The organism is Aeromonas sp. (genome assembly GCF_050252055.1).
GTDB classification, from domain to species: Bacteria; Pseudomonadota; Gammaproteobacteria; order Enterobacterales; family Aeromonadaceae; genus Aeromonas; species Aeromonas caviae.
In genome coordinates this window covers 55946-164318 of record NZ_JBFWLQ010000008.1, presented here as the reverse complement: position 1 = coordinate 164318, position 108373 = coordinate 55946, and the positions used below count along the sequence as shown (strand labels likewise).

General features: G+C 61.3%; 126 protein-coding genes and 1 tRNA gene (2 of these 127 cut by a window edge). 63 read left to right on the top strand and 64 right to left on the bottom strand.

The window, feature by feature from the left end; all coding sequences use genetic code 11:
- Together lptF and lptG are read left to right on the top strand one after the other, a co-directional pair.
- On the top strand, positions 1-192 hold the 3' portion of the coding sequence (gene lptF, locus AB7E19_RS15540; RefSeq protein WP_324037394.1) for an LPS export ABC transporter permease LptF. It extends 921 nt beyond the left edge of the window; the window shows 192 of its 1113 coding nt (coding positions 922-1113); its start codon lies beyond the left edge, outside the window; it ends in the stop codon at positions 190-192.
- A gap of 25 nt (positions 193-217) precedes the next feature.
- Entirely contained in the window at positions 218-1288 is a 1071-nt protein-coding gene (gene lptG, locus AB7E19_RS15535) for an LPS export ABC transporter permease LptG (protein ID WP_041210919.1), read from the top strand.
- 143 nt (positions 1289-1431) lie between these two features.
- Here the strand turns inward: lptG and AB7E19_RS15530 are convergent, their stop codons facing one another.
- The gene (locus AB7E19_RS15530) at positions 1432-1944 is read right to left on the bottom strand and encodes an RDD family protein (protein ID WP_427935854.1); all 513 of its coding nucleotides are present in this window, start codon (positions 1942-1944) and stop codon (positions 1432-1434) included.
- Between the two features lie 143 nt (positions 1945-2087).
- Here AB7E19_RS15530 and AB7E19_RS15525 point away from each other — a divergent pair.
- Positions 2088-2172, top strand: a tRNA-Leu gene (locus AB7E19_RS15525).
- A gap of 261 nt (positions 2173-2433) precedes the next feature.
- Here AB7E19_RS15525 and AB7E19_RS15520 read toward each other — a convergent pair.
- The gene (locus AB7E19_RS15520; protein WP_427935852.1) at positions 2434-3897 is read right to left on the bottom strand and encodes a Shedu immune nuclease family protein; all 1464 of its coding nucleotides are present in this window, start codon (positions 3895-3897) and stop codon (positions 2434-2436) included.
- A gap of 119 nt (positions 3898-4016) precedes the next feature.
- On the opposite strand from AB7E19_RS15520, the gene AB7E19_RS15515 reads away from it, so the two are divergent.
- The gene (locus AB7E19_RS15515) at positions 4017-4376 is read left to right on the top strand and encodes a hypothetical protein (protein WP_427935850.1); all 360 of its coding nucleotides are present in this window, start codon (positions 4017-4019) and stop codon (positions 4374-4376) included.
- A 115-nt stretch (positions 4377-4491) separates the two neighbouring features.
- On the opposite strand, the gene AB7E19_RS15510 is transcribed toward AB7E19_RS15515, so the two are convergent.
- The 24 genes from AB7E19_RS15510 to AB7E19_RS15395 all read right to left on the bottom strand — a co-directional run bounded on the left by AB7E19_RS15510 (position 4492) and on the right by AB7E19_RS15395 (position 22061).
- On the bottom strand, positions 4492-6105 hold the full coding sequence (locus AB7E19_RS15510; protein ID WP_427935848.1) for a hypothetical protein: 1614 nt from the start codon (positions 6103-6105) through the stop codon (positions 4492-4494).
- Positions 6102-6650: a hypothetical protein gene (locus tag AB7E19_RS15505; protein WP_427935846.1), complete on the bottom strand. Its 549-nt coding sequence runs from the start codon at positions 6648-6650 to the stop codon at positions 6102-6104. The genes AB7E19_RS15510 and AB7E19_RS15505 overlap by 4 nt, the downstream gene beginning before the upstream one ends.
- Positions 6647-7528 (bottom strand): hypothetical protein, encoded by an 882-nt coding sequence (locus AB7E19_RS15500; RefSeq protein ID WP_427935844.1) that lies wholly within the window; start codon positions 7526-7528, stop codon positions 6647-6649. The genes AB7E19_RS15505 and AB7E19_RS15500 overlap by 4 nt, the downstream gene beginning before the upstream one ends.
- Positions 7525-7950, bottom strand: a complete 426-nt coding sequence (locus tag AB7E19_RS15495) for a tail fiber assembly protein (RefSeq protein WP_427935842.1) — start codon at positions 7948-7950, stop codon at positions 7525-7527. Before AB7E19_RS15495 ends, AB7E19_RS15500 begins: the two co-directional genes overlap by 4 nt.
- On the bottom strand, positions 7950-9992 hold the full coding sequence (locus AB7E19_RS15490; protein WP_427935840.1) for a phage tail protein: 2043 nt from the start codon (positions 9990-9992) through the stop codon (positions 7950-7952). The genes AB7E19_RS15495 and AB7E19_RS15490 overlap by 1 nt, the downstream gene beginning before the upstream one ends.
- Positions 9989-10591 (bottom strand): phage tail protein, encoded by a 603-nt coding sequence (locus tag AB7E19_RS15485; protein ID WP_427935838.1) that lies wholly within the window; start codon positions 10589-10591, stop codon positions 9989-9991. The genes AB7E19_RS15490 and AB7E19_RS15485 overlap by 4 nt, the downstream gene beginning before the upstream one ends.
- Complete coding sequence (locus AB7E19_RS15480) at positions 10584-11771, bottom strand: baseplate J/gp47 family protein (protein WP_427935836.1); 1188 nt, start codon at positions 11769-11771, stop codon at positions 10584-10586. Before AB7E19_RS15480 ends, AB7E19_RS15485 begins: the two co-directional genes overlap by 8 nt.
- The gene (locus AB7E19_RS15475; RefSeq protein ID WP_041214416.1) at positions 11768-12091 is read right to left on the bottom strand and encodes a DUF2590 family protein; all 324 of its coding nucleotides are present in this window, start codon (positions 12089-12091) and stop codon (positions 11768-11770) included. The genes AB7E19_RS15480 and AB7E19_RS15475 overlap by 4 nt, the downstream gene beginning before the upstream one ends.
- On the bottom strand, positions 12091-14013 hold the full coding sequence (locus tag AB7E19_RS15470; protein ID WP_427935834.1) for a phage tail tape measure protein: 1923 nt from the start codon (positions 14011-14013) through the stop codon (positions 12091-12093). The genes AB7E19_RS15475 and AB7E19_RS15470 overlap by 1 nt, the downstream gene beginning before the upstream one ends.
- A 6-nt stretch (positions 14014-14019) precedes the next feature.
- Complete coding sequence (locus tag AB7E19_RS15465; RefSeq protein WP_218291355.1) at positions 14020-14163, bottom strand: DUF6890 family protein; 144 nt, start codon at positions 14161-14163, stop codon at positions 14020-14022.
- A 41-nt stretch (positions 14164-14204) separates the two neighbouring features.
- Complete coding sequence (locus AB7E19_RS15460; RefSeq protein WP_041214418.1) at positions 14205-14465, bottom strand: putative phage tail assembly chaperone; 261 nt, start codon at positions 14463-14465, stop codon at positions 14205-14207.
- Positions 14462-14662: an Rz1-like lysis system protein LysC gene (lysC, locus tag AB7E19_RS15455; protein WP_235671700.1), complete on the bottom strand. Its 201-nt coding sequence runs from the start codon at positions 14660-14662 to the stop codon at positions 14462-14464. Before lysC ends, AB7E19_RS15460 begins: the two co-directional genes overlap by 4 nt.
- Complete coding sequence (locus AB7E19_RS15450) at positions 14589-15023, bottom strand: hypothetical protein (protein ID WP_427935830.1); 435 nt, start codon at positions 15021-15023, stop codon at positions 14589-14591. Before AB7E19_RS15450 ends, lysC begins: the two co-directional genes overlap by 74 nt.
- Entirely contained in the window at positions 15020-15481 is a 462-nt protein-coding gene (locus AB7E19_RS15445) for a glycoside hydrolase family 24 protein (RefSeq protein WP_427935828.1), read from the bottom strand. The genes AB7E19_RS15450 and AB7E19_RS15445 overlap by 4 nt, the downstream gene beginning before the upstream one ends.
- Positions 15468-15794, bottom strand: coding sequence for a phage holin, lambda family (locus AB7E19_RS15440; protein WP_167825649.1), 327 nt, complete (start codon positions 15792-15794; stop codon positions 15468-15470). The genes AB7E19_RS15445 and AB7E19_RS15440 overlap by 14 nt, the downstream gene beginning before the upstream one ends.
- A 23-nt stretch (positions 15795-15817) precedes the next feature.
- Positions 15818-16027: a TraR/DksA family transcriptional regulator gene (locus AB7E19_RS15435; protein WP_048207751.1), complete on the bottom strand. Its 210-nt coding sequence runs from the start codon at positions 16025-16027 to the stop codon at positions 15818-15820.
- A gap of 9 nt (positions 16028-16036) precedes the next feature.
- Positions 16037-16492 (bottom strand): phage protein, encoded by a 456-nt coding sequence (locus tag AB7E19_RS15430; RefSeq protein ID WP_041214425.1) that lies wholly within the window; start codon positions 16490-16492, stop codon positions 16037-16039.
- 3 nt (positions 16493-16495) lie between these two features.
- Positions 16496-17608, bottom strand: a complete 1113-nt coding sequence (locus tag AB7E19_RS15425; RefSeq protein ID WP_427935825.1) for a DUF2586 domain-containing protein — start codon at positions 17606-17608, stop codon at positions 16496-16498.
- A 4-nt stretch (positions 17609-17612) separates the two neighbouring features.
- Positions 17613-18299, bottom strand: a complete 687-nt coding sequence (locus AB7E19_RS15420; RefSeq protein WP_427935823.1) for a phage virion morphogenesis protein — start codon at positions 18297-18299, stop codon at positions 17613-17615.
- Entirely contained in the window at positions 18299-18820 is a 522-nt protein-coding gene (locus tag AB7E19_RS15415; protein ID WP_427935821.1) for a phage tail protein, read from the bottom strand. The genes AB7E19_RS15420 and AB7E19_RS15415 overlap by 1 nt, the downstream gene beginning before the upstream one ends.
- Positions 18817-19290, bottom strand: coding sequence for a head completion/stabilization protein (locus AB7E19_RS15410; RefSeq protein ID WP_139737781.1), 474 nt, complete (start codon positions 19288-19290; stop codon positions 18817-18819). The genes AB7E19_RS15415 and AB7E19_RS15410 overlap by 4 nt, the downstream gene beginning before the upstream one ends.
- 116 nt (positions 19291-19406) lie before the next feature.
- On the bottom strand, positions 19407-20132 hold the full coding sequence (locus AB7E19_RS15405; RefSeq protein ID WP_427935819.1) for a terminase endonuclease subunit: 726 nt from the start codon (positions 20130-20132) through the stop codon (positions 19407-19409).
- Between the two features lie 3 nt (positions 20133-20135).
- Positions 20136-21185, bottom strand: a complete 1050-nt coding sequence (locus AB7E19_RS15400; RefSeq protein ID WP_427935817.1) for a phage major capsid protein, P2 family — start codon at positions 21183-21185, stop codon at positions 20136-20138.
- Positions 21186-21194: 9 nt separating this feature from the next.
- Positions 21195-22061, bottom strand: a complete 867-nt coding sequence (locus AB7E19_RS15395; RefSeq protein WP_427935815.1) for a GPO family capsid scaffolding protein — start codon at positions 22059-22061, stop codon at positions 21195-21197.
- Positions 22062-22236: 175 nt separating this feature from the next.
- Here AB7E19_RS15395 and AB7E19_RS15390 point away from each other — a divergent pair, with 175 nt between their 5' ends.
- From AB7E19_RS15390 to AB7E19_RS15370, 5 genes are all read left to right on the top strand, one after another.
- Entirely contained in the window at positions 22237-24051 is a 1815-nt protein-coding gene (locus tag AB7E19_RS15390; RefSeq protein WP_427935813.1) for a terminase ATPase subunit family protein, read from the top strand.
- Positions 24048-25061, top strand: a complete 1014-nt coding sequence (locus AB7E19_RS15385; protein ID WP_427935811.1) for a phage portal protein — start codon at positions 24048-24050, stop codon at positions 25059-25061. The genes AB7E19_RS15390 and AB7E19_RS15385 overlap by 4 nt, the downstream gene beginning before the upstream one ends.
- Before the next feature lie 65 nt (positions 25062-25126).
- On the top strand, positions 25127-25378 hold the full coding sequence (locus AB7E19_RS15380) for an ogr/Delta-like zinc finger family protein (RefSeq protein WP_139737128.1): 252 nt from the start codon (positions 25127-25129) through the stop codon (positions 25376-25378).
- A 391-nt stretch (positions 25379-25769) separates the two neighbouring features.
- Positions 25770-27260, top strand: a complete 1491-nt coding sequence (locus tag AB7E19_RS15375) for a SulP family inorganic anion transporter (protein ID WP_427935809.1) — start codon at positions 25770-25772, stop codon at positions 27258-27260.
- Between the two features lie 19 nt (positions 27261-27279).
- The gene (locus AB7E19_RS15370) at positions 27280-28125 is read left to right on the top strand and encodes a universal stress protein (protein WP_427935807.1); all 846 of its coding nucleotides are present in this window, start codon (positions 27280-27282) and stop codon (positions 28123-28125) included.
- Positions 28126-28249: 124 nt separating this feature from the next.
- Here AB7E19_RS15370 and AB7E19_RS15365 read toward each other — a convergent pair whose 3' ends face one another.
- The 11 genes from AB7E19_RS15365 to AB7E19_RS15315 form a co-directional block, all read right to left on the bottom strand.
- Positions 28250-28723: a hypothetical protein gene (locus tag AB7E19_RS15365; protein WP_427935805.1), complete on the bottom strand. Its 474-nt coding sequence runs from the start codon at positions 28721-28723 to the stop codon at positions 28250-28252.
- Between the two features lie 2 nt (positions 28724-28725).
- On the bottom strand, positions 28726-31059 hold the full coding sequence (locus AB7E19_RS15360; protein ID WP_427935803.1) for a replication endonuclease: 2334 nt from the start codon (positions 31057-31059) through the stop codon (positions 28726-28728).
- Positions 31056-31313 carry a hypothetical protein gene (locus AB7E19_RS15355; protein ID WP_427935801.1) on the bottom strand — a complete coding sequence of 86 codons (258 nt, stop codon included), beginning with the start codon at positions 31311-31313 and terminating at the stop codon, positions 31056-31058. The genes AB7E19_RS15360 and AB7E19_RS15355 overlap by 4 nt, the downstream gene beginning before the upstream one ends.
- The gene (locus AB7E19_RS15350) at positions 31310-31624 is read right to left on the bottom strand and encodes a hypothetical protein (protein WP_427935799.1); all 315 of its coding nucleotides are present in this window, start codon (positions 31622-31624) and stop codon (positions 31310-31312) included. The genes AB7E19_RS15355 and AB7E19_RS15350 overlap by 4 nt, the downstream gene beginning before the upstream one ends.
- Positions 31621-31830: a hypothetical protein gene (locus AB7E19_RS15345; RefSeq protein ID WP_427935797.1), complete on the bottom strand. Its 210-nt coding sequence runs from the start codon at positions 31828-31830 to the stop codon at positions 31621-31623. The genes AB7E19_RS15350 and AB7E19_RS15345 overlap by 4 nt, the downstream gene beginning before the upstream one ends.
- Entirely contained in the window at positions 31827-32018 is a 192-nt protein-coding gene (locus AB7E19_RS15340) for a hypothetical protein (protein WP_427935795.1), read from the bottom strand. Before AB7E19_RS15340 ends, AB7E19_RS15345 begins: the two co-directional genes overlap by 4 nt.
- Complete coding sequence (locus tag AB7E19_RS15335) at positions 32015-32188, bottom strand: hypothetical protein (RefSeq protein ID WP_427935793.1); 174 nt, start codon at positions 32186-32188, stop codon at positions 32015-32017. The genes AB7E19_RS15340 and AB7E19_RS15335 overlap by 4 nt, the downstream gene beginning before the upstream one ends.
- Before the next feature lie 2 nt (positions 32189-32190).
- Positions 32191-32367: a hypothetical protein gene (locus AB7E19_RS15330; RefSeq protein ID WP_157737146.1), complete on the bottom strand. Its 177-nt coding sequence runs from the start codon at positions 32365-32367 to the stop codon at positions 32191-32193.
- Between the two features lie 68 nt (positions 32368-32435).
- Positions 32436-32894 carry a hypothetical protein gene (locus AB7E19_RS15325; protein ID WP_427935791.1) on the bottom strand — a complete coding sequence of 153 codons (459 nt, stop codon included), beginning with the start codon at positions 32892-32894 and terminating at the stop codon, positions 32436-32438.
- Between the two features lie 10 nt (positions 32895-32904).
- Positions 32905-33414, bottom strand: a complete 510-nt coding sequence (locus tag AB7E19_RS15320; protein WP_427935789.1) for a phage regulatory CII family protein — start codon at positions 33412-33414, stop codon at positions 32905-32907.
- A gap of 29 nt (positions 33415-33443) precedes the next feature.
- Positions 33444-33659 carry a bacteriophage protein gene (locus tag AB7E19_RS15315; RefSeq protein WP_041214446.1) on the bottom strand — a complete coding sequence of 72 codons (216 nt, stop codon included), beginning with the start codon at positions 33657-33659 and terminating at the stop codon, positions 33444-33446.
- Positions 33660-33797: 138 nt separating this feature from the next.
- Here AB7E19_RS15315 and AB7E19_RS15310 point away from each other — a divergent pair, with 138 nt between their 5' ends.
- Both AB7E19_RS15310 and AB7E19_RS15305 read left to right on the top strand, forming a co-directional pair.
- Positions 33798-34514, top strand: coding sequence for a LexA family transcriptional regulator (locus tag AB7E19_RS15310; RefSeq protein WP_427935787.1), 717 nt, complete (start codon positions 33798-33800; stop codon positions 34512-34514).
- A gap of 14 nt (positions 34515-34528) precedes the next feature.
- Positions 34529-35581 (top strand): site-specific integrase, encoded by a 1053-nt coding sequence (locus tag AB7E19_RS15305; protein WP_427935785.1) that lies wholly within the window; start codon positions 34529-34531, stop codon positions 35579-35581.
- Between the two features lie 97 nt (positions 35582-35678).
- Here AB7E19_RS15305 and AB7E19_RS15300 read toward each other — a convergent pair whose 3' ends face one another.
- The 3 genes from AB7E19_RS15300 to AB7E19_RS15290 all read right to left on the bottom strand — a co-directional run bounded on the left by AB7E19_RS15300 (position 35679) and on the right by AB7E19_RS15290 (position 37526).
- On the bottom strand, positions 35679-35858 hold the full coding sequence (locus tag AB7E19_RS15300) for a hypothetical protein (RefSeq protein WP_427935783.1): 180 nt from the start codon (positions 35856-35858) through the stop codon (positions 35679-35681).
- A gap of 272 nt (positions 35859-36130) precedes the next feature.
- Complete coding sequence (locus AB7E19_RS15295; RefSeq protein ID WP_427935781.1) at positions 36131-36652, bottom strand: hypothetical protein; 522 nt, start codon at positions 36650-36652, stop codon at positions 36131-36133.
- 505 nt (positions 36653-37157) lie between these two features.
- Positions 37158-37526 (bottom strand): VOC family protein, encoded by a 369-nt coding sequence (locus AB7E19_RS15290; RefSeq protein ID WP_042864472.1) that lies wholly within the window; start codon positions 37524-37526, stop codon positions 37158-37160.
- A 533-nt stretch (positions 37527-38059) separates the two neighbouring features.
- On the opposite strand from AB7E19_RS15290, the gene amt reads away from it, so the two are divergent.
- The 4 genes from amt (at position 38060) to AB7E19_RS15270 (ending at position 42023) form a co-directional block, all read left to right on the top strand.
- Entirely contained in the window at positions 38060-39487 is a 1428-nt protein-coding gene (gene amt, locus AB7E19_RS15285) for an ammonium transporter (protein ID WP_257709928.1), read from the top strand.
- A 231-nt stretch (positions 39488-39718) separates the two neighbouring features.
- A complete protein-coding gene (rlmD, locus tag AB7E19_RS15280; protein ID WP_214003114.1) occupies positions 39719-41071 on the top strand; it encodes a 23S rRNA (uracil(1939)-C(5))-methyltransferase RlmD in 1353 nt (450 codons plus the stop codon).
- Positions 41072-41259: 188 nt separating this feature from the next.
- Positions 41260-41769, top strand: coding sequence for a GNAT family N-acetyltransferase (locus AB7E19_RS15275; RefSeq protein ID WP_174722089.1), 510 nt, complete (start codon positions 41260-41262; stop codon positions 41767-41769).
- Positions 41770-41852: 83 nt separating this feature from the next.
- Positions 41853-42023, top strand: a complete 171-nt coding sequence (locus AB7E19_RS15270; RefSeq protein WP_223933189.1) for a DUF5363 domain-containing protein — start codon at positions 41853-41855, stop codon at positions 42021-42023.
- On the opposite strand, the gene tppF is transcribed toward AB7E19_RS15270, so the two are convergent.
- Entirely contained in the window at positions 41992-42606 is a 615-nt protein-coding gene (gene tppF, locus AB7E19_RS15265) for a type IVa pilus pseudopilin TppF (protein WP_029313748.1), read from the bottom strand. The two genes, AB7E19_RS15270 and tppF, sit on opposite strands and share 32 nt — an antisense overlap.
- A 40-nt stretch (positions 42607-42646) precedes the next feature.
- Between tppF and AB7E19_RS15260 the strand changes: the two genes are divergently transcribed.
- From AB7E19_RS15260 to deoD, 7 genes are all read left to right on the top strand, one after another.
- Positions 42647-43435, top strand: a complete 789-nt coding sequence (locus AB7E19_RS15260; protein WP_323891693.1) for a TatD family hydrolase — start codon at positions 42647-42649, stop codon at positions 43433-43435.
- A 213-nt stretch (positions 43436-43648) separates the two neighbouring features.
- Complete coding sequence (locus AB7E19_RS15255; protein ID WP_010673026.1) at positions 43649-44923, top strand: NupC/NupG family nucleoside CNT transporter; 1275 nt, start codon at positions 43649-43651, stop codon at positions 44921-44923.
- A gap of 123 nt (positions 44924-45046) precedes the next feature.
- Entirely contained in the window at positions 45047-45217 is a 171-nt protein-coding gene (locus AB7E19_RS15250; RefSeq protein ID WP_010673027.1) for a XapX domain-containing protein, read from the top strand.
- A 387-nt stretch (positions 45218-45604) separates the two neighbouring features.
- The gene (gene deoC, locus AB7E19_RS15245) at positions 45605-46378 is read left to right on the top strand and encodes a deoxyribose-phosphate aldolase (protein ID WP_039039946.1); all 774 of its coding nucleotides are present in this window, start codon (positions 45605-45607) and stop codon (positions 46376-46378) included.
- An 82-nt stretch (positions 46379-46460) separates the two neighbouring features.
- Positions 46461-47792, top strand: coding sequence for a thymidine phosphorylase (deoA, locus tag AB7E19_RS15240; protein WP_069652232.1), 1332 nt, complete (start codon positions 46461-46463; stop codon positions 47790-47792).
- 14 nt (positions 47793-47806) lie between these two features.
- Positions 47807-49015, top strand: coding sequence for a phosphopentomutase (locus tag AB7E19_RS15235; protein WP_039039948.1), 1209 nt, complete (start codon positions 47807-47809; stop codon positions 49013-49015).
- A gap of 133 nt (positions 49016-49148) precedes the next feature.
- Positions 49149-49865, top strand: coding sequence for a purine-nucleoside phosphorylase (gene deoD, locus AB7E19_RS15230; protein ID WP_005341325.1), 717 nt, complete (start codon positions 49149-49151; stop codon positions 49863-49865).
- Between the two features lie 64 nt (positions 49866-49929).
- Here the strand turns inward: deoD and AB7E19_RS15225 are convergent, their stop codons facing one another.
- Together AB7E19_RS15225 and AB7E19_RS15220 are read right to left on the bottom strand one after the other, a co-directional pair.
- Entirely contained in the window at positions 49930-52176 is a 2247-nt protein-coding gene (locus AB7E19_RS15225; RefSeq protein WP_322130916.1) for a PAS domain S-box protein, read from the bottom strand.
- A gap of 65 nt (positions 52177-52241) precedes the next feature.
- Positions 52242-52850, bottom strand: coding sequence for an AhpA/YtjB family protein (locus AB7E19_RS15220; protein WP_010673032.1), 609 nt, complete (start codon positions 52848-52850; stop codon positions 52242-52244).
- Positions 52851-53043: 193 nt separating this feature from the next.
- Here AB7E19_RS15220 and serB point away from each other — a divergent pair, with 193 nt between their 5' ends.
- Positions 53044-54048 carry a phosphoserine phosphatase SerB gene (gene serB, locus AB7E19_RS15215; RefSeq protein ID WP_182976093.1) on the top strand — a complete coding sequence of 335 codons (1005 nt, stop codon included), beginning with the start codon at positions 53044-53046 and terminating at the stop codon, positions 54046-54048.
- Between the two features lie 28 nt (positions 54049-54076).
- Positions 54077-54982: an alpha/beta hydrolase family protein gene (locus AB7E19_RS15210; protein WP_069652230.1), complete on the top strand. Its 906-nt coding sequence runs from the start codon at positions 54077-54079 to the stop codon at positions 54980-54982.
- A gap of 56 nt (positions 54983-55038) precedes the next feature.
- Here the strand turns inward: AB7E19_RS15210 and AB7E19_RS15205 are convergent, their stop codons facing one another.
- Positions 55039-57414 carry a PilZ domain-containing protein gene (locus tag AB7E19_RS15205; protein WP_227263072.1) on the bottom strand — a complete coding sequence of 792 codons (2376 nt, stop codon included), beginning with the start codon at positions 57412-57414 and terminating at the stop codon, positions 55039-55041.
- Positions 57415-57514: 100 nt separating this feature from the next.
- Here AB7E19_RS15205 and radA point away from each other — a divergent pair, with 100 nt between their 5' ends.
- Positions 57515-58879, top strand: coding sequence for a DNA repair protein RadA (gene radA / locus AB7E19_RS15200; RefSeq protein ID WP_010673036.1), 1365 nt, complete (start codon positions 57515-57517; stop codon positions 58877-58879).
- A gap of 53 nt (positions 58880-58932) precedes the next feature.
- Here radA and AB7E19_RS15195 read toward each other — a convergent pair whose 3' ends face one another.
- Together AB7E19_RS15195 and rsd are read right to left on the bottom strand one after the other, a co-directional pair.
- Entirely contained in the window at positions 58933-59319 is a 387-nt protein-coding gene (locus tag AB7E19_RS15195; protein WP_029313755.1) for a PilZ domain-containing protein, read from the bottom strand.
- Between the two features lie 102 nt (positions 59320-59421).
- Entirely contained in the window at positions 59422-59904 is a 483-nt protein-coding gene (rsd, locus tag AB7E19_RS15190; RefSeq protein WP_427935773.1) for a sigma D regulator, read from the bottom strand.
- A 338-nt stretch (positions 59905-60242) separates the two neighbouring features.
- On the opposite strand from rsd, the gene hupA reads away from it, so the two are divergent.
- A complete protein-coding gene (gene hupA / locus AB7E19_RS15185; RefSeq protein ID WP_005305063.1) occupies positions 60243-60515 on the top strand; it encodes a nucleoid-associated protein HU-alpha in 273 nt (90 codons plus the stop codon).
- Positions 60516-60628: 113 nt separating this feature from the next.
- Complete coding sequence (locus AB7E19_RS15180; RefSeq protein WP_029313758.1) at positions 60629-61054, top strand: hypothetical protein; 426 nt, start codon at positions 60629-60631, stop codon at positions 61052-61054.
- An 83-nt stretch (positions 61055-61137) separates the two neighbouring features.
- Here AB7E19_RS15180 and AB7E19_RS15175 read toward each other — a convergent pair whose 3' ends face one another.
- Together AB7E19_RS15175 and dusA are read right to left on the bottom strand one after the other, a co-directional pair.
- A complete protein-coding gene (locus AB7E19_RS15175) occupies positions 61138-61287 on the bottom strand; it encodes a hypothetical protein (RefSeq protein WP_080944170.1) in 150 nt (49 codons plus the stop codon).
- A gap of 2 nt (positions 61288-61289) precedes the next feature.
- A complete protein-coding gene (dusA, locus tag AB7E19_RS15170) occupies positions 61290-62276 on the bottom strand; it encodes a tRNA dihydrouridine(20/20a) synthase DusA (RefSeq protein ID WP_221436116.1) in 987 nt (328 codons plus the stop codon).
- 136 nt (positions 62277-62412) lie between these two features.
- Between dusA and zur the strand changes: the two genes are divergently transcribed.
- From zur to AB7E19_RS15155, 3 genes are read left to right on the top strand one after another with little or no spacing between them, the layout of a single operon-like run.
- On the top strand, positions 62413-62871 hold the full coding sequence (gene zur, locus AB7E19_RS15165; protein WP_042882157.1) for a zinc uptake transcriptional repressor Zur: 459 nt from the start codon (positions 62413-62415) through the stop codon (positions 62869-62871).
- Positions 62861-63322, top strand: a complete 462-nt coding sequence (locus AB7E19_RS15160; RefSeq protein ID WP_010673043.1) for a chemotaxis protein CheX — start codon at positions 62861-62863, stop codon at positions 63320-63322. The genes zur and AB7E19_RS15160 overlap by 11 nt, the downstream gene beginning before the upstream one ends.
- Positions 63323-63327: 5 nt before the next feature.
- Entirely contained in the window at positions 63328-63555 is a 228-nt protein-coding gene (locus AB7E19_RS15155; RefSeq protein ID WP_322130919.1) for a hypothetical protein, read from the top strand.
- A gap of 90 nt (positions 63556-63645) precedes the next feature.
- Here AB7E19_RS15155 and brnQ read toward each other — a convergent pair whose 3' ends face one another.
- Both brnQ and AB7E19_RS15145 read right to left on the bottom strand, forming a co-directional pair.
- On the bottom strand, positions 63646-64908 hold the full coding sequence (gene brnQ, locus AB7E19_RS15150) for a branched-chain amino acid transport system II carrier protein (protein ID WP_045523295.1): 1263 nt from the start codon (positions 64906-64908) through the stop codon (positions 63646-63648).
- Between the two features lie 235 nt (positions 64909-65143).
- A complete protein-coding gene (locus AB7E19_RS15145; protein ID WP_322130920.1) occupies positions 65144-65854 on the bottom strand; it encodes a tRNA1(Val) (adenine(37)-N6)-methyltransferase in 711 nt (236 codons plus the stop codon).
- 127 nt (positions 65855-65981) lie between these two features.
- Between AB7E19_RS15145 and srmB the strand changes: the two genes are divergently transcribed.
- Positions 65982-67202, top strand: coding sequence for an ATP-dependent RNA helicase SrmB (srmB, locus tag AB7E19_RS15140; RefSeq protein WP_041210934.1), 1221 nt, complete (start codon positions 65982-65984; stop codon positions 67200-67202).
- Between the two features lie 187 nt (positions 67203-67389).
- Here srmB and yaaA read toward each other — a convergent pair whose 3' ends face one another.
- Genes yaaA through tapT form a run of 3 tightly spaced genes read right to left on the bottom strand, consistent with a single transcriptional unit; the run spans position 67390 to position 70363 of the window.
- Complete coding sequence (yaaA, locus tag AB7E19_RS15135) at positions 67390-68163, bottom strand: peroxide stress protein YaaA (protein WP_322130921.1); 774 nt, start codon at positions 68161-68163, stop codon at positions 67390-67392.
- 32 nt (positions 68164-68195) lie between these two features.
- Positions 68196-69305 carry a PilT/PilU family type 4a pilus ATPase gene (locus AB7E19_RS15130; protein WP_041214461.1) on the bottom strand — a complete coding sequence of 370 codons (1110 nt, stop codon included), beginning with the start codon at positions 69303-69305 and terminating at the stop codon, positions 68196-68198.
- 23 nt (positions 69306-69328) lie between these two features.
- Positions 69329-70363, bottom strand: a complete 1035-nt coding sequence (gene tapT, locus AB7E19_RS15125; RefSeq protein ID WP_010673050.1) for a type IVa pilus ATPase TapT — start codon at positions 70361-70363, stop codon at positions 69329-69331.
- Positions 70364-70402: 39 nt separating this feature from the next.
- Here tapT and AB7E19_RS15120 point away from each other — a divergent pair, with 39 nt between their 5' ends.
- The 5 genes from AB7E19_RS15120 (at position 70403) to AB7E19_RS15100 (ending at position 73364) form a co-directional block, all read left to right on the top strand.
- A complete protein-coding gene (locus AB7E19_RS15120) occupies positions 70403-71104 on the top strand; it encodes a YggS family pyridoxal phosphate-dependent enzyme (protein WP_322130923.1) in 702 nt (233 codons plus the stop codon).
- Positions 71105-71227: 123 nt separating this feature from the next.
- Positions 71228-72052: a pyrroline-5-carboxylate reductase gene (gene proC / locus AB7E19_RS15115; protein WP_109112045.1), complete on the top strand. Its 825-nt coding sequence runs from the start codon at positions 71228-71230 to the stop codon at positions 72050-72052.
- 23 nt (positions 72053-72075) lie between these two features.
- Complete coding sequence (locus AB7E19_RS15110; RefSeq protein ID WP_010673053.1) at positions 72076-72627, top strand: YggT family protein; 552 nt, start codon at positions 72076-72078, stop codon at positions 72625-72627.
- Entirely contained in the window at positions 72627-72926 is a 300-nt protein-coding gene (yggU, locus tag AB7E19_RS15105; RefSeq protein WP_010673054.1) for a DUF167 family protein YggU, read from the top strand. Before AB7E19_RS15110 ends, yggU begins: the two co-directional genes overlap by 1 nt.
- An 18-nt stretch (positions 72927-72944) precedes the next feature.
- Complete coding sequence (locus AB7E19_RS15100) at positions 72945-73364, top strand: DUF4426 domain-containing protein (protein ID WP_049636470.1); 420 nt, start codon at positions 72945-72947, stop codon at positions 73362-73364.
- A gap of 75 nt (positions 73365-73439) precedes the next feature.
- On the opposite strand, the gene AB7E19_RS15095 is transcribed toward AB7E19_RS15100, so the two are convergent.
- The 3 genes from AB7E19_RS15095 to AB7E19_RS15085 form a co-directional block, all read right to left on the bottom strand.
- Positions 73440-74270, bottom strand: a complete 831-nt coding sequence (locus tag AB7E19_RS15095) for a CPBP family intramembrane glutamic endopeptidase (protein ID WP_322130924.1) — start codon at positions 74268-74270, stop codon at positions 73440-73442.
- A 171-nt stretch (positions 74271-74441) separates the two neighbouring features.
- A complete protein-coding gene (locus AB7E19_RS15090) occupies positions 74442-74732 on the bottom strand; it encodes a hypothetical protein (protein ID WP_039039963.1) in 291 nt (96 codons plus the stop codon).
- A 49-nt stretch (positions 74733-74781) separates the two neighbouring features.
- On the bottom strand, positions 74782-75156 hold the full coding sequence (locus AB7E19_RS15085; RefSeq protein WP_039039964.1) for a YacL family protein: 375 nt from the start codon (positions 75154-75156) through the stop codon (positions 74782-74784).
- Between the two features lie 206 nt (positions 75157-75362).
- Here AB7E19_RS15085 and AB7E19_RS15080 point away from each other — a divergent pair, with 206 nt between their 5' ends.
- The 7 genes from AB7E19_RS15080 (at position 75363) to AB7E19_RS15050 (ending at position 82821) form a co-directional block, all read left to right on the top strand.
- Entirely contained in the window at positions 75363-76478 is a 1116-nt protein-coding gene (locus AB7E19_RS15080) for a sugar diacid recognition domain-containing protein (protein WP_213319898.1), read from the top strand.
- A gap of 119 nt (positions 76479-76597) precedes the next feature.
- A complete protein-coding gene (locus tag AB7E19_RS15075; protein WP_039039966.1) occupies positions 76598-77860 on the top strand; it encodes a GntP family permease in 1263 nt (420 codons plus the stop codon).
- Positions 77861-77869: 9 nt separating this feature from the next.
- A complete protein-coding gene (locus tag AB7E19_RS15070; RefSeq protein ID WP_322130925.1) occupies positions 77870-79003 on the top strand; it encodes a glycerate kinase in 1134 nt (377 codons plus the stop codon).
- A gap of 261 nt (positions 79004-79264) precedes the next feature.
- Positions 79265-79828 carry an NnrU family protein gene (locus AB7E19_RS15065; protein ID WP_042864457.1) on the top strand — a complete coding sequence of 188 codons (564 nt, stop codon included), beginning with the start codon at positions 79265-79267 and terminating at the stop codon, positions 79826-79828.
- Between the two features lie 59 nt (positions 79829-79887).
- The gene (locus AB7E19_RS15060; protein WP_010673063.1) at positions 79888-80424 is read left to right on the top strand and encodes a glutathione peroxidase; all 537 of its coding nucleotides are present in this window, start codon (positions 79888-79890) and stop codon (positions 80422-80424) included.
- 82 nt (positions 80425-80506) lie between these two features.
- The gene (locus AB7E19_RS15055) at positions 80507-81442 is read left to right on the top strand and encodes a LysR family transcriptional regulator (protein ID WP_010673064.1); all 936 of its coding nucleotides are present in this window, start codon (positions 80507-80509) and stop codon (positions 81440-81442) included.
- A gap of 182 nt (positions 81443-81624) precedes the next feature.
- The gene (locus AB7E19_RS15050) at positions 81625-82821 is read left to right on the top strand and encodes a NupC/NupG family nucleoside CNT transporter (RefSeq protein ID WP_041214468.1); all 1197 of its coding nucleotides are present in this window, start codon (positions 81625-81627) and stop codon (positions 82819-82821) included.
- A 608-nt stretch (positions 82822-83429) separates the two neighbouring features.
- Here AB7E19_RS15050 and AB7E19_RS15045 read toward each other — a convergent pair.
- Together AB7E19_RS15045 and arfB are read right to left on the bottom strand one after the other, a co-directional pair.
- Complete coding sequence (locus AB7E19_RS15045) at positions 83430-83924, bottom strand: methylated-DNA--[protein]-cysteine S-methyltransferase (protein ID WP_069652217.1); 495 nt, start codon at positions 83922-83924, stop codon at positions 83430-83432.
- A gap of 26 nt (positions 83925-83950) precedes the next feature.
- Entirely contained in the window at positions 83951-84367 is a 417-nt protein-coding gene (arfB, locus tag AB7E19_RS15040) for an alternative ribosome rescue aminoacyl-tRNA hydrolase ArfB (RefSeq protein ID WP_010673067.1), read from the bottom strand.
- Between the two features lie 201 nt (positions 84368-84568).
- On the opposite strand from arfB, the gene glnK reads away from it, so the two are divergent.
- From glnK to AB7E19_RS15015, 5 genes are all read left to right on the top strand, one after another.
- A complete protein-coding gene (gene glnK, locus AB7E19_RS15035; protein WP_005332325.1) occupies positions 84569-84907 on the top strand; it encodes a P-II family nitrogen regulator in 339 nt (112 codons plus the stop codon).
- Between the two features lie 228 nt (positions 84908-85135).
- Positions 85136-86143 (top strand): Fe(3+) ABC transporter substrate-binding protein, encoded by a 1008-nt coding sequence (locus tag AB7E19_RS15030; RefSeq protein WP_322130926.1) that lies wholly within the window; start codon positions 85136-85138, stop codon positions 86141-86143.
- Positions 86144-86182: 39 nt separating this feature from the next.
- The gene (locus AB7E19_RS15025) at positions 86183-87808 is read left to right on the top strand and encodes an iron ABC transporter permease (RefSeq protein ID WP_319873366.1); all 1626 of its coding nucleotides are present in this window, start codon (positions 86183-86185) and stop codon (positions 87806-87808) included.
- Positions 87809-87848: 40 nt separating this feature from the next.
- Positions 87849-88883 carry an ABC transporter ATP-binding protein gene (locus AB7E19_RS15020; RefSeq protein ID WP_200164258.1) on the top strand — a complete coding sequence of 345 codons (1035 nt, stop codon included), beginning with the start codon at positions 87849-87851 and terminating at the stop codon, positions 88881-88883.
- A gap of 89 nt (positions 88884-88972) precedes the next feature.
- Complete coding sequence (locus AB7E19_RS15015) at positions 88973-89878, top strand: Dyp-type peroxidase (RefSeq protein WP_042864452.1); 906 nt, start codon at positions 88973-88975, stop codon at positions 89876-89878.
- Between the two features lie 79 nt (positions 89879-89957).
- Here the strand turns inward: AB7E19_RS15015 and argR are convergent, their stop codons facing one another.
- Positions 89958-90428, bottom strand: coding sequence for a transcriptional regulator ArgR (argR, locus tag AB7E19_RS15010; protein WP_005308670.1), 471 nt, complete (start codon positions 90426-90428; stop codon positions 89958-89960).
- A 200-nt stretch (positions 90429-90628) separates the two neighbouring features.
- Between argR and AB7E19_RS15005 the strand changes: the two genes are divergently transcribed.
- The 6 genes from AB7E19_RS15005 to AB7E19_RS14980 all read left to right on the top strand — a co-directional run bounded on the left by AB7E19_RS15005 (position 90629) and on the right by AB7E19_RS14980 (position 95628).
- Complete coding sequence (locus tag AB7E19_RS15005; protein ID WP_041214472.1) at positions 90629-91369, top strand: ATP-binding cassette domain-containing protein; 741 nt, start codon at positions 90629-90631, stop codon at positions 91367-91369.
- Between the two features lie 24 nt (positions 91370-91393).
- Positions 91394-92131, top strand: a complete 738-nt coding sequence (locus AB7E19_RS15000) for an arginine ABC transporter substrate-binding protein (RefSeq protein ID WP_010673073.1) — start codon at positions 91394-91396, stop codon at positions 92129-92131.
- Between the two features lie 3 nt (positions 92132-92134).
- The gene (gene artQ, locus AB7E19_RS14995; RefSeq protein WP_042014905.1) at positions 92135-92785 is read left to right on the top strand and encodes an arginine ABC transporter permease ArtQ; all 651 of its coding nucleotides are present in this window, start codon (positions 92135-92137) and stop codon (positions 92783-92785) included.
- A 2-nt stretch (positions 92786-92787) separates the two neighbouring features.
- A complete protein-coding gene (artM, locus tag AB7E19_RS14990) occupies positions 92788-93450 on the top strand; it encodes an arginine ABC transporter permease ArtM (protein ID WP_039039976.1) in 663 nt (220 codons plus the stop codon).
- Positions 93451-93692: 242 nt separating this feature from the next.
- Positions 93693-94628 (top strand): malate dehydrogenase, encoded by a 936-nt coding sequence (mdh, locus tag AB7E19_RS14985; protein ID WP_010673076.1) that lies wholly within the window; start codon positions 93693-93695, stop codon positions 94626-94628.
- Between the two features lie 409 nt (positions 94629-95037).
- Positions 95038-95628, top strand: coding sequence for a tetratricopeptide repeat protein (locus AB7E19_RS14980; protein ID WP_029313773.1), 591 nt, complete (start codon positions 95038-95040; stop codon positions 95626-95628).
- Between the two features lie 81 nt (positions 95629-95709).
- Here AB7E19_RS14980 and hmpA read toward each other — a convergent pair whose 3' ends face one another.
- Positions 95710-96903, bottom strand: coding sequence for an NO-inducible flavohemoprotein (gene hmpA, locus AB7E19_RS14975; protein WP_322130927.1), 1194 nt, complete (start codon positions 96901-96903; stop codon positions 95710-95712).
- 111 nt (positions 96904-97014) lie between these two features.
- On the opposite strand from hmpA, the gene AB7E19_RS14970 reads away from it, so the two are divergent.
- Positions 97015-97482 carry an Rrf2 family transcriptional regulator gene (locus AB7E19_RS14970; protein WP_039039978.1) on the top strand — a complete coding sequence of 156 codons (468 nt, stop codon included), beginning with the start codon at positions 97015-97017 and terminating at the stop codon, positions 97480-97482.
- Positions 97483-97512: 30 nt separating this feature from the next.
- Here AB7E19_RS14970 and AB7E19_RS14965 read toward each other — a convergent pair whose 3' ends face one another.
- Positions 97513-98793, bottom strand: a complete 1281-nt coding sequence (locus tag AB7E19_RS14965) for an HlyC/CorC family transporter (protein WP_010673081.1) — start codon at positions 98791-98793, stop codon at positions 97513-97515.
- Between the two features lie 39 nt (positions 98794-98832).
- A complete protein-coding gene (locus tag AB7E19_RS14960) occupies positions 98833-99624 on the bottom strand; it encodes a cytochrome C assembly family protein (RefSeq protein WP_010673082.1) in 792 nt (263 codons plus the stop codon).
- 285 nt (positions 99625-99909) lie between these two features.
- Between AB7E19_RS14960 and ffh the strand changes: the two genes are divergently transcribed.
- The 5 genes from ffh (at position 99910) to rplS (ending at position 103427) form a co-directional block, all read left to right on the top strand.
- A complete protein-coding gene (gene ffh, locus AB7E19_RS14955; RefSeq protein ID WP_010673083.1) occupies positions 99910-101289 on the top strand; it encodes a signal recognition particle protein in 1380 nt (459 codons plus the stop codon).
- A 179-nt stretch (positions 101290-101468) separates the two neighbouring features.
- The gene (gene rpsP, locus AB7E19_RS14950; protein WP_010673084.1) at positions 101469-101717 is read left to right on the top strand and encodes a 30S ribosomal protein S16; all 249 of its coding nucleotides are present in this window, start codon (positions 101469-101471) and stop codon (positions 101715-101717) included.
- A 24-nt stretch (positions 101718-101741) separates the two neighbouring features.
- Positions 101742-102263: a ribosome maturation factor RimM gene (gene rimM, locus AB7E19_RS14945; protein ID WP_039039979.1), complete on the top strand. Its 522-nt coding sequence runs from the start codon at positions 101742-101744 to the stop codon at positions 102261-102263.
- Positions 102264-102297: 34 nt separating this feature from the next.
- On the top strand, positions 102298-103047 hold the full coding sequence (trmD, locus tag AB7E19_RS14940; RefSeq protein WP_010673086.1) for a tRNA (guanosine(37)-N1)-methyltransferase TrmD: 750 nt from the start codon (positions 102298-102300) through the stop codon (positions 103045-103047).
- A gap of 32 nt (positions 103048-103079) precedes the next feature.
- The gene (rplS, locus tag AB7E19_RS14935) at positions 103080-103427 is read left to right on the top strand and encodes a 50S ribosomal protein L19 (RefSeq protein WP_005313505.1); all 348 of its coding nucleotides are present in this window, start codon (positions 103080-103082) and stop codon (positions 103425-103427) included.
- Between the two features lie 102 nt (positions 103428-103529).
- Here rplS and AB7E19_RS14930 read toward each other — a convergent pair whose 3' ends face one another.
- Positions 103530-103859 (bottom strand): isoamylase early set domain-containing protein, encoded by a 330-nt coding sequence (locus AB7E19_RS14930; protein WP_103260846.1) that lies wholly within the window; start codon positions 103857-103859, stop codon positions 103530-103532.
- An 83-nt stretch (positions 103860-103942) separates the two neighbouring features.
- Positions 103943-104617: a DNA mismatch repair endonuclease MutH gene (mutH, locus tag AB7E19_RS14925; RefSeq protein WP_042014896.1), complete on the bottom strand. Its 675-nt coding sequence runs from the start codon at positions 104615-104617 to the stop codon at positions 103943-103945.
- Between the two features lie 731 nt (positions 104618-105348).
- Between mutH and rppH the strand changes: the two genes are divergently transcribed.
- The 3 genes from rppH to lgt all read left to right on the top strand — a co-directional run.
- Positions 105349-105876: an RNA pyrophosphohydrolase gene (rppH, locus tag AB7E19_RS14920; protein WP_010673089.1), complete on the top strand. Its 528-nt coding sequence runs from the start codon at positions 105349-105351 to the stop codon at positions 105874-105876.
- A 13-nt stretch (positions 105877-105889) separates the two neighbouring features.
- Entirely contained in the window at positions 105890-108169 is a 2280-nt protein-coding gene (gene ptsP, locus AB7E19_RS14915; RefSeq protein WP_043153047.1) for a phosphoenolpyruvate--protein phosphotransferase, read from the top strand.
- A 66-nt stretch (positions 108170-108235) separates the two neighbouring features.
- Positions 108236-108373, top strand: partial view of a prolipoprotein diacylglyceryl transferase gene (gene lgt, locus AB7E19_RS14910; RefSeq protein WP_043153049.1) — the start only. Its footprint extends 687 nt past the window's final position; only the first 138 of its 825 coding nucleotides appear in the window; it begins with the start codon at positions 108236-108238; the stop codon falls past the right edge of the window.

Genomic DNA, 108373 nt, shown 5'->3' with positions numbered 1-108373 from the left:
CTCTATCTCTCCTATTTCCTGCTGCTCAGTGCCGCCCGGTCGGCCATCGACAGCGGGCGTCTGCCCCACTGGCCCGGGATGTTCCTGGTGCCCCTGATCTATCTGCTGCTGATAGGGTTGCCTCTCAACCTGCAGGGCACCAGCTGGTGGAACGGGGTCAAAGGGCAATTGTTCAAGAGAAAGTCAGCGTGATGCTGCAACCTGGGAGTCTCTGCTGATGTTCGGCATTCTCGATAGATACATAGGCAGGGTCATCTTCATGTCGATCCTGCTGTGCGAGCTGACCCTGGTCGGGCTCGCCGCGCTCATCAAGTACGTGGAGCAGTTGAAGGCGGTCGGGGAAGGTAACTACGACATGCTCAACGCCCTCTACTACGTGCTGCTCTCCATGCCCAAGGAGGCGGTGCTCTTCTTCCCCCTGGCGGCCCTGCTCGGTGGCCTCATCGGTCTGGGCCAGCTCGCGACCAGCTCCGAGCTGGTGGTGATGCAGGCGGCGGGACGCTCCAAGATCAGCATCGTCATGGCGGCGCTCAAGACCGCCATTCCCCTGATGTTGCTGGTGGGGCTGATGGGAGAGTACGTCGCACCGGCCGCCAAGCGGATGGCGGATGACATCAAGGCGGGGGCCATGTCGGAAGGGCGGCTCACGGTCTCGGCCTACGGGGTCTGGGCACGGGATGGCAACAACTTCGTCAACATCAACGGGGTGCGCAACGATGGCGCCCTGACCGGCATCACCCTCTACCGCTTCACTCCGTCCCGCAACCTGATCGATGTGGTGCAGGCGAAGGAGGGGGTGTTCGAGGATCACCACTGGCTGCTGAAACAGGTGCACATCACCCGGTTTGACGATCCCACCCGGATCCAGGACGAACAGCATGCCCAGATGGCCTGGCAATCCGAGCTGACCCCCAAGCAGCTCGGGGTGGTCAGCATCGATCCCGAGAACCTGCCCATCTCGGGACTGCGGGACTACATCGGTTATCTGGATGCCAACAAGCAGGATGCCGGACGCTACAAGCTGGAGATGTGGCGCAAGCTGCTCTCACCGCTCTCCGTGGTGGCCATGATACTGCTCGCCTCCTCCTTCATCTTCGGCCCGCTGCGTTCGGTGAGCATGGGGGCGCGGATGCTGATGGGGATCATGACCGGCTTCGCGGTCTATGTGAGCGACAGGGTGTTCGGCCCGGTCAGCCTGGTCTATGCGGTCCCTCCCATCCTCGCGGCCATCGCACCCAGCCTGCTGTTTGGCGGCATCTCCTTCTATATCCTGAGCCGCAAGCAGTAGCGGCCTGAAGGGCGGCGGGCTGCTGACAAAAGGCGGCCATTGCTCTCGATCACCGTTTCCGTCAAGGTTCTGTGCTGCAAGCCGTCAGTTCTGGTCAACAAAAAGGGCACCTCGGGGTGCCCTTTTGCGTTGCAGCCTTGGGATCAGCGATTGAGCTGCTCCAGGTTTTCCGTCTTGCCGAGTACCACCACCTCGCACTCGGCCCAGATGTCCTGGAAGGCGCGGGGGCGGGCGCGATTGAACACACACAGCAGGTTGCCCAGGCCAAAGGCCGAGGTGGCGAGCCGGATCAGGGCCTGGGTGACGCGAATGTTGCTGCCGTCCAGGTTCTGGATGCGCAGGCGCCAGGCCCGCATGCCGATGGTCTGGCCGGCGCGGACCCAGAACCAGGTGTAGAAACCGCAGATGACGAAGGCCAGCCAGGCGCTGTAGATGGGGCTGGTCAGCAGCCAGGCGGCATCCTTGCCCTCGGGAACGTGCGCCATGCCGGTGGCCAGCAGCAGGTGGGCCACTCCCATGCCGATGAAGCCGGCGATGATCAGCAGGGCAATCACCACCAGATAGTCATAGAGCAGGGCGCCGAGACGGCGCAGCAGACCGGCGGACGGATGCCGGGGAGCAGGCTGGAGAGGGGAGGGGGTCTTGCGCTTGGCCATGATGATTATTCCATTAATATGATGCGGGCATTCTATGTAACTGACCCAGCCTCGGCAAGGCGTTGAATAAATGAGCAAACAACGGTGGGGGCAAGAAAAACACCTTGCATGGCCAAGCGCCATTCGTATAATCCCTCGCAGCTGCCCGGGTGGCGAAATCGGTAGACGCAGCGGATTCAAAATCCGCCGTTGCAAGACGTGTCGGTTCGAGTCCGACCCCGGGCACCATTAACTAATTCAATGACTTAAGGCCACCCGAGCGGGTGGCCTTAAGTTTTTCTGGCTCTTGATACAGACTTTATGTCCACATCGTGTCCACCAAAGATTAGATGATCGAGTCATAGCGGTCTTCATTTTCCTGCTCAAGACCGAATGTGTCCGTGCATATGTCACCGAAATTCTCCGTTTCTGTGACTTCGTTCTGTCTTTCAGATTCAGCCACGACTGAGGTTTCTGCTTTTGAGTCCCTTTGGCGGGCTGTTGAATTCCCTAAAAGGTCACACTGTCATCCGGTTGAGAAGTTTCAATTTTTTTTCTTGGTGCTAGTAAGTCATAGAGAGATTGGAGGCGTTCCACAAGTTCGTCGAATGTGACGACATGAACTCCGTGCAACGAATGACGGTATTGCTCGAAGCCTTTAGCGTGTTCCTCATCCTTTGGTTTTAGGCCAATGATTACCACGCAAGCTATAGAGTGTGGCCGGTAACCTTGTCGATCAAGATCAGTACCTACGAGCTTGAAACTGGATTGAAACTCGGCTCTCTGGGCAACTACCTGTGCGACTGCCCCGCTGAGCTCCGCAGAAGGTGGGTAGATACCACGGTATTCGTTAGCGAGAAGCGGAATACCAGGGCGCTTGATTTCCACCAAAGCAAGATTATTGGTAGTTGCAGCAGCTAATAGAAAATCGCTATAGGAACCGCCTCTGCCAGTGTGCAGTTTTCCACCGACGTAGGGTTGGTCACCAATAAGAATCACTGGGTAGTGAAACGCCATGGTGAGGATGAAGGGATTCGCCGACAAGAAGCTCTGCCACTTTGGTTCAGTCGTTGACTTATCTAGCAGTTCAGAACAGCGCCCGATCAGCTCACGGAGAGTCACCAGCTCAATATCTTGCTTTAGCTGTAATAATGCCGATGGTTCTGACTTTACCAAGTCACTTGCGTGGCCTCTGACTAAGGCTACTGCAGCACGCTGGTCCCTTTTGGTCAGCGTGACTTGTCCCCGGGAGCTAGCCGATAGATTCGATAACGCATCTGCGGGGAGTGACAAGCGCTTTACATCGAACTGCTTTGGGGCCACTTGATGTAGAAGGCGGTTGTGGCATATCGCAGTCTTTTCTTTTCGAGCTGCCCGTTGATGGCGGGTTGTGGCTGAAGTTATCTCTCTACGTAGCTGATGATAGCTGTGCATCCCAAGAAAGTAGTACGGTGGCTCCAATCGGTCGGTCCCTGGGCGAGTTTGTGAGCAGTGAAAGCAGACAGTTGTAATGCCAGGTATTTCAGCAATCGTAGTAACTATACTGCGGAACTCCCAGCGTAGACCGAGCCCATATCGCCAATTTTTATAGAAACCAACAGGTAGAGATTCAAGAAAGTCGTCAAGTTCTTCAATTGAAGTCGGAAGCTCATAGGGACCGCTGGTTCGAGGTGCAATGCAAAGCTCTTCAATACTGCCATACAATGGTCGACCATAGTCTCGATGGTCACCTCTTTGCTGTACTGGCCATATGGATATAAGGTCCTTAGTGATGCACATTATTCGTACCCAAGGCCATTCATCGGCGGCATCTTCTTCAAGAACAAGTTTGTCTGAATAGTAAACGTCGACTCTTTCCACTTCGTCCTGAATATCGGTTGGTATCCCCTGATTGTCGAGAAGCAGGAGTTCGGCGAAAGGCCCTCCATCAGTTCTTTGTGAGTATCGATATTCACTATTTGGTACTGACGCCATTCTGGTCCCCTTCTGATGCTGTGGCAAAGCAACCCAAATTTATCTGATAAGTCTGATGTGCCGGCCTTCAATTTTTCATTTTTCAGATATTCATCAGTGTTTTTATCTTATTGAAATATATGGGTTTTATCATCTTTTACGCATGGGGATGCTATTCACTCGATTTTTTGAATTCCACGAAAAATAAAAAAATTAATAAAATTCAATGCGTTACGGCGCAGGTGTGCAACATGAAGCAGTATTCAAACTGTAAAATACTGCAAAAAGGATCCTTCATTTCAGATCCTCAACGCTCAGCGGATCCTCCATCTGACGCGGCCTGGGCTTATGGATTTGCGGTAATCAGCTTTTGCAAAAATTTTTATCGGTGTAGCCCGCAGGCGGGAGCGGATGAGCGCGGATTCCGTGGCGCAGACGCCGCCGTGGGTGTTTCCGTGGCTCGTCAGGAGGCTGTGAGCGTGCGCAGGCTTCACGTATGATGCAGCGCTGCCCGATGGCGCCTCTTCATGCGGCACACTTCCCTGGCCATGCTCAGGCGCTGTCAGGCAGATAAGAAGAAGGCCCCACACTGTGGGGCCTTCTTCACTTGGCGGGTTACTCGATGATGGGGGCGAGGGTGTTGGCCAGTTGCCCGGCTTGTTGGCCGTGTTTCGTCATTGCCGCGCTGTTCCCTGGTGCTGGTCCGCTGCCGTGGGTATGGCCAGCCGTGGCGGCAGCCAGTTGCTCCACCACGTTCATCAGCTGCAGCAGCAGCCGGAAGATGTTCACGCTATCTGTCCCCACCCAGGAGCGGGGTGCTTCCAGGTGCTGCAGTTCGCCGGCGACCGCCCGGCGCAGTTGTCCTACCACCTCGACCAGATCCCCGGCCGTGGTCTGGCTCAGGTTACCGAGGCTCCCCAGGGTGAGATCGTCACCGGCCAGCAGCTCGATGGCCCCCAGCGCCTCGATGAGCTTGAACCCGCCCACCTCCTCGACGCTGTGTTGCGCCACCTGCAGCCGATGCTGGCCATGGTCCCCCAGGTAGTTATCGCTTTGGTGGTGCATCTGCAGGGCCTGGTCGTGCAGGCGGCGGTCGGTGTGGCGGAAGATATTCCCCACGGTATCGGTCCGGCTGAACACCTCGGCCCGTTGCTGTTGCAGTTGCTCGCCCGGGGTGATGTCGGGCAAGGCCCAGCCGCTGCCAAGCACGGTGCGGATAAAGGGCCGGTCGGCCCGACCGAAGGCGAACCCCAGCTCAACCAGGGTCCCCTCGATGGGGAATTGCAGCAGGCCCTGCTCCTGCCCGCCGAACAGCACCGGCAACGGCACCGCCCGATACAGCGGGGTCGCCTTGTCGGGCTGACCATCCTCGCCCAGCAGCTGCACATCCACCGCGTAGCGGGGGCGAAAGGGGTCATTGAGCTGGCCGGCAGTGGCCTGATCGCTCACTGCCTCGACTCGCCCGAACTTGGGCAGGTGCATCTTGTCCGCCAGCTCCGGGAACTCGCCCTCCATCTTGCGCCGCTCCGGCGACTTCACCAGTTTGCCAGGTGTCGCCGTGGTCAGGGTCATCTCATCACCCTTGAGGCGTACCCGCATCACCCGCTTGCCGTTGATGATGGCCCCTGGCCGGATAGCTGGCACTGGCGAGAGTGTAAGGGTGTCGCCCGCCTGTCGCCCTGACCAGGCGGGATCGAGCGTCACCACCTTGTCATGCCAGCGGCTATGGGCGTGGCTGCCCACGTAGATGGCGCCATCCGGTTGCTGGTACCAGACAAAATCCGGCACCTCGAAGGCGCGCCCGGCGTTATCGAGCAACTGATAGCCGGTGCCGGCGCTAGTGAAGTTGGGGATAGGCCGGTCGGTGTAGTCTGCCCCCTGGGGCAGCAGGAAGGTGAGCCCGCAGCGGTCGGTCAGCCAGGCCAGCAGGCCGCGCAGGGTGGCATGCTGCTGGCTGACGGGCAGGCGGGAGCCCAGGGCACCGGCGAGCTCCCGGCACAACAGCTTGCTGGCACCGTTGGCGGCGGGCTGTACGTCGTACACGTAGCCTGTGAACCAGCGGCGCAGGTCGCCGTTATAACCGGAGTCCAGGGTGAAGGTCTGCCCCTTGCGGGCGGTGCCCTCAATGGTGAGGGCGGCGCGGCCGCCGGCGTTGAGATCCAGCACCAGATCATGGTCAACGAGGTGCACCGGTTTGCCAGCGAGTGTCAGTGAGGTGGTCAGTTTCATGCCAGCATGTCATCCATCGGTTGGAGCACATAGCGCTCGAAACTGCTGAGGCCTTGCGACTCGTCCCCCATTCCTTTGCTGCCGGGCTTGGCGGCGCTGGTGTTGGCAGTGCCCTGACCCACGGTCGGGGCTTGCTTGGGCAAACGCTGCTCGCGCTTCTCCGGTACCGAGTTGAACTCCTTCAAGGTGAATTGCACCTGCCAGGCCAGCAGCCCCTCTTGTTCGCTTGCGGTGATACGCCCGGCGAACCTCGCCTGGCGAACCTTCACCGATTTGGCCAGGAGCGACCCGACCCGGTAGATGTGGCGCTTGCCGCCGTTGCCCTTGGCATCGGCCAGCTCAAACAGCCGGCTCAGCATGCGCTCCTCTTTGAACGGAATAAGACCCGAAACGTCGAGCTCCTTGCCCTTGGCGCCCTGCTCGGCGCTGCTGGTCGAGCTGGTCTGGCCGCTCTGGTCCTTGTCCTGAAACTGCATCGATGCGGAGACCCGCATCGACTTCATGATGATGGGTTCGCCATCCAGGGTCAGCATGGCTTGGCTCATGGGGTCAACTCCTGCCAGAAGGTGAGCGGGGAAGGGGAGAGCAGCAGGGCACCGACCGTCAAGCTCATGCTGTGGTCGGGGGGCGTACTCTGCCCGAGTTGGGTGGCGAGGCTCGCCGGATCCCCCTGGCCTTGCCAGTGCCAGAGCGTGCCGGACAGCTTGCCAAGTTCGGCCAGGGCGGTGGCCAGCGCATCGAGGCGGGCGCTACGGCGCACGGCGAGCCCCTGCAGCTTGTCAATGGGGCTCTGGCTATCCCGGGCGAGGCTCTCCAGTTGGGCCAGCTCAGCGCCAAGTGCCGCCCTGGCAGGGCGCAGCGGTGCCCAGCAAAGGGGCTCCCCGGCGCGCCAGCGCGGTACCCTGGCGGCGGTGGGTTGGTGCATGGCGTCGTTACTGGCGGTGAGGCGGCGCAGGGTGGCGCACCACTCCGGTAACGGCAGCAGGGCGCAGAGGAGCGCCAACTGCCGGGCCAGGTCTTCGGCGCTGTTGCCGGTCGCCAGCCAGGCGAGGGCATGCTGCTGCCCGCTGGGCTGCCGTGGGTCGGCGCCATCCTGCAGCTTGGCGGCCAGGGCCGCCACCGCGTTGGGGGCGGACAGATGGTGCAGGGCGCCCTGCAGTTGTCCCACACCGTGCTGATAGGGGGTGACGGTGAGGCAGTGGCCAGTCACCAGCAACCGGTCGAGCTCGGCCCGAAGACCGGCCAAGCCCCCGGCCGCCTCGCTAAGCGGGTGGCGCCGATACTGGGCCCGCGCGGCCAGTCCCTGCAGTCGGCCCATGGCGCTCGCCTGGCTCGCCGGGAGCTGCCCCAGTACCTCCCGGGAGCGGGTGTGCAGGGTGTCAGCGCTCGCGGGCCAGCGCAGTGCCCCCTGGGCCCAGCTCATTGGGGCATCTCCGGCCAAGTGACCGAAGTTGGCCAGCCCTCGCTTTGCGGCAGGCGCATCAGGGCGATGCGATAACGTTGCAGGGCTTCCAGCTTGTCGAGCTCTTGTGGGGTGGCCACCTTCAGCTCTTTGGCGTCCTGCAGGGGGGCGATGTGCAGGGTGGCCTCGGCCTGCAGGGCATCGAGTTTGCGCTGCTGCTCGGCTTCGCTCGGGAGGTATTCGGGCTGGGTCAGCGTGCGGATCTCGCCGAACTCGCCGAACATGGCGCGCACATAGAGCTCGCGCCCATGCTCGGCCGAGTCGTCCTTGCGGGCGGTAAAGGTGACGAACTGTCCGGGTAGGTGAGCAAAGGCCACCTCCATGTCCAGTGCGTCCGGTTGGCCGGTGTAGGCGATGACGTTTTTGGCGGTGATAATCTCCATCAGGCGATCCTTATCCAGAGTGTGATGCGGGTATCGAAGGGGCCACCCGAGCCGAAGGAATAGCCGAGGCATTTCCAGGTGCCAGCCAATTTGGCGCCGTCCTGGTGCCGTTCCCCTGCCGAGGCGGGTACCAGGCTAGACCCCGACACAGTGGCGCCGATGCCCTTGGTGGCGCCGGAGACGTTGGAGGCCAGCACATAGGTGCCCACTTGTCCGTAGCTGCTCGCAACGATATCGGCGTTGCCCTGAGCGGAGGTGTGGGTATGCGCGGCTGGCGGCATGGTGCCAGGTTTGCCGGTGACTTCCCCCCAGCTGGGCCAGCGCGCGGCATAAGCCGGGATCCCGGTCAGTTGGGACCAGGGGTGCGAGTGGCTCGCTGCAGCTGCGCCGAGCTCGGCCGGCGTGGGCTTGTTGCCGGTGTTGTAATCCCGGGTCCAGGCTGTCCAGGCACCGGTGCTGTACTGCGCCCGGCGCCAGACCCGGCTGGAGTTGTAGACCAGGTAGGTCTGCTGGGGGCCGGCGCCAGAGCTGACGATGAGCGCCCCCGCGCTGTTCTCCGGGTAGTGGCGGGCAGCGGAGGCGTTGGCGTTGGCATGCTGGGCATACACCTTGGGCTCTTTCAGGGTGTCGAGGTCTTCGGTACCCAGATTGATGGGGTTGAGCCAGGAGCCCGGGTGCGAGTGAGACGTGGGCGAGAGGCCGTTCAGGGCTTGCTGCAGGCCTTCGACTTCCTGGATGGTCGGCTTGTGGCCAGTGTCGAAGACCTCGCGCCACGAGCTCCAGGTGGAGGTGTTCGCGCTGTAGTTACGCATGGCCAGGACCCCATCACCGTCGTATGGCCAGGCAATCTGGATCAGGGGCTCGGTCGCATAGATGCGCTTGGTCTCGCAGTAGAAATAGTTGCCTGATGTCGGGGGCGCGTTCTTGCTGCCGGTCTTCGCGTATAGCCCGAAGTCACCCGCTTTGCAGGTGTTCATGTCCTTGTTGTAGGTGACATCAAAGGCGGTCCCGTTGTTGCTCAACATATCGCGGCGCGCTTTGTAGCCGCTGGTATCGAGCTTGCTGGCGAGCGCCTGAGATAACCCCTCCACGTTCTCCATCTGGTGGCCGTGGCTGTTGTCTTTGACCTCCACCGCGATATTGACGCCCTGGGCATCTTCCAGGATCCCCTTGCCAGTCACATCCCCGGAGAGCTCGATGGTGCGCTTGCGGCGCAGGTCGGTGACACTGCCATCGCTGTTGATGGTGGCGACCTGGGCCACGTGGTGCTGATAGCCGTTGCCGTCCACATAGTTGGCAAGGGCCGGCACGCTCAGGGTGAGGGTGAAGTGATTCACCCAGGCATTGAGCAGCGAGCCCGCCCGGTAGATGTCGAGCCAGAGCCCCACCGGCTTGGCGCCGGGGGGGACCTTCCTGATCTCGTCGAGCTGGGCGCGCAGGCCGCCCACATAGGCCACCCCGGGCTGCACCTTGTAGACGCCGGCCTCGTTCACCAGCTTGAAGCCGTCACCGTAGAAGGTGGCCGGCCCGAAGAACTGCAGCGCCTGCAGGCGCAGGTCGTCGTCCATCCCGCGCAGGCGGGCGGCATAGTCAATCTGCCAGGTGCTGGCGTCCACGTGGGTGGCGGTGGCTTCAGAGGCTCGGTCGTACTCCATCAACATGGACTTGACCAGGCTGTTGCCGGTCTGGCCGGTGGCCTCATTGGTCTTGAGTTTGGTCTCCAGCCCCTTGTACACAATCATCCCCACCATGCCGCTGGCCTTGTTGATGAGGTACAGGGCATTGAAGCTGAAATCGCCGACCGTGGTGTCCATCACGATGGTGTAGGCCACCGCGTCGTTGTTGATGCGACCGCGCTGATCGACTGCGCGGCGATGCACGATCTGGCCCGCCGGCGGCAAGCCGAGATCCGGGCTTATCGGCTGGTTCGGGTCCAGGCCCGGGATGTTGGCCAGCACGAACTCATCGAGCACCACCGGCGTCTGGTTGGCGAGGCTCGCCTGCAGGTAGCTGGCGAAAGCGTTGGTAATGATCTGGCTCATGGGGTCCTCTTGAGTGTCGCGCCGAACACCTGCTGACCCATGTCGATGCGACCGGGGCGCAGGGTGGCGGTGACCGGGTAAACCACCTGGAAGCGGTAGCGGCGGCAGGTGCGGCCATAGTGTTGGATGAGGGTTTCCATCAGTTGCTGGTTGCTCGCGATGGCGCTATCGGTCACTTCGATGGTGATGACGTCCCAGGGCGTGCCGGCCTGGCGTTCGTGGATCTCGCACCAGCCGATGCCAAGGCGCTCGAAGATGCGTTTAAAGCCCGCCACTTCGCCAGCGTCCCTGGCGTTCACAAAGGCGAACTTGACCCGCTTGCGAAAGAGCGGCAGCGGCTCGCCGTTGAAACGGGTGATGTCTCGCTCCCAGGCGAGCAGGGCCAGCAGGGACTCCGAGCAGGTCAGCGGGTCTTGCTGGGCCAGCGGCAGCAGCAGCCAGCCCTTGAGCCGTTGCCAGAAGGCGTTGATGCCCTTGGCCAGGAACCCTGGCTCGGCATGGGCCGGGCTGATGGTGTAGCCATCTTCCCACCAGGGGGCGCTGGCATCCGGTAGCACAGGCGCCTGCCGCTCGTGCTCAAGGGGCGTCAGGTCAGTCATGCAGGGTCACCGTCAGCGTCTTCAATCGTGGGATGGCCAGCCCCGCAACGAGGTCACTCTCGCCAAAGCGCAGGCTCAGGAGCTGCGGGAACTGGCTGTGCAGCTCGCGGGCAAGCTGGGAGAGCGAGAAACGCGAGCGTGGCCAGGTGCGGGTGACGGCCGGGAAGTCAGCCGACTGGCGAAACGCCGCCCTGACCAGGTTCTCGGCGCCCGCTTTGAGCGCAGCCCGCTGCTCGTCGCTGAGGTTGGCCTGGGGCCAGAGCGCCAGGGTGAGGCTGTGCTGGGTCTCGGGGATGCTCATCACGAACAGATCATCCCCATGGCCATGGTTGCCCTGGCGGCCCACGTAGTCGTTGAGCTGGGTGATGAGGCTGGCCGGGGTGGCCCCCACCTCCAGCAGGATGTAAGCGTTGGCGGTACCGGGCCCCCGCGGGGCGTCATGCTCGAAGAAGATGTGATCGGCGCGGATCCCCGCGACGCTAGCCAGCATGGAGCGGTAAATCGCGTCGATGTGGTAGCGCCCCACCGCCGAGAACTGGTTCTGGATGCGCAGGCCGAGCGCATCGTTGCTCTCGACGTCGCTGCCCTGGGTGGTGATCCACTCCTTGTCATCGTTGCGGGCCGAGAGAATGCCGGTCACCGGTTCGCTCAGCAGGTTGTAATAGCCCGGGGCCAGATTCCAGGCCGCGCCGGCGAGCTCGGCCTCGCACACCACCCGGGCCACCGCTTCCCCGGCCGGGCTCACCACCGCCTGCAGAGGTTTGAGGCGGTAGATGGTGCCGTTGATGCGCTCGGTGGTAACCCAGATATCGGCCGGGATGGTGACGGCGTCGCTCGGGTTGGCCTTGACGAAATTGACCAGGCCCCGGGTCTTCTGGGCCGCCTTGCGGGTGAGATCCACATCCCAGGCCTTGAGGTCGAGATAGGCATCGGTGGCGGTCGCCGCGAAGGTGTTGGGCAGCACATGGCCCGCCAGCAGGGTGCGGATAAGCCAGAGGGCCGGGGTGATGACCACGCCGCGCACCAGCCGCCAGAACGGGCTCACATCTGAGTCGTTGGTGATAAGGGAGCCAGCGGCCACCACCTCCTTTTTGAGCTCGGCCTCCATGGCCGCCTCGGTGGTCGGCACGCCAGCCTCTGCCAGCAGGGCCATAAAGTCTACGGTCGGGCGCAGGTTCACAGGGTTACCTCCAGTTCGCCGAATTCATAAGTGCGGGCGGTGACCAGCACCCGGTCGGGAGCCTCTTCGCTGATGAAGATGGTGCCGGGCACCAGTCGCTCGTCGTCTTCAACCAGCAGCTCAATCTCGGTCATCACGTCGCTGCGCAGGGTCGGGCTGCGCTCGCCGATGAGCTTGCGGGCGAGCCCGGATTCCATGATGCGGTGCTTGATGTCCTGACCGATGCTGTGCCGGTCCTGGGTGGTGCGGGGCTGGCCGCCGGCATCAAGCTGCCAGGCGCCGTTCACCACCAGGATGTCGATGTACTTGGGGTCGCTCATCACTTGGTCTCCAGCCAGGCGTTTTCGGCCAGTTGCTCCGGGGTCATGGGGGTCTGGTTGGTGATGTGCACCTCGCCGATATGCAGGGACTTGGCGGGCTTCTGGTTGGCAGCGCTCGCCGCCGCGTTGGCCTGGATCAACTGCTGGCCCAGTCCGCCGGCCGGCACCTTGCTCTGCTCCGGTTGGCGGTAGCGGGCGAGGGGAGCGGTGATCGAGGCCTGTTGCTGCTCTGCCGCCATGGGGGCGGTGACCGTCCCCGGCATGACCGGGAGGGTCTGCGGGGTGAGCGCGGGCATCTGCAGATCCGGTATGCTGCCGAGCTCGATATTGACCCCCGGGATCAGGTTGAGCTTCTCGATCAGCCAGTCCACCGCCCGCCCCAGCAACTGGAAGGGGCTCAGGTTGCCGAGTAGCTGCATGAAGCTGGCCCAGCCAGCGGCGGCTCCGTCGATCATCGCCTGGACTGCCTCAAACACGCCCCAATCCGCCAGGGTCTTCTTGAGGTCGTCCCAGTAGTAGATCGCCAGCCCAATGGCGCCGACGAGCAACCCGCCGACCACATAGGCCAGCAGCACGGCCGGGTTCGCGGCCATCATGATGTTGACGGCCAGCAGGATGGCGCGAAAGGCAACCAGCCCGGCCTTGAGCAGGTTGAGCGGGGCGATCAGAAGCGACCAGGCGATGCCGAGCCCCAGGGTGGCCAGCTTGGCCACGCCAGCGACCAGCAGCCAGGCACCGGTCACCATGCCGAGGCCCACGATGGCGAGCAAGGCATAGCTCACCGCCCGGGTGAGGTTCGGGAAGAGGTGGGTCCAGCGCAGCACGGTGTCGGCGCCGTCGGCAAAGACCCCCACCACCTTGTTGATGGCCGGCAGCACCACACTAAAGGCGGCGGCCCGGATGGCGAACCATCCTTGCGTCACCCGTTCCCACTGGTCGGTCATTGAGGCGGCCATCTGCTCGGCCTTGCCCATACCGTGGGTGTTGGCCAGGGCGTTGATGTTGTTGGAAAGGGCCTTGGTGTTGGTCATCAAGAGTTTGACCATGGCGACCGCCTCATCCGAGCCAAACGCCTTCTTGAGCTCGTCCCCCTCGGCCACGCTCAGGGTCTCGCCATAGCGCGCCTTGAGTTTGTCGAGGATGGTCAGCACCGGCAGCATGTTGCCCGCCGAATCGGTGAACTTCATGCCGAGCGCCTTCTGGGCACTGCCCACCCCGGCCAGGAAGGCCTTGAACTTGGTCCCGGCCTCTCCGCCGCCCATGGTGGCTTGCAGTTGACCCAGCACGGCGAACTGCTCATCCATCGACACCCCGGCCGCCGTGGCGTTGGCACCGATGGCCCCGAAGGCATCGGCCATGCCCTGGCCGGTGGTCTTGAACAGCTGTACCGCGAGCGCCGTCTTACCGGCCACATCTTCCACCCAGTTGGCCTTGCCCATTCTCTTGGCCTGCTGTTCGAAGATGCCGTACATGGTGCCCATGTAGTTGGTGATGGTGGCGGTGTCGGCCTTGGTGGCCTTGGCCAGGACGGTCGAGGCGCGGGTAAAGGCGGGCAACTCGTTGCCCTCCAGCCCGGCGATGGCGGACTGTATGTCGTAGGAGGAGCGGACAATCTCGGTGGCCGAGTTGCCATACTGCACAGACAGCTTAAGGGCTTCCCGGCCGAGCGCGCCGAGCACGTCCTTTTGTACATCGAGGGAGGCCACCTCGGAGAGGGCCCGGTCCATCTCGATGGCGGGGCCGAGGGCCGCCTGCACCGCCAGCCCGCCGGCGGCCAGGGTAGTGGCACCCATGGCCATGTTGCTCCAGCCCTGGCGGCCCGCCTTGCTGACCTTGTCCATCTGGGCATTGATGCCGGCAAGGGGCTTGGTGACCTGGTCAACCAGGGCCACCTGCATCATCAATTTTTCCATCCAGGCCATCAGTCGTTACCCGTTCAGTGCTTTGGCAATGCCCTCTGCCACGGCGGCGGCGTTGGACTCTCGGTGCTGTTTGTCTAACCAGATGGCGCGAGCCAGGCTGTCGAGGTCGTCCTCTTCCTGGGGCAGGTAGTAGCGCCGCAGCGCCAGCACCTGCTCCAGGGGATTGCGCTCGATGGCCTCGGCGCGCGCGGTCAGTTTTTTACGGTGATCTCCAGGGTGGGGGCGAACTGCTCGTTAATGGCCCCCGCCAACTGCAGGGCGGCGCCCGGGCGCTTGAGCAACTCGTCCAGCGCGGCCTTGCTCTCCTGGCAGACGATCTTCTTGAGGTAGTTGTGGGCCGGCGCCACCTTGTCGCTCGGCATCATGTCGTTGATGAAGCCGTTGTAGGCGGTCATGGTCGGTTCAAAGCTGATGTCGGTACCGGCCACCGTCAGGGTCAGGGTCTTGCTCATGGGGTTGTCTCCTCTTGGGTTATCCAGTTGTTCAGGGTGGTGATCTGGGTTTGGCAGCGGCGCAGCGCCGTCTGCAGGGTGGGGATAAAGCGCACGGCATCGCCGTAGGTGCTCCCCGTGAAATCAGGCTCCGGGCAGTGGGGCACCAGTCCCGGCGGCGGCAGCCGCTTGACCACCCGGGTTTGCACCACGCTCAACGGCTGGCTGGAGCAGGCGCAGAGCGCCAGCAGGCAAAGGCTCGCGAGCGCAATCCGGGCGGCCCGCCGGCGGCGTGGCCAAGGCTTGTTGCAGGTCATCGGCGGTCTTCCTGTTCTGGTTGTCGAGTTCGGCCAACGCCGCGTTCTGGTGGTCGAGCAGTTGGCGCAGGGTGCTGTCTTCTTGTCGCAGCGTCTTGAGCACACTGGCCATCTGGTCGTTGGCCTCTCGCAGGGTGGCAATGGTCTCGTTGGCGGTGGCGAGCTCCCGGGTGCGCTGGGTGAGTCGTTCCCCCTGGGCAAACAGCAAGGTGCCAATCACCAGCCCGATCAGGGGCGGCAACAACCGGATGAACGTGCTCATGCCAGCACCCCGCCAAACTCGGTGAACTTGGCCAGCAGATCCGCCAGCTTGTGCTCGCGCTGGCCGTAGCCGGCGCCGGGCAGGCTGGCCCAGATGTTGGCGCACTTGGTGATCGCCTGTGGGATGTGTCCCTTGATCACGTCGTCCAGTGCCTTGCGCTCACGAATAAGCTGGATGGCCCAGGTGTCCTGGGAGACGGGGCCAAAGTCCGGCAGGCCGAGCGCCGCCTGGTAGTGGCGCCAATGGCGGGACAGGAACTGATAGCGCCCGGCGGCGGTGCTGTGCAGGGTCGGATTGACCCGCACTAACACATCGGGGTGTTCGCGGTAGTCCTGGAAGAACCCGGCCGGGTTGACCAGCTTGTTGTAACCATCGTCGCCCAGCCCCTTGGTGCCCTCGGCATAGGCGAGCAGGTCGAGAAAGGCGGCCATCTGGGGATGGCAGTCACTGCGCGGCATTGTTGTCCTCCTTCTTGCGAAACATCAGGGCCGCCCGGTCCCGGATGATGTCGATCCCAAGCAGCCCCACCACGCCGCCCAGGAAGGGGGTGGCCTCCTGGGGGATCCCGAGCAGGTGGGTCCCGGTGGCGGCCGCCAGGGTAATGAGGCCGCACAGCAGGGATTCGATCAGCCGGCGGCGACCCCGCCCACCCGCGTAGGTGATGCGCAGGAAGGCGATGGCTAGCGCCAGCAGGGCCCCATAGACGGCGGGCCAGTTGTCCATCAGCCAGGCCAGCAGGGCGGTGGCGAGGGTCGGGTCTTTATGAGGCATGTGGTTCATGTCCGTTGCTCTGGTTAGCGGGCCAACCGTTCAAGGCGGGTCTGGCAGGGGACGCACAGGCGCACTCCCGGCACATGGCGGCGGCGCCCCTCGGGGATGTCGTCGTCGCACTCTTCGCACTGGTGCAGGCTCTCCCCCTGGTAGTGCCCCTTGCCCACCTGGTTGGCGAGTTGGACCGCCAGCATGCGGGCGGCGTGGTGGTTGGCGCGGTCGATGTCGTCCAAGCGTCCCCCTTAACCCAGCAGGTGGCGGGTGTCTTCCTTGGAGAGGTAAGGCACGCCGTTGAGGTGAACGAAGTCGGGGGAGGTCACAAAGCCTTTCACCTTGTGCACGCTCTTGCTGCCCCCCTTGGGATCGATGTCGAGCAGGTCGGAGACCAGCAGCTTCACCCCGAAGGCCTCCACCTTCATGGTCTCGGTGCCGGTGTCGGCGTAGAACAGCACATCGTCCGGCTCCATCCCGCGCCAGCTCCCCGCCCGTTTGGCGGCGTCGGCCAATTGCGAGAAGTTCTTGGTATCGAGCTCGAACTCCAGCTCGGCGGCGACATCGCCATCGACGAAGCCATCCGGGATCCCCCGGGTTTGCGCCACGGCGCTGTTGTCGGTGATGGAGAGACTGGCCTTTTCGACGTGGACCATGGCCCCCAGGAGGGTGGTGTCAAAGCTGGCACCGGAGATACGACGGGTCATGGGTTAGCCCTCCCCATTGTTGAGGCTCAAGTCGAGCATGATGTTGACGGTGATCCCCTTGGGGCAGTCCACGGTACGCACCACCACAAACACCGAGACCAGGTTCTTGGCGGTCCACTGGATGCGGATGTCGCCATCCTGGGGGGAGGCGATGTCGCCTGGGAACGGCTGGCCGTTGATGGTGGTGGCCTTGGCCATCTCCCGCAGATCCTTGCCGAAGTAGGTGATGGCGGCGGCAGTGCTGCCCGGGGTGGAGTTGAACGAGCGATCCCCGATGCGGGCGATGGCGCGCAGGCGCATCCGGCGCGCCACCTTGTAGGCCACCCGCAGGTTCTCGATCACCTGGTAGTCGCCGCCCTCGGCGTCCAGGGTGCGGCCATCGGCCCAGTAGATCCCGTCATAGTCCGGGTACCACATCGGCACCGAATAGCGGTTGGCTTCAAGGGTCTGCAGGGTGGCCAGCGGCAGCGGGATCCCGTCCTTGTCCACCGGCTTGTTGCCAAGACCTACCAGGGCGCCGGTCTTCACCCGGCAGGGGCTGTCGGCGATGCTCACCGCCCGGTTGCACAGGCGGCCCGCGTAGGCGCCCGCCAGGGTCGGCCAAAGCTGCGGTACCAGGGAAACCGAACTCGCCGCGAGGCCGTCCTGCAGGGTGGCCAGCTCGGCCTCGTAGGTGGGCCAGTCCTGTTCGTCGGCGATGGCCGGCACGGCCAGCAGCATGAACTGCCAGCGCCCCCATTTGGCGATCAGCTCCTGATTGAGGGCGTGAGCGGCGTTGATGGCCGCCTGGTCCCACTCTTGCCCCAGCACCACGACCCCCTCAAACGACTGGGTCTGCTGGGCGTCGCGGGCCGCGTCCAGCCAGGGTTTGTCAGTGGGCAGCACATAGGCCGCCGCCGACCAGTTCTGGCCGGCGTTATCGCGTGCGGCCAGCAGGTTGGCCTTGAGCTCGCTGTCCGCAGCGCCGAGCAACTGATCGAAGTCGGATTGGGCGTTGAGGGAGAGCAGCTTGCCGGTGTTGCTGGCGGCGCTGCCGATGAACAGCAGGTGGCGCTCGACTTCCGTCACGGGCCCCTGCATCTGGTTCAAGTTGTTGATCTGTACATAAGGCCACATGCCGTTATTTCCCCTTCATGTCTTGCTTGTTGACGTCCCAGCCGTAATCGATGCTCTGCAGGGCGCGGGCGAAGGCCTGTTGCCGCTGTCTGGCATTGGCGCCCAGGAACGGGCGCGCCGGCAGATGGATTTCCCAGCTCTCGGCCGCCGGTTCGTCCTTGAGCTTCTTGATGAGCAACCCCGCCTGGGCGTAGTTGAGGTGGCCGGTGATCCAGCCGAGTGAGGCCGAGCGGTATGAGCGCTTGCGCTGACCGGGGCGCTTGAACCCGAGCTCCCGCAACTTGCGGGCCTGCGCCTTGGTGGCCTGCTTGTGCTTGCCGCCTTCACTGGGGGCGATGCGTCGCCGGCTGGCGGCAGTCACCTTGTAGGTGTGCCCCTTCTGATGGGTGTTGGCGATGACCCCGGCGTGGGCGCTCATGGTGCCTTTCTTGAACCCGACCTCGGCCATGTCCTGGCGCGGCTCGTGGATCACCAGCAGCTTGGGCAGGCCGCGCAACATCTTGCGTTTGCCCCGCTTGCGAGGGGCCCAGGCATTGCCGTTGGGGTCTTGCTGCTGGCGCACGTGACGGGCGGCCAGCTTCTTCATCTCGTTGGCGGCGCGCCATACCAGGCGCTTGCGCTGCTTGGGCGGCAGGGCCAGCAGGTTGAGCTGGTCTTTGCCGCGACGGGTGTCCAGGGTGATGGTGATCATTAGAGGCCGCCTACCTGGTGAGCGCCGGAATCACCCACGTTCAGGTCAATCTGCTCGGCCACCCAGATGTCATAGGGAGCCACGTTCCAGCGCTTGCCGAGCCAGTTGATGGGCCCTTGCGGGTGCTCGATAAGACGGAGCGGCTCGGCGAAGGGGAGCTGGATCTCGAGGTCGGCCGTCTGCTCGTCGTTCGGAGTGACGGCGTATTCGGGATCGGGCAGGTCAAGCTGCCCGCGCACCTCGTCGTGCTCCTGCACCCAGGCGGCGACGGCCGCCAACAGAATGGCCGGATCCAGCTCCCGAAACGGCAACTGCTCGATGGTGAACACCGCCTGATAGGTGAGCCAGGCCACGTCCACCCCGGTGGGCCCCATGTTCCTGGGTTCGAGCTTGATGGTGCCGTTCTCCATCCAGCTATCCAGGCGCTTGTGGCACTTGGCTGGCAGCACCCGCAACAACTCGGTGTGGAGCGCCTGCAGGAAGTAGCCCTGGGCCTGCTGCTCGTTCATGGCCGCGTTCATATCAGCGACACTCCCGCCCGGTGCTTGCCCTTGATGCTGCGCACCAGTTGCTGGCTCTCGGCCAGCAACTGGGCGCGCTGGTCCGGGGAGCGCTCCACCTGGTTGTTGGCGGTGGCCCGCTCGGTGACGCTGGCGAACTCCGGCAACAAGGCGGCCTTGGCGCGGGCAAAGACGGCGGCCAGGTACTGCTCGGTCAGGGCGTTTCTGCCGGAGTCAGCGCCATCGTCAAGGCTCGGACCCGGTACGGCGGCGGCACTGGCATAACCCTTGGCCTGCAGGGCGGCCTGGTGGCTGGCGAGCTGCAGGTTTATTTCAGAGACTGCGGCCAGCAAGGCGGCGCCGGTTGTCTGCTGGTCCAGATCGGCAGGCAGGGCGCGACGGCGCTCGAAGTCGGCGACGGCCACATCCGGCCAGAACCCGTCATTGCGGATAGTGGCGGCGCTGTAGTCGATGTCCTTGCCTGCAAACATGGCTTGCCTCGCTGGTTGAATGGGTGCACCCCTGAAGCCACGCAATTGCCGCAGAGTTAACCAGAGGCTGCTCATGGCATTCGCGCCGGGGTGCGACGGCGCGGAGAGTCGGTTCGTTATTCGGGATTGAGCGCCCGCAGGCGCATGGCAATCTTCTGGCGCAAGGTGCCGACGCCCACCTTGCCGTGCAGCTTCTCGGCCTGGGCCAGCCAGTGGTCGGCCTGCTCCAGGGTGGCGCTGTCCCCCACGGCGCTTGGGCGGGGCTGGCCGTCGTGGACGCGCAGCAGCAGGCAACCCGCCGCCTTGAACCACTTGGCGGTCAGCCGCTCGTTGAGGCGCCAGTCATTGCGTACCTTGTCGAACACCCGGGAGAACCAGGGCTCGACGGCATGCCCCTCGGCCGCCTGCTTCTCGGCCCACTCCAGCACGGTGTCGGCCACGAAGTGGGCCCAGTCGCGCTTGATGTTGGCCGGGGTACGTTGGCCCTGGACAATGGCAAGATCCGCCCAGGCGATTCCGGCGTCGAAGTCGCCGACGTCGAAGGCCCAGATGATGAGGCGCTGGAACAGCTCGTTCTGATAGGGCTGGCCGGACTCGCTGACGGCGGCCAGATAGCGCTCCACATAGGGGCGGTATTTGGGCATCAGCTCATCGCGTTTCATGTTCACCCGATCCCCGATGCGGGCCAGCTTGCGCAGCCGGACCATGTCCTGCTCCAGGGCAATCAGCTGCAGGTGCAGGCTGTCGGCCACCGCGCCGGTGGCGACGCCTGAGCTGGCGGTCTGTTGGGCCCCCTGCACGGCGTGCACGCGCTGCTTGTGACGTTGACCGGGTGAGCTCATGGCTTAGGCCTCGGGGGCAGCCGGCGCGGCGCCGATCTCGATGTCGGCTTCCTCAAAGCCGCCATAGGCCAGGTGCTCGCCGAGGGCATAGCCTTCCATACGCCAGTACTGGTTATCGAAGCACTTGCGATCCTGGTTATCGTCCGCCTTGCGCTTGCGGGTGCCGCGCTGGGTGTAGATGTGCAGGTTGTCCAGGGTGGTGACCACCATCCGCCTGCCCGGGAAGAAGGGCGGGATGTAGGCGCGGCGCCCTGCGATGGACTCGGACAGCTTCTGGGCGGCGATCTGCTCGCTCGGCTTGGTGGCCTCGCTGTAGAGCTTGGCCTGGGCGGCAGCGATGAGGTCGGTACCGACCAGCACCACCAGACGTGGGTCCTGGCGGAACAGGGGATCGATGGTGGTGTTGATAAGGTCGGAGGCCATCTCGTCCAGGGTCTTGTAATCCCCCTTGCCGTCCGGGTCGAAGTAGATCTTCTCGCCGGCCTTGGCCTTGATGATCTGGCTGCCGCCGTTCCATTCGCGGGCGATCTGGTGCCAGCCCTTGTTGACGTCTTCCCCCAGCGGGTGCTCGGCGGGATCGGTATCGGCGGCCGCTTCCACGCCGTTCCAGCCGACCCGCAGCATATCCAGGGCAAATGCCTTGTTGATGAAATCACCCACCAGGCGCAGGAACTCGCCCTCGCTGCCGGCGTTGGCCCAGACGCACAGGGTCGCCCAGTCCAGCGAAGCGCAGGAGTCAGTCTCGGTCAGCTCGTAGGTGTTGCCATCGACGCCGATCTTGCCGTTGAAGCGGCCGTTCTTCTTGCGGCCGGTGAACAGCTTACCGATGCCAACCTGCACCACCTGACCCTTGATCTGATCCACATCCAGACAGGTGATGAGGCCGAGGAACTCGACGGAAGCGAGCAGGGCGGCGCGCAGGCCGGTTTCCACCGGGCCGGTGACGCTGAACTGTTTGGCCAGGGCGTTGACGGGGATGCCATAGGCCTTGGCCAGGGCATTGCTGTATTGCTCCAGGCGCTGCATGGCCTGGACGGTAAGGGTCTGGCTCACGGTCGCTCCTTAATAGACTGCGGGGGTATCGTCACCGCCGAGGGCGCCCGGGCGCTGGCCCGGTTTCTCGACGGAGAACTGGTCGATCTTGCCGTTCAGCTCGCCGAACTTGTCGGTCAGGCTGACCAGGGTCTGCTCCAGCTTGCTGAACTGTTCGGCCGTGATGTCGGTCTTGCCGCCATCGGTGTTCACTTCAGGAGCCGGATCAGGCTTGGCGTCCGGCTTGGCTTCCAGCTTGGCGCTGAAGCCATCGATCTTGGTGCCAAGGCCATTGAGGGCCCCCAGCATCTGATCGAACTGTTCTTTGGTCATTTCCTCATCCTCGGGTTGGCTGGGGGTAGGTTGGGGGGCTTGCTCGCCGTGGCTGGCCAGGAAGCTGAAAAACTTGGCGATCAGGCCATCGGCCTTCTCGTGCTTGGGCAGCTTGAACATGGAGAGATCCAGCGGCTCGCTGGTGCCGATGACCTGACCCTTGTTGCTGTTGCTGAACTTGAGATGGGTGGTGCCTGTGCTGGCAGGCTGGTCGGTGACGCCGAGGCCCAGCAGGTAGGTGCGGCCCAGATCGGCGAAGTTCTCGAAGGGCTCGATGGAGCAGAACTGATACTGGCCGCTCTGGTTCCAGTAGATGAGATCCCGATTCGGGCAGAGGATGGCGAACAGCTTGAATTTGCCATCCACCTCTTCGGTCTTGAGCGCCTGTACGGTGCCATAGCTGGACCAACGATCATGATCGGGCCAGATGACGGCGGTGTAATAGGTCGGGTCGTAGGTCTCGGCCATGTCGGTGAGCCAGTCGCGGGTAATGTCCCGCCCGTCCACCGCTTTGCCTTCGGTGGCGATACAGACCCAGCCAGTTCTCAAGGTTGATTCGTTCATGCCTGCTCCCAAGTGATGCGGGCTCAGGCTATCGGGTCGGCAAGGGGGTTTCACGCTATGGTGTTCGGCGGGATTCGGATCCAGCAGGAAATCCGAATTGCTCAGAACATCAGTGGGATAAGTGGGGGGAGGGGGCTGGCTATGATGGCGCCATCATTCACCGGATGGAGGCGCCGTGGCGTACCCCGAAGAGATCCGCAATGCGGCGAAGGGACTCTACCTTAAACGATGGACACCCCAGGAGATCAAGGACGAACTGGGGCTTAACTCCTGTCGCATCATCTACTACTGGGCCGAAAAGCTCGGCTGGCGCGACCTGCTGACCGAGGAAGCGGTCGAGGATGCCATCAATCGCCGGGTGCAGGTGTTGCTACACCGGGAGAAGAAAACCCCGGGCGAGCAGGAGGAGCTGGACCGGCTCATCGGCCACCATGTCAGCCTCAAAGAGAAGGCGCTCAAGTGGGCCGAGCGCGAGCAGGCCCTCAAGGCCCAGCGGGCGGAGGGGAGTGAACCCGGGCCCAGCCGTGGCAAGCGTGAGCAAAGCCGCCAGGCAGGCGGCAGTCGCAAGGGCGGCAAGAAGGCCAAGAACGAGATCGGGCACCTGACGGCCGATGACTTTGCCGAGTGGCTGGGCACCCTGTTCGGCTATCAGTTGCGGGTGCGGGAGGCCAAGAACGACCCGGCGCTGCCGCGTACCCGCAACATCTTGAAGTCACGCCAGATCGGCATGACCTACTACTTCGCCGGCGAGGCGCTGGAAGATGCCATTCTGACGGGCGGCAACCAGATCTTCCTGTCCGCGACCCGGGCCCAGGCGGAGGTGTTTCGCTCCTACATCTGCAAGATTGCCCAGACCTTCCTGGGGGTCACCCTGACCGGTAACCCCATCGTGCTGTCGAACGGGGCCGAGCTGCACTTTTGCTCAACCAACTCCAACAGCGCCCAATCCCGCTCCGGCAACGTCTACATCGACGAATACTTCTGGATCCCCAACTTCGAGAAGCTCTCGGACGTGGCCAGTGCCATGGCGACCCAGAGCCACTGGCGCAAGACCTACTTCTCGACCCCGTCGAGCAAGGTGCACGAGGCGTACCGCTTCTGGACCGGGGATCGCTGGAAGGGGCAGCGCCCGAGCCGGGTGGCCATCGACTTCCCGGGCGAAGAGGAGTTGCGCGACGGTGGCCGCGTCTGCCCGGACAGGCAGTGGCGCTACGTCATCACCATCGAGGATGCCATTCGCCTCGGTTGCCACCTCATCGACATCGAGGAGCTCAAGGACGAGTACCCGGAGGAGGTGTTCGACCGCCTCTACATGTGCCGGTTTATCGACGATGCCCTGTCGGTGTTCAAGTTCCAGGACATGGAGCGGGCAGGGGTGGACCCGACCCGGTGGGAGGACTATAAGCCCGGTCGCCCCGATCCGTTTGGCCGGCGCGAGGTGTGGCTGGGATATGACCCGAGCCGTACTCGCGACAACGCCACCCTGGTGGTGGTTGCCCCGCCCACGGTCGCCGGTGAGCGCTTCCGGGTGCTGGAAAAGCACTACTGGCGCGGGCTCAACTTCCAGTTCCAGGCACAGGAGATCACCCGCATCGCCAAGAAATTCCGGGTCACGTATCTCGGGGTCGACGTCTCCGGCATCGGCGCCGGGGTGTTTGACCTCTTGAAGCCGGTGTTCAAAGGGGTATGCCACCCCATCAATTACAGCATCGAGAGCAAGTCGCGGTTGGTCCTCAAGATGATCGATGTGGTGGAGGCGAATCGCATCGAGTGGGACAGCTCGGATCGGGATATTCCGCTTGCGTTCCTCGCCATCAAGCGCAGCACCACCGGCGGTGGCCAGATGACGTTCCGCGCCGCCCGGGACAATGTGACCGGTCACGCCGACGTGTTTTTTGCCATCGCCCATGCCGTTGCGAACGAGCCCCTTGATACCCACCGCAAACGCAAATCCACCTGGGCAACCAGCCAGGAGAAGAAGGCAGCATGACCAAGCGACAGAAACAACAACCGGCCCAGGCGGCCACCTCACCCAACCGTAGCGCCGTGGCCTTCAGCATGCCGGAGGCCATCGACCCCACGGCCTGGATGACCGATTACACCGGGGTTTTTTACAACCCCTATGGGGAATACTACCAGCCGCCTATCGACCGCAAGGGGCTGGCCAAGGTAGCCAGGGCCAACGCCCACCATGGGGCCATCCTGATGGCACGCCGCAACATGGTGGCGGGTCGCTTCACTAACCAGCGCGCCACCATTACGGCGTTTGTGCACAACTACCTGCAATTTGGTGATGGGGGGTTGCTCAAGCTGCGCAACAGTTTCGGCCAAGTGGTGGGGCTGCACCCGCTCTCGAGCGTCTACCTGCGTCGGCGCGAGGATGGCTGCTTTGTTTATTTGCAGCATGGCAAGCCAAACCTGATCTACCGCCCGGAGGATGTGATCTGGCTGGCCCAGTACGATCCCGAGCAGCAGGTCTATGGCATGCCCGATTACCTGGGCGGCCTGCAGTCGGCCCTGCTCAACCAGGATGCCACCCTGTTTCGGCGTAAATACTTCCTCAACGGTGCCCACATGGGGTTCATCTTCTACGCGACCGACCCGAACATGGACGATGACACCGAGGAGGAGATGAAGGAGATGATCGCGAACTCCAAGGGGGTGGGGAACTTCCGCTCGATGTTCGTGAACATTCCCGATGGCAAGCCCGATGGCATCAAGCTGATCCCTGTGGGGGACATTGCGACCAAGGACGAGTTCGCGGCCATCAAGGGGATCACTTCCCAGGATGTGCTGACGGCGCACCGCTTTCCGGCGGCGCTGGCCGGTATCATTCCAATCAACGGGGGCGGGCTCGGGGATCCCGAGAAATACGACGCCACTTATTCCAGGAACGAGGTGCTGCCGTTGTGTGAGCTGGTGCAAGACGCCATCAACAGCGCAGGCCTGCCCCGGGCGCTGTGGGTCAAGTTTCGAGAAGCGATAGGAGCTGCTGTATAAAAACACAGTCTTATTGGTGTAAGATACAACCTGGTGATTGAGATCTCGATTTATCAGGAGGGGTGATGCGGGTTTTTTGCAAAGAGTGTGGCCAGCGAGGCCGTATTACCAAGACCAATCGGCTGAGCGATGAGGTCTCCGATCTCTATTGCCAGTGCACTGATGCCGAGTGTGGCCACAGCTGGGTGGCCACCTTGTCGTTCGCCCACACGCTGAGTCCTTCAGCCAGGACTACGAACCAGTTGGTACTAGGGTTGATAGGTGCACTGACACCTGAGGGGCGGCAGATAGTATTAGATGGCCTGGGCATTAAGTAGAGCTCTGATATCAAAGCATTTCAAATGTTTCAGCGAGGCAGCTCGCTATGGAATTGCTTCTTTTCAGAGTGAATTACGGCGAGCAAGAATTTCATGTGTAGTTAGTGCAAAACGCAAATTGTGATGTTAGCCATTCTACTTTCATAGAACCGATATACCTGATAGGATGCGGCCCCTATGATTAATAAACGCACTCTGGCGTGACTGTAACGCCGCCCTAATCCCCTCCCTCTGCGGCTCCTGCCGCCTGACTCTGGTTATCATGACCGGAGCGTTTTTCTACACCTGTTCAATCCCAATACAACAATCTGATCCTGCCCGAACTCCATCTGACGCCCAAGTCGGTGGATGTTCTGTGCTATGGATTCTCAACAAGCGAGAAAATCCCCTAATGCTAGAACGTGCAAGACAAGAGTGGTTCTCTAATATCCGTGGTGACCTTTTAGCCGGAATCGTTGTGGCCCTAGCCCTCATCCCGGAGGCCATTGCATTCTCCATCATCGCTGGCGTCGATCCGAAGGTCGGCCTCTATGCCTCCTTCTGTATCGCCGTGGTCATCGCCTTTGTCGGCGGTCGCCCAGGCATGATCTCGGCAGCCACAGGCGCTATGGCGCTCTTGATGGTGACCCTGGTTAAAGAGCACGGCCTGCAATATCTGCTGGCCGCTACCCTGCTCACCGGGGTACTCCAGATCGTAGCGGGTTACCTGAAACTGGGTAGCCTGATGCGGTTTGTCTCCCGCTCGGTGGTGACCGGCTTCGTCAATGCGTTAGCGATCCTCATCTTTATGGCCCAACTACCAGAGCTCACCAATGTCACTTGGCAGGTCTATGCCATGACAGCAGCTGGCCTTGGCATCATCTATCTGTTCCCACTTATTCCGGTGGTGGGCAAGCTGGTGCCTTCACCGTTGCTCTGCATCGTCATCCTGACGGCAGTCGCCATCACCATGGGCATAGATATCCGCACCGTAGGGGACATGGGCGAGCTGCCTGATACCCTGCCTATCTTCCTGTGGCCGGAGGTGCCGCTCAATCTGGAGACGCTGGCCATCATCTTCCCATATTCCGCTGGTTTGGCTGTGGTCGGTCTGCTCGAATCCATGATGACGGCTGCCATCGTTGATGACCTGACCGATACCCAGAGCGACCGCAATCGCGAATGCAAGGGTCAGGGGATTGCCAATATCGGCGCGGGCCTGATGGGCGGCATGGCGGGTTGCGCCATGATTGGCCAGTCCATCATCAACATCAAATCTGGTGGCCGTGGCCGCCTCTCTACCTTTGTCGCTGGCACCCTGCTCATCCTGATGGTGGTCTTCATGGATGAGTGGATCCGCCAAATTCCCATGGCGGCCCTGGTGGCCGTGATGATCATGGTTTCTATCGGGACGTTCTCCTGGGATTCACTGCGCAATCTCAAAAAACACCCGCTCTCCACCAATATCGTGATGGTTGCAACGGTGGCTGTGGTGGTCGCTACCCATAACCTGGCGCTCGGGGTATTTGTCGGGGTACTGCTCGCCTCCCTATTCTTTGCCAACAAGGTTGCCCGTTTCATGCTGGTCAAGAGCGACAGCGAGCGCAATGGTGAGGTGCGCACCTATCAGATTCGGGGCCAGGTGTTCTTCGCCAGTGCCGAGCAATTCTTTGCCGGATTTGACTTCAAGGAAGTGGTAGAGAAGGTGGTGATCGATCTCACTCATGCCCACTTCTGGGACATCACTGCCGTCACAGCACTGGACAAGGTGGTCATCAAGTTCCGCCGTGAAGGCACCGACGTAGAACTGATTGGTTTGAACGAGGCAAGCGCCACCATCGTTGACCGCTTTGGTGTTCACGACAAACCGGAAGAAGTTGAAAAGCTGCTGGCTGGACACTGATCACAAGAAGGAATTTATCATGACAAAGATTTTTGCATGTATCGATGGCTCTCCAGCCATGACAGCCGTGTGTGATGCAGCGGCATGGGCCGCTACCAACACCGGGTTACCCGTCACTCTGCTGCACGTATTGGAAAAGAACGAGTTTGAAGGACAAGCTGATCTCTCCGGCAATATCGGCTTGGGCAGTCGCGAGCATCTGCTCAAGGAGCTCGCCGAGCTGGATCACCAACGTAGCCGTCTTGCCCATGAACAGGGGCGGATGCTGCTCAACAGCGGCAAGGAGTATCTTGCTGACTTGGGCATGGCAGGAGTCGAGACCCTGCAACGCCACGGCCAGCTGGTAGAGACGACCCAGGAGCTCTCATCCGGTATGCGGATGTTGATCATGGGCAAACAGGGCACGGCCCATGCCCACGACCTGATTGGCAGCAATATCGAGAACGTCATCCGCACTCTGCCCAACCCCATCATGGTTGTGCAGCCAGGCTTTCAGGCCCCAAGCCGCTTCCTGTTTGCCTATGACGCAAGCCCGACCGCCAAGAAAATGCTGGAGTTGATCGCAAGCAGCCCGCTGCTCAAGGGACTGGAGTGTGACATGGTGATGGTTGCTGAACCGACGGATGAACACGAACGCCAGCTGGCACAAGCCAAGCAGGTGCTGAAAAGTGCGGGCATCAGAGTTGATGCGATGCTGCTGCAAGGGGATGTTGTGCCGGTAATTTGCCAGCATGCTACCGAGGTGGGCTGCGACCTTATCGTTATGGGGGCCTATGGTCACTCACGGATTAGACAGTTCATCGTGGGCAGTACTACCACAGGTATAGTGAAAACCACTCAGGCATCAGTATTGCTGTTGAGATAATGTTGCTTCGGATGTGAAAACATGGGGAGGTAACGCCTCCCCTTATTATTTCCAATGAGCAGGTATCGGTTGCAGATGCTTAGTTCCCCTGTCCCCCTGACTGGCAGTCTCTATCCTCCACAAGTTAGCGGTGGTCAGCCACTACCTGGTGCAGTGCTGGCCGGTATGTTGGGTTGAGCTGTGCGGCGGCGCCCGGGTTGGCAAGGTCGGTGGCGCTGCCCGGTGCAATAAAGAGGGTGCGGCCAGTGAGGGCGCACCGGATGGTGCCGCTCTGATCGATGGCCACGGGAGTGAGCCCTTCCACGATATGGCGGCGGCCAATAGCGCGGCCATCTGCGGTCAGTACTGGCACGGTGGGGCGATTGGCCTTGGCCTGAAATGGGTTCGGTATGTCGCCAACGATGGTCGGCAGGGCCAGCGATGTTGGGCGAGGGTGGCGGCGGCGCAGAATGGCGCACGCCACGGCCTGCTGTTTACCCTTGAGCACCCCCACCCACTGGCTGATCTCGTTGGCTGGCCAGCGCTGCTGGAGAATGCAGGTCACCCGGTTATCCAGGTGGCGGTACTCTTCGCGGCTGACGGTCTGTTTGCTACTCATGTTCATGCCCACTCCTCGTTGTAGTCGTTCTGTTCCTGCATCCACTCCGGCGCATCCAGCCCTTCCAGCACGCGCCACATCTCGGACTGATAGGGCTCCGGCAGCATCTCTATCCAGCTGCGGGTACCGGCGTGGCCCTGGGTCTGGTAAACCTTGCCGCAAAGTTCAACCAGCATCGGCCAGTCCTGATCGCCTTCCGGTACCGCGAACTCATCCGGTTGGCCCTGTTCGGCTGGCTGCTGGCCTTCTGGTTGCCAATCCGGCTCGCTCGGGATCGCCCGGCTCGATTGCACCTGGCCGTTCTCCAGCCAGAGGGTGAAGCCGTCTGCGCTGATGTTGGCGCCTGAGCGTAAACGCCTGATAGAGAAGGGAGATAAACCCCATTGCTCTGCCATCAACTGATCCGCGAACGCCTCAGGATCCGGCTGCGTACAGTTATTGTCAGAGCTCCAAGGTGCCGGGCTGTCGCCCGTCTTAACCCCAACCCCCCAAGCCGAACCCCTGGCGGCCTTGGTGGCCTCATAGGTGCCTGCTGGCACCACTTCCCAACCCATAAGGCGCGTGCGCACCCCCAGGCGAGCGGAGTGCAGCCCCATCAGTCGCTTGATGTCTTCGCCGTAAGCGTTGGCCTGTTCCTCGATGAGGTGGGCCAGCTTGATGGGGTGCTCTGCACGGGTGGCTAGTGCCCCGCCCATGGCTTCGAGGTAGCAGCGAAAGATGGCGTTATCGGCGGCATAGCGGGCAGCCTCAAAGCGCGGGTCTTGCAACACTGGCTTGGGTGGCCCCACCAGATCGCCATTCTTCTTGGCGTTGCTGATGCGGCGCAGCTCGCGCCATACCCCGACCGGTGCGCCGCCGATCTGCTGGAAGGTGCGGATCCCCCACCAACTGGCCCACGAGCAAGCATGCAGAGCGCCTTGGTCGGCTGGGGTGTTCGCTTCCTCATCGTCACCGACATAGGCACCGTCGATGTTCTTGGCGATGTACTTGGCGAGATAACCGGTCGCATCACCCTTGGCCGGGTCGATCATCTTCCAGTCGAACCGGGGCGTGATATCGGTAAAGGTGGGGGCGGCCATGGGGACCCGCACCAGCTCTGCCTTGTCGTCGGTCAGGGCGTAGTGCTGCAGGGTGCTGATCACCTTATTGCGGTCTGACGGGCGCATAAACAGCAGCATGTGCCAGTGTGGGGTACCGTCATGGTGCGGCTCGCACACTCGAAAGCCGTAGACAGGTAAATCATTGCGTTTGAGTGAGGCGCGGGTCAGGCTCCACAGCTTGGCCAGATAGGCGCAGGTTTCGCGCGGGGTCGAGCCCTGGTACTTGTCGTTCTCGATGGTCTTGCCGTTGCGGCCTGTCTTCCAGGCATGGAAGCGGCTCGGGGCTGTCCAGGTGAAGAACACCCCCACATGACCCTGCTCCTCGGCGTAGTCTTCAAAGCCACGCATTCTGGTCATCATCTCGTTACGGCGGTTGACCGGGTTGGATATGCTGGCCTCCCAGCAATCCTTCATCGAGATCACCAGGTCATGCTGGCCGTTCATCACTTCTGTTTCGGTCAGCCAGCGCATCATGGCCCGCTTGCGCTCGCGTACCACTGTCATGGTGGCGTTCGAGACATAGGCGGAGACCCCCTTACGCACCTTGCCCAGCAGGATGGCGATGTGCTCTTGCAGCCGATCCCAGCAGCGGTTTACGCGCCTCTCCCACCACTTGGCGGAGAGCAGGCGCACCATGACGCTCATGATCCAGTTATCCCGCGCCTCTCTGGTTCTGAAGTCCGGCATCTTGCCGATGAACCCCCACTGGTCGGCAGGCTGCTTGATGGCTTCCCATGTCTCCATCAGATCCAGTTCACCGGCGGTGCTATTCTGCTCGATGTTCTTCCAGATGGCGGCGGTCTGGTTGGCGAACTGGTGGGCTACCCGCTTGCGTCCGTCGTCGTCGCGCAGGTGCTGGGCATCGACCGGCAGCGCCATCACCAGGGAGCGGACCCACTTCACCCGCTCCCGCAGCCAGATGTTTGCGCTGCGGCAGTTGCGGGTGGTGCCATCTTTGCGGCGGCGCACGTATTGCTTGAACAGCACCTGGGTGAACTGCATGGAGAGGCCATCGAGCAGTTGCACCGCCCAGACCAGATCGGATTCACCAGGGGCGCCAACAAAGGCGGCTTCCAGCTTGGTGCCCGGCATGGTGTTGGCGAGGGCATCGATGCGAGCCTTGAGGGTCTTTTTCGACAGCGGTAGCTGGTTACGTTTTGGCGTTGGCAGACGGCTGATGGCAAAACCAAATTGGCCAGCCTCGGCGGCTGGCCCTGTTTTTTGTTGGTTGTTCATTGGTGATTGCTACCCGACAGCTCTTTGATGTTGTTCCGGAAGTAGTCCAGGGTGCGGCGGGCATGCCCGGCCATCTTTCTGGCTGCGACACACTGGCGCAGGGTCAGGGAGACCGTACAGCGTGGGCGAGGGGATAGCCGACGCATTGCCAGCAGGTCGAGCTGGTAGCTGCGCAGGCGGGCCTCGTCGCCCATCAGGGTGTCGAACCATCTATCCACACGGGTTTGCAGGTCGGAGATCAGGCGATGGCTCATTTGATGGTCTCCCCCAGCCCGTGAATCGGTGCGCAGTCGGCCCACCACTCGGCTATTTCTCTCGCCAGCGCGACTTCACCGCTACCCAGCGCCAGCCAGTACACGGCGCGGATGGCGCCAAGGGCCAGCAGCTCCTGGGTGATGTTTCTGTTTCTCGTTGCGTCGCTGCCCGAGGTGTTGAACTCCTCCTGTGCCGCTTCCCAGTGCTTGGTCAGCGGGCTGACTGGCGCCGGCGGTTGCATATGGGCAGTGCCCGCTTCTGTGGTGCCCTGGTTATCCAGCGGGGCTTCCAGTTCAAACAGGTCTGTCATGCCTCATCCCCCATCACTGAGTCGTCATCGAGCAGATCCGCTGGGCGGCTGGTCACGACCAGTTGCACCTGGATGTACTCGTCACCGGAGTAGAGCTCGCCCAGGGCGATGCGGTTTTCCTGCTCGCCGGTGGCCAGCAGCTCGGTCAGCAGCGGCAGTACGGCCTGCTCTGCCCGGCGGGCGATGTGAATTGCGTCGATGCTCATGCCTGGGCCCTTCGGTTCATGGTGTGGAATAGCTGGTGCCAGCGCAGTTGCTGGCGGGCCTGTTCGCGCAGATTGCGGCCCTCTGGGCCTCGCCTGGTGGTGTAGGTCTTCGCCCTGATGCGGTGCGGCAGATCGGCCAAGTCGGCCAGTGCTGCCTGCCGGGTAATGGGGGGGAACAACTTTTTCATGCCACCCCCTCGATGATGCGAATGGCGCCTGAGAGCATGCGCTCCATGCGGGCGTACCCGTTCTGGCCGCGCAGCCAGGTGGTGCCGCAGTTGGTGTAACCCTGCTGCACCAGGTAGGCGCTGGCGGCCTTGATGGTCGGTTCGGTGTGACGAGTGATAACGGCGGTCATGATCAGATCCCCCCACGGCTGTTGACGCATGACCAGACCGCACGCCAGGCCATGGCGGCCGGGCGTTCTACTGCATGGATCAGGTCAGGGCTGGAGTTGTAGCGTTGACCCAGGCGGGCCAGCTTGCGGTTTTGCAGGCGCAGGTTGCGCACTGTGTCGAGAATGGCTAGAGTTGGCATGTCGATTTTCCTAGTCGATAAGTGACTGATGAAAGCCCCGCGGTGTTCCACCACCTTTGCGGGGTTTTTTATTGCCCGATTGCTCGCGGGCCGCTTTGTGTCATCTGGTTGGCGGCCATGACGGCGCGCTTCATGCGCAGCTTGGCGGCGCGTTCCTTCTTCTCTCTCTCGATATCCCCGATGGGTCGGGTCACTGGCGCTGGGTGCCACACCTTGGTGTCACAGCCGCCGCGAAACTCCCCCTGATACTCCAGGGCGATCACTGCCATCCTTACCGCCTCGCGTTGTGCGTGGGGCTGGGCTGACAAGGTGGCAGTCATCAGCTCGCCTCTTGGCTGGCGTGCGATAGCACAGATGGCCGCTTTCTTGGCCTGACTCATGGCCAGCCAGTCGGTGTCCAGACTGGAGCGAGTTTTGCCGAACAACTCCCTCAGGATCTGGCAGCCGGCGGTGTTCATGGCCACCTGCTCCAGCGGAGTCAGGCCTGCGAGGTTGCGTTCGTCGTGGTTGATTTGCTTCTCTTGCATGGGTTTCCCCTTACATGGTCATGGTTTGCATCAGGATGTCTGATGCGCAGGCGACGGCCGGCACAGCCTGAAAGCGGGCCTCGACGTCGTGGATGAGCAGTGCCAGCGACCCCATGGCGGAGGTCGCCACGCTGATGATGGTATTGCGTTCGGTGCGGGTGACCCGTCCCCGTTCGGCCAGCTCCACCGCACGCATGCCTATACTGGCAACGTCAGCGTTGAGGCGGATTGCCTGATGGGGAAGGGATGGCGCCCGATCGGCGCTGGGGATGGCGATGGCCGTCAGGCCACACTCCAGCAGCATGCCGTCGAACAGGGTTTCGTCCCCGTCGGTGGCGTGGTAGAGCGCGATGAGATCTGCCACGGTCAGGTGATGCGGTTGGTCGGGGTTGAGTTTGTTTCTCAATACCTGGGCATCAATGCCGGCCAACGGGGCAATCGCGCTGATCTCGTGATTGGATTTGAACCTGCTGCATGCAGATTCGAAGTGCGGGTGTTTGCAGTCGCCACTGATAAACATGGTTCTCGCTCCATTGAGTGCCATAGTAATCAGGAGGTTGCAGGGAGGTAGGCGGCTGCCGCGGCTTTGTGGTAGAGCGCGACCATGTTGATCAGGACGCGATGCTTGGGGCCTGCCTTGGGCATGATTTGAAGTTCACCGCAGGCAATCATTTTTCTGACCGTACCTACAGGAATGCCGGTATCGGCGCTATAGCGCTCGATGGTTTTGACTGGTGTGTCGATCTGAAGTGCAATCTCTGACATGATAGAAACCCTTTCACCTATTGCTATTTGCTGTTCTTGGTTGCTCATTGCTTTCTGGCGATTGCATGATTGATCCAAAAAAAGCATTGGTCAAGTGGGTGTCTCTCTATTCTCACTAAAACTTGATGGTGATGACTAATGAATGGTGCGCGCTTACAGGAGATTGCATTCAACCAGTCTGATTTCGTGAAACGGCTTGAAAGGATAATCGGCAATGAACCATTGCGGGCTTTCGCACGCAGGGCCGATATGACTGATGGCGGGTTAAGACGTTATCTACATGAGGGGACCATCCCCCCAGTTGATCGCGCTCTCAATCTGGCGCGTGCAGGAGGCGTCACATTTGAGTGGCTGGTATTTGGCATCGGCGAGACTGGAAGCAGCACTGGAACGAATCTATCTACTTCGCCAGTCTCTGGTGTTCATAGCTCCCTTTTAGCCGATGAGTTCACCACGATTCCCGCCTATCAGGTGTTTGCGAGCGCAGGGCATGGCGCCAATATCACAGACGAAGCACTGGCCGAACCGATGGCGTTCCGTACCGACTGGCTGCGCCGAGAGGGGTTTGACCCGGCCAAGATGGCGGTTATCCGGGCCAAGGGCGACAGCATGGAGCCGACCATCAATGATGGTGATGTGATCCTGGTGCGTTTGAAGAATGGAGAAGCGCCGCGTGATGGTCTCTATGTGCTGCGCCTCGATGGCGGCCTGTTCGTCAAGCGCCTGCAGTTCGATCTGGGCGGGGTGCGCATCATCTCTGACAATCCCCTGTATAAATCCCGCGACCTGAGCAAGGCCGAACTGGCCGAGCTGGATCTGGTCGGCCGCGTAGTCTGGGCCGGGAAGAAGTTTTAGGTTGAAGGTGGACGGTGACAGTCAAAAAGATTGAGGGGCAATCCAAGCCCTGGCGGGCAGACGTGCGCCCTGATGGGGTGAATGGCCCCCGCCTGCGCAAATCCTTTATGACCAAAGGTGAAGCGCTGGCGTGGGAGCGGCACCAACTGATGAACAAGCCCTGGCTTAAAGAGGTCGCCCCTGAGCCCGAATCTGAGCCAGGGGGCCCCCGGTTGCTTGACTTGGTGCACCTCTGGTTTGGTCGCCACGGCCAGACCCTTGCGGATGGTGAGCGGCGGCGTGACAAGTTGGTGTGGCTGTGCGAGGCGCTGGATAACCCACAGGCCAGCGAGTTCACCTCCGAACACTTCTCGGCATATCGAGAGCGTCGGCTAGCTGGCGAACTCTATGTGCCAGGGCAACGCAAGCAGGTAACGCCGACCACCATCAACCGGGAGCAGCTCTATTTGCAGGCGGTGTTCAATGAGCTTGCTCGCCTGGGGGTATGGCACGGCGGTAATCCGTTGGCCGACCTGCGCCAGTACAAGGTGCAGGAGAGCGAGCTGGCCTATCTTTCCCAGGATGAGATCGAGCAATTGCTCGATGCCTGCAAAGAGCAGCGGGATCTGTGGCTTGTCGTGATGCTTTGCCTATCTACCGGCGCCCGCTGGTCGGAGATTGAAAAGGTTAGTCGCTCCCAGATCGGCATGGGGCGAATCACCTTCACCAAGACCAAGGGCAAGCGGAACCGGACTGTTCCCGTGGCTCCCTGGTTACTGGCCATGTTGCCCCGGCGAACTGGACGCCTGTTCGACGATTGCTATGCCGAGTTCGAGAAGGTAATCAGACGGGCTGGCATCACATTGCCCGCAGGCCAAAGCACCCACGTTCTACGGCACACCTTTGCCAGCCACTTCATGATGAACGGTGGCAACATCTTGGTGCTGCAGCGCATCCTCGGCCACACCGACATCAAGATGACGATGCGTTATGCCCACTTCGCGCCCGATCACCTAGAGGACGCCGTGCGGTTGAACCCCATCACGGCGTTGAAGAGTTTCCATAAACAGCAATTCGAGCAAGGTTGATTTAAATATTTGATATTTATCGTTTATTTTAATTTTTATGGTTTTCAAGGTAAAAAAAAAGCACCTGCTAGAGGTGCTTTTTCTTGTCTTGAAAACTTCATGCAGCTTCTTTCGTGCACTTTTTGGGGCCGCTAATCTCAGGACCATTGAACTTGAACTTGTCTTTTTTCAATTCTTGAGCTGCTGCCATTACATGGCCGAGGGCCTCACCCAGGCGGCTGTAAACATCTTGTGCGCCGAGCTTACGTTCTACGGCGCAATGCTGAGTATGTGTCATGTCATGCTCTCTTTTGCGTTGGCCTAAAATTCTGTTACTAACGCATGCTTACTTGATCTGACTTTCTGTCAGTAAAGTCAACCTTTTAATGGTTGTAAAGTGCGTTAGGTCTCTATGAAGGTAACCAACAGTATCTTGCTGATTTGAGTTACTAGATCTGGTAACTCATCTTGGTTACTAGTTTGGGTAAGTGATTTTACACTGAACCAGAGTGATGTCGAGTGATAACTGCACAACGGGAATGTGCTGACTCGATAGGTGCTATCGGCTTCCTAGTCACCTTCAGTAATCCTAGCGAAGGTAGCAGCCAAACCTGCAAGCGACTGATGCATGTCTTGACCATCAACCTGGAAGCCAAACATATGGTAGTAAGCCATGAGTTCTGGTTCAACATCCATGAGTCTTACAGTACTACCACCTACAGCAGCCACATACAGGAAAGATGCGATGATCATCATCTCAAAGACACGGCCTTTCAGTTGATGCTGCTCTTCACGTCTGATGAACGACTCCACAAAGTGCATTTCTAGGGTATCGGTTTCGGGTTTAAAAACCCCCAGAACTGCTGCATTGAGCAGTCTAGTGTCGGACTGTAACTTTAGGGCTACGTCAAAGGACCACTCCATGTTGCCGTACTCTGTCAGTCCAGCTTCCCAGTTTAGGTGTCCGTACCCCCCAGATAAGTAGGCCCAATCGAGCTCATTGATAGGCCCAACTGCGAGCTCTAAGCCCATCTCATCAGTAACAACTTGCATTGCACTTAGGACTGCCGATTTTATCTGGTCTGCATTCATGTAGTTAGGCCGTAAGTTGATGGTTTTTCGATCTTATCACTACTGTGCATACATACAGAAGATCTAGTGAAGGTCAATCATCTCAGATAGATCTCAGTGGAACAAATTTGGCGGTGGTAAGGCGTGCCGTATGTCCATAAAGAGTCCACCCAAGCCCCTCATATTTAGTCATATTTGCCCATACTGAGATTTTTACGTCCTTTGAAATCAGTAAGTTATTGATTTAAATGGCATCCCATCGGTTTCAAAATCCGCCGTAGCAATACGTGTCGGTTCGAGTCCGACCCCGGGCACCATCAAATTCCATGACAAAAGGCCATCCTCGCGGATGGCCTTTTGTTTTTCCGGGCGGTGCGAAGAGGTGTACCCTCAGACCCACAGACCCACAGACCCACAGACCCACAGACCCACAGACCCACAGACCCACAGACCCACAGACCCACAGACCCTCAGACCTTCAGACCCACAGGCTGTCAGGCCATCAGCCTCTCGGACTGCCATCCCCTCAGTCGATGTTCTGCGCGATGCGCCACAGCACGCCTGAGGGGTCGTATAGACAGAACTCCTTCATGCGCCACGGCTGGGTGACGAGCTCCGTGACCCTGACGCCATAGCGGGCGGCGACCTGGCTCGCCTCCACTTGGGCCTGCCAGGCGGCCACGTCCTCCACCAGGAGGTGCATCATGAGCTGCTCGGCCAGCCCCGGGGGGTTGCCATCCTGCAGCAGGAAGCTTGCGTTGCCGAGATGAAAATAGGCCACGCCGTCGCCATCGGAGGCCAGGGTAAAGCCGAGATCCTGATAGAACTGCTTTGACAGCGGGAAATCCCGGGCAGGCACGAAGGCCTTGATTTCGGTCACGTTGAGATTGGGCATGGGCTCCTCGCGGCGCTGGGAACAGGGGATGATGGCTTGCCAGTATGACCGGGCATTTCGGGGCAAGCCAGACGAATGGCGCGCGTTTGCACTCTTATCGTGCTTGTGCCCCTCGGGTGGGGGGATATTGGCCGTCAGCCTCATTTGATTTCACCATGGTATGGCCCATTTCATTTATTTCATAAATACCTTAGCGGGATAGATAAGCCTGCCAAGGTGACATCACCACGGGTTCGCCCCGTCATTGTGAGGCGATTGGGTCATCCTGGTGCATTTTCCCGGCAATGCACAGCCAAAGTGCGATTTTCCCCCTGTAACCGGGCATCGTGCGCCAAGATGGTGCGTGTTGAATGTGATAAAAACATAACACAATGAAATAAAAGGATTATTTTTCTTGGCCTGCTTTATGCTTTCCCCATGTCATGTCGCCATGATGTCTCCGTGAGCCACACAGGTACGGTGGGCAGGTGGCCAGGTTGGAAATGCATATCAGGAAATGGACCCGGATGCCGGGACGACAAGGAGAGGGCTGTATGTTCAAGAGACTCGTAATGACTGGCCTGCTGGCGCTGGCCGCCACCATGGCCGCCCCGGGCTGGGCCGAAGAGGTGGCCGCGCAGGCCGATGTGGTACAGGCGGCCGCGACCGTGACCATCAACAAGGGGGACAATACCTGGCTGATGGTGGCAGCGGCCCTGGTGATCCTGATGTCCGTGCCGGGCCTCGCCCTCTTCTACGGCGGCCTGGTGCGCGCCAAGAACATGCTGAGCGTGCTGATGCAGGTGTTCACCTTGTTCTGCCTCATCACCGTCCTCTGGGTGGTCTACGGCTACTCCCTGGCCTTCACCGAGGGCGGCGCCTTCTACGGCTCCTTCGACAAGGTGCTGTTGATGGGGGTGACGCCGGATTCCATCGCCGCCACCTTCAGCAAGGGGATCGGGATCAGCGAGTTCATCTACGTGGTGTTCCAGGGCGCCTTTGCCGCCATCACCTGCGGGCTCATCGTCGGCGGCTTTGCCGAGCGGATGAAGTTCTCGGCGGTGCTGCTGTTCGCGGTGATCTGGTTCACCTTCGCCTATATCCCGATGGCGCACATGGTGTGGTACTGGGCGGGTCCGGATGCCTACACGGATGCGGCCGCCGCCGAAGCGGCCGGTGCCACCGCAGGCTATCTGTTCCAGCACGGCGCTCTGGACTTCGCCGGCGGCACAGTGGTGCACATCAACGCCGCGGTGGCCGGTCTGGTTGGGGCCTTCATGGTGGGCAAACGGGTTGGCTATGGCCGTGACCCCATGACCCCCCACAGCCTGACCATGACCATGATCGGTGCCGCCCTGCTGTGGTTCGGCTGGTTCGGCTTCAACGCCGGCTCCTCCCTCGAAGCCAACGGCACGGCGGCCCTGGCCTTCGCCAACACCTGGATCGCGCCGGCCGCTGCCGCCCTCTCCTGGACCTTCGCCGAGTGGGCGATGAAGGGCCGTCCCTCCCTGCTTGGCGCCGTGTCCGGTGCGGTGGCGGGCCTGGTCGCCATCACCCCTGCCGCCGGTTTCGTCGGTGTGGGGGGCGCCCTCATCATCGGCCTGCTCAGCGGTGTGGCCGGTTTGTGGGGCGTGCACGGTCTCAAGCGTCTGCTGGGGGCCGATGACAGCCTGGACGTGTTCGGCCTGCACGGGGTGTGCGGGATCCTGGGGGCCGTGCTGACCGGGGTGTTCGCCAGCCCGGATCTGGGCGGCACCGGGGTGTGGGACTATGTGACCAACCAGGTGGCCGAGGGATACTCCATCCTGGCCCAGGTCAAGGTACAGGTCATCGGCGTGGGGGTGACCGTGGTCTGGACCGCCCTGGTCTCGGCCGTGGCCTACAAGCTGGTGGACCTGCTGATCGGTCTGCGGGTGAAGGAAGATGCCGAGCGCGAAGGGCTGGACGTGACCAGCCACGGCGAGAAAGCCTACAGCCATTGATCCTGCTGCCATGAATGTCATACCGCCGGCCCCGTCCGGCGGTTTTTTTATTGGGGCGGACTGGCCAGGCTGCCCGGACCGGGCCGCTGGTGGCCGGGGTCGCTATTTGTGTTTGCGGGGTCTTTTATGCCTGCATTTTGGGCGGATCTCCGCTAAACTCTGCCACCCTTTATTCGGGGTCGCCGGGTCTGCCCCGTCGTCACCCTCTCTTTCATGCCTTCGGAGCCGCTCATGCCGTTAGTGGGACACCAACATCAGATCGATATTCTGGAACTGACCGACAAGGGGGATGGCAAGGGTCGCCTGTTCGATCGCCCCCTGTTTGTCGAGGGTCTGCTGCCCGGTGAGCAGGCGCTGGTCGAGTTGACCGAGGTCAAACCGAACTACCTGCACGGCAAGCTGGTCGAGTTGACCCAGCCCTCTGCCGATCGGGTGGCCGATTTTTGCCCCAACACCGAATGCGGTGGCTGCCAGGTGCGCCCGCTGGCCTATCCGGCCCAGCTTGCCCTCAAGCAGAGCCTGGTGCAGAGCGCCCTGGAGCAGGTCGGGCTGGGTGAGGCCGTGGTCAACCCCATCCTCGGCATGGAGACGCCGTTTGCCTACCGCAACAAGGCCCAGTACGCGGTGCGTGGCAGCGAGGCGGGCGCCGAGATCGGCTTCTACCGCAAGCACTCCCATGACCTCATCACCGCCGATGATTGCGCGGTGCAGGACTCGCTGCACGTGGAGCTCAATGCCCGGGTACGCAACTGGATGCGCGAGCACGACATCGCGGCCTATGACGAGGTGGCCCACACCGGCTGCGTGCGCAACCTGATGACCCGCAAGGGCTTCAAGAGCGGCGAGCTGATGGTGGTGCTGGTGACCCTGGGCGAAGCGCTGCCGTTCGAAACCGAGCTGCTGGCGGCCCTGGCGGATCTGCCGGTCACCACCCTGGTGCAGAACATCAACGAGGTGCGTACCAACCGCATCCTGGGTGACAAGAACCGGGTGCTGCTGGGCAGCGGTGTGATCCGCGACAAGATCCACGAGCTCGAATTCGAGATCTCGCCCCTCTCTTTCTTCCAGAACAACCCGAGCCAGACCGACGTGCTCTACTCCAAGGCGCTGGAGTATTGCGAGCTGACCGGCAGCGAGACGGTGTTCGACATCTATTGCGGCATCGGCACCATCTCCCTGTTCCTGGCAGGCAAGGCCGCCAAGGTGGTGGGGATCGAGTCGGTGGAGAGCGCCATCAGCGACGCCCGTCGCAATGCGGCCCTCAACGGCATCGAGCAGACCGAGTTCCACGTGGGCAAGGCGGAGCAGCTGATGCCTGCCCTGCATGCCGACGGGGTGAGTGCCGACGTGGTGGTGATGGATCCGCCCCGCAAGGGCTGTGACAAGGCGGTATTGCAGACCCTGGTGGCCATGGCGCCGCGCCGTCTGGTCTATGTCTCCTGCAACCCCCAGACCCTGGCCCGGGATCTCGCCTGGCTGGTCAAGCAGGGCTTCGTGCTGGACGAGGTGCAGCCGGTGGACATGTTCCCGCACTCCATGCACGTGGAAGCGGTTGCTCGCCTGAGCCTGCCTGCCAAGGCCTGATCGTCGCTCGGGATCTTCCCCTCGCGCGATGCAGGTGGAAGTGGTCGCCTGCCTGAGCCTGCCAGCGAAAGCCTGATCGGGCCGAGGGCGTGGCGTTAGCCAGATGGCTCTGATAAAAACGACTCCTGAGGGAGTCGTTTTTTTTATGGTCGTGGTCGGCAGAGCCACCAGGCAGGGAGGTCGGCGTGATGATTCGTATGGCAGGGGTGGAGGATGCGGCGGTGCTGGATCGCTTCTTCGGGCAACTGGACAGGGAGACCCGCTTCATGCTGTATGAAGCGGGAGAGCGCCCCTCGGACATCGAGGGGCAGCGCAGGCGGCTCGAGGCCATGGCCGCGGCTCCCAATCAGGCCATGTGGCTGCTGGAGCTGGCGGGGGAGGTGCAAGGGTTTGCCGCGCTCCTTGGTGGCGGCCTGGCACGCAACCGCCACTGCGCCCTGGTGGTGATGGGACTGCGTTCGGGGGCGCGCGGGCAGGGATGGGGGGAACGGTTGCTGCGTACCCTGATCGCGACCGCGAGGGATCTCGGTATCCACCGGCTGGAGCTGGGAGTGATGGCCCACAACGAGGTGGCCCACGCCTTGTATCGCAAGTGCGGGTTCGTGGAGGAAGGGGTGAGACGGCAGGCCTATCGGCTGGACGAGGGCTATGTGGACGAGATTGCCATGGGGCTGCTGCTGCCGCTGGACAGGCCATGACGCCGCTGGCCCCGAGAGGCTGGTTCGGCGCGCGCGATTGAGGCAGGCTGTATCGGGAGAATAATAGAGACAAGGAGGCGCCCATGAAGGGGATATTGCTGCGTTGGCTGGCTCGCTACGATGCCTGGTGCCAGGAGTGGGGACTCACACCGGAGAACCGGCGCTGCTGCGCGCCGGTACGCCATGATGAAGAGGAGAAGCGCCCGGACAAGGGCGACGACTTCACTGGAACTGGCGGGTCACGGCGCCAGTGACGCTGTTGTAGTCGAACGAGAGCCCGTCGGGGTATGCCGGGAAGCGGCCCACGGAGCTGCGCAGGGTATAGCGGCAGTTGTCGTGACGAAGGGCGCCGTCAGCCTGAGCGTCTGCCGGGATGAGCCGGGAGATGTAGTCACTGTCTGAATCCTGGTGCAACTCATCGGCCACCGTCAGATCGGTATCGAGCAGGGCGCCAAACAGGCTCTCGCAGTCGTCCCGGCTGCTGACGGAGATCTGATCGCTGTCGCCACCGGGGAAGACGGTATCGGGCCCCTGACCTCCCTGGTCCTCCTTGGTGCCCACCGGCCAGCCATGGCTGTTGATGTCGAGATCCTGCCTGCCCATGCCGCTAAAGTTGTAGAGTGCCAGGGGCTCCCCCTTTACCTTGACCGCCCAGCCGGCGTGGGCGAGCCGGGCGGCACTGGCAAAGCTGCCCGCCGTGGCCGAGACGCTGCTCTTGAGCCCGTCGTCCTGGATGTTGATGAAGCGGGGCAGGGCGGTCACGGCCAGGATCCCCAGCACGATGATGACCAGCACCAGTTCTATCAGGGTAAAGCCTCGGGAAACGTGTGTTGGCATGGAATGAACCCATTGAGTACGACAGACAGGTAAGCGCGACATGGAATTGATAGACACCCACTGCCACCTCGATTTTCCGGTCTTTGACGCCGATAGGGAGGCGCTGCTGACCCGGTGGCGCCAGCTGGGGGTGGGCGAGTATATCATCCCCGCCGTGGGAGAGGAAAACTGGGGGCGGGTGATGGCGCTGGCCGGGCGCCACGACGACATCCGCTATGGCCTGGGGATCCATCCCTGGTATGTGGGCAAGCAGCCCCGGGATGTACTGACCCGGCTGGAGACCCTGCTGGCGAGTCGGCCCCGTGGGCTGGTGGCCGTGGGGGAGTGCGGGCTGGATCTGCGCTCCCATGTGCCGCAGGAGGGGCAGGTCGAGATGTTCGAGGCGCAGGTGCGGCTGGCCATGGCGCATGAGCTGCCCCTCATCGTCCACTCGGTGCGTGCCAACGACACGGTCACCAAGATCCTGCGGCGCTTCACTCCGCCACAAGGGGGGGTCATTCACGCCTTCAGCGGTTCCCTGCATCAGGCGGAGGTGTTCTGGCAACTGGGTTTCAGGCTGGGGATCGGGGGGGTCATCAGCTATGAGCGGGCCAACAAGACCCGGGAGGCGATACGCCAGATGCCGCTGGAGGCCTTGCTGCTGGAAACCGACGCTCCCGACATGCCGCTGCAAGGCCAGCAGGGGGAGGTGAACACGCCGGCCAGCCTGCCGACCATAGCCCGCTTGTTGGCACAATTGCGGCAGCAACCGCTGGAGGATGTTATTTCGGTGTTACATGACTCCACCCGGCGGCTGTTCCCCCCAGGAAATCATGAAATTAACATTTGATTATCAAATGATGACCGAGTGATAAAAAACAGGGCCCATAAAAATCGTTTGCGGTCTAATTAAACGATGTTCAGGCCGTTTGTGGCTTATAAAATGTGACCAGTATTCTATTTTGTCGCACCGTAATTAGTATAATGCGCACCCTTGATTAGCGGCTTCAATACACAAATCGTTAACAAGCTGGCAGGTGCTACTAAAGAGGAAGTGTTAATAATGAATCTGATAATGGGTCTGGTAGGGATGGCGACGCTCATCCTGATTGCGGTGCTGTTCTCCAGCAACCGCAAGGCAATCAAAATTCGTACCGTAGGTGGCGCCTTTGCCATCCAGGCCGGTCTGGGGGCCTTCGTGCTCTACGTACCGGTCGGTCGTGACATCCTGGTGGGCGTGTCCGACGCCGTCTCCAGCGTCATCGGTTATGGCCAGAACGGCATCGAATTCCTGTTCGGTGGTCTGGTTGGCAACAAGATGTTCGAAGTGTTCGGTGGCGGTGGCTTCGTCTTCGCCTTCCGCGTCCTGCCCGTCATCATCTTCTTCTCTTCCCTGATCGCGGTACTCTACTACCTCGGCATCATGCAGTGGGTGATCAAGCTGCTGGGCGGCGGTCTGCAGAAGGTGCTGGGCACCTCCCGTACCGAATCCCTCTCCGCCACTGCCAACATCTTCGTCGGTCAGACCGAAGCCCCGCTGGTGGTACGTCCCTTCATCTCCAAGATGACTGACTCCGAGCTGTTCGCCGTCATGTGTGGTGGTCTGGCTTCCGTTGCCGGCTCCGTGCTGGCCGGTTACGCCTCCATGGGCGTCAAGATGGAATACCTGATCGCCGCCTCCTTCATGGCTGCCCCGGGTGGTCTGCTGTTCGCCAAGTTGCTGGTACCGGAAACCGAGACCCCGAGCTACGACGAGAACACCGCAGAAGGTGAGCTGGACGACAAGCCAGCCAACGTGATCGACGCTGCCGCCGCCGGTGCCTCCGCCGGTCTGCAACTGGCCCTGAACGTGGGTGCCATGCTGCTGGCCTTCATCGGCCTCATCGCCATGATCAACGGCATCTTCTCCGGTGTGGGCGGCTGGTTCGGTTACCCGCAACTCTCCCTGGAGCTGCTGCTGGGCTGGCTGTTCTCCCCGCTGGCCTTCCTGATCGGTGTGCCCTGGAGCGAAGCGGTCGTGGCCGGTTCCTTCATCGGTCAGAAGCTGGTGGTCAACGAGTTCGTGGCTTACCTGAACTTTGCCCCCTACCTGAAGGATGAAGTGCTGATCAACGGTGTGGCCATGTCCGAGCACACCAAGGCGATCATCTCCTTCGCCCTGTGCGGCTTCGCCAACCTGTCCTCCGTCGCCATCCTGCTGGGTGGTCTGGGCTCCATGGCACCGAACCGTCGCGGCACCATCGCCAAGTTCGGTCTGAAGGCCGTGCTGGCAGGTTCCCTGTCCAACCTGATGTCTGCGACCATCGCAGGCTTCTTCCTGGCGCTGTCCGGCATGTAACATCGCCTGACTGACAGGATAAAGACGAACGCCACAGCGATTTGCTGTGGCGTTCTCGTTTGGGGTGGTGACAACCGTTTTCCTGTCAAGACTAATAATAAAGTGAGTCAAATCGGAGGTTCTATGAATGAAGTGCTACTGGCTATGGCGGCCGGCTTTATCGTTGGGGTGTTGTTTTCTTTCCTCAAGTTGCCGATACCGGCGCCGCCCGTCCTCTCCGGCGTCATGGGGATCGTGGGGGTCTATCTGGGGGGCATTGCCTACTCCTGGATCCTGACCCGCTTCTTCTCTTAAGCGCCTTCCAGCGCTGGATTTGCCGGGTGTGAGGTACCTCTGAAATTGGCAAATCCGGCTTGCAAACACGGGGTATCTCGGCTGAAATAGGCGATGCCAGCAGGGTGCTGGCATTGACTAATGCCCGGTGAATCCGGGTGTTGGCGGTCAAATGGAATTGATTGGGAAGTCGGGTCTGCGTAGTCGGCCTTTCTCAAGTCTTCATGGAACCAAGTCCGCACTTTTGTAAGAAAGTGACAGGGCTCTTGCCTTATTTGCAGCCGTATTGCCTGTGCATTTGCGCTGCAATTCCATATCCCGTTGCTCCGGGAACGTCTCTGCCGACCCTTGGTGTTCGGTGAAGCCGCTCGCGGGTGATGGGGCTTAACAAGACTTTGGAGACATAGCATGACTGATCTGAAAGTGGCCGCCCAACGCGCCCTGAACCTGATGGACCTGACCACCCTGAACGATGACGACACCGATCAGAAGGTGATCGACCTGTGCCACAAGGCCAAGTCTCCGGCCGGCCTGACCGCCGCCGTCTGCATCTACCCCCGTTTCATCCCCATCGCGCGCAAGACCCTGCGTGACATCGGCGCAGCCGACGTGCGCATCGCGACCGTGACCAACTTCCCCCACGGCAACGACGACATCGAGATCGCCGTGGCCGAGACCCGCGCCGCTGTCGCCTACGGTGCCGACGAGGTGGACGTGGTCTTCCCGTACCGCGCCTTCATGGCCGGCAATGAACAGGTCGGCTTCGATCTGGTCAAAGCATGTAAGGAAGCCTGCGGCGCCAAGGTACTGCTGAAAGTGATCATCGAGACCGGCGAGTTGAAGGAAGAGGCGCTGATCCGTCGCGCCTCCGAGATCTCCATCGACGCCGGTGCCGATTTCATCAAGACCTCCACCGGCAAGGTGCCGGTCAATGCGACCCCGGAAGCTGCCCGCATCATGATGGAAGTGATCAAGGCCAAGAACCCGAAAGTGGGCTTCAAGCCGGCCGGTGGCGTGAAAGACGCCGCCGTGGCGGGTCAGTACCTGGCCATGGCCGAAGAGATCCTGGGCAAGGACTGGGTATCCGCCCGCACCTTCCGCTTCGGCGCCTCCAGCCTGCTGGCCAGCCTGCTGGCGACCCTGGGGCATGGCGACAAGCCTGCCAATACCAGCGGTTACTAAGCGGTGGCAGGGGGCGGTGCGCCGCCCCCTTCCGGATCTGGTTCGGTCTGTGTTCGTGCGTGATGCACGGAGGGAATGAAAGATGTTTTTGCCTCAAGAAATTATTCGCAAGAAGCGCAACGGTGAAGCGCTCAGTACCCAAGAGATTCAATTCTTCGTCCAGGGCATAACCAACAACACCATCGGCGAGGGGCAAATTGCGGCCCTGGCGATGGCGGTCTACTTCAAGGACATGACCATGGATGAGCGGGTTGCCCTGACCTGCGCCATGCGCGACTCCGGCATGGTATTGACCTGGGATCACCTCAATCTGGGCGGCCCCATCGTCGACAAGCACTCCACCGGCGGCGTGGGTGACGTCGTCTCCCTGATGCTGGGCCCCATGGTCGCCGCCTGTGGCGGTTTCGTGCCCATGATCTCCGGCCGTGGTCTCGGCCATACCGGCGGTACCCTGGACAAGCTGGATGCCATCCCCGGCTACCAGACCTCGGTCGACAACGACCGCTTCCTGAAAGTGGTGAAAGAGGCGGGGGTCGCCATCATCGGCCAGACCGGCGATCTCGCCCCGGCCGACAAGCGTATCTATGCGGTACGGGACATCACCGCCACCGTTGAATCCATTGCCATGATCACCGGCTCCATCCTCTCCAAGAAGCTTGCCTCCGGGCTGGAAGCGCTGGTGATGGACGTGAAGGTGGGTTCCGGCGCCTTCATGCCGACCTTTGAAGCCTCTGAAGAGCTTGCCAAGAGCATTGTGGCCGTGGCCAACGGTGCCGGCTGCCGCACCTCTGCGCTCTTGACCGACATGAACCAGGTGCTGGCCTCCAGCGCCGGCAACGCCGTGGAAGTGCGCGAAGCTGTGCGCTACCTGACCGGTGAGTATCGCAACCCGCGCATTCATGAAGTGACCATGGCCCTGTGCGCCGAGATGCTGATCTCCGCCGGTCTTGCCAGCGATGACGGCGATGCCCGCACCAGGTTGCAGGCGGTGCTGGACAACGGCAAGGCAGCCGAGATCTTCGGCCGCATGGTGACCGGCCTCGGTGGTCCCGCCGACTTCATGGAGCGCTACGACGCCTACCTGCCCAAAGCCGCCATCGTGCGCCCCGTCTACGCGGCCCACAGCGGATTCGTCACCGCGATGGATACCCGTGAACTGGGTCTGGCCGTGGTCGCCATGGGGGGCGGTCGCCGCGCCGCCGCCGACAAACTCGATTATGCCGTCGGTCTGACCGACTTTATCCGCCTGGGTCAGAGCGTCGATGCTGACAAGCCGCTCGCCCTGATCCACGCTCAGACAGAAGCTCAATTTGCCGAGGCTGCCCGCATGGTGCAGGCTGCCGTGAAGATCGGCGACACCCGACCAGAGGCGCTGCCCGAGGTTTACCGTCGCATCGGTCTGGCTGATTTGTAACAAGGGGAAGTCCCATGAAACGTACCTTTATTCTGATGATGGACTCTTTCGGTATTGGTGCTGCCGCCGATGCCGACAAGTTCGGCGACGTGGGGGCCAATACCCTTGGCCATATCGCCAAGGCGTGCGCCGCCGGTGAGATCGAGGGCCGTGGCGCTCTCAACCTGCCAAACCTCAGCAAGCTGGGTCTGGGCCACGCGGGCGAACTCGCCAGCGGCACCTTCCCGGCCGGACTGAACAAGGATGTCGAGGTGATCGGTGCCTACGGCTTTGCCCAGGAGCTCTCCTCCGGCAAGGACACCCCGTCCGGTCACTGGGAGATTGCCGGCGTGCCCGTCTTGTTCGAGTGGGGTTATTTCCACGACCATCACAACAGCTTCCCGCAGGAGCTGCTGGATGCCATCGTCGAGAAGGCCGGTCTGCCCGGGTATCTGGGCAACTGCCACGCCTCCGGCACCCAGGTGCTGGACGATCTGGGCGAAGAGCACATGCGCACCGGCAAGCCGATCCTCTACACCTCTGCCGACTCCGTGTTCCAGATCGCCTGCCACGAAGAGACCTATGGCCTCGAGAAGCTCTATGAGCTGTGCCACATCGTGCGCGAGCTGCTGGAGCCCTACAACATCGGCCGCGTCATCGCGCGTCCGTTCGTGGGCAGCGGCAAGGGCAACTTCAAGCGCACCGGCAACCGCCACGACTACTCCGTGCTGCCGCCGGCGCCGACCGTGCTGGACTACATGAAGGAAGCGGGTGGCCAGGTGGTCTCCATCGGAAAGATCGCCGACATCTATGCCCAGCAGGGCATCACCAAGCAGGTGAAGGGGACCGGTCTGACCGAGCTGTGGGACAGGACTCTGGAAGAGGTGAAAGCGGCCGGTGACCAGACAATCGTCTTCACCAACTTCGTGGACTTTGACTCCTCCTACGGTCACCGCCGTGACGTCAAGGGCTACGCCGATGCGCTGGAGTACTTCGACTCCCGCCTGCCGGAGCTGTTCGACCTGCTGCAGGATGGCGACGTGGTGGTGCTGACCGCCGACCACGGCTGTGACCCGACCTGGAGCGGTACCGACCACACCCGCGAATACATTCCGGTACTGTTCTACGGCAAGCCGGTCAAGGCGGGCTCCGTCGGTCGTCGCGAGACCTTCGCCGACATCGGCCAGAGCATCGCGGCCTACCACGGCCTGCCCAAGCTGCAATACGGTACCAGCTTCCTGTGATGGTGACCCCGGGCCGGTTCGCCTGCCCGGGGTGCCACAGGGCCCCGGTTTCCTGTAATGTACCGCCGCCGCGCAGGCAGCGGACAATCCATAAAGACAATAAAACTCAACCTAGTGTGAAGGAATAAAGAGAATGGCAACTCCTCATATCAATGCGAAAGATGGCGCCTTTGCTGATACCGTGCTGATGCCGGGCGACCCCCTGCGTGCCAAGTACATCGCCGAAACCTTCCTGGAGAACGTCGAGCAGGTGTGCGACGTGCGCAACATGTTCGGTTTCACCGGCACCTACAAGGGTCGTCGCATCTCCGTCATGGGTCACGGCATGGGCATCCCGTCCTGCTCCATCTACGCAAAAGAGCTGATCACCGACTACGGCGTGAAGACCCTGATCCGCGTGGGCTCCTGCGGTGCCGTGCGTGAAGACGTGAAACTGCGTGACGTGGTGATCGGCATGGGTGCCTGCACCGACTCCAAAGTGAACCGTCTGCGCTTCAAGGACCACGACTTCGCCGCCATCGCCGACTTCGATCTGGTGGCCAATGCCGTTCAGGCTGCCAAGAACAAGGGCGTGGCCGTGCGCGTGGGCAACATCTTCTCCGCTGATCTGTTCTACACCCCCGACCCCTCCATGTTCGACGTCATGGAAAAATACGGCATCCTGGGTGTCGAGATGGAAGCCGCCGGTATCTATGGCGTGGCCGCCGAGTACGGTGCCAAGGCGCTGACCATCTGCACCGTCTCCGACCATATCCGTACTGGTGAGCAGACCACCTCCGAAGAGCGTCAGCTGACCTTCAACGACATGATCGAAATCGCGCTGGACTCCGTCCTGCTGGGTGACAACTGATCCCCCTCGCGCATAAAAAAACGGCGGCCCTCGGGCCGCCGTTTTGCATTTTTGCGAAGCACGGTCAGAGATCGAGGGCGAAGCGCCCCTTGCCCGACTGCTTGGCCTGGTACATGGCGGCATCGGCCCGGTGCAGCAGATCATCGATGTTACAATACTGGCCCGAGTGGCAGAGGGCGCCCCCTATGCTGCCGGCAAGGGGCAGCCGATGACCGGCCACGTCTCCAGGAACCGCCATGGCCGCCAGCAGCCGCTCGCACAGGGCGGGCAGCTCCTGCGCCGGTTGGCGCAAGGCGGGCAGTATGATGGTGAACTCGTCGCCGGCCAGGCGCGCCACCATGTCCCCCGGGCGCACCTCGGCACTCAGCACCAGGGCGAAGCGTTGCAACAGAGCATCGCCGACGTGGTGTCCCAGCCTGTCGTTGATCCCCTTGAAGCCGTCGAGATCGAGGAACAGCAGGCCCAGGGGTTCGGCATTCTGACGCACCCGCTCCAGCTCCCGGGAGAGGCGCAGTGTGAAGGCGCGCCGGTTGGGCAGGCCGGTGAGGGGGTCGTGAGCCGCCTCGTGTTCCAGCTGGCTTTGCAGCGCCTTGAACTCGGTGATGTCGCTGCCGAGGATGTAGACCCCGGGCTCGTCGCCCCGGCTCGGGATCATGGTGATCCTGAGGTCGCGTCGGCCTATGGGGAGATCGAAACGGTGCTCGAAACTCACCTGCTCACCGGCGAGGGCCTTTGCCACATAGGCCATGGCCCTGCCGTGGGCCTCCTCGCCGATGACGTCCCGCACGCTCATTTCCCGCATCTGTTCGGTATCGAGCCCGAAGTAGCGGCAATAGGCTTGGTTGGCGAACAGGTAACGCCCCTCGGGCGACACCATGCTGATGGTGACCGGCAGGCCATCGGTGATGGCCCGCAGTCGGGCACGGCCACGCTCGATCTCCGCGAGCACCTGGCGGCGGGCCGTGATGTCGTGCAAAAACAGGGCGATGCGCACCTTGCCGTCGAACTGGTAACGCTCGGCAATCACCTCGACCGGGATGTGCCGGCCTGTGCGGGTGATGATGTCGCACTCCAGCCGCCGTGGCGGACTCTGCGGGTTGCCTGACAGGCTCAGCAGGGGATGCTCGGCGCCGAGTAGCCCGAAGAGGGGACGGCCCAGCATCTCGTCGGCGTGCCAGCCGAGCAGGGTAGTGGAGGCCGGGTTCCAGCCTGTGATGATGAAATCGGCATCGAGCTCGAGGAAGGCATTGCTGGTGTGCTCCAGCATGTGCTGCAAGCGGTGCTGCTCCTGCCACAGCTGCTGCTGCATGGCGCCGCGCTCGCGCATCTCCTGATGCAGCTGTTCCACCGTGCGGGAAAGCTCCCGGGTCCGTGACTGCACCTGCTGCTCGAGCCCTTGCTGCAGCCGCACGAGTTCGGCCTCGGCCTGTTTGCGCTCGGTGAGGTCGGCAAACACGGCGATCATGTGGGGAGCCATGGTGCGGCTCTGGCAGAGGGTCACGCTGAGCTGGACCCAGCACTGGGTGCCATCGGCCCGGATCATCCGCTTCTCCAGCCGGTAATCCTGCCGTTGCCCCGCGATCAGGGCATCGAACAGGGGCTGCTCCCGTTGCAGATCTTCGGGATGGGTCATGGCGAGCCAGGTCCGGCTCAGCATCTCGTGCTCGCTGTAACCGAGCAGCCGCTCCAGCCCCGGGTTGGCTCTCAGCCATTTCCCCTCGAGGGAGGAGAGGGCCATGCCCACCGACGACTGGTTGAAGGTGAGGGTGAAGAGATGCTCCTTGTCTTCCAGCACCTGGTTGAGGGTGCGCACCTGGTGGCGTCGCTCCAGATCGTGCAGGGTGTTCTCCACCAGGCGGCCGAAGTCGTCGAGATCCCGGCAGGCATCTTCGTCGAGATGGCGCGGCACATGGTCCACCAGGCAGAGGGTGCCGAGCACCACGCCATCGAGGGCGCGCAGGGGTCGGCCGGCGTAGAAGACCACGCCGGGATCATCGGTCACCAGCGGATTGTCGGCAAAGCGGAGATCCCGTCTGGCATCCGGCACCTGCATGATGTCGGGGCGCAAAATGGCATGACCGCAGAAGGAGTGTTCCCGGTTGATCTCGCACATATCGACCCCGGTGCGGGCGAGAAACCACTGCCTGTTCACGTCGGTCAGGGAGACCATGGCGATGGGGAGTGCGAAATGCCGGGTGATGAGCCGGGTGAGGCGATCAAGCTGATCGATGGGCTCGTGGTCGAGCAGGCCGAGGATGCGCAGTCGTTCCAGTCGACTGTGTTCATCCCGCGGCAAGGGGGGGGCAATCATGTGGCTCTCCTGCCAGTGATCTTGCCAGTGTTATATACAAGCCGGAGGATGTGATCCACTCCCGCTTATTGCGGAGCGGCGGGTTTGCTCTGTTTCTTGTGCTTGCGCACCCGCATGTAGTTGCGACGCACCCCGTAGGAGATGAGCAGGCCGGCCAGCAGCATCACCAGCAGCATCAGGCGCTGTTTCTCCTGGTTGACCTTGAGATGGGTATCCTGTGCGGCCAGCAGTTTCTGCTCTTCCAGGGTGATCCTCAGATAGCCCAGGGTCAGGTTTCCGTCCTGGATCTCCTGGACGAATTGGATGCGCCCCTTGCCCTGCTCCGGCAGGGATTTGTTGTCGCTGCCGATGGGCAGCAGGCTGTCCAGCGGCAGGGCGTTGTCCGACTGGGCGAGGGGAATGCCGCGGGCGTCATAGAGGGTGACGTCCAGAATGTCAGGCTCGGCGGCCAGATCCTGCGCCAGTCTCTCCAGCTCGCTCTCCTTGTCCTCCTTGATCCAGCGGCGCATGTCCCGGGCGGCATAGGCGACCAGCGCCTGTGCCCTGTCCCGTGCCGCCGCGTGCAGGGCGGCCTGGCTCTCTCCCTGCATGTGGATGAGCAGCACCAGCACCCAGAGACCGAGCAGGACTCCCGCCGCCAGACTGACAACACGTTTGATGGGAAGATGACGCACAGAACCGGGCCTCTGGTAATGGATGAGCGGGGCTGGCTGGTGCCCCGGTGCCGCGAAGCGGGAAACAGGGTGGTCTGTTTCCATGTCTGCCCGCACCGCAGGCGGGATCTTGGCGCTTGCCTGTACAAAAAGCAATACGCTACTCTGGGCCCGCATGATGAACCCCATGATTTCCAAGGAAGGCGTCTCTCTTATGTTGTTGTCCCAACTTCCCCGCTCCCTGCACGACTGGTCCGGGGCCCTGAGCTGTGCCCCCTGCTGGCAGCTCACCAACGAAGCCCTGCTGCCCGCGGCCAACGCCCACGACAGCGCCTGGATTGTCCTGTTTGGCAAGGGGCTGGAGGCCGGTCATCTGGCCCGCCTGGCCCAGCAGCTGGATGCCCTGGGGCTTGAGTCAAGCCTCTATCCCGCAGGGGAGCAGGCCGGTATTCCGCTGCTGCTGCTTGGCACCAACCGCTTTTCCCCCGAGCTGGTGCAGGCGCTCAAAGCCCAGGAGTGGGACATCGACCTGTGTCATCTGGCCGCCCTGCCTACCCTGAGTGAGCCGGGTCTGCTGGTGATGGACATGGATTCCACCGCGATCAGGATAGAGTGCATCGACGAAATCGCGCGGCTGGCCGGGGTCGGTGAGCAAGTGGCGGCCGTTACCGCGGCAGCCATGCAGGGCAAGCTGGAGTTTGCCGACAGTCTGCGTGCCCGGGTGGCGCTGCTGGAAGGGGCGCCGGTCACCATCCTCGACGAGGTGGCGGCCGACATGCCCTGGATGCCGGGCCTGCCACTCATGGTCGATACCCTCAAGCAGGCTGGCTGGAAGGTGGCGATCGCCTCCGGTGGCTTCACCCGCTTTGCCGGCGAGTTGCAGCGTGCTCTGGGTCTGGATGCCATTTTCGCCAACGAGCTGGCGGTGGAAGGGGGCCTGCTGACCGGCAAGGTGAGCGGCCCCATCGTCGATGCCGCCGCCAAGGCCGAGGCGCTGCAACAGCTGGCCTCGGAGTACGGGGTGGTTGCATCCCAGACGGTCGCGGTCGGCGATGGTGCCAACGATCTCAAGATGATGGGGGTGGCGGGGCTTGGCATTGCCATTCATGCCAAACCCCTGGTTCGTGCCCAGGCGGCGGCGACCCTCAATCACCACGATCTGGAAGGGGTGCTCTGCCTGCTCGGCGCCCTGGCTTGTCGCGACCGACGCTGGTGCTGATCCCGCTCAAGGAGGAGCCGATCACGAGATGGAACTGTTACAGCAATCCCTGTTTGTCCCCTGCGGTGAGCATCGACTTCATGTGCGCCATATCCAGCCCGGTGTCGCGGTGCATGCCGACCCCATCCTGATGGTGCACGGGGCCATCGAGAACGGCCGCATCTTCTACACCGAATCGGGCAAGGGGCTGGCCTGCTTTCTGGCTCGCCACGGGTATCAGGTCTATGTGGCGGATCTGCGTGGTCGGGGTCTGAGCACACCGACCATCGCCGAGCGGGCCGGCCACGGTCAGCATGAGCTGATCACCGAGGATCTGCCCGCCCTGCAGCGCTGGGTATCGACCCGCCATGCCGGTGCCCGGGTGCACTGGATGGCCCACTCCTGGGGCGGCGTCATCATGGCCTCGACCCTGGTGCGCTTCCCCGAGCTGGCGGAGCAGGTTGCCAGCCTGGTGTTCTTCGGCACCAAGCGGGGGGTCTCGGTGCAGAACCCGGAGCGCTGGTTGAAGGTGGATCTGATCTGGAACCGGCTTGCCCCCTGGCTGGCGCGCCGCCGGGGATTTCTGGCCGCCCGCCGGTTGAAGATAGGGGCCGATGATGAGCCCCTGCGCTACCTGCAGGAGACCATCCCCTGGGTCAAGTGCGGGCCCTGGTTGGACCCCTTTGACGGTTTCGCCTATGACGAGGCGGCGAGCCGGGTCAACTGGCCCCCGCTCTGGATGATCTCCGCCAAGGCGGACAAGGTACTTGGCCACCCCGTCGACGTGCGCCGCTTCAGCGACGAGATGGGCTCGGCCGCCCGCCACACCCGCCTTGGGCGGGACAACGGCAATCGGCTCGATTACGACCACATCAACATGCTGACGGCGCCCCAGGCACAGGAGGATCACTTCCCCGACATCCTCGCCTGGCTGCGCAACCCCCAGGCTGCCTGATAGACAAAAAACGGGCACTTGCGTGCCCGTTTTTTGTTGTCTCCGGGCCCTGCTGGCTAGCGGGGCCCGGATGGTATGCCAAGGCGGAACAGGGTCGCCTCGGTGGTATCGGTCAGTTCACCCACGCCCACGACACTCCAGAGTTCCTCTTCCAGCTTCTTGGCCTTGTGAATGGCGAACTTGGCGATGTAGTCCAGTTCACCCGCGATGAAGCTGGTGTCCGGGCGGCCGGTGCGCGAAATACCCACCAGTACTGAATAGAACTCTCCCTGTTGCCGGGCCAGCTCGATGAAGCGGCGCTTTTGATCCGGTGAGCTGAAGCTGCTGGCCAGGTGGCTGCGAAACAGGGGTGTTCCCCCCTGGGAGTGGAGGGCGGCGATGTAGACCTCCTCCTCTTCCGGCTTGTCTTCCCGCTCGATGGCGCGCAGGGGATTGAGCAGCAGGGCCTTGAGCAGTGCCCCCTGGAACAGGGGATACAGGTTCAACTGCTGATCCTGCTCGGCACAGATGCGCAGCAGACGGGAAAGGCTGCGTGGCTGTGGCGAGAGGCCGGCCGCGGCCAGTTTCGGGGCGGCCTTGAGCTTGTTCACATAGACGGGGGTGTTGAACAGGTGGTGGGTGTAGAGGTTGCGCAGCGCCCTGGCCATGCCGCGATAGCGATTGAACTCCCGGGTGGTCTTGAGCTTGTTCTGGTTGCTTTCGATAAGCAGGCTGAAGAACTGGTGGCCGGTATGGCGCTCGGCCGTCCCCTCGATGCACAGATGCAGCACGGTTCTGCTCAGGTTGAGGCTGACCAGCCGATAGGGCAGGCGTTGCAGGTCCATGTTCCTGGCGAGCTCCTGCAAACGGGGCAGAGCCACCGTGATGATGTCTCCCTTCTCCCCGTCGAACGGTTCCTCCAGCTCGATTTGCATGCCGTGGGCCGAGATGTCTCGGGTCCAGCCGACCCAGGATCGCTCCTTGTGATGCAAGACGATGGCCGTCTTGTGCATGTAGCGCGCCTCCTTGCGCAGTTGCACATAGTGCAGCGTCTCTATCTCGAAGGGGGCGGCATGGATGTCATGGCCAAAGCGCTGCAAGGCGTTGGCGTTGAGCGGATCCTGACCCGTCTCTCGCTGGAACTCGTCGCGCTGGTTGTCCAGGTTTATCTCCTGCAGCATGCCCACGTATCCGAGCTGGGCCAGGCGCTCGCGCAGCAGCCTGTCCTGCAACTGGCTCGCCCCGCCCTGGGGGTTGTCGAGGTCGGCCTCCCGCAGGGTGCAGGCTTCCATGCTGAACTTGTACACCCGCCAGCTGGGGCGGCGGGCGCCGATCTGGAAGAAGAGCGCGGCCAGTCCGCTTTGTTCCAGCTCCTCCCGGGTCGCGGAGAAGAAGTAGAGGTGGCTGCGTACCGCATGGGTAAAGCTGTAGATCAGCGTCTCGCGCAGCCCCTCTTTGCCTGGGAGCAACGAGGGCATGCGGGCCGCAGTGAAGAGGCTGGCGAGCATGTCGCGGTTCTTGGCGTCGCGCCAGTATTCGAGAATGTGCTGGTTGTTCTCGGTGCGCAGGGCGATCTCGAGGGCGGGGACGCTGCCCTTGCCGAAATAGAGGGGCATGCCGGTCATGCGCGGCAGATAGAACTGCTCATACCCCTTGATGACGGCGGCGGAGAGCAGGTAGTCGACGCTGACGCGATAGCGGCTGCGGTTGCGCTCGATGAAGTCGCGCAGGAACTCGTCGAACACCGGATGCTCGCCGTTCTTGAGCAGCCTTAGCCAGAATTTGTCCTCTTTTCTCTCCTCCCCCAGGATCTGGTAGCTGACCGGGTCACGCAGCAGGGGATGGGGATGATCGCGTTCCAGTCCGGTGAAAAAGACAGCTATCAGGTCGCCTGTCTGGTAGTCGGGCAGATAGGGCACGGATACCCGGATGCCGCCGAGGGAGATGTCGGAGCTCTTGGCGAGGATTTTCTCGCCGTTGGCGAGTTGGAGCACCATGGGCGAGCTGAAGTGCATGCGCTCTTCCTGTCGCCCGTAATGGCTGGCGAAGGGGATGGCGCTGACATCGAACGGACGAAACGGGCTGATGGGCAGTGCCAGATTGTCGCTGCGCCCCTGGTTGAGCTTGTACCAGGCTTGCAGCGCCTCGTAGACCCCCAGGGTGTAGCTGTCCCGGTAGAGGTAGCACTGGGATTGAAACAGCTCGATGGCCTCGGCGGGCATGAAGTGGGTCACCCCGTCGAACTCATGCACCTGACAGAGGGCGCCCAGCTCGTTGCGCATGTCGATGACGCGCCGACAGGGGGTGCACTTGCGTTTGAGTTCCATCTTCAGCAGGAACCGACTGTTGGTATTTTCGTTCTGGGTCAGACGGTTGAAGATTTCGTCGAAGTCCTTTTCCCGGAGCAGGGGGACAAGTTGTTCTATCAGATGTAGTGGTTGTTCTGAATCCATGTATTCCTGCCGCGGAAAGTCACTTTTCCGATTCTGGGTTTGATCTGCCGGTCGCAAACAAGTATATCAAGCAGGAATTCATCCTGTCCCCGAGTTATCCATGGCCAAAAACAAAACCGCCTATGTTTGTTCCGAATGTGGAGCCGACTTCACCCGCTGGCAAGGTCAGTGCAGCGAGTGCAAGGAGTGGAACACCATCACCGAGGTGCGACTGGGGGTGACGACACCCGGCAAGAGTGCTCGCTATACCGGTTATGCGGGCGCCGTCGGCAGCCAGGTGCAGACCTTGGCGGAGATCGCCACCACGGAGATCCCCCGTTTCAGCTCGGGCTTCAAGGAGCTGGACCGCGTACTCGGTGGCGGCGTGGTCCCCGGTTCGGCCATTCTCATCGGCGGCAACCCCGGGGCCGGCAAGTCGACCCTGTTGCTGCAGACCATGTGCGGCCTGGCGCAGCGCATGAAGACCCTCTATGTGACCGGTGAGGAGTCACTGCAACAGGTGGCGATGCGGGCCGGTCGGCTGGGTCTGCCCACGGACAAGCTGCGCATGTTGTCCGAGACCAGCGTCGAGCAGATCTGTCTCATCGCCCAGCAGGAGCAGCCTCAGATCATGGTAATCGACTCCATCCAGGTGATGCACGTGGCGGATGTGCAGTCCGCGCCGGGTTCCGTCTCCCAGGTGCGGGAGTCGGCGGCGCTGCTGACACGCTATGCCAAGCAGAATCATGTGGCCATCTTCATGGTGGGCCACGTCACCAAGGACGGCACCTTGGCGGGCCCCAAGGTGCTGGAGCACTGCATCGACTGCTCCGTGCTGCTGGATGGCGGGCACGACTCGCGTTTTCGCACCCTGCGCTCCCACAAGAACCGCTTCGGTGCGGTCAACGAACTGGGGGTCTTCGCCATGACCGGGCAGGGAATGAAGGAGGTGAGCAACCCTTCCGCGATTTTCCTCAGCCGCGGGGAGGAGCAGGCTCCGGGCTCCATCGTCATGGTGATCTGGGAAGGCACGCGCCCCCTGCTGGTGGAGTTGCAGGCGCTGGTGGATTACTCCCAGCTCTCCAATCCGCGCCGGGTGGCGGTGGGGATGGACCACAACCGTCTCGCCATGCTGCTGGCGGTGCTGCATCGTCACGGCGGGTTGCAGATGGCGGATCAGGATGTGTTCATCAACGTGGTGGGTGGCGTCAAAGTCGAGGAGACCAGCGCGGATCTGGCGCTGCTGCTGGCCATGGTGTCGAGCTTCCGGGATCAGGCCCTGCCCAAGGATCTGGTGGTCTTTGGCGAAGTGGGGCTCTCTGGCGAGATACGGCCCGTACCCTCGGGTCAGGAGCGACTGCAGGAGGCGGCCAAGCACGGCTTCCGCCGAGCCATCGTCCCGCATGCCAATGCGCCCAAACATCCCATCGAGGGGATGGAGGTGGTGCCGGTGAAGAAACTCTCCGATGCCCTCGAGGCCCTGTAACCAACCATGAAAAAGGAGCATATGGACGCTCCTTTGTTTTTCTGCCCGCCCGCTCAGGATTCGGGGGGGACGTGGTCTCGGTGCTCTTGCAGCAACTGCTCCAGCTCGCGATGGAGCAGTTGTTCCTCTCCGATGTTCAGCTCGATCATCCGCTTGAGGTGAGTGGCGCTGTCGATGTCGATGTGGTGGCAGTAAAACCCCAGCTTCTTGCTGGCTTCGTGGGTCAGCTCGACCTGCATCTTGATCTCGATGTCGCTGCCCCCGAGCACGAAGCAGATTTCGTACTCCTTGTCCTCGCTGGCGACCCAATCCTCGGGTCTGAGCAGCAGGGCTCCCTGCAGGGAGACATCGACCAGCTGGGTGCGCCACTGGTGTTCACCCTGGGTGAGCTTGGCGGCGGTCAAATAGAAAATCCGAGTAAAGTGGCGGCGCTCGGCCATGGTCGTCTCCGGTCTGCGTGCGAGCAAGATGCTCATCCTTCATGTTGCAGAGTGTAATCCAGCTGGCACGCCAGGATATTGAACTGGCTCCGATATTGAATATCAGACCTGCTGATGGCTGAGGGATTCCACCACCTGCAGCGCCTTGACCAGCCGATCCTCCTGTTTGAACCTGTCCTCCAGCACGGGGCCGAGCTGGTTCAGATCCTCGTCCAGTTGCAGCAACTGGGCTTCGTCGGCGTTGCTGTACTTGTCGTTGAACTCCAGCGCGAATTCGGTACAGGCACGGATATGGGGGTAGATGCGCTTGGCCAGCTCCAGTTTGTCCCCGCTGGCTTGCTCAAAGGCGGTGACGACATGGTTGTAGATCTCGAAATGGCCTGCGCTGACGTAATCGACCAGTTGTTCGCAAAAACGTTGCAGTTCGACGTGACCTGGGAGGGTGCGTTGCTTGCACTTGGCGGGCATGAGGCCTGCCAGTCGCATGTACTCGACCAGCAACGCCTGTCTGGCATCCAGCCAGTCATCTATTGATCTGTGCTTGCCTGCCAGTGCGCGCTTGGTTTTTTCCAGTTCAGTTAACATAGTCCCTCCATGGGCATGGCATGCGGCACTCGCGTCGCACGCCTCCGGTCATTCTCATCGACTGACGACACTCCTATAACTAGGGAAAATCCAGTTGACCGTCAATAGGAGTGTAGGGATATTGTTACATCAGGCGGGGATTTGCATGCCTCTCCCCACCGGTACTTCGCATCCTGTCGCCCATCCAGGGGACAAGGGGGCGATATATGTGACTATTTCCGCAGATCTTGATGAAAACCCCAGCATTCAAGCCAATCCGGCTGATAAAGCCTTTGCCTGAGTGTTTTTTTTTGAATAGAGTGGCCCGGTGCTAAATGCCCGATCATAAAGGAAATGTTATGAACAAAGCTCAACTTGTCGATGCAATTGCCGCCAAAGCAGACCTGAGCAAAGCTCAGGCCAAAGTCGCTCTGGAAGAGATCATCAATGGTATTACCCAGAGCCTGAAAGAGGGCGATGCCGTTCAGTTGGTGGGTTTTGGTACCTTCAAGGTCAACCATCGCGCGGGCCGTACCGGTCGCAACCCGCAAACCGGTAAAGAGATCCAGATTGCAGCCGCCAATGTGCCGTCCTTCGTGGCTGGCAAGGCGCTGAAAGACGCCGTCAAATAAGATCGTCTTGTAATCAAATGAAACCCGGCTTGTGCCGGGTTTTTTCTTGCCATCTTCGTCAAAATTTGTTTCAGATACACTCAGAATATGGCATGCGCTGTAGCGAGGTGGATATGGAACAGAAAAATGCCATTCGGCAGGTAGCCGTCCCCTGGGCACCCTCTCGTCAACTCCCTCCCGGCCTGGTCGTGGCCGAACTGCATCAGGATATCTGGAGCGACACCCTGACCGTCATGCTGGGGCGTGCTCGCAGCATCGATCTGCCTCCGTTGCCCCTGTGCCGGGTGAGTTTTCGCCACATCTTCGCAGTGCGGGTGATGGAGGATTGCGATCTGGCGGAGGGGCGTGACAGCCACGTCATCGAGGAGCAGATCCAGCTCATCACCCCGTCCCGTTTCGCCAGCTGGTTCCATCAGGAATCCGATGGACTGCACCTGGATGAAGATTTGCAGCACTACCGCATCTCGACCTGGGATTACTGCGCCGATGTGCTGACCTCTTCTCCCCCTGAACTCCAGTTCATGGTTCAGGAAGAGTAAGCCAGACTGTCGGGTCACCTCCGTGGTGACAAAAAAGCCGGCGCAGGGGCGCCGGCTTTTTCTTGTTCGGGAGCGTGGGGCGCTTAGCCCAGGATCTGGTCCCGGTGCAGCCCCAGCACGATCAGCAGCCCGATGAAATAGAAGGCGCTGAGCTTGATGCCGAGAATGGTGAGCAGGCCGGCGCACAGACGCACCAGGGCCTTGTGCAGCCAGGATCCGGTGAAGCGGTACATGATCACTCCACCGCGTCGGCCGGCGCGAACTCCGGCACCTTGGCCATGGCGTCCAGCACCACTTGAATGTCGGCCCCCGGCTTGCAGGCATTCTCGCTCAGATGGCGACGCCAGGCGCGCGCCCCCTGCATGTTCTGGAACAACCCCAGCATGTGGCGGGTCATGTGGGAGAGGTAGTTTCCCTTGGCCAGCTCCTGTTCGATGTAGGGCAGCATCATCCGCACCACCTCGTGGCGGCTTGGCACGGCACGGTTCTCGCCGAACACCAGATTGTCCACCTGGGCCAGAATGTAGGGATTCTGGTAGGCTTCGCGGCCCATCATGACCCCGTCGAGGTGCTGCAGATGTTCAAGAGTCTGTTCCAGACTGGTCACTCCGCCGTTGATGGCAATGGTCAGATCCGGGTAATCCTGCTTGACCTGGTAGACGCGAGGATAATCGAGGGGTGGGATCTCGCGGTTCTCTTTCGGGCTCAGGCCGCTCAGCCAGGCCTTGCGGGCGTGGACGATGAAGGTATCGCAACCGGCGTCCCGTACCTGCTCGATGAAGGCCTGCAAGAACTCGTAGGAGTCTTGCTCGTCGATGCCGATACGGGTCTTCACGGTGACCGGAATGTCGACTACGTCGCGCATTGCCTTGACGCAATCAGCCACCAGCGCGGGTTCGCCCATGAGGCAGGCGCCGAAGCGGCCGTTTTGCACCCGATCGGAAGGGCAGCCGACGTTGAGGTTGACCTCGTCATAGCCGCGCTCCTCGGCGAGCCTGGCGCAGCGGGCCAGGTCTGCCGGGTTGCTGCCACCCAGTTGCAGGGCGAGAGGGTGTTCCTGCTCGCTGTAGCCCAGATAGTCGCCCTTGCCGTGGATGATGGCGCCCGTGGTCACCATCTCGGTATAGAGCAGGGTCTGGCGGGTCATCAGACGGTGGAAATAACGGCAATGCCGATCGGTCCAGTCCAGCATGGGGGCGATGGAAAAGCGCTGCGCCTGCATAAAAATCATCCGGGTTGGCCAAACAAGGGGCGGGATTCTATCACAACGTGAGACAGCCCCAGAAAATGAATTTTGTCGCCGCGCACTGGGGGCCCTGTGATAGTATCCGGCTAATTGACAGGGTATCTGCGTGAACATGAATCAAGACCAACTTCTACAACGAGCGGAACGCCTCTGCGAGCAGCGCGGGATCCGTTTCACCCCGACACGGCGCCAGGTGCTCCGGCTGCTTGCCGCCCACGGCAATGCCATCAGTGCCTATGATTTGCTGGCCCAGTTGCAGCAGACAGAGGCTCATGCCAAACCGCCTACCGTCTATCGGGCGCTCGACTTCCTGCTCGAACAGGGCTTTGCCCACAAGGTGGAGTCGCTCAATGCCTTCATCTTCTGCTGCCACTTCGACCATGCCCACCCGATGCAACTGCTGATCTGCGATCGTTGCGGTGAGGTTGTGGAGCTGCACGATCCCGCAATCGACGGCGCCTTTTCCGAGCAGGCTCATCAGCATGGTTTTACTATTACCAACAAGACCATAGAAGCCCATGGTCAATGTGCCCGCTGTTCCGTTACCGTAGGAAGTCAAGATGAAGGCTGATTTTGTAAACCCGTTCCTGCTCTCCCTGCTCAACGTGCTCTCCACCATGGCACAGCTGGAACTCAAACCGGGCGCGCCCAAGCGTAAGACGGACGAGCTGGCTCGGGGAGATGTCTCCGGCCTGATTGGCATGGTGGGTCCGCAGACCCGGGGTTCCCTCTCCATCAGCTTCGAGAAGGGGCTGGCATTGGAGATCATGCGTCGCATGCTGGGGGAGGCGCCGGCCACCATCAACGAGGAAGTGACCGACATGGTGGGCGAGATCACCAACATGGTGACGGGCGGCGCCAAACGCATGCTGGGGGAGAAGGGCTATGAGTTCGACATGGCGACCCCGGTCATCGTCTCCGGTCCCAATCACACCATCACTCACCGGGCCGACGGCGCCAAGATCATGATGCCGTTCGAATCGGAGTATGGCCGTGCCACCATCGAGATCTGCTTCGAGTAATCGCCATGTGGAAGATGCTGAAATGGAGTGTCATCGGTGGGGTGGTGCTGCTTATCCTGTCGGATATCGAGATCAGCACCTCTCTCTACAAGTACGAAGACAACCGCGTGGAGATCAACTTCCCGCGCTGGCAGGCTGACCAGCCCTGGGGCACCCTGCGCTGGCATGCGGGCCGGTTTGAGCATCACTGGTATGGTCTTGTAGGCAAACCCAAGCCAGCAACCGTCCTCTGAAGAGCGCTCTCCACAACGGATGAACCAGATTGCACCAACAAAAAAGAGGCCAGCGAATGCTGGCCTCTTTTATTTGGTCAAGATCTGTTATCAGGCCGCTTCTGCAGCCAGCTTGCCATTGCCACGCACCATGACACCGAGGCCACAGGCCAGCAGGGTCGGCAGCAACCAGGCCAGGCCCTTGTCAAACAGCGGCAGGAAGGCGAACGCATCCATCTTCATGCCGGCGGCGCCCAGGCCGTCCAGGCAGCCGAACAGGAAGGCGACCAGCAGCACGGAGCGGAACACCAGGCGGGGGCGACCGAAGTAACCCTTCAGGAAGGTGACCAGTACCAGCGCCACGGCAACCGGGTAGATGGCGACCAGCACAGGAATGGAGAGGCTGATGAGCTGGCTCAGGCCCACGTTGGCCACGATGCCGCAGATGACACCCAGCAGCACGACCAGCTTCTTGTAGCTCATGCCGGTCAGGTTGTGGAAGAAGTCGGAGCAGGCGGAGATGAGGCCGACGGCCGTGGTGAAGCAGGCCAGGGTGATGATGGCAGCCAGGATGAACTGACCCGGTTGGCCGAACAGACTCAGCACGTAGGCGTTGACGATGGCACCGCCGTTGCTCACGTCTGTGGCGACGCCGGCAGCGGTGTTGCCCAGCTGGAACAGGGAGACATAGACCACGGAGAGACCGATGGCGGAGATGATGCCCGCGATGGCCAGGTACTTGAACTGGCTCTGGTAGTCATGGATGCCTTTCTGGCGCAGCAGGTCGACGATCAGGGCACCGAACATCAGGGACGCCAGGGTGTCCATGGTGTTGTAGCCTTCCAGAATGCCCTTCACGAAGGGGGTGCTCTGGTAGTCACCGGATGCGGCAGGCATGCTTCCTTGCGGTGCGACGAAGACACCGATGGCCAGAGTCAGCAGCAGCAGCATCAGCAGCGGGGTCAGGTACTTGCCGATGGCATCCATCAGCTTGCCCTGGTTGAGGGAGACCAGGATGGCCACGCCGAAGAACAGTACTGTGTAGGCAGCCAGACCGGATGGTCCCATGTCGCCAAGGAAGGGCTTGAGGCCCATCTCGTAGGCCACCAGGCCGGTACGGGGGGCGGCGAAGGCCGGGCCGATGATGATGTAGATGGCGACGGCCAGTGCGGTGGCCACGCCGGCCGGCAGCAGCTTGGTCATGCCGGCCCAGCCGTTGCCAGCCTTGGCGACGGCGATGATGGTGATGAGGGGCAGGCCCACGGCGGTGACCAGGAAGCCCAGCATGGCCAGGGAGAGGTGCTCACCCGCCATGAAGCCGGCCAGGGGCGGGAAGATGATGTTGCCTGCGCCCAGATAGAACGCAAAGGTCATGAAGCCCAATCCGAGTACATCGGACAATGTGAGTGATTTCGTCAAGTTCAACCTCGTCTGTCTTGTAAACTATTGCTTGTTATAGTTTTTTATTTGTCAGTGACCGGCACTTTCCGGGGGTAAAAAAAAGCGCCCCGCTGGTTTTTTCATCGCGACCAGTGGTTTGAACTGGTCTTGAGCGGGCGCTCATTTAGCAGTCAGCATAATGATGTGAAAAAATAGTTCAAGGCAAAATTTACATCTTCAAATAGAAGGGGCTGGCTAGTTGGATATATCTGTCGGAATAGCCTCCCGTGGCAGAATGGATCACAATTTCACCCCTCTCACACTTGTTTAATCCTCTGCCAAGCAGCAATAAAACACGATTTGCCTCTTTCCCCTCTCTGGTAGTAACAGCCAGATAACAACGCTCATACAGATCATAACTCGACGAAATGCATAAAATTTCATCCGCCATCGCCGTGGGCAGCACCAGGGCCAGTTGCCCGGTACGGCTCAGCAGGCGATCGCTGGCGGCCAGCAATCCCCTTGGGTCGAGCCCCCCGGTATGACGGGCCAGAGCCCTGGCCGGATCGCGAAGTGTCTGGCCTGCCGGGAAATAGGGCGGGTTGGAGACGATGAGATCGTAAGGGGGGGCGAGGTGATCCTGAATGGCGCTCTCTATGATGGTGACCCGCTCACGCCAGGGGGAGGCCGTCACATTCTCATGGGCCTGCATGGCTGCATCCTTATCCAGCTCCACCCCGTCTATGTGGCAGTCGTTCGTGCTGCGCTGGGCCAGCATCAGGGCGATGAGGCCGCTGCCGGTGCCGATGTCCAGCACCCGGCGGGCGCTGTCGACCGGCGCCCAGGCTCCCAGCAGAATGCCGTCCGTACCGACCTTCATGGCGCAGCGGTCGTGATCGATGTGAAATTGCTTGAACGTGAAACCGTTGTTGCGCCCCATTCGGCCCTCCTCCTGTGCCTGCCCGCGGAAAATGGCCGGCGATTATAGCGGCTAAGCCACAGTCACCATAGGAGCCGGCGGCATAATCGCCTATAATCTGCCGCTTCCTTAATGACCGAGTATTGCCATGAGCCAGTCCTTTGATGATTTCGACCTGAATCCAGCCCTCAGTCGGGCCTTGGCCGAGATGGGATTCACCCGCCCCACCACCATCCAGCAGATGGTGCTGGAGCCAGCCCTGGACGGCCGCGATATTCTGGCTTCTGCGCCGACCGGAACCGGCAAGACCGCCGCCTTCCTGCTGCCCGCGATGCAGCACCTGCTGGACTTCCCGCGTCGCAAGCCGGGTCCGTGCCGCATGCTGATCCTGACTCCGACCCGCGAGCTCGCGCTGCAGGTGAGTGCTCACGCCAAGGCCCTGGCGGTGCACACCCATCTCAGCATCGAGACCATCATCGGTGGCGTCAGCCATGAAGAGCAGCTGCCTGCCCTGACCAAGACCACCGACATCGTGGTGGCCACCCCGGGCCGTCTGCTCGAGTACATCGAGAAAGAGGAGTTCGAGAGCCACGACATTGAGGTGCTGGTGCTGGATGAAGCGGACCGGATGCTGGACATGGGCTTCATCAAGGACGTGAACCGCATCGTGGAAGAGGCGCGCTACCGCAAGCACACCATGCTCTTCTCCGCCACCCTGGAAGGGGCCGGCCTCGAGAAGTTTGCGAGCGAGATCCTCAAAGACCCGGTTGAGCTGCACGCCGAGCCGCCCCGCAGCGAGCGCCGCCCCATCACCCAGTGGATCCACCTGGCCGATGATGCCGCCCACAAGCTGGCTCTGCTGGTGCACATCCTGAAAAACCCGGAAACCCAGAAGGCCATCATCTTCGTCAAGACCCGTGAGCGACTGGCGGAGCTTTCCGGCCAGTTGCAGGCGGCAGGCGTGCCCTGCGCCTGGATCCGTGGCGAGATGGAGCAGGCCAAGCGCATCGAGTCTATCCGCAAGTTCCACGAAGGGGAGGTGCCCTTCCTCATCGCCACCGACGTGGCCGCCCGCGGCATCGACCTGCCGAACGTCAGCCATGTCATCAACTACGACATGCCCTACGGCGCGGATGTCTATGTGCACCGCATCGGTCGTACCGGTCGTGCCGGCAACCGTGGCTGCGCCATCAGCCTGGTGGAAGCTCACGACATGGCCATGGTCGCCAAGATCGAGCGCTACACCGAGGAGCGCCTCAAGCGCCGGGTGATCGATGAGCTGCGCCCCAGACACAAGGAAGCGCGGGTGCCGGTGAAGAAGAAAAAGCCGAAGGATGCCAAGAAGTCGGCAAAGAAGAAAAAGAAGTAATGCCCCCGAGCACAGTTGAAACGGCCATCCCAGGATGGCCGTTTTGCTGTCTGCTGCCTGGGGAGTGGCCTGAGAGAGGCGCAGAAAAAAGCCGACGCAAGGACGTCGGCCAACAAAAAGTGCTTACAACAGAGGATTCACAGAGTCAGACCCGAGGATCTCCGACTTGGTTCCCTTGAATGTGTAATTAATTTTCAGCGCGCTTGAACATCAGGGTATTGGCGTCGGACTCTTCCGGTACAAAGTAGTAGCCGTCGGCATTGAAACCGGTCAGCTGTTCCACCCGGGTGAGCCGATGCTTGATGATATGGCGTGCCATCATGCCGCGGGCCTTCTTGGCGTAGAAGCTGATGATCTTGAACTGGCCGTTCTTCTCGTCCTTGAAGACCGGGGTGATGATGCGCCCCTGCAGGGCTTTCGGGCGCACCGACTTGAAATACTCGTCGGAGGCGAGGTTGATCAGTACGTCGTCCCCCTGGGCCGCCAGCGCCTTGTTCAGGTGCGCAGTGATGATGTCGCCCCAGAACTGGTAGAGGTCCTTGCCGCGCTGGTTGTCGAGGCGGATCCCCATCTCCAGGCGGTAGGGCATCATGAGGTCAAGCGGCCGCAGTACGCCATAAAGGCCGGAGAGCATGCGCAGGTGGGCCTGGGCGAAGTCGAGGTCGGCCTCGCTGAAATCTTCTACGGCCAGACCGGTGTAGACGTCCCCCTTGAAGGCCAGCAGCGCCTGGCGGGCGTTGGCCGGCGTGAAGTCAGGCTGCCACTCGGTAAAGCGGGCGGCGTTGAGGCCGGCGAGCTTGTCGCTGATCTTCATCAGGCTGGCGATCTGGTCCGGGCTCAGTTGACGAGCCCGGGTGATCAGTGCTGCGGAGTGGTCCAGCAGTTCGGGTTGGGTGAAACGGGAGGTCACCAGGGGTGACTCGTAATCCAGCGTCTTGGCCGGGGAAACCACAATCAGCATAACTGTCCTTTACTAGCGGTGACGCACGCCCCTCATTCATCCAGGGTCACGTTGTCGAGAGTGCCTGCGCCCAGCTGCTCGCGACCCGACAGCTTGATGAGCAGTCGCAGGTCGTTGGCGGAGTCGGCATGGGCAAGGGCCTCACTGTAGCCAATTTGGCCGGCGCAGAACAGGCCGAACAGCGCCTGATCGAAGGTCTGCATACCGAGCTCGCCGGATTTGGTCATCACCTCCTTGAGTCTGTGCATCTCTCCCTTGCGGATGATGTCGGTGACGAGCGGGGTGTTGAGCAGGATCTCGAAGGCGGCGACCCGGCGCTGCCCGTGAGCGGAGGGGAGCAGCTGCTGGGCGACGATGGCGCGCAGGTTGAAGGAGAGATCGAACAGGAACTGGCGGTGCTTCTCCTGGGGGACCAGATGCAGGATGCGATCCAGCGCCTGGTTGGCATTGTTGGCGTGCAAGGTGGCGAGGCAGAGGTGCCCCGTCTCGGCGAACTGGATGGCGAACTCCATGGTCTCCTGAGAGCGGATTTCACCGATGAGGATGACATCCGGGGCCTGGCGCAGGGAATTTTTGAGGGCTACATCGAAGGATGCGGTGTCGATCCCCACCTCCCGCTGGGTCACCAGACAGCGATCGTGCTGATGGACGAACTCCACCGGATCCTCCACCGTCAGGATGTGGCCGTCACCGTGCTGGTTGCGAAAGCCGATCATGGCCGCCTGGGTGGTGGACTTGCCGGCGCCAGTGGCGCCGACGAAGAGCACCAGCCCGCGTTTGGCCATGGCGACCTCCTGCAGGATGGGAGGCAGCACCAGCTCGTCAAAGGTGGGGATGCGGGTCTCGATGCGGCGCAGCACCATGCCCGGCATATCCTGTTGCCAGAAGGCGCTGACCCGAAAGCGCCCCAGCGAGCCTCGCTGGATGGCGTAGTTGGCCTCGCGGGTGTGCAGGAAGCGCTCGAAGTGGGTCTCGTCCAGGCTTTCTCTGATCAACGCCAGCGCCGTCGTCTTGTCGAGGGGAGCCGGCCCGAGCGACACCAGACGCCCGTTGACCTTGAGGGTCGGGGGGGCATCGACCGTGATGAAGAGATCCGAGCCCTTTTGTTCAACCAGTGCGGCGAGCAGAACATCCATGTTCATGGCGACTCCTTGGGTGTGCGAGCTTAAATGGTATTGGGATCGACCGCCTTGGCCTTGGCATCGAGAGAGGCGACGACCCCCCGGTTGACCAGCTGCTTGAGGCTCTGGTCCATGGTCTGCATGCCGTGGGTCATCCCGGTCTGGATGACGGAATAGAGCTGGGCCACCTTGTCTTCCCGGATGAGGTTTCGCACCGCCGGGATCCCCAGCATGATCTCGTGGGCCGCCACCCGGCCGCCACCGATACGCTTGAGCAGGGTCTGGGAGATGACCGCCCGCAGGGATTCGGAGAGCATGGATCGCACCATGTCCTTCTCCGAGCCGGGGAAGACGTCGATGATGCGGTCGATGGTCTTGGCAGCCGAGGAGGTGTGCAGGGTGCCAAACACCAGGTGACCGGTTTCGGCGGCGGTCATGGCGAGGCGGATGGTTTCGAGGTCCCGCATTTCACCTACCAGGATGATATCCGGGTCTTCCCGCAGGGCCGAGCGCAGGGCGTTGCTGAAGCTCTTGGTGTCGCGGTGTACTTCCCGCTGGTTCACCAGGCAGCGCTTGTTCTCGTGCACGAATTCGATGGGATCCTCGATGGTGAGGATGTGGTGGTGGAAGTTGTCATTGATGTAATCGACCATGGCGGCCAGGGTGGTGGATTTGCCCGAGCCGGTGGGTCCAGTCACCAGCACCAGGCCGCGAGGGTACTCCGCTATCTTGCGAAATATCTCCGGCGCCCCCAGATCGTCCAGGGTCAGAACGGTGCTCGGGATGGTACGAAACACGGCGCCCGAGCCGCGCGCCTGCTGGAAGGCATTGACCCGAAAGCGTGCCATGCCGGGTACTTCGAAGGAGAAGTCCACCTCGAAGTTCTCCTCCAGCTCCTTGCGCTGGTGGTCATTCATGATGTCGTAAATGAGAGCATGGACTTCCCGGTGATCCAGGGCGGGCAAATTGATCTTGCGAACCTCCCCATCAACCCTGATCATCGGGGGGACCCCGGCCGAGAGGTGTAGATCCGAGGCCTTATGCTTTACACTGAATGCCAATAACTCTGTGATATCCATAGATTTGTTATTCTCCCATCACAAGATTACGAACGAAATATGAGCCAGATTGCCCAGCACCTGCTTCAGGTAAAGGAACGTATTGTAGAGGCTGCACGGCGTGTTGGCCGCAGCCCAGATCACATCCAGTTGCTTGCTGTCAGCAAAACCAAGCCGCTGGGGGACATTCAGGCTGCCTATGCCGCCGGTCAGCGGCGCTTTGGCGAATCCTACGCCCAGGAGGCCGCGCTCAAGATTGATGCCTTGCGCGAGCAGAACGCCTGTACAGACATAGAGTGGCACTTTATCGGTCCGCTGCAATCGAACAAGTCCAAGCTGGTGGCGGAGCGGTTCGACTGGGTTCAAAGTGTCGATCGCGACAAGCTCATCGAACGCCTCAACAACCAGAGACCGAGTGGGCTCGCGCCGCTAAATATCTGTCTGCAAATCAATATTAGCGGAGAGAGCAGCAAATCCGGTACGTCGGAGCAAGAGATTTTCCGCCTGGCCTCCCTGGTGGCCCAAAGCGAGCGGCTGCGGTTGCGCGGCCTGATGGCCATCCCCGAGCATACCTGCGACGAGGGGGTGCTGGCGGCCCAGATGGCGCGCATGCAGGCTCTGTTCACCGAACTTGCGCAACAATACCCGAGCGTCGACACCCTTTCGATGGGGATGACCGAGGATCTCGAGCTGGCCATTGCCCACGGCAGCACCATGGTGCGGGTCGGGACCGCCATCTTCGGGGCCCGTGACTATTCATGAGCAAGAGCCGGGGCGAAAAACACCCCGGTCGTGCTTTTTTTCAGGTAAACAGGCGCGTGTGATGCTGTCAGCCCGCACAGGCTGGGTAGGCATCCGCTGCGATGTCAGTAACAGGAGTGTTTGATGCAGCAGAGAACCCTCGCCTTCATCGGGGCAGGCAACATGAGCCGCAGTATCATTGCCGGCCTCATCCAGGCGGGTTACCCGGCAGAGCGTATCATCGCCGCCAATCCCAGCCGCCCCAAGCTGGACGAACTGGCCAGCCAGTTCGGCATCCGTATCACCCAGGACAACACCGAGGCGGCCCGCGAGGCCGAGGTGATCGTGCTGGCGGTCAAGCCCCAGCTGATGGCGGGCATGCTGACGACGCTGGTGGCCGAGCTTGGCTCGCTGGATGGCAAGTTGCTCATCTCCATCGCCGCCGGCATTCGCGTCGCGCGCTTGCAGGAGATGGCAGGCGGTCACGAGCGCATCATTCGCACCATGCCCAACACCCCCTCCTTGCTGGGGCTGGGGATGACCGGGCTCTATGCACCGCCCGCCATCGGGCAGGCCGATCGGGCGGTGGCCGAACAGATGATGCAATCCGTGGGCAAGACCCTCTGGGTGGATGAGGAGGCCGGCATCAACGGCGTCATCGCGGCGGCGGGCAGTGCCCCGGCCTACTTCTTCCTGTTCATGCAGGCGATTGCCGAGGAGGCCGAGGCCATGGGCTTTACGCCGGAGCAGGCCCGCCTGCTGGTGCAGCAAACCGCCCTGGGAGCGGCCGCCATGGTGGAGCAAAATCCCGATCTGTCGCTGCAGACCCTGCGCGAGCAGGTGACCAGCAAGGGCGGGACCACAGCCGAGGCCGTCAAGACATTCCAGGAGCAGGGGCTGATGCCGCTGACCGCAAGAGCCATGCAGGCGGCCGTTACCCGGGCCGGCGAAATGGAAACCCTTTTCTGAATCCCTTTTAGCAAGGAGCCCGGATGAACACGGCTTACTTTTTGATTAACACTGTCTTTGATCTCTACCTCATGGTGGTGCTGCTGCGGGTCTGGTTGCAGTGGGCGCGGGCCGACTTCTACAACCCCATGAGCCAGATGGTGGTCAAGCTGACCAACCCGCTGGTGGTGCCCCTGCGCCGCGTCATCCCGGGTTTTGGCGGGCTGGATATGGCCTCTGTGCTGCTGGCGCTGCTGATCGCCTTTGGCAAGTTGGTCCTGCTCAAGAGCATGAATGTGCTGCAGGCGGACTGGCTCACTCTCTGTCTGTTTGCGACGCTCACCGTGCTGAAGAAGGCGGGTTCCATGATCTTCTGGATCCTGCTTATCCGCGCCATCCTGAGCTGGGTAAGCCAGGGTCGCAACCCCATTGAATACGTGATGCACCAGCTCACTGAACCCTTCCTGGCCCCCATTCGCCGCATCCTGCCTGCACTGGGCGGGCTGGATCTCTCCGTGCTGGTCGCCTTCATCGCGCTGCAGGCCATCAACTACCTGATGGGGGATCTGTTCGGCCAGTTGTGGTGGATGATCTGATGCCCGCCGTCCTGCTGGAAGGGGACGAGCTGGTGTTGCATCTGATGATCCAGCCCAAGGCGAGCCGGGATCAGATCATCGGATTGCACGGTGACGAGTTGAAAGTGGCCATCACGGCACCGCCGGTGGATGGTCAGGCCAACAGTCACCTGATCAAGTACCTGGCCAAGCAGTGCAAGGTGGCCAAGGGGCAGGTTCGCATCCTGCGGGGGGAGCTGGGTCGGCACAAGACGGTCGCCATCGACGCGCCAAAGCAGATCCCCGCCGAGATTGCCGCTCTGCTCGATAATCAGGGTTGATACGAGAGGGATGACATCATGAAAACAGCCTGGATGAGTTGCCTGCTGGCACTCCTGATGACGCTGCCGCTGCGGGCTGAGCAGATGCAGGAGCTGGGCCCCTGGAAAGTGCACTACAGCGCGTTCAACTCCAGCTTCCTCACCCCCGAGGTAGCCAGGACCTATGGCCTGGAGCGCAGCCGCTATAACGGCATCGTCAATATCGCGGTGCAGAACAAGCAGGGGGTGGCACAGGCGGTGGGGATCAGCGGCGAAGCCCGCAATCTGACCGGCACCCTTCGCCCCCTGAATTTTCAGGAGGTGAAAGAGGGGAATGCCATCTATTACCTGGCAGTGCTGCCCTATCGCAATGAGGACACCTACCAGTTCACCCTGAAGATCATGGGGGAGGGGCAGCAGCAGACGCTGACCTTCCAGCAGACCTTCTACGTCGACTAGATTGCAGGGTGAATGCAGATGCCCTGCCCCCACGGGGGCGGGGCATTTTTTTGCCCGGTGAACCTGTGCTCGACGTCAGTGGCTGGCCAGGGGATAGGTAAACAGGGCCAGGTGGGCGAAGTTGAACAGGAAGTGGAGCAGGATGGCGACACTGAGGCGCCCGCTCAGCTGGAACGCCAGGCCATAGCAGGCCCCCGCCAGCGCGGCGAACAACACCAGCAACGGGCCACCGGCAAGATGGGCTGCGCCGAACAGCAGGCTGGCGACCAGGAGACCTGCCCAGGGCGTGCTTCGGCTTGCCACCCCTTGCTGGATGCATCCCCGGAACAGCGCTTCTTCCGCCACACAGGTGAACAACAGGTTGTTGAACGCGAACAGCCACCACCAGTGGGGCAGTCCCGCTTCGGGTTTGAGGGCGCCCAGTTGCCAGGCGGTGATGAGCAGGGCCGCGAGCGGCAGGATGAGCAGGGCCAGCGGCCGCCAGCGCATCGTTCCACCCGGGCCGAGCATGCCGGGGATGGCTAGCAGCAGGGCGAAGAAAATGAGCGGCTTGTCCAGATTGAGGTAGAGGGTGAAGGGCACGCTGGCCGGGCCCGCCTGTACCTTGTCGAGCACCCTGAGATTGTCAAAGCCGGGCACCAGATGCAGCGTCAGGGCGAGGGACCACAGTAGGACCAGCGTCAGTGTGACGCCGCGCCAGGGTGGGGGTAGGGTGGGAGTGCGCCAGGCCAGCAGCAGACCGGCGAGGCTGACAAGAGCGGCGAGGGGCGCGAGTCGCTCAAGCCAGAGGGCGGTAAGCAGGGCAAGTCCCAGCAGGAGCATGCCGGGCCTGGTCCGGCGGGCGAGGCAGCAGAGTACGGCCAGCCCCAGGACGAGCCAGATGAGGATATCGGGGAGTGGTAACATCGAGTCTCCTTGTATGAATGAAGGGCGCACCTTAACGATCCCCATGGTCTGGTTCAAGGAAAAGGGGGTGGCCGAGACTGGCCGGCAGAAGACGCGCAATGAAAAGCCGGAGCTGGGCTCCGGCTTGGACGGCGGCAAGATGCCACCGAGAGAGGCGATGGCCTTCCCGTATCAGCGACCGGACTCGGCGATGACCCGGGCGATGATGTCGGCGCGTTTGCTGGCTTCCAGCTCGCCCAGGGCGATGAGACCGGCCTTGAAGATGACGTTCTTCGGCAGACTGACGTCATCCAGGGTGGTGATGGCCTCGACGTGCATGCCGTTCAGGCGGCTGGCATCGCGCGGGCTCAGGTTGACCTGGGTGTTCAGCACCTGCTTGCCCTTCTTCTTGGGCTGGGCGGGTTTCTTCGGTTGATCCAGCTCGTCTTCCGGCAGTTCGTCATCAAAATCGTAAATGGACATAGTCAATCCTGTTGGGTTGCAAGGGGCATGCTCGCCCGAATGGGGGTAATCAGCCCATATCCTCGTTGCGGATAAAGGCGCGCCAGGAGCCGAGTACCTGGGCAAAATCTTCCAGCCCGCACATGGCCAGCTGTTCATCATCGTAGTAGGCGAGATCGTCGAGATCCTCGTCCTGCTCGATATTGAGGACATTGGCCTTCACCTCGGCTTCCTCGTGGGTCAGCAGCAGGGAGTAGTCGCCCCCCAGCAGCCGGTATTCGGTGCGGGCCCGGCTGGAGAGCTGGTCGATGATGGCGAACAGCTCGTCGAGCTTCTCCTCGTCCTTGCCCACCTCGTCGATCAACCACTGGCCGATGGCTTCATGGCCCATGGAGAACCGGGCGCGATAGCCACCGAACGGGTCGCGGCGAAATTCATAATCCATAGCGGAGTCCATATCGGAGGGTGAAACCACCACGGCGCAAAGCGGCATGATGCCGGATCCTTGATCCATGGTGGGGCACTGATAGCGTAAAGTGGCCTATTCTAGCGATCCCCCCCGCGCTTGTCTTGATGATGTGGGATCTTTAACGGGTGATCCCGGTGATGGCGCACGCCGGGGACCCTGTCAACGAATGGTATGGAGAGGCAATGCAGCTCAACGACGCGCTCGCGCATCAGATAGTCAGCCGGGCGATGAAGATCCTCTCGTTCTCGGTCAATGTCATGGATGAGCGGGGACTCATCATTGCGTCCGGCAATCCGGAGCGGCTGCACCAGCGCCACGAGGGGGCCGTGCTGGCCCTGACCGAGAACCGAGTGGTGGAGATAAGCGAGGCCACCGCCCGGGAGCTCAAGGGGGTGAGGCCCGGCATCAACCTGCCCATCGCCTATCAGGGGGAGCTGCTCGGCGTCATCGGCATCTCTGGGGATCCGGACATCGTGCGTGCTTACGCCGAGCTGGTGCGCATGACCGCCGAGCTCATCCTGGAACAGGCTGCACTCACCGAGCAGTTGCAGTGGGACAAGCGCCACAAGGAGGAGCTGGTGTTGCAGCTCATTCGCGGCGAAGGGCGGGCCGATCAACTGCAACAGGTGGCCCGCTTCCTCGAGCTGGATCTCGCCCAGCCCCGGGTGGTGGCCGTGCTGGCGCTGGAGGAGGCCGAGCCCGCCCAGGTGAGGGAGCTGGTTCACCTGCTGGAAAACCCGGAGCGGGACAACCTGGTGGCCATCAACGGCCTGGACGAGATAGTGGTGCTCAAACCCGCCCAGCTCAGCGACGGCGTCTGGCAGTCGGCGCAGGAGCGCAGCCGGATCCGGCAGCTGCTCTCCCGTATTCCCCATTTCAAGGTTCGCATCGGGGTGGGTGATTACTTCCCCGGCATCCCCGGGCTGGCGCTCTCCTACCAGACGGCGCGAGACACCTTGCGCCGTGGCATGCGCCAGTCGCCCCGCAAGCAGGTCTATTTCTTCGAGGATTACCGGCTTTCAGTGCTGCTCGGCACCCTGGCGGACTCCTGGCAGGCGGATCAGCTGCGGGCTCCGCTGCAAAAGCTGGCGCAGGAGGACACAAAGGGAACGCTGCAAAAGACGCTGCGCCAATATTTCTTGCAGGATTGTGATCTGCATCCCTGTGCCGAAGCCCTGTTCATTCACCCCAACACCCTGCGTTATCGACTGACCCGGATAGAGCAGATAACCGGCTTGAATTTCAATAAGTTAGATGACAAGTTTCTGCTCTATCTCGGGCTCAGTCTCGATAGCTGATTTGTCTTTTCCAACAAAAATAGAAGGTCGGTAAATGCTTTTTTTGGTTTTATGGCCAAAGCATTCCAGGCGGGGATCCCCATAATGGCGCCACTCATTACAACAACAAGGTGCCCGTCATGATCCCAGTCTCCGCGCTCGGCGCGCTCGCCGCGCTTTCCATCGCCATCTTCCTCATCCTGAAGAAGGTGCCGCCCGCTTACGGCATGATTGTCGGTGCCCTGGCCGGTGGCCTGATCGGTGGCGCCGACCTGACCCAGACCGTCGCCCTGATGATCGGCGGCGCCCAGGGGATCACCACGGCAGTGATGCGGATCCTGGCGGCGGGTGTGCTGGCCGGGGTGCTCATCGAATCGGGCGCCGCCACCACCATCGCCGAGACCATCGTCAAGAAACTCGGCGAAACCCGCGCCCTGCTGGCCCTGGCGCTGGCCACCCTGATCCTGACCGCGGTCGGCGTCTTCGTGGACGTGGCCGTCATCACGGTCGCCCCCATTGCGCTGGCCATCGCCCGCCGTGCCGATCTCTCCAAGGCGGCCATCCTGCTGGCGATGATAGGCGGTGGCAAGGCGGGCAACGTCATGTCTCCCAACCCCAACGCCATCGCGGCAGCCGATGCCTTCCACCTGCCTCTCACCTCGGTGATGGCGGCGGGCATCATTCCCGGCCTGTTCGGTCTGGTGATGGCCTACTGGCTCGCCAAGCGCCTCAATAACCGGGGCAGCAAGGTGGCCGCCGACGAGGTGGTGAGCTTTGACGGTGCCAAGTTGCCCGGCTTTGCCGCCGCCATCAGTGCGCCCCTGGTCGCCATCCTGCTGCTGGCCCTGCGTCCCATCGCCGGCATCGTGGTGGACCCGCTCATTGCGCTGCCCCTCGGCGGCCTGGTGGGGGCCCTGATGATGGGCAAGTTCACCAAGGTGAACCAGTTTGCCGTCTCGGGCCTGGCCCGCATGGCGCCGGTGGCCATCATGCTGCTGGGGACGGGTACCCTGGCGGGCATCATCGCCAACTCCGGCCTGAAAGATGTGCTCATCAGCGGCCTGACCGCTTCCGGTCTGCCCTCCTATCTGCTGGCCCCCATCTCCGGTGCCCTGATGTCGCTGGCGACCGCCTCGACCACGGCCGGGACCGTGGTGGCCTCCAACGTGTTCAGCGCCACTCTGATTGAACTGGGGATCAGCAGCCTGGCTGGGGCCGCCATGATCCACGCCGGCGCCACCGTGTTTGACCACATGCCCCACGGCTCCTTCTTCCATGCCACCGGCGGCAGCGTCCACATGGGCGTCGGCGAGCGACTCAAGCTCATCCCCTACGAAACCGCGGTCGGTCTGACCATCGCCGTTGTCTCCACCCTGATGTTTGGCGTGTTTGGCCTCGCCTAAGGAACTGATATGAAAATTGTGATCGCCCCCGATTCATTCAAGGAGAGCCTGAGCGCCATGGCGGTGGCCGATGCCATCGAGGCCGGTTTCAAGCAGGTGCTGCCGGATGCCACCTACGTCAAGCTGCCCATGGCCGATGGCGGCGAGGGGACGGTGCAGTCTCTGGTGGATGCCACCGGTGGTCGCATCCTGCCGGTCGAGGTGACCGCCCCCCTCGGCAACAGGGTGCAGGGCTTCGTGGGCCTGCTGGGGGATGGCAAGCGCGCCGTCATCGAGATGGCGGCGGCCTCCGGCCTGCATCTGGTGGCGCCCGAGCTGCGCAATCCGCGGCTCACCTCCAGTGTCGGCACCGGGGAGCTGATCCTGGCCGCACTGGAGATGGGGGTGGACCACCTCATCCTCGGCATCGGCGGCAGCGCCACCAATGACGGCGGTGCCGGCATGATCCAGGCACTCGGCGGCAAGCTCCTGAAAGCAGATGGTACCCCCATTGCGCCGGGCGGTGCCGGTCTGGCCGAGCTGGCCACCATCGACCTGAGCGGGCTGGATCCCCGTCTGACCGAACTCACCATCGAGGTGGCCTGCGACGTGGACAATCCGCTGTGCGGCCCGAAAGGGGCGTCCGCCGTGTTCGGTCCGCAGAAGGGGGCAACTCCCGAGATGGTGGCCGAGCTGGATGCCAATCTGGCCCGTTACGCGGACTGCATCGAGCAGGCGCTTGGCAAGCAGGTGAAGGAGATCCCGGGAACGGGGGCCGCAGGCGGCATGGGGGCAGCCCTGGTGGGGCTGCTCGGCGCCGAGCTCAAACCCGGCATCCGGATCGTCATCGAGGCCCTGAACCTGGCCGAGGCGGTGGCCGATGCGGATCTGGTCATCACCGGCGAGGGCCGCATCGACAGCCAGACCATCCACGGCAAGACGCCCATCGGGGTGGCTCGCTGTGCCAAGCAGTTCGGCAAGCCGGTGATCGGCATCGCCGGATGCCTCACCGATGACTGCGGCGTGGTGCACGAGCATGGGCTGGATGCGGTGTTCGCCGTGGTCAATCGGGCCATGTCCCTGCCGGAGGCGCTGGCCACCGCCACCACCAACCTGCAGCTCACGGCCCGCAACGTGGCGGCTCTCTACCTGCTGCGCAAATGACCCTCTCTCCTGGCCGATGCGGTGCATCGGCCTGACCCTGCCCCGTGCAGCAGAGTGAGCGGCCCGGCGTGGCACCTCTGACGCACTTGCCGATCCTTGGGTCGGCTTTTTTTATTATCCTGCTGTCTTTCATATGGTTTTTGTATTCTGAGAAGGGGCTTTGCGGCATAGTGATCTCCCGACAGTGAGGGAGCCACGAGAAACAAGGCCCGCCTGAGGGAGGGCTTCCCATTCCGGGGGGCAATATGCGAGGAGCGAGCCATGATCCTGCTGACCCTGGGGGTGGTGTTGTTCACCCTGACTCATCTTTACCCCTGTTTCGCGGCACAGCACCGCGCCCGTCTGCGGGAGCGGCTGGGGGAGAACCGCTACAAGGGGCTCTTCTCGCTGCTGGTGTTCGTCGCCATCGGCTGCATCCTCGCAGGCTGGCGCAGTGCCAGCCCCATGCCCCTCTATTTTCTGCCTGTCTGGGGCCCCACCCTGGTGATGGGGATCATGCCGATCGCCCTTGTCCTGCTGTGTGCGGGGCAGGGGGCGAACCATTTCCGCCGTTGGCTGGTGCATCCCCAGCTGCTCGGGGTGCTGCTCTGGTCGGGGGCCCATCTGGCGGTGAACAGCGAGGCGCGCTCCCTGGTGCTGTTTGGCGGGCTCGGTCTCTGGGCTCTCATCAGCATCGTCTGGATTTCGATGCGGGAGTGGGGTCGTCACCCCCGTGCCGCCGCCACCTGGCAGGGGACGGGGATCAGTCTGGGGGCGGGGCTGGCCCTCACGGCTCTGCTTATCTTCTGGGGACACGGCTGGCTGACCGGGATCCCCCTGCACTGATCCCTGAACCAGATTCCGGGGTCTTGCGTATGATGGACAAAACAATGGGAGTCACGTCGATGAAATGGTTCACCCTGCTGCTGATGCTCGGCTCGGGCGCGGTCTCCGCCGCCTGCCCCGATTACTTCAACGTGGAGATGCGGGAGCTCAACAGCACCCAGCGCCACAACCTCTGCCAGTTGACCGAGGGCAAGGTGGTGCTGGTGGTCAACACCGCCTCCTACTGCGGTTACAGCGGTCAGTTCCGGGATCTGGAAGCCCTCTATCAGGGCTACAAGGAGAAGGGACTGATGGTGCTGGGCTTCCCCTCCAACGATTTCTGGCAGGAGGCGGGCAACGAGAACAAAACCGCCGAGGTGTGCCGCCGGGACTATGGGGTGACCTTCCCCATGTTCAACCGGGTGGCGGTGCGGGGTTCGGATGCGGTGCCGCTGTTCAAGGGGCTGGCCGCGGCTGCCGACGGTGATGCGCCCAACTGGAACTTCCACAAGTACCTGGTCGGGCGGGACGGCAAGCTGATTGCGAGCTATGGCGCCAACCAGAATCCGTCGGATGATCCTCTCAAACAGCAGATCATCGATGCCCTGGGGCACTGACCCTACCCCATGGCGGGCCGCTCTGGAATAATGCGGCCCCGCCATCCACTCCGGTGACTCCGTGCTGCAACGTCTTCCCCAAATGGTGATCTTCGATGCCCTGGTTCGTGAACAGGGCATCTCGGCGGCTGCGCGCCGCCTCGGGGTCTCCAAATCCCATATCAGCAAGCAGCTCGCCCTGCTGGAAACCGCGCTCGGCGCCCAGCTGGTACAGCGCACTACCCGCCGTTTCGGGCTCACCGAACTGGGTCAGGAGTATGCCCGCCACTGCCGCGCTCTGGTGGCGGTGGCACTGGAGGCGGAGTCCATGGTGGCGGAGCGCCGTGGCAAGGTGAGCGGCGTGCTCCATCTGGGGGTTGGTCAATCCTTCGGGCGGTTGCACGTGATCCCGCGCCTCAAGGCGTTTCAGGCACGTTATCCGGATCTGGAGCTGGAGGTGTCCCTGTTCGATCACCGCACCAATCTGGTGGATGAGGGGCTGGATCTCTGGATCACCACCTACGAGGACAAACCCGAGTCCCTGGTAGGGCAGCGACTGGCAGACATCGGTTTCGTGCTGGTGGCCTCGCCGGATTATCTGCTGAGTCACGGCACGCCACTGCACCCCAGGGATCTGGCCCATCACAATTGCATCACCTACCAGAGCCGGGAGCGGCGCTACCACGAGTGGTCATTTCGCCAGGGCAAGGAGCGCCAGACGGTGCAGGTGGCGGGCAACTATCGGGTGGATCTGGCGGAAGCGGTGCGGGACGCCGCCCTGGCCGGGCTCGGCATCGCCTATGTGGCCAACTACCTGCTGGACAAGGAGCTGCAATCTGGTCAGCTCATCCCTCTGCTGCCCCAGTGGCAACCGAACCAGAAGATGGCGGTGCACGCCGTCTATGCCAGGCGAGAGCATCTGGATCCCAAGATCCGCCTCTTCATCGACTTCCTCAAGGAGAGCTTCGGACCCGGGCCCTACTGGGCGCAGCGACTCGCACCCTGGCTCGGGGGGAAATTGTCCGGCACCGAGGAATAATCGTTTCCATACAAGAACACTGGCGTGAGTGCGGTTTCAAAGTTGTGTCAAATCAGTCAGTTGGCGCAACCGATATCGTGCAAACGTTTTTGCTAACAGGGTTGTAACCCGGCAGGGTTGCGGCGGTGAGGGGAGGGGAGCAAAATCCGCGCCCATCTTCAGCCTCACTGGATGGAATCCCCATGATTGCCCTGCTTGGTATCCTGAGCATCCTGGCCCTGGCCGCACTCTGCTCTGATAATCGCCGTCGTATCCCGTTGCGAACAGTGGGCTTTGCCCTCTGCCTGCAAGTGCTCTTCGCCGCCCTGGTGCTCTGGCTGCCCGCCGGTCAGCAGGTATTGAACGGTGTCAGCGAGAGCGTCAGCAGCGTCATCGGCTACGGCCAGGAGGGGATTGCCTTCCTGTTCGGGGATCTGGCCAAGTTCAAGCTGGGCTTCATCTTCGCCTTCAACGTGCTGCCGGTGATCATCTTCTTCTCCGCGCTGATCGCCATCCTCTATCACATCGGCCTGATGCCCAAAGTGATCGCCCTGCTCGGCGGCGGCCTGCAGAAATTGCTGGGCACCGGCCGCGCCGAGAGCCTCTCTGCCACCGCCAACATCTTCGTCGGCATGGTGGAAGCGCCGCTGGTGGTCAAACCCTATCTCTCCAGGATGTCCGATTCCCAGTTCTTTGCGGTGATGAGCTGCGGACTGGCCTCGGTAGCTGGCGGCACCCTGGTGGGCTACGCCAGCATCGGGGTCGAGCTGAAATACCTGATTGCGGCGGCCTTCATGTCCGCCCCTGCCGGGCTTGCCATGGCCAAGATCCTGGTGCCGCCCGCCGCGCAAGAGGAAGATCACCACGAAGACGTGGAGATCCCCCGCGCCACCAACGTCATTGAAGCGGCCGCCGATGGCGCCATGGCGGGTCTCAACATCGCCGTCGCCGTGGGGGCGACCCTGCTGGCCTTCGTCGGCGTGATCGCCCTGCTCAACGGCCTGCTGGGCTGGGCCGGCGACCTGGTGGGGCTGGAGCTGAGCTTCCAGATCATCCTGGGCTGGCTGTTTGCCCCCGTCTCCTGGCTCATCGGCGTACCCTGGGATCAGGCCCAGGCGGCTGGGGCGCTTATCGGCACCAAGATCGTCATCAACGAGTTCGTCGCCTTCATCGCCCTGGTGCAGGATCAGACCCTGAACGAGTCGAGCAAGGCCATCGTCACCTTCGCCCTGTGCGGTTTCGCCAATATCTCTTCCATGGCGATCCTCATCGGCGGCCTGGGGGCCATGGTGCCGGAGCGCAAGTCCTTCATCGCCCGCTACGGCATGCGCGCCATCCTGGCGGGGGTGTTGGCAAACCTGATGAGCGCCTCCCTGGCAGGCTTGTTCCTCGCCCTCTGATAGACCCTGGAAGTCAGCACCTTCCGGTCATTGCCCGCTTCGGCGGGCTTTTTTGCACCCGGTTGCAGGCAAAAAAAAGCGCCTCTGGGGAGGCGCGGGGAAAAGACAGATTGGAAGCGTCACATGGGTGCCACCTGAATGAGGGATGAGCCGTCCCATCCAAGTGTGAAGCCATGATGCCTGATGCTCTCTGAAGCGCTTCTGAGGCGATTCTTCATACTGTGTTCATTTTCAAAATGCTGCCGTAATGTGGTTTTTAAATGATTGATGCTGAAATAAAATAAATAATCAGTGATTTATTTTGTTGTGCGGCTCAAAGGAAAGATGAATCGGGGCGGTGGGCATGCTCCTGCCATGGGGCGGATCCGTCGGAATATTATCCCGATGTCTGCTCAACGCATCACGCAACCATGCTGCCAGATGGCAAGCAACTAGCATGTGATGGGGGTGTTGCCCGTCATGGGCAGTGCAACGCCGCCTGCGGTCTGCTGTTGGGACCAGCAACTCGCATGTGATGGAGATGCCGCTCGTCAGAGGATCCGCGCGAGTGGCCTGCGGTCTGTGGTGCCTGCACTCGCAACCCGCATTTGACAGGGAGGTGCGCCCTTTCATGGGGTCAGCGCGAAGTGGTCTGCGGTCTCCTGCTCCAGTGCCAGCAACCAGCGCTTGATGGGGATGCCTCCCCCGTAGCCGGTCAGTTCACCGCTGCGCCCTATGACCCTGTGGCAGGGCACTATGATGCTGAGGGGATTGCGGCCGTTGGCGGCGCCCACCGCCCGCACGGCCCTGGGGTTGCCGATGGCCTCTGCAATCTGGAGGTAGCTGACGGTCTCGCCGTAGGGAATGTCGCACAACGCCCGCCACACGGCCTGCTGGAATGGTGTGCCCGTGGCGGCCAGGGGGAGATCGAAGCGCCGCAGGCGGCCGGCAAAGTAGGCGGCAAACTGCTCGACAAAGGGGGCCAGGGCGACATCATCCCGCTGCCACTCCGGTTGCGGCAGGACGGGGCGCTCCCCTTGCATGAATTCCACGTGGCGCAGCCCGGCCCCATCGATGGCGATGAGCAGGGGCCCCTTGGCACATTCACAAAAGCTGTACTGCATTCTCTTGTCCTCGGGGTTGTGGCAGGTCACTCCAGCACGGGCTTGCCGCGGGTGGATTTGATCTCTCCCTTGCGTTTCTTGGCATCGACCCGCTTGCGTTGGGAGCTGCGGGTCGGCTTGGTGGCGTGGCGGGCCTTGGGGCGCCACGCGGCTTTTTTCAGCAGCTCGGTCAGGCGGCTCATGGCCTCCTTGCGATTCATGTCCTGGCTGCGATGGGTCTCGACCCTGATCTGGATGAAGCCGTCGTGAACCCGGCTGTCGCTGAGCCGCTCCAGTCCCTCCTTGTAGAGCGGCGGCAGGCTGGGGGAGTCGCGATAATCGAAGCGCAGCCAGACGGCGGAGTCGGTCTTGTTGACGTGCTGGCCGCCATTGCCCTGGGCCCGCATGGTCTGGAATTGCAGTTCATGCCAGGGGATGATCACGCTGTTGGAGATGACTAACATGGGGTGATGCTCTCATTTGGTGCATCAAGGGAGTCTGGTGCAGCTTGGTGCCTCATTATGGGGCGAGATGCGCTTCCTTGGTGATCCTGAGCCTTTCTGGCTCAGAGTGTCATGTCTATCTATATGAAAATAAAAGATAAAAATACTTGGCACAAGAATTGATGACCCATTCGTGACATACCATGGATTGGGAGCAACCAGATGAAGCTGATTACTGCGATTATCAAACCTTTCAAGTTGGACGACGTGCGCGAGGCCATCGCCAACCTGGGGGTGGAAGGCCTGACCGTCTCCGAAGTGAAGGGTTTTGGTCGCCAGAAGGGGCACACCGAATTATACCGGGGGGCCGAGTACCAGGTCGACTTTCTGCCGAAGGTGAAGCTGGAGATCGCCACCGCAGACGAGAATGTCGAAGGGGTGATCGAGGCCATCTGCAAGGCGGCCTATACCGGCAAGATCGGTGACGGCAAGATTTTCGTCTATGACCTGCTGCAAGCGGTGCGTATTCGTACTGGTGAGAGCGACGACGAGGCGCTCTGAGTGCGCTCCTTTGCCCGGCCGGATCGGGCAAAGGTCCGGGCAGGTTCTGCCGACAGTGTGAATGGGTGGTCGTCGAAAGACCGGATGGGATTCCATCCGGTCTTTTTGTTTGGCCGCTGATTAAATAGATCGTTCCAACCTAGCAAACCGCCTTGATCCTCTCCTCCCGATTCATGCAGAATGCAAACGAAAATGGTTATCACTCTTTACGCAGACAAGGAACGGATGATGAAAATGAAGATGTTGGCACTGGCTTTCTCCACGCTTGTCGCCCAGTCGGCGTTCGCCGCCCAGGAGGTAAACGTCTATTCGAACCGTCAGGATGAGCTGATCAAGCCCATCATCCAGCAGTTCGAGAAGGAGACCGGGATCAAGGTCAATGTGGTGTTTGCCAAAGAGGGGCTGAACGAGCGTCTGGAACGGGAAGGCAAGCTCTCTCCGGCCGATCTGATGCTGACCGTGGACATCAGCCGTCTGACCGAGCTGGTGGACAAGGACCTGGTGCAGCCTGTGGACAGCAAGACGCTGCAGGAGAACATCCCCTCCATCTATCGCGATCCGGACAACCGCTGGTTCGCCCTGACCACCCGGGTGCGTGCCATCTACTCCAGCAAGGAGCGTCTTGGCAAGCTCGACACCATCCGCTACGAAGATCTGGTCAAGCCTGAATTCAAAGGAAAAATTTGTACCCGTAGCGGCAAGCACGAGTACAATGTGGCGCTGGTTTCGTCCATGATTGCCCATCACGGCATGGCGGATACCAAGGCCTGGCTGGAAGGGATCAAGGCCAACCTGGCGCGTAAGCCCCAGGGCAACGACCGTGATCAGGTCAAGGCGATCAAGGACGGCATCTGTGATGTCTCCCTGGGCAACAGCTACTACCTGGGTGCCATGTTGAAGGACCCGGCGCAGAAGTCCTGGGCCGACGCGGTGGAAATCAACTTCCCGAATCAGGGTGATCGCGGTGCCCACGTCAACGTGAGCGGCGTGGCCATGACCAAGTATGCCAAGAACAAGGAAGCAGCACAGAAGCTGATGGAGTTCCTCTCCGGGGATACCGCCCAGCACATGTATGCTGATGTGAATGCCGAGTACCCGGTCAAGGCGGGGGTCGAGCCTTCTGCCATGGTCAAGTCCTGGGGCACGTTCAAGTCTGACCCCATGCCGGTCAGCGATTATGCCAAGCACCGCAAGGACGCCTTGCAACTGCTGGATGAAGTGAAATTCGACTTGTAATCAGATGGGGCCAACGGCCCCATCAACTTCTGTGGACTCATGAAACATTTTGGATGGATTGCCGGCAGCTGGGCCACCGCCCTGCTGCTGGGTTTGCCGGTACTCGCCCTGGTCTTCTCCGCCTTCTCGGCTGATGGGGAACTGTTTGCCCACCTCGCCGATACCGTACTGCCCGACTATCTGCGAAACACGTCCGGTCTGGTGCTGGGGGTGGTCTGCCTCAGCCTGCTGTTCGGGGTGCCCACCGCCTGGCTGGTGGCCATGTGCGAGGTGCCGGGGCGCCGCGCCCTGCAATGGGCGCTGATGCTGCCCATGGCGATGCCCTCCTATATCGTTGCCTACGTCTATACCGACCTGCTCGACTACTCGGGCCCGCTGCAGGCGGGGCTGCGTGCCCTGTTTGGCTGGCAGGGACCGGCCGACTACTGGTTCCCGGCCATTCGCTCCCTCGGGGGCGCCGCCTGGGTGCTGGCGCTGGTGCTTTTCCCCTATGTCTATCTGCTGGCACGGGCCTCCTTCCTGGAGCAGTCGGTCAGCCTCATTCACTCCAGCCGTCTGCTCGGCTGCACCCCCTGGCAGAGCTTTCGCCGCCTGAGCCTCCCCCTGGCCCGCCCGGCCATCATGGTGGGGGCATCTCTGGTCGCGATGGAAACTCTGGCGGACTTTGCCACCGTCCACTTCTTTGCCATCAACACCCTGACCACCGCCATCTACGACACCTGGCTCGGCTACGGCAGCCTGGCGACCGCCGCCAAGCTCTCCTGTCTGATGCTGCTGGCGGTGGTGCTGCTCATCGCGCTGGAGCGCCGCTCCCGCCAGCGCCAGCAGGTGTTCCAGAAGTCCATGGGCTTCGAGCAGCCCCTGCGTTACCCCCTCGGGGGCCTGAGGGGCGTGCTGGCCGGGCTCTGGTGCTGGGGCCTGGTGCTGGCGGGATTCGCCCTGCCGTTCGTCATCCTGTTCGATTACGGGGTGCGTTACTTCGCGCTGTCGTGGACGCCCGAATTCGTGCGCTTTGCGGGCAACAGCCTCGCCATCTCGGCCCTGACCGCCCTGCTGGCCATGGCCATTGCCCTGCTGCTCGGCTTCTTCCGTCGCCTCGATGGGGGGACTCGCAGCCTGCTGCCCCTGCGCCTCGCCGCCATGGGCTATGCCATGCCGGGGACCGTGCTGGCCATCGGCGTGCTGGTGCCGCTCACGGCCCTGGATTTTGGCATCAACGATCTGGCCGAGTGGTTCGGGATGCCGGGCCCCGGTCTGCTCCTGACCGGCACCCTCACCGCCATCGTGTTCGGCTATCTGGTGCGCTTCGTGGCCATCGCCATCGGGTCGGTGGAGAGCAGCATGAGCAAGATCTCCCCCAGCCTCGACATGGCGGCCCGCTCTCTGGGGCAGGGGGCGGGCGGCATGCTGCGTCGCATTCACCTGCCGCTGGTACGGCGCGGCCTCTTTGCCGGCGCCATGCTGGTGTTCATCGAATCCATGAAGGAGCTGCCCGCCGCCCTGCTGCTGCGGCCGTTCAACTTCGAAACCCTGGCGACCCACGTCTATCAGTTCGTCTCGGACGAGATGCTGGAGCGGGGGGCGCTCGGTGCCATCGTCATCGTGCTGGTGGGGCTGATTCCCCTGCTGTGGATCAACCGTACCCTGGATGGTCCAGGCCATTGAGCGGCCCCGTCCGGCATCACTACGTGAGAGGAAAAGAACCTTGTCCTGCCTGAATATCGAGAAGGTCAGCTGTCACTACAATGGCCGCCCCGTGCTGGAGCAGCTCTCCCTGCAGGTGGCCGACAACGAGATTGTCTGTCTGTTGGGGGCCAGCGGCTGTGGCAAGACCACGCTGCTCAAGGCGGTGGCCGGTCTGCTGCCCCTGGCCCAGGGGGAGATCCGGCTGGGAGAGACCCTGCTCGATGCCCCCGGCGTGAGTGTGCCGCCGGAGGCCCGCCATATCGGCATGATCTTCCAGGATTACGCTCTCTTTCCTCACCTGACGGTGGCCGAGAACGTCGGCTTCGGCCTGACCGGGCAGGATCGCGGCAGCCGCCAGCAGCAGGTGGAAGAGGCGCTGGCGCTGGTCAACCTGCAGGGGTTGGGGGAGCGCTATCCCCATCAGCTCTCCGGCGGCCAGCAGCAGCGGGTGGCCATCGCCCGCGCCCTGGTGTGCAAGCCGCGCCTGATGCTGCTGGACGAGCCCTTCTCCAACATCGACACCCAGGTGCGGATGAAGCTGATCCTCGAGATCCGCGCCCTGCTCAAACAGCAGGGCATTGGCGCCATCTTCGTCAGCCACAGCAAGGAAGAGGCCTTCGCCTTCGCCGATCGGCTGGCCCTGTTTCGCGCCGGTCGCATCGAGCAAGTGGGGGAGCCGGAGCAGCTCTATCGCCGCCCCGGGAACCGCTTCGTGGCGGAGTTTCTCGGCGGGGTCAATTATCTGGCGGCCGAGGTGGTGGACAGCCACTGCGTGCAGACCCTCCTTGGGACCATCTGCGGTCAGGAGCCCCATGGCCGCGCGGTGGGGGAGCGGTTGCAGCTCATGCTCAGACCTCAGCAACTGGCGCTGACGGCGGCGGATGACGGTGAGCTCCGGGTGCGTGAGCAACAGTTCCTGGGCCATCACTGCCGGGTTCTGGTCGAGTGTGGCGGCCAGCAACTGGAAGCCAGTATCGGTGAGCCCCTGGAAGGGGAGCGTGCGCGGGTGGCCGTGGCGCCTCATGCCCTGGTGTTGTTTGACCCCTTGCCCTGAGTGCGTGGTATTGTCGTGAAATCAATGAACTGGAAGCGCGCTGGTTTATAATCGCGCCACGCCCATAGCCAACGCACTTGGAGAGAGACATGAAAGCCCAAGCCGGGATCTGCGCAGAGCCGAATCTGCACGCCCTCTATCTGATGTTCAATCGCACCGGTGACGCCGCTGCCCTGACCTCCCGCCTGGCCAGCCTGCCAGCACTCTGGGAGGCGGTGAGCGCCGACTTCCCCGATGCGGCCTTCAGCGGTCTGGTCGCCGTCGGGGCCGACGCCTGGGATGATCTCTATCCTGCCGCCCGGCCGCCCCAGTTCCGCGGTTTCATGGCGCAATCCGCAAACGGTCAGGAGGCCCCCAATACCCCGTTCGATCTCTTCGTACAATTGCGTGCTGATCGGGTGGACGTGCTGCATCATGCCGGTCATCGCGTCATGGCCCTGCTGGCCGGGCTTGTTGAATTGGCCGAGGAAGTCCGCGGTTTTCGCAACCAGGATTGCCGGGATCTGACCGGTTTCGTCGACGGCACCGAGAACCCGCAGGATGAGCACCGCGCCGAGGTGGCGTTGCTGGACGGCGGCGAGTTCGCCGGTGGCTCCTACATCCACGTGCAGCGCTGGGTCCACGCCATGAGCGACTGGGAGAAGCTGGCCCTGAAGGAGCAGGAAGACATCATAGGTCGCACCAAGGTCGACAACATCGAATACGAGTCCGCCGACAAGCCGCTCACTTCCCACATCAAGCGGGTCAACCTCAAGACCCCGAAGGGGGAGTCCATGGAGATCCTGCGCCAGAGCATGCCCTGGGGCACCATGAGCGAGCAGGGGCTCTACTTCATCTCCTGCTGCCGCACGCCGCTGCACTTCAACGCCATGCTGGCCAGCATGTACAAAGGGGAAGGCAGCCACTTCGACCACCTGCTGCGCTTCACCCGGGCGGTGACCGGCGCGGCCTTCTTCGCCCCTTCCGTCGATTTTCTGGTGGCCGAGGGCAAATAAACCCGGCCTGCCGACCGCTCAAAACAAAAAATCCCGGCCAAGGCCGGGATTTTTGTGCGGATCGCCCAAGGCGACCGGATCAGGGCGTCTGCTCGAATAGCTCGAGGGCGGAGAGGTAGAGCTCCTCGATGTCGGTATCGCTGGTCGGGGTGATGAAGATGGTGTCATCACCGGCGATGGTGCCGAGGATCCCTTCGGCCTTGCCGAGGGAGTCAAGCAGGCGGGCGATCAGCTGAGCTGCGCCGGGGCTGGTGTGGATCACCACCAGAGCGCCGTTGTGGTCGACATCCAGCACCAGGTTCTTGAGGGGGCTGGAGGTGGTGGGCACGCCCAGTTCCACCGGCAGACAGTAGACCATCTCCATCTTGGCATTGCGGGTGCGAACGGCGCCGAAGCGGCTCAGCATGCGCGAGACCTTGGATTGGTTGATGTTCTCGAAGCCCATCTCTTGCAGGGCAGTCACTATCTCTGCCTGGGAGCCGAAACGCTCCTCTTTCAGCAAGGCTTTAAAGGCCTTGGCCAGTTTTTCTTGCTTGTCGTTATGTTTCATCTTGGACTCACGAATGAGGGGAGTGACCGCCTGTCACGCTCAGGCGGCAGATACGAACAGCGCTGCTATTTTGCATTCATATGCCTGTTTTGGCAAGGAAGCGGCGCTTGTTCTGCATATTGATTCAAATATAGCTTGCATCAACTTATGCTGGCGCTAGAATCAGGACGAAATTTTGAAAACTTATTCAATTGGGCTGTATGGGTATCGAATTAATCGGCATCGAAAAATCCTGGCACAAGGTGCCGGTACTGCAGCAGGTGAGCTTTCGGACTGCTCCCGGCGAGACCTTGGTATTGCTGGGCCCGAGCGGGGCAGGCAAGAGCTCTCTGCTGCGCATGATGAACTTGCTGGACACGCCGGATGCCGGTGTGTTGCGCATCGCAGACAGTGAATTTTCTTTCCCGTCCAGCCTCTCTACTGCCGAATTCAACCGTCAGGCACAGGCGCTGCGCCGCAAGGTGGGCATGGTGTTCCAGCAGTACAATCTGTGGCCGCACCTCACCGTGATGGAGAATCTGATTGAAGCGCCCGTCAAGGTGCTCGGCATGAGCCGCGAGGCGGCCATCGAGAAAGGGGCCTATCTGCTGGCCCAGCTGCAACTGGCCGACAAACGGGACGCCTGGCCCGCACGGCTTTCCGGTGGCCAGCAGCAGCGGGTCGCCATTGCCCGGACCCTGATGATGGATCCCCAGGTGCTGCTGTTTGACGAACCGACGGCTGCCCTGGATCCCGAAATTACCAAAGAGGTGGCGGAGATCATCCGCACCCTGAGCCAGACCGGCATCACCCAGGTGGTGGTGACCCACGAGGTGGAGTTCGCCCGCAAGGTGGCCAGTCAGGTGATCTATCTGGAGAAGGGGCGGATCATCGAATCCGGCACCGCCGCCATCTTCCAGTCCCCGCAAACCAGCCGGTTTGCCGAATTCTTGATGCATTGATATTGAGTCGATAAGGAAGCTGTCATGAAAAAGAGTCTGTTGCTGATCGCCGCCATGGGTCTGCTGAGCACTTCTGTGCTGGCCAAAGAGATCAAGTTCGCCACCGAGGCAACCTATGCGCCGTTCGAATACCTGGATGACAAGAACGAGTTCCAGGGGTTTGACATCGATCTGGCCCGCGCGGTCTGCGAGCAGGCCAAGCTGGAGTGCAGCTTCCACAACCAGGCCTTCGACAGCCTGATCCCCAGCCTCAAGTTCCGTCGTTATGATGCCGTCATCGCCGCCATGGACGTGACCCCGGAGCGGGCTGCCCAGGTCGACTTCTCCGATATCTATTACGAGAACTCCGCGGTGTTCGTTGCCAAGAAAGAGACCTTCAAGGGGCCGGACGATCTGGTGGACAAGACAGTCGGCGTGCAGAACGGCACCTCTCACCAGTCCTATCTGGTGGACAACTGGGTGAGCAAGGGTCTGCTGACCGTGCCCTACGCCAGCTACCAGAGCGCCTTCCTCGACATGATGAATGGCCGCACTGACGGCGTGTTTGCCGATACGGCGGTGGCCGCCGACTGGCTCAAGCAGCACAAGGAATACGCCGTGGTGGGTACCCCGGTGACCGACGCCAAGTACTTCGGTACCGGTTTTGGCATCGCGGTGGCCAAGGGCAACCAGGAACTGCTGACCCAGCTGAACAAGGGGCTGGCCGAGATCAAGGCCAACGGCACCTATCAGAAGATCTATGACAAGTACTTCGCGCAGTAAGCCATGTTGAGCTTGTTGTTGGATGCAGCCTGGATGACCCTCGGGCTGGCCCTGGCATCCCTGGTCGGTGGCATGGTGCTGGCACTGGCATTCAGTGCGGCTGAGTTGAGCAAGCAGCGTGCGTTGGTGTGGCCCGTGGCCACCCTGACCACCTTGATCCGTGGTCTGCCCGAGTTGCTGGTGGTGCTCTTCATCTACTTCGGCTCGACCCAGGTGCTGTTCCTCATCACCGGGGAGTATGTGGAGTTCAGCCCGTTCGCCTGCGGTGTGTTGGCGCTCTCCCTGCTGTTTGCGAGCTACGCCACCCAGACCCTGCGTGCCGCCCTCAATGCGGTGCCCCCTGGGCAGCGGCTGGCGGCGCAGGCGCTCGGCCTGGGCAAGGGGCACACCTTCTTTCGCATCGTGCTGCCCCAGGCCTGGCGTCACGCCCTGCCCGGGCTCGGCAACCAGTGGCTGGTGCTGCTGAAAGACACCGCTCTGGTCTCCCTCATCGGGGTGAACGAGATGATGCGTCAGGCACAGATGGCTTCGGCCAGCACCTATCAACCCTTCACCTGGTACGCCGCTGCCGCCCTCATCTATCTGGCCATCAGTCTGGTGAGTGAATTCGGCTTGAAGCAGGCGTCCCGCTATACCCGCCGTTACGGAGGCTGACCATGCAGGATTACCTGATGACCCTGCTGGGAGGGTTGGCGATCACCTTGCAGCTCACCGTGTTCAGCTTGTTGCTGGGCGTGCTGATGGCGGCCGGCATGACCTGGGTGCTGGAGCGTCGCATTCCGGTGGCGACCCAGCTGGTGCAGCTCTGGGTACTGGTCTTTACCGGTACGCCGTTGCTCATCCAGATCTTCCTCATCTACTACGGGCCTGGCCAGTTTGAATGGCTCAAGGCGGGGCCGCTCTGGCCGCTGCTCAAGCAACCCTGGTTCTGCGCCGTGCTGGCGCTCGGTTTCAATACAGCAGCCTATTCCACCCGGCTGTTCAAGGGAGCGCTCGACGCCATCCCCGCCGGTGAAGTGGAGGCCTGCCGTGCGCTCGGCTTCTCGGCCGGACAGACCCTGTGGATGAAGACCCGCCATGCCGCCCGTCGGCTGGTCCCCGCCTATTCCAACGAGGTGATCCTGGTGCTCAAGGGGAGTTCGCTCGCCAGTACCATCACCATCATGGACATCATGGGGCTGGCCCAGCGTCTCAACGCCCAGACCTATGACACCCTGGCGGTGTTCACCGTGGCCGGAGCGCTCTATCTGACCATGAATGGATTGTTAACAATTGGTTTCCGCTGGTGTGAGCGTCGAGCACTGGCTTTCCAGTCCTGAAGCAGTCACATTTACCTCTTAATGGTGAGGGGAGCACAGGAAATCTGTGTCTTTCCTCCCATTTATCGCATATTCCTCTCCGCTTTCATCGCCGCTTGTTCCCTGGCTCACAGAACCCGTGATTACAACTGTTATCAGATTGTTTTTTAGGAGGGGATCCTTTAAGGTGAGGCGCACAATAAGAATCAGCGTTAACCCAACTAGAAACAACCTTAAACCTACGCTTAGACATGGAGTTGATCATGAAAGTTGCCGTTCTGGGTGCCGCCGGTGGCATCGGCCAAGCCCTCGCTCTGCTGTTGAAAAACCGCCTGCCTGCCGGTTCCGAACTGAGCCTGTATGACATTGCCCCGGTCACTCCGGGCGTGGCGGCGGACCTGAGCCACATCCCGACTGACGTGAAAGTAAAAGGTTTCTGCGGTGAAGATCCGAGCCCGGCTCTGGTCGGCGCCGATGTCGTGCTGATCTCTGCTGGCGTGGCGCGCAAGCCCGGCATGGACCGTTCCGACCTGTTCAACATCAACGCCGGGATCGTCAAGAACCTGGTGGAAAAGTGTGCCGCTTCCTGCCCGAAAGCACTGATCGGCATCATCACCAACCCGGTCAACACCACGGTCGCCATCGCCGCCGAAGTGCTGAAGAAAGCCGGTGTCTATGACAAGCGTCGCCTGTTCGGCGTGACCACCCTGGATGTGATCCGTGGCGAGACCTTCGTGGCCGAAGCCAAGGGCCTGAACGTTGACAAGGTACGTGTCAACGTCATCGGCGGTCACAGTGGCGTGACCATATTGCCGCTGCTCTCCCAGGTTGAAGGCGCCAGCTTTACCGCTGAGGAAGTGGCTGCCATGACCAAACGCATTCAGAATGCCGGTACCGAAGTGGTGGAAGCCAAGGCCGGTGGCGGTTCCGCCACTCTCTCCATGGGTCAGGCAGCCTGCCGTTTCGGTCTGTCGCTCATCAAGGGTCTGCAAGGGGAAGCCAACGTCATCGAGTGTGCCTATGTGGAAGGCAACGGTGAGCACGCCACCTTCTTCGCGCAGCCGGTGCTGCTCGGCAAGAACGGTGTCGAAACCGTGCTGGACTACGGCAAGCTGAGCGCCTTCGAGCAGGAAGCGATGGACAGCATGCTGGCCACCCTGAAGGCTGACATCCAGCTGGGCGTCGACTTCGTCAAGTAAGTCTCTACGTCGACCGCAAGGGGAGCCCAGGCTCCCCTTTGTCATTTTCGGGGTTGGGTGTGGTGGGCTAATGTGGCGGGCTAAGGAGATGGCCCTGGCTGCCGATAACAGAAGGCAGCAGGAGATCCCTATGATAAAACCAAGAACCCTCATCGCCATTATCGGTGTGTGCAGCTTACCCTTGCAGGGGGCGGAGCCCACCTCGGCCGCCGCGCCCACCCAGGCGGTGGCGGTTGCAGCCGCGCCGCCATCTGCGGCGTCTGCACCCTTGTCACCGGCCCCATCATCGGCCCAGCCAGCCCTGACGCCAGCCTCTTCTGTCGCCACGCCATCCCTCCCTGTGTCAGCAGCGCCAGCCCAGGCGCCATCCGCATCCGCACCTGTACCGTCCGCACCGGCAGCTGCGCCGCTGCCCAGGGCGACGACGCAGGCATCCGCTGCTGCGGGAGAGTTGCAGGCCGTGCCGCTCTATCGCCAGGACGAACTGCTCAACTGGATAGAGCAGGGGCGCCATCTGGCCCGGGTGAAGCAGGACAGGTGCCAGCTCACCCAGGATATCGAGGCGCGGGCCTCGGTGATGAAGATCCCTGCCTATCAGTTCCTCTGGGGAGACATGCTGGCCTGGGGAGTTTGCACCAAGCCGGATGCCCAGATCGGGGTGCAGTACATGTGGGAGGCCGCCAACCAGGGGCTGGCGCCGGCGCTGGAACAGCTTGGCCGCTATTACTGGAAGGGGATCCTGGTCCAGAAAGATCTGGTGCGGGCCGAGACCCTGATGCGGGAAGCCGCGAGCCTCGGCTTCTTGCGGGCACAGATGGAGTGGGTGGAGATGTTGCTGCAGGGCATGGGGAGTCCGCTGGATTACGAGGAGGCGTATCACTGGCTGCACGGCGCCGTCATCGGCGACAAGGCCATGCACCAGAAGGCGGCGAGCCTGCTCAGCCGGCTCGGCAACCGGATGCCCGCCAATGCCATCGCCCGTGCCAAGGCGATGCACTGAGTTCTGGTAGCCCGCTTTGATATTACAAGGCCCACGAAGCTGTGCTTGTGGGCCTTGTGCATTTCCCGGTCAGGGGAGGGATCAGAGGCCCTGATGGGGGCCGAAGACCTCGTAATGCATCCGCCCTGCAGGAACGCCCACATTCTCCAGCTGAGCTTTGACTGCTTTCATGAACGGGACAGGGCCGCAGAAATAGTAGTGGGCGTTGGCCGGAATGAGGTCGGTGACCTGCTCCAGCGCCAGAGTGCCGCTGAAGTCGTAATCCTCTCCTTTGACATCCTGCTCCCCCGGCTCCCGATACCAGATCCGGCTCTCCAGTTTCCCGTGTTGCCTGCTCTTTGCCCGGATCTCGTCCCTGAACGCGTGGTGGGCGCCGTGTTCGCAGGCGTGAAGCCAGCGAATATCCATATCCGGGCCCTCGGCCAGCAAGTGGTTGAGCATGCTCAGCATGGGGGTGAGGCCAACCCCGGCGGAGATCAGCACCACGGGCGTGTCTGGCTCCTCTTGCAGGAAGAAGTCGCCGGCCGGCGGCATGATGTCGACCGTGTCACCGATGTGAAGATGATCATGCAACAGGTTGGAGGCCTGACCCCTGGGTTCGCGCTTGACGCTGATGCGGTAGTCGCGGCCATTGGGGGCGTCCGAGAGGGAGTACTGGCGGATCTCCTGATGCTCGAGGGCGGGATGAACCAGCTTGATACTGAGATATTGCCCCGGTTTGAAACGCAACACGGGGTTGCCATCGAGGGGGGCCAGGACGAAAGAGGTGATGAGTTCACTCTCCTGACGCTTCTCCTTGATGATGAAAGAGCGGGTTCCCTGCCAACCACCGTCCTGGCTTGCCTTCTCCCGATAGAGCTCGCTCTCCCGGCCGATAAAGATGTCGGCCAGCACACCGTAAGCCTTGCCCCAGGCGGTAAGGACCTCCTCCGTGACAGCGTTGCCACCCATTTCTTTGAGCGTGGCCAAGAGATGACTACCCACAATGTGATATTGTTCCGGCTGGATCAGGAAACCCGTATGTTTGTGGGCGATGCGTTCAACGGCTCCGGCCAGGGCCCCCAGATTGTCGATGTTCCTGGCATAGGCCGCCACCGCACTGAACAGTGCCAAGGGTTGTCCCCCGCTACGCTGGTGAGCCAGGTTGAAGACATCCTTCAACTCGGGATTGTGGCTGAACATGCGCTGATAAAAGTGCCGTGTGAGGTCAGGGCCCGCCGATTCGAGCAAAGGAATGGTGCTCTTGATGACGGCGATGGTGGCTTGGTCTAACATAGGAGGTCCTTTCTAATTGAACATCTGGAATGTCACTTATTAAGTTGCATCCTAAATGTTTAATTGATCTGGATCAATCATCAATTCTTCGCGCTAGGCGCTACAGGCACTATGAGACTAACGAGCTATACCGATTTTGGATTGAGAGCCCTGCTCTATCTGGCCACCCTGCCGGAGGGGGAACTGTCGAGCGTGGCCAAGGTATCCGCCTTGTACGACGTATCCCGCAACCACATGGTGAAGGTGGTGAACCAGTTGGTAAAACTGGGCTATCTGCAGTCACAACGCGGCAAGAATGGTGGTATCCGCATGGCGCGCTCCCCCGACGAGATCAATATCGGGCAAGTGATCCGGGCGTTGGAAGGCAATCTGGACGGGATCGACTGCAGCTCCCCGGTCTGCCATATCGTCTCCGTCTGTCTGCTCAAGAGTGCCTTGAAGGAGGCGATGAACGCCTTCCTCGCGGTGATGGATGGCTATACGCTGCAGGATTTGCTGGCAAACCGTGACGAGTTGCAGCAGGTGTTCGGTGAGCTCATCCCCACTCTGGTGCTGGAGCCGGATGACGAGAGCGAGTGAAACAAAAAGGCTGCCATTGGCAGCCTTTTTTCAATCCTCGTACCCTGAATCGTCCCGGTACAGGTGCGGCATGATCCTCGCCATCTTCACCATGTTGTTCTCCACTTCGAGAATCTCGATAGGGTAGCCCGCCAGCCTGACACTGATGTTGGGTTGGGGGATCTCCTCAAGGTACTCCAGGATGGCGCCATTGAGGGTCCGTGGGCCGTCCATGGGCAGGTGCCAGTCCATCTCCTTGTTCAGCTCGCGGATGCTGGCGGAGCCTTCGACCAGGAAGGAGCCGTCCGGCTGGGGATGGATCTCGTCACTCGGGGTCGGTGTCATGGAGGTGGTGAAGTCACCGACAATCTCTTCCAGGATGTCGTCCAGGGTGATCAGCCCCTGAATATCGCCATATTCGTCGACGATAAGGCCAATTCGCTCCTTGTTGCGCTGGAACTTGGCCAACTGCACGTTGAGGGGGGTCCCCTGGGGGATGAAATAGATGGGGTCGACTTCCCGCAGCAGGCTGGACTTGCTGAACTGATCCCGGGCGACCAGTCTCAGGGCGTCCCGTGAGTGCAGGAAGCCGACGACGTCATCGATGTTGTCGCGATAGAGCAGGATCTTGGTGTGGGCGCAGTGGGCCAGCTGGCGCAGTATGATCTTCCAGTCGTCATTGATGTCGATGGCGGAGATCTCGCTGCGCGGGACCATGATGTTCTCCACCGTCATCTTGTCGAGATCAAGGATGCTTATCAGCATCTCCTGGTGGTGCTTGGGAATGAGATTGCCCGCCTCGTTGACGATGGTGCGCAGCTCTTCGGAATTGAGGGAATCATCCTTGTTGTGCTCTAGACGCAAGAGTTTCAGCAGCAGGTTCGTGATGCTGTTGATGAGCCAGACAAGGGGGGCGAACGGCACCATCAGCCCCTTGAGGATCCAGGAGGCAGGGTAGGCTATCCGCTCGGGGAACATGGCCGCCAGTGTCTTGGGGGTGACTTCCCCGAATACCAGCACCACCAGGGTCAGCCCGAAGGTGGCAATGGCGACGCCGAGATCCCCGAAAAGCCGGATGCAGACGATGGTCGCGATGGCGGAGGCCAGGATGTTGACCAGATTGTTGCCGATGAGAATGAGGCCAAGCAGGCGGTCCGGCCTGGCCAGCAGCTTCTCGACCCGGCGGGCAGCCTTGTGCTTGGTCTGGGCCAGATGCCGCAGCTTGTAGCGGTTGAGCGACATCAGACCTGTTTCGGAACTGGAAAAGAAGGCTGACAAAAGGATCAAGATAACGAGAACAATCAGCAATGTACTCGTTGAGATACTGTCCAAGAAGGGCTCCTGTAAGGATGGTTGGGGAATGTTCGTGTGTCAGCTAAGCAGCACTTCCTTGACGAAACGGCTGCCAAAATAGGCCAGTGTCAGGATGAAGCTGCCGATGAGGCTCAGCATGATGACCTTGCGGCCGCGCCAGCCACGGGTATGGTGACCCCAGAGCAGCAGAGCGTAGACGCACCAGGCCAGGATAGAGAGGATGGCCTTGTGGGACTTGCCCTGGGCAAACATGTCTTCCAGGAAGAACAGGCCGGATGCGATGGAGAGAGTCAGCAGCAGCAGACCTGCGGAAATGAGCTGAAACAGACGCTTCTCCACCGTCATCAGGGGTGGCATAGCTGGCAGGTGACTGATCTTTCTGGATTTCAGTTGCCTGTCCAGGCAGGCAAGCTGGAGGGCAAACAAGCAGGCGATCATCAGTACCGAATAGGCCATCAGCGCGAGGCCTATGTGCAGCAGTAACTGGGGGTGCGCTTCCAGATGGGTGATGTAGCGCCCGGGAATGAGCGCGCTGGCTGCCAGCAGCAGGGCTGAAAAACTGTAGACGACGGGCAGCAGGATCCAGCCGTTGAAGCGTCGGGTGACGCAGGTCATGAAGCAACTGATGATAAGGCTGACCAGGGACGCCACGTTCAACATGCTGAGATTCTGGCCGGAATGGGTGACCAGCACTTCGCTGCCCACCGCCATGCCATGGGCGGTCAGGGCCAGGCCGACACAGGCGAACAGCGATACTTGCCCGACGGGCTTGGCGCTGAGCAGCAGGTGCAGTGAGGCGATGATGGCCAGCAGGTAAAACGCCAGGGCCAGAACAGAGATCACGATCATAACCAGGTCGTTGTCAAACAAGCTTTATGGATAAGAGGGGCAGTATACCTTGCACAAGATATGCTCGCCAGTTGTGCCAGAGGCTAACTGCCCACATATAAGTAGGCGTTGATGGTCACCGTGCGGCGAATAATCGTCCTCCGGCGTTGACTGGGGTATACTGCCCTCCATTTGTTGACCTGCCCGTTCGATGGCAGGCCGCCGCGGCAAGCGGCGAGTAATCGTCCCTAGAGTGCTGACCGGGGTATAATGCCCCCAGTGTCACGCCAAGAACCGGAAAGCGTCATGTTTGAGAATTTGACTGAACGACTCTCGCGCACCCTGCGCAACGTCAGCGGCCGCGGCCGTCTGACCGAAGAGAATATCAAGGATACCCTGCGCGAAGTCCGCATGGCGTTGCTCGAGGCGGACGTCGCCCTGCCGGTGGTGCGCGATTTCGTGGCGCGCGTCAAGGAACGAGCCGTGGGCCAGGAAGTGGCCAAATCCCTGAGCCCGGGCCAGGCCTTCATCAAGATCGTCCATGGCGAACTGGTCACCGTGATGGGGGAGGCCAACGAACAGCTCAACCTGGCTGCCCAGCCGCCGGCCATCATCCTGATGGCAGGTCTTCAGGGGGCCGGTAAGACCACTACGGTTGGCAAACTGGCCAAACTGCTCAAGGAGCGCAGCAAGAAGAAGGTGCTGGTGGTCAGTGCGGACGTCTACCGTCCGGCGGCGATCAAGCAGCTTGAGACCCTTGCGGGCGACATCGGTGTCGACTTCTTCCCGAGTGATGCCAGCCAGAAACCGATCGCCATTGCCACTGCCGCCATCGATCAGGCGCGCAAGAAGTTCTATGACGTGGTGATCGTCGATACTGCCGGTCGTCTGCACGTCGATGGCGAAATGATGGCGGAGATCCAGGATCTGCACGCCACCATCAAGCCGGTCGAAACCCTGTTCGTGGTGGATGCCATGACAGGCCAGGATGCTGCCAATACCGCCAAGGCCTTCAACGAAGCGCTGCCGCTCACCGGTGTGATCCTTACCAAGGCAGACGGTGATGCCCGCGGTGGTGCCGCACTGTCGGTTCGCCATATCACCGGCAAGCCGGTCAAGTTCATCGGTATGGGTGAGAAGACCGACGCGCTGGAGCCGTTCCATCCGGATCGTCTCGCCTCCCGCATCCTCGGTATGGGGGATGTGCTCTCTCTCATCGAAGAGGTGGAGCGCAACGTCGACAAGGAGAAAGCCGCCAAGCTGGCCAGCAAGGTCAAGAGCGGCAAGGGCTTCGACCTGGAAGACTTCCGTGAGCAGCTGGCCCAGATGCGCAACATGGGTGGCATGATGGGAATGCTCGACAAGCTGCCTGGCATGTCCGGCCTGCCGGACAACATCAAGGATCAGATGGATGACAAGCTCACCGTGCGGATGGAGGCCATTATCAGCTCCATGACGCCGAAAGAGCGTGCCCATCCCGATCTCATCAAGGGCTCCCGCAAGCGCCGCATCGCTGCGGGCTCCGGCATGCAGGTCCAGGATGTGAACAAGCTGCTCAAGCAGTTCACCGAGATGCAGCGCATGATGAAGAAAATGTCCGGCAAGGGCGGCATGCGCAAGATGATGGGCCAGATGAAGAACATGCTGCCCCCCGGATTCGGTGGTGGCGGTCGCGGTCCGTTCTGATTTTCCTGCTGGTCAGGTAGAAAGGCTCACCCTAGTGAGCCTTTTTCATGCCAATCCCTGCGCAAAAAATAGCTGGCTTGGTTGCAATTATTACGAATCCAAGTAGAATTACGCGGCTTATTTTAAGCTAGGGTCTGCGTATTTGCAGGCCTTGTTCATTAGATGTTTATGAGGACGATATGGTAACCATTCGTTTACAACGTGGTGGCGCGAAAAAGCGTCCGTTCTACCAGGTAGTAGTTGCTGACAGCCGTAACGCCCGTGACGGTCGTTTCATCGAGCGCGTCGGTTTCTTCAACCCGGTTGCTGCTGGTAACGCTGAAAAGCTGAACCTGGACCTGGCTCGTATCGAGCATTGGGTTGCTACTGGTGCCGCTGTTTCTGACCGCGTTGCCAAGCTGATCAAAGACGCTGCCAAAGCTGCTTAATCAGCCAAACGGTAGGGAGTTAAGGTGGAAAAACCTGTAGTTCTGGGCACCCTGGGGACCGTTTACGGGATCAAGGGCTGGCTTAAAGTGAACTCCTTCACCGATGTTGCCGAAGCGATTTTCGATTACAACCCCTGGCTGATCAATCAGAACGGGGCGTGGCGTGAAATCCGGGTGTCATCCTGGAAGCGTCACAACAAGGGTCTGATCTGCAAACTCGATGGTATCGATGTGCGTGAGGATGCCCTGGCATTGACCAACGTCGAGATTGGCGTCCCCGCCGATCTGTTGCCTGCGTTGCCCGAAGGGGAGTTCTACTGGCGTGACCTCATTGGTTGCACCGTGGTAACCACCAAGGGATACGACCTGGGCAAGGTGACCGAATTGATGGAAACCGGCTCCAACGATGTGTTGGTGGTTGAGGCCAATGTAAAAGATGCCTTTGGTGCAAAGGAGCGGTTGATACCGTTCCTGGAAGAGCAGGTGATCAAGAATATTGATCTGACTGCTCGAACAATCGAAGTTGATTGGGATCCTGGTTTCTAGTTTCCCGCGCTAACACGGGTGCCGGAGGTTTCTTATGTGGATTGGGGTCATTAGCCTCTTCCCGGAAATGTTCCGAGCCATTACCGAGCACGGGGTAACGGGTCGGGCCGTCAAGAGTGGCCTGCTGCAGATTGAGTGCTGGAACCCTCGGGACTTCACCCACGACAAACACCGTACGGTCGATGATCGTCCTTATGGTGGTGGGCCCGGCATGTTGATGATGGTTCAGCCGCTGCGTGATGCCATTCATGCAGCCAAGCAAGCGGCGGGAGACGGGGCGAAAGTCATCTATCTCTCTCCTCAGGGACGCAAGCTGACTCAAGCGGGCGTGACCGAGTTGGCGACGAATCAGAAACTGATTCTGGTCGCCGGTCGATACGAAGGTATCGATGAGCGCGTGATACAAACCGAAGTCGACGAAGAGTGGTCTATCGGGGATTACGTGTTAAGTGGTGGCGAGTTGCCTGCCATGACCCTGATCGATGCGGTTTCGCGTCTGGTCCCGGGGGTCTTGGGTGATCAGGCCAGTGCCGAGCAGGACTCCTTCACGGATGGGCTGCTGGATCATCCCCACTATACTCGGCCGGAGGTGTTGGATGGGCTGACGGTGCCCGAGGCGCTGACAAGCGGCAATCACGAAGTGATTCGGCGCTGGCGACTCAAGCAATCGCTCGGACGAACCTGGCAGAGAAGGCCGGAACTTATTAACAACCTAGCTCTGACTGACGAGCAAGAATCACTTCTTGCCGAGTATGTCCGCGAAGTGCGTGACAGCGTTAAGTAGAGTTTTCAGTTTATCCTAGGTAAGGAAAGACAATGAGCAAGATTATTCAGCAGCTTGAACAAGAGCAACTGCGTACCGACATCCCGGCTTTTGCCCAGGGCGACACCGTACGTGTTCAAGTTCGTGTTAAAGAAGGTGGTAAAGAGCGTCTGCAGGCTTTCGAAGGCATCGTGATTGCCAAGCGTAACCGCGGTCTGCACTCTGCTTTCACCGTTCGCAAGATCTCCAACGGCGAAGGTGTTGAGCGTGTATTCCAGACTCACTCTCCGCTGATCCACAGTGTAGAACTGAAGCGTCGTGGTGATGTTCGCCGCGCCAAACTGTACTACCTGCGCAACCTGTCCGGCAAAGCTGCTCGTATCAAAGAGAAGCTCAACTAATTCGATTCGAATTGGTGTCGGTATGTCGGCGAAAAGCTCGACAGGTAGTGAAAAGGCTCGCCAATGGCGAGCCTTTTTTGTATCCGTGTGCGGGGTATTGGCTCAACTGGGCTGGCTGACCCGCACCACAGAGTTATCACGCCCGAAGGGGCCAGGCACGTAGTCGTCCGCCTCCCAGTCGTTGTCATAAAGGGTTTCACCATCGGGTTGCACTAGCTGATAGCAATACTCGAAATGGCTGGGGCCATCGGTCGGCAGGTTGAGTGTCGCCTTGAACTCCCCGTTTTTCATCCTCTTCAGTTCAATGGGCTGCCACTGGCTGAATTCACCCAGCAGCAAGACCTGCTCGGCATCACCGGCGGCCTCCTTTTCGACGGCAAAGGTCACCTTGACCTCGGGACGCGATTTGAGGAATTGCTTGTTGATCGGCATATGGACTCCTTGTCACTGGTTGCGAAGAAAATAGCGCTGGTTATTTTTATATCACTTTATGACAAGGATGTTGATAAGCAGGATCAAAGGGGGAGGGCAAAATGGCGCTGCAGGAGCTGATGGGTGAACTCGATCTTGAGGTAGAAGCCCCGTGGTAGCGTCATGATGGGTTGGCCATTGCGGCCGATGGCGCGGGTCAGCGCTTTGCTGTTGGCCGCCTTGGGGCGCAGCTGCAATACCTGGCCGTGGCGGGCGCTGATCTGCTCCACTTCCCCCAGCACTATCATGTCCATCAGCTCTTCCCAGTCCTGGCGCAGCAGTCCTTCTTCCTCTTCATTCGGGCTCCATAGCAGCGGCATGCCGACGCGACGGTCGCCGACAGGGATGTCGCGGCTGCCTTCCACTGGGATCCAGAGCACCCGCGACAGCTTGTTGCGCACGTTCGACTCCTCCCAGCGCTGGCCGCTGACCCCGATGAGGGGGGCCACGCAGACAAAGGTGGTTTCCAGCGGGCGCCCTTGAGGATCGACGGGGATCGTCTTGAGCTCGATACCGAGATCCGGAAAATCCTGCTCGGGACGGCTACCTGCACTGGCCCCCAGCTGCCACTCGATCAACTGCCCTGTCCAGCCCTTGTCACGCCTGAGATCCCGCGGTACGGGGATGCCCGCCGTTGCGGCAAGCTGGGCCAGAGTGAAGCCAGCCATGGCGTAGGCTCGACTGAGCAGCTCTTGTTCTGACTGGGGATTGGCGGGCATGAGGGCTCCTCTGGAGATAATAGACATCGCAATACGGATCCTTGCATGGTATCGCTGATTTTATAACCGATCCTCGCCCGACTATACACAGGGAGACATGGGTGACAGAATTCAACATATCTAAATGATTTTAAAGGGTTTTACTTTATTTATCCAGTATGTTGGCCCGCCGGATCCCCGCATAAACGAGTTGTCCAAGGGTTTATGCGAGCTGTTGCACACAGTTATCCACAGAAATCTTGGATAACTGGCGTAAAGTGGTGAAAGGAAGCGTGGCACCAGAAATAAATGTGAGAGTACGCCGATTTTCAGCGCCATTTCGGTGCAGATAATGCGCCATATCTGTGGATAAATCCGTCTTGGTGGATCTTTGAGCAGTCGAACTTGTTCACAATTGACAGGCTGGATCCTCTTAGGCAAAAGACATGGATCTTGATCCAGCAATTAAACTATAACCTTATGTATTTAAATGTATATTTTGTTTTTAAGTGAATCGGGTATGATATGCTTCCGTGCAATGCCACAGTATAAAACTACTGTATATACCTGCTTGATCACAGGTTTATGCACAGTCTGGGTGGGCAACTTGCCTAGCATGAACCTTCAATTTGTTTATAACTTTGCTTGAAATGCCAAGTTATTCATGAATGGAAGATGACAGTCCCTGTTTGCCGCCACGGGGTGAATGTGGAACAATCTCGTTATAGATTCAGCCTTTATAAGGTGATCACGTGATAGATGGTGACGGATTTCGTCCCAATGTCGGCATCGTGATCTGTAACCGTGACGGACAAGTATTGTGGGCTAAGCGCTATGGGCAGCACTCCTGGCAGTTTCCGCAGGGGGGGGTTGATGATGGTGAATCGCCGGAACAGGCCATGTATCGTGAGCTGTATGAGGAGATAGGCCTCAAGCAGGACGATGTGACCATACTGGCGACCAGTCGCAACTGGCTGAAGTATCGCTTACCCAAACGACTCGTCCGCTGGGACAGTTCACCGGTCTGTATTGGCCAGAAGCAGAAATGGTTTTTGTTGCAGCTCGATCCTGGCAAAGAGTCCAGGATCCAGTTTGGCTGTCATGGTCACCCGGAATTTGATGATTGGCGTTGGGTCAGCTTCTGGTACCCGGTTCGTCAGGTCGTCTCCTTCAAGCGGGAGGTTTACCGCCGGGTGATGAAGGAGTTTGCCCCGCTGGCCATGCCAGTCCCCGTGGTGCAGGCTAACCGAAAAGATGGGCGGCGTAACCGCTCGCGTTAAGGAGCACAACTAGTTGCTGACGGAACTCAGACGCATCGTGGAAAGCATGGCCGAGGCCAACACCCTCGAACAGGCCTTGCAAGCATTGGTGAGCCAGACCCGGCTCGCCATGACGGTGGACTGCTGCTCCGTCTATGTGGCCGAGCCGGACATGCGCCGCTATCGACTGGCTGCGACCGATGGTCTGGCAGAATCGGCCGTGGGCAAGGCTACCCTGCCGTTCGAGCAGGGTATTGTCGGCCTGGTGGGTCAGCGTGAAGAGCTGATCAACCTGGCCGATGCCCCCTCTCACCCCAGTTTCAAGTTCCTGCCCGATGTGGCGGAAGAGGCGTTTCGCTCCTTCCTCGGCGCTCCCATCATGCATCAGCGTCAGGTGGTGGGGATTCTGGTCGTGCAGCAGAAGGAGAGCCGCCTCTTCGATGAGGGGGAAGAGTCCTTCATGGTCACCCTGGCGGCTCAGCTGGCTGCCCGCATCGCCCAGGCCCAGGCCAAGGGGTGGCTGCAGAAGACCGACTGGAGCAAGCCGCTGCGCGGTATTGCCGGGGCGAGTGGCATCGCCATCGCCAAGGCCTGGGTGTGGCGTCCGCGCAAGGCGCTCAATACCATCACGCCGCGCAAGGACGAGGATCATACCAAGCAGCTTGCCCGTCTCGAGCTGGCGGTGGAGGAAGTGCGCCACGATCTGGAGAGCCTGGCACTGCGCTTTCGCGAGAGCTACAGCCAGGACTCGGTTGCCATCTTCGACATCTATCTGCACCTGTTGAACGATCCCGGCTACATCAAGCCCATCCGCAACAAGGTCAGCAAGGAACACTGGACGGCGATCTCGGCGGTCAAACTCATCAGCGATCGGCTGATAGAGCAGTTCAAGGGGATGAAAGATCCCTATCTGCGGGAGCGCTCCACCGATGTGAAAGACATCGCCCAGCGGCTCATCAGCCGGCTGGTGCAGGACGAACCCGAGCAGCTCACCATCGGCGAACCCGTGGTGCTGGTCGCCGATGAAGTAACGGCCACCATCCTTGCGGAGATCCCGAGGGAATTTCTGAGCGGTGTGGTGTCGCTCAAGGGCGGGACAAACTCCCATGCCGCCATCCTGGCCCGTGCCATGGGGGTGGCGGCCATCATGGGGGTGGATCTGCCCCTTGGTGACATCGGCGGGCGTACTCTGGTCATCGATGGCTACAGCGGCGATCTCTTCATCGAACCCAACCAGGTGATCCTGACCGAGTACCGTCAACTGCTGAGTGAGGAGCGGGCACTCGACACCCTGGTGCGCAGCGTCGACAACCAGCCCTCCGAGACCGCGGACGGCACCAAGGTCTCCCTGCTGCTCAACGCAGGGCTGAGTGCGGATACCGAGATTTCCCTCAATCATCTTGCGGATGGGGTGGGGCTCTATCGCACCGAGATCCCCTTCATGCTGCAGGACAGCTTCCCTTCGGAGTGGGAGCAGACTGCCCGCTATCGCGGGATCCTGGAAACCTATCGGGATCGCCCGGTTTGCATGCGGACTCTGGACGTGGGGGGGGACAAGCAACTGCCCTATTTCCCCATCGTGGAGGAAAATCCCTTCCTTGGTTGGCGGGGGATCCGGCTCACCCTAGATCACCCCGAACTCTTCCTGGTGCAGCTCAAGGCCATGTTGCGGGCCAGCGAAGGGCTGGACAATCTGGCCATCATGCTGCCGATGATCAGCAGCGTCAGTGAAATCAAGGCCTCCCGTCGTCTGCTGGATCAGGCGTGGCGCGAGGTGTCGGAAGAAGCGGCCAGCCGCGATGCGGTGATCCGCTACCCCAGTCTCGGGGTGATGATCGAAGTCCCCTCCGCGCTGTACATCCTGCCGGAGATGGCGCCGCTCATCGACTTCTGGTCGGTGGGCAGCAACGACCTGACCCAGTACCTGCTGGCGGTGGATCGCAACAATGCCCGTGTCGCCAGCATCTACGATGCCTTCCATCCCGCGGTGATCCGCGCTTTGCAACTGCTGGTCGATGCCTCCCAGCGCTATCACAAGCCGGTCTCTGTTTGTGGCGAGCTGGCTGGCGATCCGGTCGGAGTGCTGCTGCTGCTGGCCATGGGCTATCGCCGTTTCAGCATGAATACCCACAACATCTCCCGTATCAAATACGTGCTGCGGCAATCCGACCTTGGCGAGTTGAAGGCGCTGATGGCGGATGGTCTCAAGCATGACAATCCTCACGTGCTGCGCGGCCTGTTTGCCCGCTATCTGGAAGAGCACGGTCTGGGAGGCTTGCTGCGGGCTGGGCACAAGGTCAGGCTGCCCGATTGATATTCCGTCTTGTTACTGCGTAAAAATGATCGGAGAATGCGGCTTTTCTTATGATTGGGGCCGCCTATGCAGCACGACGGATATTGGGTTTTCTCGCAGATTGATCCCGTAGCATTCAGTTTGGGACCATTATCGGTACGCTGGTATGGTCTCATGTACCTGTTCGGTTTTGCCTTCGCCATGTGGCTGGCAGGTCGCCGCGCC

Bases quoted from the DNA above. Each gene is read 5' to 3' on its own strand.
- lptG (WP_041210919.1), top strand. From the start codon at position 218: ATGTTCGGCATTCTCGATAGATACATAGGCAGGGTCATCTTCATGTCG.
- AB7E19_RS15530 (WP_427935854.1), bottom strand. From the start codon at position 1,944: ATGGCCAAGCGCAAGACCCCCTCCCCTCTCCAGCCTGCTCCCCGGCAT.
- AB7E19_RS15520 (WP_427935852.1), bottom strand. From the start codon at position 3,897: ATGGCGTCAGTACCAAATAGTGAATATCGATACTCACAAAGAACTGAT.
- AB7E19_RS15515 (WP_427935850.1), top strand. From the start codon at position 4,017: ATGGGTTTTATCATCTTTTACGCATGGGGATGCTATTCACTCGATTTT.
- AB7E19_RS15510 (WP_427935848.1), bottom strand. From the start codon at position 6,105: ATGAAACTGACCACCTCACTGACACTCGCTGGCAAACCGGTGCACCTC.
- AB7E19_RS15505 (WP_427935846.1), bottom strand. From the start codon at position 6,650: ATGAGCCAAGCCATGCTGACCCTGGATGGCGAACCCATCATCATGAAG.
- AB7E19_RS15500 (WP_427935844.1), bottom strand. From the start codon at position 7,528: ATGAGCTGGGCCCAGGGGGCACTGCGCTGGCCCGCGAGCGCTGACACC.
- AB7E19_RS15495 (WP_427935842.1), bottom strand. From the start codon at position 7,950: ATGGAGATTATCACCGCCAAAAACGTCATCGCCTACACCGGCCAACCG.
- AB7E19_RS15490 (WP_427935840.1), bottom strand. From the start codon at position 9,992: ATGAGCCAGATCATTACCAACGCTTTCGCCAGCTACCTGCAGGCGAGC.
- AB7E19_RS15485 (WP_427935838.1), bottom strand. From the start codon at position 10,591: ATGACTGACCTGACGCCCCTTGAGCACGAGCGGCAGGCGCCTGTGCTA.
- AB7E19_RS15475 (WP_041214416.1), bottom strand. From the start codon at position 12,091: ATGAGCGACCCCAAGTACATCGACATCCTGGTGGTGAACGGCGCCTGG.
- AB7E19_RS15470 (WP_427935834.1), bottom strand. From the start codon at position 14,013: ATGGCCTGGATGGAAAAATTGATGATGCAGGTGGCCCTGGTTGACCAG.
- AB7E19_RS15460 (WP_041214418.1), bottom strand. From the start codon at position 14,465: ATGAGCAAGACCCTGACCCTGACGGTGGCCGGTACCGACATCAGCTTT.
- AB7E19_RS15450 (WP_427935830.1), bottom strand. From the start codon at position 15,023: ATGAGCACGTTCATCCGGTTGTTGCCGCCCCTGATCGGGCTGGTGATT.
- AB7E19_RS15445 (WP_427935828.1), bottom strand. From the start codon at position 15,481: ATGCCGCGCAGTGACTGCCATCCCCAGATGGCCGCCTTTCTCGACCTG.
- AB7E19_RS15440 (WP_167825649.1), bottom strand. From the start codon at position 15,794: ATGCCTCATAAAGACCCGACCCTCGCCACCGCCCTGCTGGCCTGGCTG.
- AB7E19_RS15430 (WP_041214425.1), bottom strand. From the start codon at position 16,492: ATGACCCGTCGTATCTCCGGTGCCAGCTTTGACACCACCCTCCTGGGG.
- AB7E19_RS15425 (WP_427935825.1), bottom strand. From the start codon at position 17,608: ATGTGGCCTTATGTACAGATCAACAACTTGAACCAGATGCAGGGGCCC.
- AB7E19_RS15420 (WP_427935823.1), bottom strand. From the start codon at position 18,299: ATGATCACCATCACCCTGGACACCCGTCGCGGCAAAGACCAGCTCAAC.
- AB7E19_RS15415 (WP_427935821.1), bottom strand. From the start codon at position 18,820: ATGAACGCGGCCATGAACGAGCAGCAGGCCCAGGGCTACTTCCTGCAG.
- AB7E19_RS15410 (WP_139737781.1), bottom strand. From the start codon at position 19,290: ATGTTTGCAGGCAAGGACATCGACTACAGCGCCGCCACTATCCGCAAT.
- AB7E19_RS15405 (WP_427935819.1), bottom strand. From the start codon at position 20,132: ATGAGCTCACCCGGTCAACGTCACAAGCAGCGCGTGCACGCCGTGCAG.
- AB7E19_RS15395 (WP_427935815.1), bottom strand. From the start codon at position 22,061: ATGAACGAATCAACCTTGAGAACTGGCTGGGTCTGTATCGCCACCGAA.
- AB7E19_RS15385 (WP_427935811.1), top strand. From the start codon at position 24,048: ATGACCAAGCGACAGAAACAACAACCGGCCCAGGCGGCCACCTCACCC.
- AB7E19_RS15380 (WP_139737128.1), top strand. From the start codon at position 25,127: ATGCGGGTTTTTTGCAAAGAGTGTGGCCAGCGAGGCCGTATTACCAAG.
- AB7E19_RS15375 (WP_427935809.1), top strand. From the start codon at position 25,770: ATGCTAGAACGTGCAAGACAAGAGTGGTTCTCTAATATCCGTGGTGAC.
- AB7E19_RS15370 (WP_427935807.1), top strand. From the start codon at position 27,280: ATGACAAAGATTTTTGCATGTATCGATGGCTCTCCAGCCATGACAGCC.
- AB7E19_RS15365 (WP_427935805.1), bottom strand. From the start codon at position 28,723: ATGAGTAGCAAACAGACCGTCAGCCGCGAAGAGTACCGCCACCTGGAT.
- AB7E19_RS15360 (WP_427935803.1), bottom strand. From the start codon at position 31,059: ATGAACAACCAACAAAAAACAGGGCCAGCCGCCGAGGCTGGCCAATTT.
- AB7E19_RS15355 (WP_427935801.1), bottom strand. From the start codon at position 31,313: ATGAGCCATCGCCTGATCTCCGACCTGCAAACCCGTGTGGATAGATGG.
- AB7E19_RS15350 (WP_427935799.1), bottom strand. From the start codon at position 31,624: ATGACAGACCTGTTTGAACTGGAAGCCCCGCTGGATAACCAGGGCACC.
- AB7E19_RS15345 (WP_427935797.1), bottom strand. From the start codon at position 31,830: ATGAGCATCGACGCAATTCACATCGCCCGCCGGGCAGAGCAGGCCGTA.
- AB7E19_RS15340 (WP_427935795.1), bottom strand. From the start codon at position 32,018: ATGAAAAAGTTGTTCCCCCCCATTACCCGGCAGGCAGCACTGGCCGAC.
- AB7E19_RS15335 (WP_427935793.1), bottom strand. From the start codon at position 32,188: ATGACCGCCGTTATCACTCGTCACACCGAACCGACCATCAAGGCCGCC.
- AB7E19_RS15330 (WP_157737146.1), bottom strand. From the start codon at position 32,367: ATGCCAACTCTAGCCATTCTCGACACAGTGCGCAACCTGCGCCTGCAA.
- AB7E19_RS15325 (WP_427935791.1), bottom strand. From the start codon at position 32,894: ATGCAAGAGAAGCAAATCAACCACGACGAACGCAACCTCGCAGGCCTG.
- AB7E19_RS15320 (WP_427935789.1), bottom strand. From the start codon at position 33,414: ATGTTTATCAGTGGCGACTGCAAACACCCGCACTTCGAATCTGCATGC.
- AB7E19_RS15315 (WP_041214446.1), bottom strand. From the start codon at position 33,659: ATGTCAGAGATTGCACTTCAGATCGACACACCAGTCAAAACCATCGAG.
- AB7E19_RS15310 (WP_427935787.1), top strand. From the start codon at position 33,798: ATGAATGGTGCGCGCTTACAGGAGATTGCATTCAACCAGTCTGATTTC.
- AB7E19_RS15300 (WP_427935783.1), bottom strand. From the start codon at position 35,858: ATGACACATACTCAGCATTGCGCCGTAGAACGTAAGCTCGGCGCACAA.
- AB7E19_RS15295 (WP_427935781.1), bottom strand. From the start codon at position 36,652: ATGAATGCAGACCAGATAAAATCGGCAGTCCTAAGTGCAATGCAAGTT.
- AB7E19_RS15290 (WP_042864472.1), bottom strand. From the start codon at position 37,526: ATGCCCAATCTCAACGTGACCGAAATCAAGGCCTTCGTGCCTGCCCGG.
- amt (WP_257709928.1), top strand. From the start codon at position 38,060: ATGTTCAAGAGACTCGTAATGACTGGCCTGCTGGCGCTGGCCGCCACC.
- rlmD (WP_214003114.1), top strand. From the start codon at position 39,719: ATGCCGTTAGTGGGACACCAACATCAGATCGATATTCTGGAACTGACC.
- AB7E19_RS15275 (WP_174722089.1), top strand. From the start codon at position 41,260: ATGATTCGTATGGCAGGGGTGGAGGATGCGGCGGTGCTGGATCGCTTC.
- AB7E19_RS15270 (WP_223933189.1), top strand. From the start codon at position 41,853: ATGAAGGGGATATTGCTGCGTTGGCTGGCTCGCTACGATGCCTGGTGC.
- tppF (WP_029313748.1), bottom strand. From the start codon at position 42,606: ATGCCAACACACGTTTCCCGAGGCTTTACCCTGATAGAACTGGTGCTG.
- AB7E19_RS15260 (WP_323891693.1), top strand. From the start codon at position 42,647: ATGGAATTGATAGACACCCACTGCCACCTCGATTTTCCGGTCTTTGAC.
- AB7E19_RS15255 (WP_010673026.1), top strand. From the start codon at position 43,649: ATGAATCTGATAATGGGTCTGGTAGGGATGGCGACGCTCATCCTGATT.
- AB7E19_RS15250 (WP_010673027.1), top strand. From the start codon at position 45,047: ATGAATGAAGTGCTACTGGCTATGGCGGCCGGCTTTATCGTTGGGGTG.
- deoC (WP_039039946.1), top strand. From the start codon at position 45,605: ATGACTGATCTGAAAGTGGCCGCCCAACGCGCCCTGAACCTGATGGAC.
- deoA (WP_069652232.1), top strand. From the start codon at position 46,461: ATGTTTTTGCCTCAAGAAATTATTCGCAAGAAGCGCAACGGTGAAGCG.
- AB7E19_RS15235 (WP_039039948.1), top strand. From the start codon at position 47,807: ATGAAACGTACCTTTATTCTGATGATGGACTCTTTCGGTATTGGTGCT.
- deoD (WP_005341325.1), top strand. From the start codon at position 49,149: ATGGCAACTCCTCATATCAATGCGAAAGATGGCGCCTTTGCTGATACC.
- AB7E19_RS15225 (WP_322130916.1), bottom strand. From the start codon at position 52,176: ATGATTGCCCCCCCCTTGCCGCGGGATGAACACAGTCGACTGGAACGA.
- serB (WP_182976093.1), top strand. From the start codon at position 53,044: ATGTTGTTGTCCCAACTTCCCCGCTCCCTGCACGACTGGTCCGGGGCC.
- AB7E19_RS15210 (WP_069652230.1), top strand. From the start codon at position 54,077: ATGGAACTGTTACAGCAATCCCTGTTTGTCCCCTGCGGTGAGCATCGA.
- AB7E19_RS15205 (WP_227263072.1), bottom strand. From the start codon at position 57,414: ATGGATTCAGAACAACCACTACATCTGATAGAACAACTTGTCCCCCTG.
- radA (WP_010673036.1), top strand. From the start codon at position 57,515: ATGGCCAAAAACAAAACCGCCTATGTTTGTTCCGAATGTGGAGCCGAC.
- AB7E19_RS15195 (WP_029313755.1), bottom strand. From the start codon at position 59,319: ATGGCCGAGCGCCGCCACTTTACTCGGATTTTCTATTTGACCGCCGCC.
- rsd (WP_427935773.1), bottom strand. From the start codon at position 59,904: ATGTTAACTGAACTGGAAAAAACCAAGCGCGCACTGGCAGGCAAGCAC.
- hupA (WP_005305063.1), top strand. From the start codon at position 60,243: ATGAACAAAGCTCAACTTGTCGATGCAATTGCCGCCAAAGCAGACCTG.
- AB7E19_RS15180 (WP_029313758.1), top strand. From the start codon at position 60,629: ATGGAACAGAAAAATGCCATTCGGCAGGTAGCCGTCCCCTGGGCACCC.
- AB7E19_RS15175 (WP_080944170.1), bottom strand. From the start codon at position 61,287: ATGTACCGCTTCACCGGATCCTGGCTGCACAAGGCCCTGGTGCGTCTG.
- dusA (WP_221436116.1), bottom strand. From the start codon at position 62,276: ATGCAGGCGCAGCGCTTTTCCATCGCCCCCATGCTGGACTGGACCGAT.
- zur (WP_042882157.1), top strand. From the start codon at position 62,413: ATGAATCAAGACCAACTTCTACAACGAGCGGAACGCCTCTGCGAGCAG.
- AB7E19_RS15160 (WP_010673043.1), top strand. From the start codon at position 62,861: ATGAAGGCTGATTTTGTAAACCCGTTCCTGCTCTCCCTGCTCAACGTG.
- AB7E19_RS15155 (WP_322130919.1), top strand. From the start codon at position 63,328: ATGTGGAAGATGCTGAAATGGAGTGTCATCGGTGGGGTGGTGCTGCTT.
- brnQ (WP_045523295.1), bottom strand. From the start codon at position 64,908: ATGACCTTTGCGTTCTATCTGGGCGCAGGCAACATCATCTTCCCGCCC.
- AB7E19_RS15145 (WP_322130920.1), bottom strand. From the start codon at position 65,854: ATGGGGCGCAACAACGGTTTCACGTTCAAGCAATTTCACATCGATCAC.
- srmB (WP_041210934.1), top strand. From the start codon at position 65,982: ATGAGCCAGTCCTTTGATGATTTCGACCTGAATCCAGCCCTCAGTCGG.
- yaaA (WP_322130921.1), bottom strand. From the start codon at position 68,163: ATGCTGATTGTGGTTTCCCCGGCCAAGACGCTGGATTACGAGTCACCC.
- AB7E19_RS15130 (WP_041214461.1), bottom strand. From the start codon at position 69,305: ATGAACATGGATGTTCTGCTCGCCGCACTGGTTGAACAAAAGGGCTCG.
- tapT (WP_010673050.1), bottom strand. From the start codon at position 70,363: ATGGATATCACAGAGTTATTGGCATTCAGTGTAAAGCATAAGGCCTCG.
- AB7E19_RS15120 (WP_322130923.1), top strand. From the start codon at position 70,403: ATGAGCCAGATTGCCCAGCACCTGCTTCAGGTAAAGGAACGTATTGTA.
- proC (WP_109112045.1), top strand. From the start codon at position 71,228: ATGCAGCAGAGAACCCTCGCCTTCATCGGGGCAGGCAACATGAGCCGC.
- AB7E19_RS15110 (WP_010673053.1), top strand. From the start codon at position 72,076: ATGAACACGGCTTACTTTTTGATTAACACTGTCTTTGATCTCTACCTC.
- yggU (WP_010673054.1), top strand. From the start codon at position 72,627: ATGCCCGCCGTCCTGCTGGAAGGGGACGAGCTGGTGTTGCATCTGATG.
- AB7E19_RS15100 (WP_049636470.1), top strand. From the start codon at position 72,945: ATGAAAACAGCCTGGATGAGTTGCCTGCTGGCACTCCTGATGACGCTG.
- AB7E19_RS15095 (WP_322130924.1), bottom strand. From the start codon at position 74,270: ATGTTACCACTCCCCGATATCCTCATCTGGCTCGTCCTGGGGCTGGCC.
- AB7E19_RS15090 (WP_039039963.1), bottom strand. From the start codon at position 74,732: ATGTCCATTTACGATTTTGATGACGAACTGCCGGAAGACGAGCTGGAT.
- AB7E19_RS15085 (WP_039039964.1), bottom strand. From the start codon at position 75,156: ATGGATTATGAATTTCGCCGCGACCCGTTCGGTGGCTATCGCGCCCGG.
- AB7E19_RS15080 (WP_213319898.1), top strand. From the start codon at position 75,363: ATGCAGCTCAACGACGCGCTCGCGCATCAGATAGTCAGCCGGGCGATG.
- AB7E19_RS15075 (WP_039039966.1), top strand. From the start codon at position 76,598: ATGATCCCAGTCTCCGCGCTCGGCGCGCTCGCCGCGCTTTCCATCGCC.
- AB7E19_RS15070 (WP_322130925.1), top strand. From the start codon at position 77,870: ATGAAAATTGTGATCGCCCCCGATTCATTCAAGGAGAGCCTGAGCGCC.
- AB7E19_RS15065 (WP_042864457.1), top strand. From the start codon at position 79,265: ATGATCCTGCTGACCCTGGGGGTGGTGTTGTTCACCCTGACTCATCTT.
- AB7E19_RS15060 (WP_010673063.1), top strand. From the start codon at position 79,888: ATGAAATGGTTCACCCTGCTGCTGATGCTCGGCTCGGGCGCGGTCTCC.
- AB7E19_RS15055 (WP_010673064.1), top strand. From the start codon at position 80,507: ATGGTGATCTTCGATGCCCTGGTTCGTGAACAGGGCATCTCGGCGGCT.
- AB7E19_RS15050 (WP_041214468.1), top strand. From the start codon at position 81,625: ATGATTGCCCTGCTTGGTATCCTGAGCATCCTGGCCCTGGCCGCACTC.
- AB7E19_RS15045 (WP_069652217.1), bottom strand. From the start codon at position 83,924: ATGCAGTACAGCTTTTGTGAATGTGCCAAGGGGCCCCTGCTCATCGCC.
- arfB (WP_010673067.1), bottom strand. From the start codon at position 84,367: ATGTTAGTCATCTCCAACAGCGTGATCATCCCCTGGCATGAACTGCAA.
- glnK (WP_005332325.1), top strand. From the start codon at position 84,569: ATGAAGCTGATTACTGCGATTATCAAACCTTTCAAGTTGGACGACGTG.
- AB7E19_RS15030 (WP_322130926.1), top strand. From the start codon at position 85,136: ATGAAAATGAAGATGTTGGCACTGGCTTTCTCCACGCTTGTCGCCCAG.
- AB7E19_RS15025 (WP_319873366.1), top strand. From the start codon at position 86,183: ATGAAACATTTTGGATGGATTGCCGGCAGCTGGGCCACCGCCCTGCTG.
- AB7E19_RS15015 (WP_042864452.1), top strand. From the start codon at position 88,973: ATGAAAGCCCAAGCCGGGATCTGCGCAGAGCCGAATCTGCACGCCCTC.
- argR (WP_005308670.1), bottom strand. From the start codon at position 90,428: ATGAAACATAACGACAAGCAAGAAAAACTGGCCAAGGCCTTTAAAGCC.
- AB7E19_RS15005 (WP_041214472.1), top strand. From the start codon at position 90,629: ATGGGTATCGAATTAATCGGCATCGAAAAATCCTGGCACAAGGTGCCG.
- AB7E19_RS15000 (WP_010673073.1), top strand. From the start codon at position 91,394: ATGAAAAAGAGTCTGTTGCTGATCGCCGCCATGGGTCTGCTGAGCACT.
- artQ (WP_042014905.1), top strand. From the start codon at position 92,135: ATGTTGAGCTTGTTGTTGGATGCAGCCTGGATGACCCTCGGGCTGGCC.
- artM (WP_039039976.1), top strand. From the start codon at position 92,788: ATGCAGGATTACCTGATGACCCTGCTGGGAGGGTTGGCGATCACCTTG.
- mdh (WP_010673076.1), top strand. From the start codon at position 93,693: ATGAAAGTTGCCGTTCTGGGTGCCGCCGGTGGCATCGGCCAAGCCCTC.
- hmpA (WP_322130927.1), bottom strand. From the start codon at position 96,903: ATGTTAGACCAAGCCACCATCGCCGTCATCAAGAGCACCATTCCTTTG.
- AB7E19_RS14970 (WP_039039978.1), top strand. From the start codon at position 97,015: ATGAGACTAACGAGCTATACCGATTTTGGATTGAGAGCCCTGCTCTAT.
- AB7E19_RS14960 (WP_010673082.1), bottom strand. From the start codon at position 99,624: ATGATCGTGATCTCTGTTCTGGCCCTGGCGTTTTACCTGCTGGCCATC.
- ffh (WP_010673083.1), top strand. From the start codon at position 99,910: ATGTTTGAGAATTTGACTGAACGACTCTCGCGCACCCTGCGCAACGTC.
- rpsP (WP_010673084.1), top strand. From the start codon at position 101,469: ATGGTAACCATTCGTTTACAACGTGGTGGCGCGAAAAAGCGTCCGTTC.
- trmD (WP_010673086.1), top strand. From the start codon at position 102,298: ATGTGGATTGGGGTCATTAGCCTCTTCCCGGAAATGTTCCGAGCCATT.
- rplS (WP_005313505.1), top strand. From the start codon at position 103,080: ATGAGCAAGATTATTCAGCAGCTTGAACAAGAGCAACTGCGTACCGAC.
- AB7E19_RS14930 (WP_103260846.1), bottom strand. From the start codon at position 103,859: ATGCCGATCAACAAGCAATTCCTCAAATCGCGTCCCGAGGTCAAGGTG.
- mutH (WP_042014896.1), bottom strand. From the start codon at position 104,617: ATGCCCGCCAATCCCCAGTCAGAACAAGAGCTGCTCAGTCGAGCCTAC.